Source organism: Shewanella sp. MEBiC00475 (assembly GCF_005234075.1).
GTDB lineage: Bacteria > Pseudomonadota > Gammaproteobacteria > Enterobacterales > Shewanellaceae > Shewanella > Shewanella polaris.
The window spans coordinates 1,845,484-1,960,826 of the sequence record NZ_CP039928.1 but is presented as its reverse complement, the minus strand read 5'-3'; the positions used below and the strand labels follow the sequence as shown (position 1 = coordinate 1,960,826).

Sequence of the window (115,343 nt, the reverse complement as noted above, 5' to 3'; positions counted from 1 at the left end):
ACGGATTGCGAGTAATATTACTAGCGAATATGTGTGGCCTAAGCTACAACAATTGTCACGTGCAGGGACATGTGACAGCGGTTGTGTGTTTGTGACCCATTCCACCGGCGATTTAGTGATGCGTTATATTATCGATAATCAAGCATTATGGTTACAAAATACCGGTTTAACTCCGCTTAATATTGTGACCACATTCGACTTTTCTGGCGCGGGTGGAGGGGTCGAATTGGCTGATTTAGCGGTTAATGTTGCCAGTGGTACAGGTTTAATTAATAGCACATTAAAATTAGCAGTATCTTTATGGTTAGGTGAACTGCCGTCGTCATCCAATATTGGGGTGTTGAATGACTTACGAGTGAATACTGCACGCCAATTGGCAGCACTTCCCGACAGCCGCGTTCCGCGTTTACGTTTTGCAGGTGCCGGATCTGACTTTCTCGGTGTGACGGGGGCATTTTTACCCGGCGAAGATGATGGCGTTGTTGCCAGTCATTCTAGTTGTGGTGCTGCGACCGTTGGCAGTTACAACAGTTGTTCGCGCAGTGTTAAATTTGATGGCAAGTTCACCTCGACTAATGGCCCGAGCGGATTTATGCCTTATCACTACCCAATGTTGATGAGTGAAGGCTATAGCCATGGCGACACCATTTTAAATAGCGCCAAAGATGAGGTGACATCTGCCAATAGTAGTGCCAGTTATCTCAATGGCGATGACTTACAATTTACTACTTATGATGAAAAACGTGGCTGGTGGATATTTAGTTCACGTTATAGAGTGGTTAATAATTCAAATAAAACCAGTATGTCAGCACTTGTGTATCAGGCAGCTAACTAAGCGTATATGAAATATAAAAAAACCATTATAACGATAACCCTAATTACTACGGTTGTAGGATTTTGGGTTTACACTTCTGAGTCGGCACTTCAGCCGCCTCAGAGTGCGGCTGTTATCGAGCAGGAAGATACTGTGCCGACCAAGCCTAACGTGGTAAAACACAGGCAAGCTAAAACGATGACCGAGGTTGAAAAGCTTCCACAATCGATCAGTGACAGTTTTCAGTTCATGGCAGAGGCTTATGCTAGCGAACTTGAGTTGCCGTCTTACTCAATGCCATTATCGGTTAATGATATGCACTTACTTAACCCAAATGCTTATATTCCTCAACCGGTGCAGCTTCAAGATGGAGCCAATGCCAGTATTGTGTTGCCCAAGTATCGTTTTAGTTTCCCTGAACCTGTGGTCATTAATCTTGTGGTTAATGGCTTAGTTGTTACTGGGGCAAGTGCTGCGCTACACAGTGAACTTGCTGGTGGGTCTGATGCATTAATTAGCGAAGCCATGCTAGGCAATAATGGCAAATGGACTATAAAACTCAATGCTGAAGAGGATTGGAATGGTCCAATGGAGGTCAGTGTTACCTTTAGTGCTAAGGGTAAAAAACAAACCTTAAAAACAGGCATAGAATATAGCCACCCTACGGCAATCATAACCGGAGTCGGGGATATACGCGCAGCAGGCAGTGATATGTTAATCCCGGTTAAATTGGACGTTGAGCAAGCCGGTTATTATCGGTTACGTGCCAATCTATATACAGCAGATAAGCAGCCGATTGCACTGCTAACAGGTTCAGACAAGTTGACGGAAGGCTCTGTAGAGCTGGACCTTAAAGCCTATAAAGGGGTGTTAGCACAATATAAAGGTCCTTATGTTCTGAGTACATTTGTATTGGAGCGCCGTCCAGCAGTACCCGGTGAGTTAACTCAGTACGGCCACAGTGAGGAACCTGCCTACGAGTTAGGTGACTTTGCTGTTGAGTCGTTATCTGATGAGCCATGGCAACCCGATGAACAAGAAATGCAGCGACTTGAGTTTTTGCAAGAAATGGCAGGAGACTAGGGTTTAACCATTGTTGCTTACATTATCTAAAGCCCGCGTTAGCCAATAACGAGGGCTTTTTTATGCGTGAATAACTTCAAAATAGCTATGTTTACAGCATTAATTCGTGCAAATAAGTAATAGAGGTAATGACTATAAATAGATAATCCGCTTGGTTTCTTAATTGTTTCAACAGTTTCAATGTGTTTTTTGTAATCAGTTCTATACTGAAATTGGTTTCACTATTTATTTAAGACAATGCACTTTGATAACGATAATTCGAAATTTGGAGGAGATATGTTTTTAGATTATTTTGCGTTAGGGATTATATTTTTTGTAGTGATATTTATTTTTTACGGAATTATTGCGATTCATGATATCCCTTACGAGATCGCTAAAAAACGCAATCATCCACAGCAAGATGCGTTGCATATTGCTGGCTGGGTAAGCTTGTTTACGTTGCATGCTATTTGGCCATTTTTATGGATTTGGGCCACGTTATACCGCGAAGATAGAGGTTGGGGGTTTAGTGATTCGAGAAAGCGAGAATTAATACTCGAAGGTGAAGTTAAAGAGCTAATGAATGACGTCGCATTGTTAACGGATCGTTTATCGCTATTAGAGCAAGGTTCTGCCGTCACAGCTCCTCCCGTTTCAGATGAACACTCACAAGAGGTATAGACATGGACTTACTACTCATACTGACTTATACCGCATTTTGTATCGCAGTTTTTAAAGTATTTAAAATTCCGTTAACCAAATGGACTGTGCCTACGGCCATTCTTGGCGGAATTGTATTAATTGGTACTTTATTAATTTTAATGAATTATAACCATCCCTATTCGAGATTTGCTCGCGAGTATTTTGTCACCATTCCAATTGTGCCCGCAGTTAAAGGATTGGTGATAGAAGTCAATGTTAAGCCGAACACACCAGTGAAAGAAGGTGAGGTGTTATTTAAAATTGACCCTACACCGTACCTTTCAATAGTTAAGCAAAAACAAGCGGCTCTAAAAGAAGCTGAGCTGCAAGTACCACAACTGGAAGCTGCTTTTCAAATAGCTGCTGCTAAAGTTGAACAAGCAACAGCAGATAAAGATCGTACTGAATCAGTCTATCGTCGCTATGAAGACGGTCGCAAAAAAGCAGGGCGTAATTCACCGTTTACTGAGCTTGAACTCGACAATCGTCGCCAGTTATATATAGCTTCATCTGCGCAACTTGATGCAGCTTTAGCAGAGGGACTGCGGACTCGTTTGGCATATGAGTCAAATATTGACGGTGTTAATACGAAAGTGGCAGGTCTACAAGCTGAACTCGCCAAGGCTGAGTATGACTTACAGCAAACCGTTGTCAGAGCCCCAGCCGATGGTGTAGTGACTCAGTTAGCACTACGAAAAGGCGCTATGGCTGTGCCTTTTCCTTTACGCCCCGCGCTGACGTTTATTCCTGATGAGACAAGATATTTTGCTGGCGCTTTTTGGCAAAACTCATTGTTACGCCTTAAAGAAGGTGATGAAGCTGAAGTGATAGTTGATGCCATGCCTGGGCAAGTGTTTAAAGGTAAAGTTGCCAAAGTCCTACCCGCAATGGCAGAAGGTGAGATCCAGTTTAGTGGTAATTTACAGTCATCAAATATGTTGTTTCAACGCGGTCGAGTGTTGGTGTTGATTGAGCTCGAAGATGATGTAATCAGACAATCGTTACCCGCTGGTGTTGCAGGACAAGTAGCAATTTATACCGATCATTTTAGCCATGTCGCGGTAATGCGAAAGGTATTATTAAGAATGCAGGGCTGGTTAAATTACTTGTTTGCTGAAGGACATTAACCTTAGTGTCTGAGGCATGCGTGGCGGATTGCCATAGTTAAGTCATAGTGTGGGGTTATTCACCTTGCGCTAGTTGTACTTGGTTACGCCCGCCACGTTTGGCGCAATACATGGCCTTGTCTGCTCGGCTAAAAAGATCTTGTATTACGTTGTCTCCGGCACTTAATGAACTTACGCCTATAGACACTGTAACGTTAATGTTTTTATTTGTTTGAGTGGTATGAAATGAGTATTTGGCAATATGATCTCGAACACGCTCAGCAATGATCATTGCACCTTCATCGTCGGTCATCGGTAAGATGATGGTAAACTCCTCACCACCTATTCTGTATAAAGAATCCGATTGTCGCAGTAAATCAGTGCATATTTGGGAAAATTGTTTGAGTATGCTATCTCCGCCATCATGACCAAAATTGTCATTAATCACTTTAAAGTAATCTATGTCGATAACCAATAATGATAACGGCTGGTCAAACCTTATGGCTCTGGCACATTCTTGTTTTGCCAGCTGGTTATATGAGCGACGATTATGCACGCCTGTTAATTGGTCCGTATTAACTAAACTTTCAATATGCTGATGAGCATTTTCTAATGATTTTTGGGCTTGCTTTAACAGCGTGATGTCGACACCCATAATGATAATGTTACCGCTATCTAAATTAATCCGAGTCATTTTAAACCAGCGGCCGTCTAATAAATCGGTTTCATATTGGTTGAGAGCTTTTTCTGTATGCAGTTTATGAAGATTATCAAGCCATTGTTCAAAGTCGTTGGTATTAATCACTACACCTTGCTTGGCTTCCCAAGCGTGACGCAATAAGTCGCTCGACTTCTTACCTATGGCTTGTTCTTTAGTGACGCCAAAAATACTAGCATAATGCTGATTACAATAGATAACTTCTTTATCACTATTGATTACACCTAAACAATTTGGAGTGACTTCTATACCTTCTAGCAGTATGGATTCTAAATTGACAGGTGGACGGTGTGGCATAAGATACTCAACAATGTGACAATACTTGGGCGTAATTATAAGGGAAAAACATTACTTTTTGGTAATAAACTAACCAGTGCGATTGCTCTGTTGCTGAAGGAATAAAGCTTGGCTACTGTTTTTATTGACGTTTTTAAAATCGAGTAGGAAGAAATAAAATTATTTATTTCTCAGTCTAAGGAATGACAGCGACCAAGTGTAGCAGACATAAAAAAGCCCAGTCATTATCACTAAGACTGGGCTGTTAAAGCAGATAAATTACGCTTTAGTTAACGCGCTTTTTACGTCGCTAGGCTTCATCGGAATTTTACGTAAACGTACACCGACTGCATTGTAGATTGCATTAGCAATAGCTGGAGCAACAGGGGTTACTGCCGGTTCACCTAAGCCAGATGGTGGCATTTTACTTGGGATAAACTCGATTTTAACGTCTGGAGTTTGGCCTAAGCGCAGTGGGGTATAGGTATCGAAGTTTGAGTCTTTATACTGACCATTAAGCAGTTCAGTACCTTCATACAAGGCCATCGATAATCCCCACAATGCCGCACCCTGACATTGGGCTTCAGCTCCATTAGGATCAACAATAATACCGGCATCGATGGCAATATAAAGCTTTTGCACATTGACAATACCGTTGCTTTTGTCGACATGAACTTGTACTGCACACGATACCCATGTTGGCATGTCACGTTCTTGACCAAAGGTTGATGCAATGCCAAGCGCTGTGTCTTTGGCTTGCGGAGTGCCCCAGCCAATCATCTCAGCAGCTTTTTTCAATACTGCGGCTTGGCGAGCCGCGCCACCTTCAGCAACGGGTGTGCTACCAGCATTTCGGCCTTCGGCAATAAGCATGTCTAGGCGGAACTGCAATGGATCTTTACCCGCGTGATGGGCAGCTTCATCCATAAAGCTTTCAACTGCCCAACTTGTCCAACCCGGTCCAACAGAACGCAACCAACCTGGTCTGAAGGTCGCAATAGCCAGATCATTCGATACCGCGCGTACTTTTTGAGCACCAACAGTGTACCAATGGTCTGCTCCGGCAATCGAAAACGGATCATACGGTTCGCCATTGGTGCCTTTAGGCATAAACCCTGGCGCTAATACTTGAGTTGGCCAACCTGCAGTGGCGTGATGTTCCATTGCGGTAACTGCTTTTTTGTCATCAAATGCCATTTTTAACTGTTGAACAGATGCAGAACGCGCACTGTCAAATAGCATGTCTTGTGGACGTATCATCACCATTTTAACCGGTTTACCACCTAAGGCTTTAGAGGTCAACGCAGCAGGAATGGTATAGTCGCCGTTAAGTCTGCGGCCAAAACCACCACCTAACATGTAGGTACGAATAACAATGTTCGCTTCTTCTTCACCTAATGCCGCGGCTAATACGGGGAGGGTTAGTGATTGCCACTGGCAACCTGAATGCACTTCCCAAATGCCGTCTTGGTTTTTAAATACCAAAGCATTAAGCGGTTCCATTTGCGCATGGAGTACTGTGCTGGTGATATATTCTTCTGCAATGGTACTATTCGCACTCGCAAATACTGGACCAGTGTCAGTATTGCCAGTGTCTAAAATACTGCCTTTGGTTTGGTCGCCAAGTAATTGCTTACCATGAGCAATAATGTCTGCTTCAGACACGTTGGCCGTTTTACCCGCATCCCATGTCACTTTAACGAGCTTAGAGGCTTTTTGCGCCGCATTAAAGCTGCTGGCGATAACCATTAACCAACCTGGCACACTGCCACTGGCATCATCTAGTACGATAGTTTGCTGATAACCCTTTACAGCTTTTGCTGCTGAGTCATCAAACTTAACCACTTTAGATCCATAACGTGTCGGCGGTAAAATAGGGTTGGCGTACACCATGCCATCAACTTTAGCGTCGATACCAAATATGGTTTTACCGTTGGTCTTGTTGGCGATATCAAGAGACGTCACCTGTTGGCCAACCAGTTTAAGATCGGCATTCGGTTTCAACGGCAGGGTTTTAAGTTCTTCTTCAGTAAATTGACGTGTTAAGCCCATGGTGACTAATTCACCGTAAGACAGCTCGCCTTTACTTGAAATAATTTTACCGTTACTGGCTGTACAGTCTTTTGCTGCAATACCCCATTTTTTAGCGGCAGCTTCAATTAAGGCTGTACGGCCCGCGGCTCCTGCTTGACGATACACTGGCCAGCTTTGTGAAATAGACCAACTACCACCTGTAACCATGTAACCCCAGCGAGGATCTGTGTCAACATGAATTATTTCGACATCATCCCATGAGGCTTCGAGCTCATCAGCAAGAATACGCGCAATAGCAGTACCAACATGTTGACCCATTTCTGAGCGCATAATGTTGACTTTAATTTTGCCGGCAGTATCGATTGAGTACCATAAAGAAGGTTCGTAAATGTCGCCTTCGCTTGGGAGTACTTTACCGTCTGGGCTGGCAGGATCCATCGCTGCCATCAAGTGGCGAGGGAAACCAAAGCTGACACCTACCGCTGTCATAGCAATTAAAAAACCACGGCGGGTTATACCAGCCGATCCACGTTTAGGCATTCTGCTCATCGTTGCTCTCCTTAATTGCGTTTGCGGCTTCATGAATAGCACCACGAATACGAACGTAGGTCATACAACGACATAAGTTTCCGCCCATCACAGCATCAATGTCTTTGTCTGAAGGTTCAGGAATATCTTTTAGTAGTGCTGCAGCTTGCATAATTTGGCCTGACTGGCAGTAACCACACTGTGGTACCTGGAGCTTTTGCCAAGAAACTTGTAATGGATGATCGCCCGTTTCAGAAAGCCCTTCAATCGTAGTTATTTCGGCTCCTTCAACTGACGATACTGGCGTAATACATGAGCGTGTAGCACGCCCGCCAACATGAACGGTACAAGCACCACAAGTACCAATACCGCAACCAAATTTGGTGCCGGTCATGTTGAGTTCGTCACGAATTACCCACAGTAGAGGGGTATCACTCTCTACATCGGCAGTCATCGGTTTGCCGTTTAAAATAAATTTTGCCATTGTCACTTCTCCAGTGAATTAGTGCTCAAATCGGGGTTGATTGCGGATCTCGCCCACTTGTTGTTGTAATTTCGGCCAGGTGTTTTCCCCAGCTGCTTGACGTAAATAAGCTGCTATAGCAGTAATGTCTTCATCGCTAAGTGCATCACGGAATCCTGGCATTACCACACCGCTAATTCCTTGATCGCTCCGGACACCATCCAGTATTACGTTAATCAAGTTAGTTGGTTTATCAAGATGGGTCGCTGAACCGATAGTAATTAATGGTCGGCCTTTAACTAATTGGTCGCTGCTGTAGTGGCATGCTTGGCAAGCTGTAGCATATAAACGTGCACCTTCATCAAGCCGTTGATCTGGCTGTTGATGTTGTGCCGTTATCGCAGCTTGTAAAGTGCTACTCGAGTCTGGCTCATCGGTATTATTGGTGCGGGCAAGGCTGGCAAAATAACCACTAATAGCTTGTAGATCGCTGTCTGGTAGAGCTGACAGGCCTTTGTGCATAACTGGCGCCATTGGACCTGCTGCACTACCATGATATGGAGAATTACCCGTGGTGAGGTATTCATAAAAATCTTGTGAACGCCAAGGAATTGGTGAAGTGCTAGTAGAGGTTAACGATGGTGCAATCCATCCATCGATGGCAGCACCTTGGTACATTTGTGCGTACTTTTCACCCCCTAAAGCATTACGTGGAGTATGACAGGCACCACAGTGAGCAATACCTTCAGCTAAGTAAGCACCTCTATTCCATTCAGCAGATTGCTTGTTGTTGACCTCAAAAGGTTGGGTGTCAGCAAATAGCAGTTTCCAGCCGGCTTGAAACCAGCGAATGTTAAGCGGAAATGGAATACCGTTTTCTTTTTTGACTTGGTTAACCGCAGGAACAGACGTCATGATATAAGCGTAAATAGCGTTAATGTCATCGTCGGTCATTTTATTAAAGTGTTCAAAAGGGAACGCTGGTAATAAATGGTGTCCATCGCGGCTCACACCTGTGCGCATGGCGCGAGCGAAAGCGGCTTGTGACCAGCTACCAATACCCGTTTCAACATCAGGGGTGATATTACTTGAATAAATGGTGCCAAAGTCGGTGTGCATTTCATAGTTACCAGCATAAGCCGTACCGCCTGGCGGAGTATGACAAGTACTACAATAACCTGCTGCAGCAAGGATTTTTCCGTGTTCGATAACTTGTGGAGAATAATCTGTTTGAGTGGGTACGACGGGATCAATTGCAGGGTGCCAAGCGTATAAACTGAATACACCAAGCCCAACAATAGCTGCACCACATACGCCGTAAACGATGCGTTTTAGCATATTACATTGCCTTATTTTAAATAAAAAATGATAAAGAGAAGGGAATATCTCATCTAACATTCCCTGTTCGACTTTGTATTATTATTATGATTGGTCAAATATTAATCCTAAGCAAGGGGAAGGCCTTTGTCCAGAAATGATATTGACTCATTTATTTATGTCTTAGTGTCACATAATACATCAGCAATGTGACGAGTAACACGAGGATTGTAAAAAAAGAACCTTTAGTTAGCTTACTGTTAAGTAAAGGTTTTTAAGGTTGCTTTTATGTTGCCGTAAACCTAGTTGTCTAAGGTTAGTATTAACGGCCATTCCGTTTGCTATTTTTTGATTGCCTCATCGGCATACTGATGCATGTGGTGAAATGACTTTTATATCAATATTGATAGTCATGACTACTGCAAAAGGTGTATCTATAAGGCTAAAAGATCACATATTGGATATTATTTATAAGCTTGGTTCATAATCAGCTTGTATTAAACAACTACATTCGGGATAATTAATGCAAATCATTATCATTTGCGTTAAATGGGTTGGGAATGTATCAGATGGAACTTATCAGTGTCTCTTCTTTATGGCTTGGCTGTTTGTTTGCTTATTTGGCATCCGATAAACAGCAGCTTTTGAGTTTGCCTTTCCCTAAATTATTAGCTTGGAGCTTATGTGGTGTAGCAGTGCTATTTGCAGTGTGGGGGTTTAGCCATACTTACAGCCTATTAGTTGCCAGTTTAATGGTGCTAATTTGTATGATGACAATGTGGATATTACTGGTGCTGGTGGCGTCGCATTATAAAGGTCGCAGTATTTGGGTGAGCTCGTTCGGCTTTGCGTTGTTTGTCAGCATTATGCTCGTTGGGGTTAAATAATTATGTGGCCCAAGTCGTTCGCCGCTTTTTTATGGGGATTACTACTGGCAATCAGTTTAATACTCATCGTTTTTCGAATATTACCCGCAGCTGTAGATGTAAAACTATTTGTTGGGCTAATGCTGGGTTTTTGTGTGTGGGTTGGGGTGATGGCATTCTGTTACAGCCGCAATAGCGCAAAGGCGGCGAGTGTCGTGTGCGTAAAATGGCTTGTGGCCAGTAGCTTTATCAATGCGTTGTTATTTTTTTCTCAAACCTAAGTTATGAATACCTCAATGAAATCTAATCCTCCCGTACAGCATAAAGTCATTAAAAATCTTATCGAAGCCCACAGTTGGCTTGGGTTAATTATTTCACCTTTATTGTTTTTGGTATTTTGGGCCGGCGCGGTGACCTTGTTTCACGATGAAGTTGCACAATGGGCCATCACGCCACATCATCCAGTCGATAACACCCAAGTAGATATTCCGTTAGCAACACTCGTTGAGCAAAAGTTGGCTGAATATCCGGTTGATTATAATGGTCGTTTTCGGATTAACATGCCTACCGAACTGGTGCCTTATTATATCTTTTATTTAGATGTTATTGGCGCACAATCGCCGTCTGATAGTCACTCAATGGCGATATTGGTCGATCCTAAAAGTGGTGACACAGTGGCGGGTAAAGATGATTTTTATCTATCACAGTTTATTTATCACCTGCATTACAACTTAGATCTACCCGGTGGTAGTTACCTGATTGGTATGGTGGCGTTGATATTTTTATTTGCACTGGTGTCAGGAATTTTTATCCATGCACGTAAATTACTGAAACATTTCTTTTTGTATCGAGTCGATAAACAGCGCCGGGATAAATTACTCGATCTCCATACCGTAGTAGGAGTGATGACCATTCCCTTTACCTTGATGTATGCGCTAAGCGGCTTGATCCTTAACTTGGCCATAGTGTTTCAATTGGCTTTTGTGGTGTTTATTTATCAGGGCGATCGACAAGCATTGTTTAATGATGCAGGTTTTAATCGTACCACTGAGCTTCGAAGTGAAACGCCACTGGGTATGGATAATGCGTTCAATTTAATTGAGCAAACTCAACAGAAACCTAACTTTGAATTACGTAATATTATTTTCCATCATTACGGTGCTGAAAATGCCTTAGTACAAGTGCGTGGTACCGATACAGCGAGTTTTGCTCAACGTGATGAAGTGACTTATCGAGTGCAAGATGGCAGCGTAATAAATAAAGTTAACGCCGATAACTATAATGTATTTCGTCAAGGTCGAGATGTGCTTGTGTCGTTGCATTTCAGTAACTTTGCTGGTGTAGATATTCGTATTTTGTACTTTATCTTGGCGATGGCGATCAGTGCCATGATTGTTGCGGGCAACATGTTATGGCTCGATAAACGTCGTGTTCAGCGCCAGTCTTCACCGCGCAGTATTGCTATCGTGACAGCAATGACGATTGGCGGTTGTGGTAGCATTATTGTGGCGACAGCAGTTGGTTTTTTGTGTGAACGGCTATTGCCTGCAACCTTATATGGACGAAGCGGATGGCTAGTGGGGTGTTTTGTCGCGTCACTGTTAGCTGTCATGTTATGCAGCTTAAAAGTGAATGATATTAAGCGTCATATTAGCAAGTTACTGTTGCTCACAAGTAGCATATTGATCATCACGATTGTGGCTGATTGGTTATTGTTTCCTGAGCAAATATTAGCGTTATGGCAAAATGGATACCATGGTGTCATAGGGGTACAGATTGGGATGGGATTAATGGTTGCCGTGTGTATTTTTACTGCCGTAAAACTGACTACTACCAATCAAACCGCTCGGCTAGAAAACGCAATCACAGTAAACTAATTGGCTTGTGTTATCAGTGACTGCTTTTGCCTGCGATAATCTATCGCAGGCAAAAGCAGTATTCACATAGCTATTAGGTTACGGTAAATCAAATATTAATGCAGTAGACTGGTCGTCTTGATTGTTTTTCAACGTGATCGTTTGTGCATCAGTTATCTTTACACCATCACCTGCAGCGAGTATTTCAGTGTCTACGACTAACTCACCAGCAACTTGATGCACATAGACTTTTCGTGTTGCTTCTACGGTGTAAATAAACTCTGAATGCGGTGCCAAAATCAGTTGCGACAAAGTCGAATTTTGCTTGATTTTCAGGGTACCATTTTCACCCGTTGGCGTAGCAATTGTTGTTAGACCCACTGTTTGACCAAAGTTTTTTTGCTGGTATCTAGGTGTATTACCTAAGGTATTTGGCTGGATCCAAATTTGTAAAAACTTCAGTGGTTCTGTAGCCGATGCATTGTACTCACTGTGAGTAATACCACTGCCAGCAGACATTAATTGGAACTCACCAGCTGGCAATACTTCAACATTGCCTTCACTGTCTTTATGGGCGATAGAGCCTTCAAGTACGTAGCTGATAATTTCCATGTCACGGTGGCCGTGAGTGGCAAATCCGGCACCAGGAGTGACGCTGTCATCATTGATGACTCGCAGTGCTGAAAAGCCCATTTGCTCTGGATCATAGTAGCTACCAAATGAAAAACTGTGTTTGCTGTCCAACCAACCAAAGTTGGCCTTTCCGCGTTCACTTGCAAGACGTAATGTAATCATAACTATCTCCTAAGGCACAATTAAAAAACTAAGCAGACGTTTGGTTTATTTAAGATAATTTATCGGTAATGGCGTTATCGATTGCGACCTTACCAGAACCAGAAAATGCGAGTGACACACTGGAGGCCAACAGTGCTAATGCAAATTCATAACCGTTGTTTGCCATAAATAAACCGTTGCTGATATGTACGCTAGCAATGGCGATTATCATAGTAAATGCGAGTACAGCCGCTGCTGGGCGGGTAAGTAAACCCAGTAAAATGAACAATCCACCTATCAATTCTGCTGAACCCGCTAAGAAAGCCATTAATACACCTGGCTCAATGCCAATCGATGCCATCCACTGCCCTGTACCTTCTAAGCCATAACCGCCAAACCATCCGAATAACTTTTGACCACCATGAGCCATAAAAATAACCCCAACAGGTAAACGTAATGCCAATGTGCTAAAACCTGCTGTAGAGTTTGTGATGCGTTTCAGGAGTGCTTTCATGGTATATATCCTCAATAAATTTAAACATTGTTTGTTTCTAGTGAGCCTCTCTCACTGGTTGATAAGAAGTATATTGGGACTTGATAGAATAAAAAATCGGAATAAACTGACGTTAAAGTTCAAATTATTTGAATATGGAGGAATGATGCAAAATTCGATCACTATCGACGCATTACGCGCCTTAGATGCAATTGAACGTAAGGGCAGTTTTGCTGCTGCAGCAGCATCGTTATATCGAGTGCCGTCAGCACTGACTTACACCATTAAAAAACTTGAAGATGATATGGGCACGGCATTATTTGACCGTACAAAGCAAAAAGCACAACTGACGCCCGCAGGTAAAATTGTATTAGAGCAAGGACGACAGATTTTGTTAGCCACCAATCGGTTGGTTGATTCTGTGCAACAATTAGAATCTGGTTGGGAAAGTGAAATACGGCTATCACGCGACACGGTTATCCCCCAGTGTAAGTTGTTTCAATTAATTGAACAATTTAATCAGCTAGAACACTCGGTCGACATTAGTGTGGATGTTGAAGCCGTAGGTGGTGGCTGGGATGCATTGCATAGTCGACGCGCCGATATTGTAATTGGTGCGTCTGGCGAGTTACCAAGAGGTGTGTTTCAAACCCATAAAATAGGCGAAATTGAATTTGTGTTTGCGGTTGCTCCACATCATCCATTAGCGTTTGTTGATGGCGTATTAGAAGCCGACAAACTAACAGACTATATTTCGGTGGTGGTCGCCGATACATCACAACTTTTACCTACTCGCAGTAGTGGTCTTTTTAAAAGCAAACAAGTGATTAAAGTTAACACCATGGAAACCAAGATAGCAGCACAGTTACAAGGTTTAGGGATTGGTTTTTTACCCAGACATATGGTGCAATGCTTTTTTGATAGTGGTGAGTTGATTGAAAAAACCTGTTCAATTCCAAGACAAAATCAAAGTTTGTATATTGCTTGGCATAAAGATCATCAAGGCCGCGCATTCGACTGGTTTGTGGAGCATTTACCTAAAGCCGATTGGGGATTATAAAGTCTAAGCGAAGCAACGAGCTCAATGACCAACGTCAGGATGTTGATGTCACACTCAAATGAATATGCATTTTGGCTTTTTGTTGATTCTCCGTTATTGGTCGCTTGACATGGGTGTTAGACATAGGTTTACAGTCGTTGCATATGCTCAGTAGATTTATTTATCTAGATCTTATTATTCAATACAGTCGTTACCCCAAGGAGTCTTTATGAAAGTGAGTGAACTCGCAGCCTTATTGGGCGTTACCACAGACACCATTCGTTTTTATACCCGAATCGGCCTGCTCGTCCCGACAAAATCACCCAGCAATGGTTATAAATTTTATCGTGATAAAGAAGTATCGCGAATGCGATTTATCCTGAGTGCCAGAAACTTAGGTTTTTCGGTAGATGAAATTAAAGTGATCTTTTCTAAAACGGATCATGGTGAAAGCGCTTGTATCATGGTGAAGCAACTCATTAGCCAAAAGTTGGCCGAAACTGAAAAACTGTTCAATGAAACATTAACGTTACGTAATAGGCTAACTAAAGCCGTACTCGAGTGGGAAAATCTGCCAGCGTTGGCGCCCACTGGTGCCATGGTTTGCCACTTGATCGAGGGATTTGATCCAAACCATGAAACCTCTTGTCAAGCTAGTGATAAGGAGACTTTGTGATGAATACCCAAACAACCCAATTATTGATAGAGGGTGCAGGTTGTGCCAGCTGTGTTGGCAAAATTGAGAAAGCCCTTAAAACAGTCGCACAAGTAGAGCAGGCTGAAATGAACTTTGCTGATCGTAGCGTGATGGTCACCGGAGAAGTTGAAGTCGCTAGTTTGCTTGAGGCCGTTGAAAAAGCCGGTTATCACGCTATTTTGATTAACGATCAAAGTGGTGCAGATGCCATCGATGAAAAAGAACAGGCTGATGCAATATATTATAGAAGCCTAATAAAACACACTATAGTCGCATTGGCAGTGGGTATCCCGCTGATGATTTATGGTTTGTTTATTGGTGACATGACCGTTACTAACCCAATACAACAGTTGGTTTGGGGAGCAATTGGTGTGCTGACCTTAGGGATAATGTTTTTCTCCGGCAAGCATTTTTATACTGGCGCATGGAAATCATTTACCCATCATAGTGCCAATATGGACACCTTAATTGCGCTCGGAACAGGCACTGCCTGGATTTACTCTATGGTGGTGGTATTTGCACCAGATTTATTGCCAGAAATGGCGCGCCATGTCTATTTTGAAGCGACCGCGATGATCATTGGTTTAATCAATCTTGGACTCGCGTTAGAGGTCAAGGCGCGCGGTAAAACCTCTGCAGCAATTAAGCGCTTAATTGGTTTACAAGCTAAAACGGCTAGGGTGATGCGCAATGGTAAAGCGGTCGATATTGATATTGCCTTGGTGCAATTAAACGATAAAGTCAGTGTTCGACCAGGTGAAAAAATTCCCGTAGATGGTGTGGTCGTTGAGGGGAGTAGTTTTATTGATGAATCGATGTTGACTGGTGAACCTATTCCTGTTGAAAAAAGCGTTAATGATGATGTGGTAGCAGGTACATTAAACAAACTGGGGTCACTTACTTTTACCGCCACACGTGTTGGTAAAGATACGGCTTTGGCACACATTATTACTATGGTTAAGCGGGCGCAGAACTCCAAACCGCCTATTGGCCGAATGGCAGATGTTATTTCGAGCTATTTTGTTCCTGCAATGATGATTATTGCCATTATCAGCGCCATGGTATGGCTCAATTTTGGGCCTGAACCCTCAGTGGGATACGCCATAGTGTCGGCGATGACAATATTAATCATCGCTTGTCCGTGTGCGTTAGGGTTAGCAACACCCATGTCGGTGATGGTTGGTGTCGGTAAAGCTGCTGAATCTGGTGTGCTTATTCGTAATGGTGAAGCTCTGCAAACGGCATCGACTATTACCACCATGATTTTAGATAAAACCGGCACCATTACCGAAGGTGCACCAAAAATCACCGATATCATAGTGGTGAATGGACGCGAAGAACAACAGGTATTGCAATTGGCCGCGAGTATTGAGCAACATTCCGAACATCCGCTTGCGCAAGCTGTTGTCCAAGCAGCAACGGATAAGGGATTAACCTTATTCAATGTTGAAAATTTTACTGCTATTGCAGGATTTGGTGTCCAAGCTCAGTATCAATCGGCTCAGTTATTATTTGGTAATGAGAAATTAATGCGTGAGAAAGGTATTGCCTTAAGCGATTATCAGCAACAAGCACAGGCGTTAGCGGCAGACGCCAAAACGCCAATGTATTTTGCTATCGATGGTGAACTAGCGGCAGTGATTGCTGTGGCTGACCCGATTAAAGCTGATTCTGTTGCCGCCATAGCAAGGCTTAAAAGCAGTGGTATTAAGGTGATTATGCTTACCGGGGATAACCATGCGACAGCTACTGCAGTGGCTGCCAAAGTGGGTGTAGATGACTTTTTTGCCGACGTATTACCACAAGATAAAGCCAAAAAAGTGGCCGAATTACAAGCTTTAGGTGAAGTGGTTGGCATGACTGGCGATGGTATTAATGATGCCCCAGCGCTGGCTTTAGCCAATGTCGGCTTTGCTATTGGGACCGGAACGGACGTGGCGATTGAAAGTGCCGACATAACGCTAATGCGGGGATCGCTACACGGTTTAGCAGATGCCATAGCAGTGAGTAAAGCGACTTTAGGCAACATTAGACAAAATCTAGTGGGTGCGTTTATTTACAATGCGGCGGGTATTCCGCTCGCTGCTGGGGTGTTATTTCCAGTGTTTGGCGTATTACTTAATCCTGTGGTGGCTGGTGCTGCAATGGCATTTTCATCATTAACTGTGGTGAGCAACGCCAATCGTTTACGCTTTTTTACCCCCCAACAACACTAGGAGTGAATGATGCTATTAATTAACTTATTTTGTGTGGCATTGATTGCCCTTATCGTTTGGTGGTTTTGGTTGTATAAACCCAAAGCCGCTACTCATCAAGCAAATAACGCTATTGTGGTTAAAGACGGCGTTTACTCTCCGGCAAGAATAACCGTGCCGGCTAATACTGCAACGCAATTAACTTTTTTACGCCAAGACAAAGCAGGGTGCTCTGCAAGTTTGTTATTTCCAGACTTGGACATTAGCGAAGAGTTACCACTTGATAAACCTGTGGTAATTTCGCTGCCAGCGTTAGCCAAAGGTGAATATCCGTTTCATTGCCAAATGCAGATGTATAAAGGAGTATTACTGGTTGAGTAAACCTAGATAATGGTTGAGCTAAGTCGGCATCAATAAAACCTTGATGCTTACTACTGGGCCACATAAGCTTTGAAAAAGGCATACCCGTTACGCAAGTTAACATCTGTTTATTCAAGATGCTTACTTGCGTAATTGGTGATATTGTGGCGATTCGTTTACAACTGATTTTTCGATGACATCATGATACGACGTTTAATGGACTACATTCGTTTGGTACTATTTGTGAGTGGCGTATTAATTGGTATTCAAGTTCCCGGCTTTGTCGATCAATACGGTCAACGACTCGAAGCACACCAGCTTGAAGCTAAGCTAAGTTTGGCCGAGTTTCAGCGTGATGCCGACCGATTTTTTGCTGGTGATATAAGTAAACTCATCCGCCACTACCAACAAAATAACGACCCAGTATTCAGTGCTGGTGGTGAAAGCATTGAATCACTCTATCAGCGCTATACATCATTGACTCAAGCGTTGGGCCGTTTTCATCAACATAGTTATAGTCCTTATCAGCAAATAATATTGGCCCCACAAAAAGATATTCAATTAGAGGCTTGGCAGGCATACAGTTATGTCATTTTATTGAAACCACATGCCATTGCCATAGGATTACTGTTTGGGCTATTAGTGTCGATGTTGTGTGAATTAATACTGTCTATTTTATATATGGGCTGTCGTAGGGTTTTAACTCCACGATAAGCTATTTTTTTATTATTAATCAAGGAAATATTATGATCGCTACAGGACAATCTTTACCAAAAGCTACCTTAAGCCAACTGACAAAAGACGGCATGGTTAACCACGATGTGACTGAATTATTTGCGGGTAAAAAAGTAGTGTTATTTGCTGTGCCAGGTGCATTTACGCCGACTTGTTCAGAGGCTCATCTACCCGGCTATGTTGTACTTGCTGACGAGTTTAAAGCTAAAGGTGTTGACCTTATTGCTTGTGTTGCCGTTAACGATGCATTTGTCATGAAGGCATGGGGCGAAGCACAAAATGCTTCTGAATTAATGATGCTAGCCGACGGTGATGCTAGCTTTACTAAAGCATTAGGTTTAGAGATGGACACTGCTGGTTTTGGCGGTATTCGTTCACAACGTTATGCCATGGTCATCGACAATGGTGTAGTGACATTATTGAATGTTGAAGAAGGTAAGTCATTTGGCGTGAGTACCGCTGAAGTGGTAATGGCTGCACTGTAATCTATGTTATCCGTCGGTAAGTAACCGGTGAGTAATCGATTGCGAATGTAAAAAATGGGCATCTAATTAGGTGCCCATTTTTATAAGTATTCTTTAAGCTAGCTTAGCTATATTGTTCTTTATCGATTAACGGCAACCATACTTGTGCTTTTAAGCCACCTTGAGGGCGGTTAGACAACATAACTTTGCCATGATGACGGTCGACAATGCGTTTAATAATCGCCAGCCCTAATCCGGACCCAACACTACCGCGAGCTGCATCTCCTTGAGTAAAAGGATGGAATAGATGCTCAACTTCGGCTTCATCAATGCCTGGACCATTGTCTTCTACGCTAAAGCATAGGTAATTACCTTGGTTATATGAGCTGATTTTTACCCAACCATTACCATAGCGAAAGGCATTTTCGACCAAGTTACTTAATACCCGTTTGATTGCCACACTATTAATGGCAATGTCGGGACAGTCAGCTAGAGATAATTCTATAGTGCCTTCACGGTGCGATTCTTGTTGGCTGATTTCTTGTATTAGGCGATTAATTTGATCCGGCTCGCGAATGCCTTCTTGGTCGTTACGAATATAAGCAATAAATTGGTTAATAATCGAATCCATATCTTCAATGTCGGTGACGATACCATCTTTTAAATATTGATCGTCTTCCACCATCATTTCAGATGCTAATCTAATGCGGGTCAATGGTGTGCGTAAGTCATGTGATATACCCGCCATCAGTAAAGCGCGGTCTTGCTCTAGTTGTTTCATGCTATTGGCCATTTGGTTAAAGGCATGAGTTACTTCAACTATTTCGGTAGAACCGCTTAATGGTAGCGGTGGAGGGAAATCACCTTTTGATACCGCGACCGCGGCTTTCTGTAATCTTTTTAACGGGCGGTTTTGCCTACGGGCAAATAACCAACCGCCGGCAACACTGAGCGCGCCAATGACTAATAAATAGAGGGTTAATGGTGATAAGTCCGACTCATTAATGCCGGTCAGTGGCACTTTTATCCATAAGGATGGCGCTTGCGGTGGTTTAATCCATACATCAAGATTTTCGCCCTGTGAAAAACGTACTTCGGCCTCACCGCCGAGGTAAACCGACATTTGCTCAGACAAAAAACTGTAATAAGTGGCTCGACTCAGCCCAGCTTCTTGAGCTTGTTTTAAGTTGTAAACTGTCATGCCATCGTCGCGAACTTTGGCATTTAAGGCGTCAACCATGGTGAGGTGTTCACGGCCAACATCAACCCCATCAACAAATAAAATATTAATCTGACGAGCGATAAGTTGGTTTATCTGTTCGTAACTGGGTTTTATAAAGTAAACGGCGACCGACCAATATGATACTAATTGGTTAATCAGCAATAAGCTGCCAATAAGTAATACTGTTTGGCTAAAGGCGCTTCTGGGTAAGAAGCGTTGCCACCATTTTAACTTAAGTTTCATTGATTATTTTCGTGTGGTGCCGTCGGGGACAAATACATAACCTAAGCCCCAAACCGTTTGGATATATCGCGGGTTAGTAGCATCTTTTTCAATTAAACGACGTAAGCGTGAAACTTGGACATCAATTGAACGCTCAAGAGCTGAATAATCACGACCACGAGCAAGGTTCATTAATTTATCACGCGACAAAGGTTCGCGAGGGTGGTTTACCAATACTTTAAGTACAGCAAACTCACCGCTGGTAAGTGCAATACTTTCGTCACCATGAAACATTTCTCGGGTGGCTAAGTTTAGTGAAAACTCACCAAACTCAATCATTTCTTCTTGCTGCGCTGGTGCGCCAGGCACTTCGGCAATTTGGCGACGCATGACCGCTTTAATACGTGCTAATAACTCACGTGGATTAAATGGTTTAGGTAAATAATCATCTGCACCAAGCTCTAAGCCGATAATACGGTCTACTTCATCGCCTTTAGCTGTGAGCATCACAATTGGAATTGGGTTCTCTTGCTGGCGTAAACGGCGGCAAATGGATAAGCCATCTTCGCCAGGCAGCATCAGATCGAGTACTAATAAATGGAAGTTTTCACGTTCAAGTAATCTATCCATTTGTTCTGCATTGGCTGCGCTACGAACTTGGAAGCCTTGCTCAATCAAGTAACGTTCTAATAATGAACGCAATCTCATGTCGTCATCGACAACGAGAATCTTAGAGGTTTCTTGGCCCATGAAATATCCTTTTAACACTAAATTGATACAAGTAATGACTCAGTATGAAGTGTAATCGCTTGAATTTGAATAGCTGATTGTGGCAGAAATTGTAACTAAATAGCTGTAAATGAAAGTTTATCGCGTAAATAGCTGGAAACGGTCACTTAAGTTGTCTTTATCGCTGTCAAAAGATAGTGCTAATTGTTGGTTTGTTTGGTGATAAATAATGCTTGGTATAATGCCGAGTTGACTAACACTTTGCTGTGGATGGTTATCAAAAATAGGACTGATGAAAAGTTGGTGTTGTTGGATATCGAAGTGTCCCCATTGTAAGTGAGTGTACTGTGGATGGGCTTGCGGGTCTTGGTGTACGTTAATATTCACTACGGCGTAATAACCATTGTCGAGTAACAGCAAGCTGCTTAATGCTGAGGTCATTTGTTGGTGCCATACACCGTAGATTGATTGAATGGGGTAGGCTTGATAGTCATGTTGTTCATCCATCACGCTGTCAGCATTAGTGTCGATAGTAAATACTAACTTTGCGGATTCTAGGGTTAGTGCCATTTGTAGTTTTGGATGGTTCATTTGATATGCAACAAGGCCTTGTCGCGAATTATTACTATAGCTTGGGATAAAGCTTATGCCTGAGGCATTTATGTCTATTCGGCCCCATTCAGCGACGCTATTTTGTGGTTCAAGCAAGTTAAATTCGATGTGTAAGTAACTGTGGTCAGGATTTAACTGCAACAGTGTTATTTTCTCTGACGTGTCTATTATCCAATTGCCAAAGATAGCTTGGGTAGATTCAGTTACCTGTAATTCGTGGTTCGCATGCAGTGGGTTGATCGTGAATAAACCAGAAGCCAGCGCTAACAGTAGAGTGATGCTTTTAAAGGTGGTAAGCAAAGGCGATGTGAGTTGATTGCTATGTGGCACCATAAACATAAGATCCTTTTATGTTTGCTGCAGAAATTCCGATTTTTATCACCGTGAGCGGCAGTATTAGGTAGGTACTAAATTAAGTGAGTACTAAATCTAATAAGAGCTAATCCTAGTCAAAATCGCCAATTAATCAAATAAAAAAGCCCGCAACATAATGTGGCGGGCTTAATTTTTTAGTATTAATTTATTGCACCCATGTCAGTAACGGCGTTTGTGGAATGACTTGAAAGTCCAATGCCATGGTCACGCTTAATGCAGTAATGGTAATAATGGAAAATCCAAACACTTGCCTAGCCCAAGACTGCAGGTTTATGCCGTGACGATAACCTTTTAACGCCATGGTTAACCACCACAAGCTGGTGGCACAGGTAACGGCCATAAAGGCGACACCTGTGTAACCCGCTAACGGTAATAGCGCACTCACTAATGCAAACACCGCAATATAGAGCACTATATGCAATTTTGCTTTAGCCATGCCCTCAGCCACAGGTAATACTGGAATGTTGGCTGCGGCGTAGTCGTCAAAGCGAAAAATCGCAATCGCATAAGAGTGGGGCATTTGCCATAGACTAAACATCAACAGTAAAATAACCGCGCCCATGTCCATTTGCCCTGTGACAGCGCAATAACCCACAACGGGTGGAACCGCACCCGAAAAACTGCCTACTAAAGTGCCGTAAACCGAGTTGCGTTTCATATACAGGCTGTATACTCCGACATAAACTACATAGCCAATGGCGGCAAATAACACCGCTAGGCTATTAGTGAATATCGCCAGCATGGCAAAGCCAATAATCCCTAGCCCAATACCAAAGCTCAATACCGCTTGTACTGATATTTCACCGGTAACGGTAACTCGGTTTCGAGTACGCTTCATCTTGGCGTCGATGTCGCGATCAATGCAGTTATTGATTGCGCAACCCGACGCTACCACCAAAGACAGACCTATCATGGTGGCAAACATCAAGGTCATATCAACATTGCCTTGAGCCGCGAGTAAAAAGCCGCCCGCGACAGAAATTAAATTGCCCATGATGATGCCTGGTTTGGTTACCTGAACATATCCTCGTAAGCGTGAGGTTAATTGTGCTGACATAGATTGACCTTGATTATTCATGATAGCTGTCGGTTACATCATCAATTCATTGGCTGCGTAGATAATCCACACAGACAAACCCACAACCATGACAATAATCAAGGCCGTGAATAAGAACGAGAATGTATTGATTCTGCCTTCTTTAGAAAAATCTAAATGAAGGAAGTATTTTAAATGCACCACGATTTGTACTATTGCCGCTACGACTACAATCCATAAGGTGGTGTCATGAGTAAAGCTGTGAGTCATTACCGACCAAAATGGAATACCGGTTAAGACCACCGATAATACAAAGCCGACGAAATAAGATTTAACGCTAGCGGCAAAATCGCCTTCGCCGTGACTTGAATGTGCATTGCTCATCACAAGACTCCTAACAAATAAACAACAGTAAACACACACACCCACACGATGTCTAAGAAATGCCAAAACAAACTTAAGCAACTTAGGCGAGTGATGCTGCGATTATTTAAACCGCACTTGATGACTTCAACCATCATAACCAGCATCCAAATTAAGCCCGCGGTAACATGCAAACCATGCATGCCGACTAAGGCAAAAAATGCTGATAAAAAGGCACTGCGATCTGGACCATTGCCGTGTTCAATCAGGTGACTAAACTCGTACACTTCCATCGAAATAAACGCACAACCTAATGCGAAGGTGACCAGCAACCACATTAATGTGGCGGCCTTCTTTTGGTGTTTAGCGCAAATCATGGCAAAGCCATATGTAATACTACTGACCAACAAGGCGGCGGTTTCGATAAGCACGAAATCTAATTCGAAAATATCTTTACCCGACACACCACCATCGGTGTTCATATACAGGACTGCATAAGTCGCAAAAACAGAAGCGAATAAAATACAGTCGGTCATTAGATAAATCCAAAAACCGAATAAAGTGCTACCACTAGTGTCATGTTCATCATGGTGATCTGCAGCGTGAGCCACGTGTAAATCTGCTTTAATAGCAATACTCATTATCGACCCCTTGCTACGTTATCTATGTGTGCATTTTCAATACGCGCGACTTCATCTGGCTGCACGTAGTAGTCAACATCATTGTCGTAAGCACGCAGTAAGAACAACACAAACGCACCCGCAAATCCGACAATGGCTAACCACCAAATATGCCAAATAGCAGCAAAGCCCATCGCGGTAATAGCCGCTGCCATGAATATTCCGCTAGCGGTGTTTTTAGGCATATGAATAGGCTGGTATGTTTCACGACGTTGATAGGCCGTGCCTTTTTCTTTCATGTCGGTGAACGCATCAATGTCTGTTACGGGATCTAACTGGGCATAGTTATAGAACTGTGGTGGTGAAGAGGTTGACCACTCAAGCGTATGGCCATTCCATGGGTCGCCTGTTGTATCAAGGTTTTGTTCACGGTCTCGGAAGCTCACATACAATTGCACAAACTGTAAAATGATACCGACTAGAATGACAAAGGCACCCACAACCGCAAAATAAATCCAGAAGTTCCACGCTGGGTTATCGGTATGATTAAGACGACGTGTCATACCCATAAAGCCAAGCACGTACAGCGGCATAAAGGCCAAATAGAAGCCAATTTGCCAGCACCAAAAAGATGCTTTTCCTAAACGTTCATTGAGTTTGAAGCCCATTGCTTTAGGGAACCAGTAGGCAAACCCCGCCATATAGCCAAATACCGCACCGCCAATAATGGTGTTATGGAAATGGGCGATTAAAAACAAGCTGTTATGCAGTACGTAATCAGCGCCAGGTAATGCTAACAATACTCCGGTCATGCCGCCGATGGTGAAGGTCACCATAAAGCCTAAGGACCACAATACTGGCACGGTAAAGCGTAAACGACCGCGATAAATGGTAAATAACCAGTTAAACAGTTTTACCCCAGTCGGCACCGCAATCACCATGGTCATCACCCCGAAGAAGGCGTTAACGTTAGCGCTCGAGCCCATGGTAAAGAAATGGTGTAACCACACAATAAAGCCAAGTACTGAAATGGCACCCGTTGCCCACACCATAGAGGTGTAACCAAATAAGCGCTTCGAAGTAAAGGTTGAAAACACTTCAGAGAAAATACCGAAAGCCGGTAATACCAAAATGTATACTTCAGGATGACCCCAAGCCCAAAATAGGTTGATGTACATCATGGCGTTACCGCCACCATCATTGGTAAAGAAGTGGAAATCTAAATAACGGTCTAAGGTCAACATACCTAAAACAGCGGTTAAAATTGGGAATGACGCAACGATTAGCACGTTAGCCCAAGTACAAGCCCAGGTGAAAATGGGCATTTGCATCAGCTTCATGCCCGGAGCACGCATTTTTAACACAGTGGCGATAAAATTCACCCCGGTTAAGGTTGTCCCGATACCGGATATCTGCAAGGCCCAGATATAATAATCAACCCCCACCCCCGGACTGTATGCCAACTCTGACAAGGGTGGATAGGCTACCCAACCAGTCTTGGCGAATTCACCTAATCCAAGCGAGATATTGATTAATATCGCCCCAGATGTAGTGAGCCAAAAACTTAAGTTGTTTAAGAATGGGAATGCCACATCGCGGGCACCAATCTGCAGCGGTACGACCAAGTTCATTAAACCAATCATAAATGGCATCGCCATAAAGATAATCATAATCACGCCATGGGCGGTGAAGATTTGGTCGTAATGTTCTGGTGGTAAATAACCCGCTGCGCCATTAGTGGCAAGAGCTTGCTGGGTTCGCATCATAATCGCGTCAGAAAACCCACGAACCAGCATTACCATAGCTAGCACGATATACATAATACCGAGTTTTTTGTGGTCAACTGAGGTTAGCCAGTCGTGCCAAAGCACACCCCATTTTTGATGTTTAGTGATTAAGGCCGCAATAATGACACCAATAATAGCGACAGCCGCGAGGGTCACCATGATAATCGGTTCATGATACGGAATAGACTCGAGTGTTAATTTTCCAAGAAATGACATGATTACTCCGCCTCCCCAGAAGCAATCGAAGAATGCTCTGTGGTTGAGTGTGTAGGTTTTTTTCCAGAATGTGGTTCAGCGTCTGTGTCAGTCATGTGCTCCATATTTTGCATATGCTGGGTATGATCCATACCAGACATTGATTCCATATTGCCTATGTCGTGCATGCCTTCCATACTGCCCATTGATTTCATGTTCGAGTCTGGATGCATGTACTGCATAACAATGTAATTAAACATGCCGTGTTGCACTGACCCATAATATTGAACAGGGTTGTTTTCGCTTTTTTGGGCTAGTTGCTTATATTGCTCAACATCCAAGGTGTTACCTTGTTGTTTTACCTTAGCAACCCAGGCATCAAAATCTCCTGCAGTTGCAGTTGCAATGGCATTAAACTTCATTCCGGTAAAACCAGCACCACTGTAGTTAGCTGAAATACCTTCAAAGGTACCCGGCTCATTAGCAATAAGGTGTAGCTTGGTTGCCATGCCTGCCATTGAGTAAATTTGGCTGCCTAACTGCGGAATGAAAAATGAATTCATCGCCGTGTCTGAAGTGATTTTGAAGTTAACTGGAACATTGGCAGGGAAGGCCAATTCGTTAACCGACGCAATGCCATATTCTGGATAGATAAATAACCACTTCCAATCCAGCGACACCACTTCTACGGTAACGGGTTTAGCGTCATGCACTAACGGTTTATAGGGATCTAAATCGTGAGTCGAATTCCAAGTGATAACACCTAAAATGATCACAATAACAATCGGGATGACCCACACGACAACTTCAATCGCGGTTGAGTGTGCCCATTTAGGCGCATAAATTTCTTCATCGCGGCCATCACGATATTTCCATGCAAAAAACAAGGTCATGAAAATGACTGGGATTACCACAATCAGCATCAGCAATGTCGCCACAATAATGAGATGCTTCTCATCTATGCCGATCTGGCCTTTGGGGTCCAGCACGCCGCCTTCACAACCCGCGAGCATAAATGCTAATGCAGCCAGCGCTAGTTTACTTAAATTTCGAATTAACAAAGGAAGATTCCTCTCACCTTAAAAGCTTACTACCCTGCCAATAGGGGAGGATCGGCAGTTGCAGAATAATCATCGAACGCAAATAACCTCACCAAAGGACTAACCCAAATCAACTATCAGTGATTTCGGCATTCGTCTTAAGGCAATATCGATTTTGAGAATGATGTAGTTAAATTAAAAAATTTAAGCTTGTAGAGGAGGAGCACGACAGCCGTGGGCAGGATATTCAAGAGATTTAGGGACAACAACAGATAAGGCACTTAACGCGTAACTAAGTGCAAGGAGATTACAAAATGTAGAATTGAGGTTGAATAAACGCCAAAATTGGTCGATAACCAATGGATTTAATATCAGTAGACCTAGTAAGCTTGCGCCCATAATTTCAGCTAATAAGGTGTCAATAACGGCAATAAATTCACTGATATCGACAACATGTCCCATCGACATAGATAATGAATCAGCTAAAGGCTGCAGCAACAGTAACCCGAAACACAAGGTTAAATGTGCTTTACTCAATTTGGAAAGCCTTGCGACACGATTAAGCGGCTTAGCAAGGTATTGGTAGCAGGTTAATTTCAACAAACGTTTCCGGCTGAGCTTAAAGGAGTGGGCAGTTGAATCAACAGATCCAGCTAGTAATTATCATTGGCAGGAGAATAACAATAAGGGGCTAGTAATTGGAAGTGAATCACGCTAGGGGAACCATGAAATTATTAAATAAATCTTAATTGAAACAGTATTTTAACTAAAATATTACATGTTTAACCACATTATTACGATTAAAGATCCCAATAACGACAATAATGTGATGTGTGGCACTTAATTCTGTCGGCTAATGAGGGCTTTTTAGTGATAATGTATTTTAGCTTGCATAGCTTATGCATTTATCGCAGCGTTTATTGATTAATGTAGAGTCACTTTATGGTCTTTAAATTTGGGCGGTAAATTTTGGTATCAAGGAGAACCCATGAAATATCATTTGTTGTTATTTTTATCTTTACTGACATTTGGGGCGAACGCTCAATTAGATGTTGAGTTAACTAGCCATACAGACAAAGAAAAATTGAAACAGTTACAATTAGAACGAGTGACTCAACAATATGATTTAGCCAAATGGACATTTACAGACAAGGTACTGATAGATGAGTCGGCAACAAGACCATATAGTCACCCAACACTAACGATCACTGTAAGCCGCCCAAGCGATGATGGTTCATTTTTATCGCAATATTTGCATGAACAAATTCATTGGTTTGAAGACTCTCGCCAAATAGAGGTCAATAAGGTGGTTGCTACATTGAAGCAAAAGTACCCCAATGCACCAATTACTGGACCAGAAGGTGCTGATGGTGTGTTTTCAACCTATTTACATCTTGCGGTTTGTCTACTGGAGTACGATGCACTTACAGAGTTGCTAGGCAAACAAAAAGCTAATGAGGTGGTATCGACTAACTCCAAGTATTTTTATAAATGGATTTATCGAACCGTTTTAGCCGATCCAGAGTTTATTCGGAATGTGCTGAAGCAAAGTGATCTTTATATTAACGAGTAATAGCCTTAGTAAGCCATGTAGTTAAACAGTACCCTAGGTTAGCAACGTTAGGCTGAGTTAATCTGATTAAAGTGTTACTCTTCATTTTTATACTATTGCGGTCGAAAAATAATAATTTGGCGTGTTTACGATAAATTAAATAACAAACTACCAGTAATCATGTTGTTAAATTTATGGTTGCCAAAAAGTCGTTGCCTTTACCTATTTAGTCGAAATAAAGTTTTCTCTCAGTTTATCGTAAAAAAAACTCAATTAATCAAGGGATATAATGACTTTTATGTCATAAATAAGACTAATCTGACCATAGCCAGCGTAGTGGTTATTTATTTATGCATTTTGACTTTTAACCCGTTCAGCGCTATTCTTCTGCGCTGTTTTAGGTTGTACTTGTATAATTTAAAAACAAACCTTACGCTTTTTAGCGTTTAACGAGGTTATTTTTTATAATGAACATTAAGCCGCATTAGTTAATCCTTCCTTCTTGGATCACTACGATCCATCTGTAGTGGCTACCTGCTTGGTGGTTGTTTTGCTTTACCCCATAATCTCAATAGCATCCCGTCGTTTGACGAATTAAAACCTTTGTTGGTGTGCGCAGATGTATATGTCTAGCGTTGACGGGTGTTGTTGGAGTAAATGACTAATTTTAAACAGAGTGAATAACATGATACAAACCATGAAGAAAGAGTGGTTCTCCAACATACGCGGAGATCTGTTAGCCGGTATTGTGGTTGCACTGGCGCTAATCCCAGAGGCAATAGCCTTTTCTATTATTGCAGGGGTAGACCCTAAAGTCGGCCTATATGCTTCGTTTTGTATTGCGGTTGTGATTGCCTTTACTGGTGGTCGTCCTGGAATGATCTCTGCTGCAACAGGTGCTATGGCACTATTAATGGTGACCTTGGTTAGGGAGCACGGGCTTGAATACTTACTCGCGGCAACCCTATTAACAGGTGTGCTGCAAATAGTTGCTGGTTACTTAAAGCTAGGTAATTTGATGCGTTTTGTTTCGCGCTCTGTGGTCACAGGCTTTGTCAATGCGCTGGCTATTTTAATCTTTATGGCTCAAGTGCCAGAGTTAATTGACGTGACTTGGCATGTGTACGCCATGACCGCAGCAGGGCTTGGTATCATCTACTTATTCCCGTTAATTCCTGTCATTGGTAAATCCTTACCTTCGCCTTTAGTGTGTATTGTCGGACTGACCATTGTTGCGGTGTTTATGGGTATCGATATCCGCACCGTAGGTGATATGGGCCAGCTGCCTGACACCTTACCTATTTTCCTTTGGCCTGAAGTGCCATTAACCCTTGAAACCTTAATGATCATCTTTCCTTATTCAGCGGGTCTTGCCGTAGTGGGTTTGTTGGAATCGATGATGACAGCCACAATTGTTGATGACTTAACCGATACTCCAAGTGATAAGAACCGTGAGTGTAAAGGCCAAGGTATTGCCAATATTGGTGCAGGTTTAATGGGTGGTATGGCTGGTTGTGCCATGATTGGTCAATCTATTATCAATGTTAAATCTGGCGGTCGCGGACGTTTATCAACATTCTCGGCGGGTGTCTTTTTGCTTATCTTGATCGTATTTCTCGGTGATTGGTTAAAGCTTATTCCTATGGCGGCATTGGTTGCGGTAATGATCATGGTATCTATAGGTACTTTCTCTTGGGATTCGATTCGTAATCTTAAACATCACCCAATGTCGACTAACCTTGTGATGGTGGCCACGGTTGTGGTGGTTGTTGCTACCCATAACCTCGCGATTGGGGTATTTGTAGGGGTATTACTGGCATCGTTATTCTTTGCTAATAAAGTCGGTCGATTTATGGTGGTTAAAAGTGCAGAAACCACAGCTGAAACGGGCCGGCATTATCAAATTATTGGCCAAGTCTTTTTTGCTTCTGCCGATAAGTTCAGTAACTCATTTGATTTTAAAGAAGTGGTTGAGAAGGTGACTATTGATTTATCACTGGCACATTTTTGGGATATTACCGCAGTATCGGCACTCGATAAAGTGGTACTTAAATTCCGTCGTGATGGAACCGAGGTTGAGTTAATCGGCCTTAACGAAGCCAGTTCAACTATTGTCGATAAATTCGGGGTGCACGATAAGCCTGAAGAAGTTGAAAAAATGATGTCTGGTCACTAAGCCCTGAGCAACACAATATAAGGAAAATAATGATGAAATATGTGATTGCCTGTATCGACGGTTCAAAAGCAACCTTAGCGGTATGTGATGCCAGTGGATGGGCGGCGATGCAATTAAATGCCCCTGTGACCCTACTACATGTATTAGATAAATCGCTTTACCCAACACAGTTGGATTTATCGGGAAACATCGGTTTAGGTACGCGTGAGCATCTACTTGATGAGATGGTTATCCTTGAAGGCCGCCGAAGTAAACTGGCACTTGAGCAAGGTAAGTTTATGCTCGAAGATGCTAAAAAGCGTGTCGTTGGGCAACAACCTACAGCATTGGTAGAAACGCTACAGCGACATGGTGACTTAGTTGAAACCTTGTTAGAGCAAGAACCTAAAGCAAGGTTGGTCGTGTTGGGTCGCCAAGGCGAACAACATCAAGAACATGCTATTGGCAGCCATTTAGAAAGTGTTATTCGCACTCTTAAGCAACCTATTTTAGTGGTCATGGCTGAATTTACCGCGCCAAAGCGATTTATTTTTGCTTACGATGGCAGTGCAACAGCTAAAAAAGCCCTTAATCAAGTGGCTACGAGTCCGATGCTAAAAGGCTTGGAATGCCACTTGGTGATGGTGTCTGACAATCAATCACAAGCGACAACTGAACTGGCAGCAGCGGCAGACTCTTTGAGTAACGTAGACTTTAGCGTGATCACCGCCGTATGTAAGGGCGAGGTGCAAACAGCTTTAGAAGCGTATCAAGTCGCTAACCAAATAGATTTGATGGTGATGGGCGCTTATGGTCACTCACGTATTCGTGAGTTTTTTGTGGGTAGCAATACCACCAAAATGATCAGCAAAAGCCGCATCCCACTGCTATTGTTGCGTTAATCGTTAATTGCGAATTGTTAGTTAGATTCATAAATAAACGCTATGCAGTGATTACTCTGCATAGCGTTTTTTTTATACTCTCGACGAGTTTTGTTAGTGTGATATGTCGATTTACGGGGTTAAATAACCTCAGTTCGCAATATAAAATGGTAATCAAACCGTTCTGTGCCCTGCTAACCGTGTTTCATTAACGTGCAATAAACCCGTTATTAATGCTTGTTAGTCATAAGAGCCTGCGCATTATTTTCTCGTTTGTGGTCTGTTACTTATGGGGCTTTGCAAGATGTAATGGATCGAGTATTGCTTTTAGTTCATCTTCGCCAAGCTTAGTTTCTTCAAGTGCAATAGCTAATACTGATTTATGTTCTTTATCTGCTCGTTTGGCTATTTTAGCGGCCATATCGTAACCCACCACTGAATTAAGCGCGGTAGCCAGAATGGGGTTTTTCTCCAATGCTTGGGTTAAATGCTCGGCATTGGGCGTAAACTCGGCAAACACTTTGTCGGTCATGGCTTGGCAGGCATGGGTCAATAAATCAATGCTGGACAGTAGCTTGTCGGCAATCAGTGGCAACATGACATTTAATTGAAAATTACCCGATTGAGCCGCGATAGTTATGGTGGCTTCATTACCTATCACTTCAGCGGCAATCATGGCTATAGCTTCTGGGATCACGGGATTAACCTTGCCGGGCATTATCGATGAGCCGGGTTGCAGTGCCGTTAAGCTAATTTCTTGTAATCCTGCAACCGGGCCTGAGTTCATCCAGCGCAAATCATTGGCGATTTTCAATAACGTGACAGCTACTCCTTTGAGCGCTGAAGCCATCGCTAAGGTGTGATCTTGGCTACTCATATATAACGCAGGCATAACCGCCGTTTGCCATGGGATCTGATCTTGCTGTTGTAAGTAATCACAAGCCAGCTTGGCAAAACGCGGGTCACAATTAACGCCAGTGCCAACCGCTGTGCCGCCCAAAGGTAGGTTAAGTAAGCTGAGTTCCGCCTGTTGGATCTTAGCCTGAGCAGCATTGAGTTGCTGTTGCCAACATAACAACTCTTGCCCCAAGGTAATTGGCATTGCGTCCATTAAATGAGTACGTCCGGTTTTGACCAGGTTTGAATGTTGTATAGCCAAATCCGCCAATTTGTCGCTTAGATCTGTAATGACAGGGTACAGTTGAGCCTTTAAATGCCGCACTGTGCTGATGTGAATACAGGCGGGCACCACATCGTTACTGCTTTGGCCCATATTGACATGATCATTAGGGTGAACTTTTACCTGCAAAATGACGCTGGCAAGGCTGGCAATCACTTCATTAATATTCATATTAGAACTGGTGCCAGAACCTGTTTGGAACAAATCTAGCGGAAAGTGTTTTGAAAAATCAAGCTTCTTACTGGCGACAATTGCTTGTTGAATCGCGGTGGCCATGGCGTTATCTAGCAAATCTAGCTGGCTATTAGCCTGTGCTGCCACTGATTTTATGTCGAGTAGGGCGAGTAAAGCTGGCGTCGGAAAGCGCCGATCTGAAAACTGAAAGTTATTCAGTGCTCGTTGGGTTTGCGCTTGGTAATAAACATCATTTGGTACCTCAATTTTCCCCATACTGTCATGTTCTATACGCATTTTGCTCATAGTTTTTTTCCGGGTCGATTTTAGATTCGAATATGTTAGGGTAACCTTAGCATGAAGTGCCAATAAACGTTTATAGGGAGATCAGTAATGAAAAATTCTATGCAATTATTGAAACAACTTGAGAGTCACGGAAAAACTTTCAAGTATTACAGCTTTGATCGACTAGCCGAACACTACGATTTATCTCGCTTACCTTTTGCCGCTAAAATCTTATTAGAAAACCTACTGCGTTATGAGAACTCTGAATTTGTTCAGCCTGAGGATATTGATATCTTGGCCCGCTGGGATCTAGATAACTGGTCTGAAACTGAAATTGCTTTTGTGCCCTCTAGGGTTATTTTACAGGATTTTACCGGTGTACCTTCGGTGGTCGATCTGGCCGCAATGCGTGACGCGATTGAGACATTAGGTGGTAATGCAGACGCTATTAACCCACTCAATCCTGTGGAGCTAGTCATTGACCATTCAGTGATGGTTGATGTGTTTGCTGAATCCGATGCACTACAAAAAAATACCGCCATTGAAATCCAACGAAACCGCGAGCGATATCAGTTTTTGCGTTGGGGTCAGCAAGCCTTTGATAACTTTAAAGTGGTGCCGCCAGGGCGCGGTATCGTACATCAAATCAATCTGGAATATCTGGCGAGAGTGGTTTTTGTCAAAGAGGATGAAGATAATCTATTGTACCCCGATACGTTAGTTGGGACCGATTCTCATACTACTATGATCAATGGTTTGGGTGTATTGGGCTGGGGTGTGGGCGGCATAGAAGCAGAGGCCGCAATGTTAGGCCAACCTGTTACCATGCTGTTACCCGAGATTGTCGGATTTGAGTTTATAGGTAAATTACCTGCTGGGGTTACCGCCACCGATCTGGTTTTGACGGTCACCGAACAATTACGAGCATTTGGCGTGGTAGGTAAGTTTGTTGAGTTTTTTGGTACTGGTGTCGATCAATTGACCCTAGCCGATAGGGCTACCATAGCCAATATGGCGCCAGAATACGGTGCTACTTGCGGCATTTTCCCGATTGATCAACAAAGCTTGGATTATTTAGCGCTTACGGGTCGTGATCCTGATCGTATCGAGCTAATAAAAGCTTATCTTAACGAGATGGGCATGTGGGCTAGCGCATCGGATAACAAAGCTTGTTATCACGCCCGTTTGCAATTAGATTTGAGTAGTGTTGTGCCTTCTATCGCTGGCCCTAAAAGACCGCAGGACAGAATTGCACTTGATCAAGCCGGAATCAGTTTTCGTCATTGGTTGGATAGTCAGATCCCTGTTAGCCAAATCGACGCCGAAGGTAAAGACGAGCTGGCAAGCGAGGGTGGTCCCTCTGTACAAGTGCCAGTTGCCGATGGTAGCACTGGTGTCGCTTGTCGTTATCGAGATAAAGACTTTATCCTCGAAGCTGGCGCGGTGGTGATAGCCGCAATTACCAGTTGTACTAATACCTCCAATCCATCAGTGTTAATCGCCGCCGGACTATTAGCCAGAAATGCTCGCCAAAAAGGCTTGCAGGTTAAACCCTGGGTAAAAACCAGCTTTGCACCGGGCTCACAGGTGGTGACAGATTATTTAATAAAATCGGGTCTTAATGTCGATTTAGATGCCTTAGGTTTTCAGTTGGTTGGCTACGGTTGTACCACCTGTATTGGTAATTCAGGCCCTTTACCTCAACCCGTTAGCGCTGCGATACAACAGGGCAGGTTGAAGGTGTGTTCGGTGTTATCAGGCAACCGTAACTTTGATGGCCGCATCCATCCAGAAGTTCAAGCCAATTATTTAGCATCGCCGCCGCTGGTGGTGGCATATGCATTGGCCGGTAATATGAAAGCCGATATGGTCACCGAGCCTCTGGGTGAAGATGCCAATGGCAAAGCTGTCTATTTAAAAGATATCTGGCCAGACAATCAGGAAATCCAACAGGTTATGGCCAGCGCCGTGCAAAGCGAAATGTTTGTGTCGCGTTATGCCGATGTTTACAGTGGCGATGCTGACTGGCAAGGATTAGAAGTGGTCCAGAGCCAGAAATATAACTGGCCAGATTCTACCTATGTCAAACAACCACCATTCTTTGATGGGATCAGTGCCGAGGTTCCAACAATAAAAGCTATCGACAATGCCCGTTGTTTACTTAAGTTAGGTGATTCGGTGACTACCGATCATATTTCACCCGCGGGATCTATTGCACCAGACAGCCCTGCTGGAGACTATTTACAGCAAGCTGGGGTAGCCATTAAGGACTTTAACTCTTACGGTTCACGCCGTGGCAACCATGAAGTGATGATGCGTGGCACCTTTGCCAATGTAAGGCTAAAAAATCTGCTGGCTCCTGGGACCGAAGGCTGTTGGACACGTTTAATGCCTAACGGTGAGTCTATGACGGTATTTGATGCCGCTATGCAGTATCAAAAACAAGGTACGCCTTGTATTGTATTAGCGGGCAAAGAATACGGCACGGGTAGCTCGCGAGATTGGGCCGCCAAAGGACCTGCGCTGTTGGGTGTTAAAGCGGTTATAGCGCAAAGCTATGAACGTATTCATCGCTCGAACCTTGTTGGAATGGGGATTTTACCTCTGCAGTTCATGCCAGATGACAGTGCTGAGTCACTAAAGCTTACTGGTGAAGAGCAATTCAGTATTCCTGCAGTGAGTGCCGGCCAGAAAACCGTTAAAGTGACCGTGACCAACAAAGCGGGTAAGCATCATTCGTTTGAAGCTAAAATCCGCATTGATACTCCTAATGAGTTCAGTTACTACCAAAATGGTGGCATTTTGCATTATGTATTGCGCAATCTAGCTAAGTCGTCTAGCTAAGTCATTTGGGTTCTCGCTAAGGTTATTATCTATTTTAGATAGCATGTAAATAGGTTCAAATTTAACGATTTGGACCTTTTTTATGCTATGAAAGCAATATGTGCGGTATAGCGGTATATAATACCAATCTCATTAAATATCTGGTCAGTTCAGAGTCACTGAGGTTTTTCAATTCAAGGCGTATTGATGTAGAAATGGTTGTTCCCTTTTAAATCGATGTAACACAGAAGTGGAATACCTGAGAGACTCCATTCTGGCGGGTTTCAAAGTCCTTTATCCTTCGTTAGATGCTTTCAAAATAGAATCACTATTCGCTTCAATCATCTGCCTTGCCTACAGCACTTTGAACTCCCGCTGAAAGATCACATATTTAATAGGATTGGTATAAGGTCACATAGTGACTTTATATACTAACCAGATGTACGAGGGTTATTATTCGAAGCGGCTCACGCGCATTAGCTCAATCGACGGGAATAGATTTTTACCATTAAAATTGCGAATGAACCATTAATATATTGCCATTTTGTCTGATGTGATATGTAGGTGAACCAATGGGTAGTTAATGTGTTTGAGGTTAGTTTTGGGGTTACGCTTTTTGTGATATTTCGACTAAGTTAAGTTAGTGATAGTAGATCCGTTCGAGTTGTGAACCCGAGGTAACCATCAGAGAACTATAGCGTTTTGGAGATTTTTTTAGATTATCCAGGGGGTTTTTCTGATTAAATCGTAGTATATTGATATCACACGTGTTATTAAATCTAGTTTTTTTTGTTTAAATGGATTAGGTTAAATAACGCTATATGGATTTATGAATTTTAAATCAAACGGTTTGTAGTGGCATTCCTAAAGCGTGTATTCAGATAGAGGCAAGCTAGGTAATTGGAAATGCTAATCAAAGAGCGTGAACTAGTTTTATTCTGAGAAAAGTAATGCCCTTATATTTAAAAGAATTGACTGATTTTTATGCTTGTAAATACTCAGAGAAAATCTTAAATAGCAAATGAGGCTACATCATGGACGACATATATAGAAAGTAAGTACAGCCGCTTTCATCGTATCAGACACGGAATACGTTGGTGCTGAACTAACCGAGTTGGGAGTATTATTTTTTGGTGATTTTTTACTCATTCTTTTTTATGCTCTTATTCTTTTATGGCTTGAGCTTCATTTGCCCTTCTTTAGTTAGTGTTTTTTCTATCCAGTTTTCAATTGAATCCTTATTTGAAGAATATCGATGGTCATACAATCCAAACCCCGACTCAATAATGCGATTAAACAATAACAATGAGGGACTTTAATGACGGTTAACCTCATTTATTCCATAACACTTATCTTATCGCTGAGTTTGTTATATGGGTTTATTGTTAATTATTTTTACGCGAACAAAATGACTAAGCAAATATTGTCTGGTGCATTATTTGCTGGTATTTGTATTTTCGGTATGATTTATCCTATCTATATGGACTCTGGGGTTATTGTCGATCCTCGGTCCGTGGTTCTGGGTATAGCAGGTCTCTTCGGTGGTCCAGTTGTCGCAATTATTGCCGCCACCATTACAGCAGGTTATCGATTACTTCTAGGTGGAGGCGGTTTATACGTAGGCATAGGTATTGTCATAGTATCGACTAGCTTAGGATTAATTTATCGATATTGTGTTAAAAAAGACTGGGTAAAAATTAACTTAGTGCAACTCTTACTCTTTGGCTTATTAATACAAGTTATTGTATTAATAATATCAACCCAGTTACCTGCCACCGCGTTTGAGAAAATACTATCAACTATAGCCATCCCACGACTGGTTATCTTTACACTGGCTACGGCATTCCTAGGCTTACTGTTGAAAAATATGGATGACCGCCAGAACACAGAAATTGCGTTAAGAGAAAGTGAATCAAGACTATCACATCATCTGCAGAATACGCCTTTAGCAGCTATAGCATGGGACATCAACTTCAATGTCACCCAATGGAATAAAACAGCCGAAAAGATTTTTGGATACTCTGCCGATGAAGCGATGGGACGTCATCCCATAGATTTGATCCTAATCGATACATCTAAAATAGAGATTGATCAGGTTTATAAGGACTTATTGGAACATAAAGAAGGGACGCGAAGAAGTAATTACAATATTACTAAAGACGGCAAAAAAATTGCTTGTGAATGGTATAATACGCCAATCTTGGATACCGCAGGCAAGGCGATTGGGGCAGCCTCTTTGTGTGAGGATATTACTGTCAGAAAACAATCTGAGCAGTTGATTTGGGAGCAGGCACATTACGATTCACTTACTGGATTAGCTAATCGCCAAATGGCGAGTTTAGATCTCGAGAAAGAAATTAAAATAGCTAAACGGTCGAATAAAAGTATCGCATTATTATTCTTTGATCTAGATGGTTTTAAAGATATTAATGACACTATGGGTCACGATATTGGTGACATTCTTCTGGTTGAAGTGGCAAAACGTTTACTCAATCTTACTCGAGATGTCGATACCATTTCCCGACTTGGAGGCGATGAATTCGTTCTGATAATAGGCGGACTTGATAGCCCAAGTTGTGTAGATCAAATTGCGAGTAACTTACTTAAAAAAATGTCTGAGCCTTTTACGTTAGGTCAAAATAAAGCTTATATTTCTACTAGTATTGGGATCACATTTTATCCACAAGATGCTTCTGATCCTGTTGAAATGCTAAAAAATGCTGATCAGGCAATGTATGCCGCCAAAAGTAATGGGGGGAATAGTTTCCAATATTTTACCCCGTCGATGCAGCAGAACGCAGTATCTCGCATGTCTTTGATTAGTGATTTACGTATAGCTATAGCAGCCAATCAATTCCAATTACATTACCAACCAATCGTAAACTTAATCACTGGTGATATTTATAAAGCTGAAGCTCTCATTCGTTGGCAACATCCAGTAAGGGGTTTAGTTGGACCAATCGAATTTATTCCTATTGCAGAAGAGACCCAATTAATCGTTGATATCGGTGATTGGGTATTTCGTGAGGCCGCTCAGCAGTCGGCTCGCTGGCGCACCGCCATCGAGCCAAGTTTCCAAATTAGTATCAATACTTCGCCAGTACAATATAAGAACGATGCTTTTAGCGCTAAAGATTGGCTTGACTATTTAGACGCTCTTAAATTACCCGGTGATGCCATTATGGTTGAAATTACTGAGGGAGCATTGATGGAATATGGAAGCAGTATCGACCAGAAATTATTTGACTTCAGAGATGCAAATATTCAGGTATCACTAGATGATTTTGGTACTGGGTATTCATCACTTTCTTCACTAAAAAAACTCGATATTGATTATCTGAAAATTGATAAATCTTTTGTGGATAATTTGGCGCCCCATTCTAATGATCTGGCTTTGTGCGAAGCAATCATTGTAATGGCACACAAACTTGATTTGAAAGTCGTTGCTGAGGGTGTCGAGAACGAAGAACAAAGAGACTTGTTAATAGCTGCTGGCTGTGACTATGCGCAGGGCTACCTATTTTCTAAACCATTACCAGCGATAGAATTTGAAAAATTATTAAAGTCTAGGTGAGAATCATGTGCCTCGACTGAATATTTAAACTAGTCAACGTTACCTATGAACAAGTTCTTTACGCTTACTACAGACAGGATTAAATGTGTCTAATACATGACGATATACTTAATTGTATCTTTTATAGGTGTTACATATTTTGATAAATAAATACTACTATCAGTTGCTAAAGACAGCGCAGTCACGACCTTTAGCCTTAGCGAGATAGAGCGCTTCATCTGCACGTTGTAGCCAAGTATCTGCTGTTGTACCTGGAACCCAGGAAGCAACACCAAATGACACCGTTATTTCTTTGCCATCCGGTGTTGTTAACTCTTTTTTTATTGTCGTTCTAAGGTTATTAATAAACACATCAGGTTGATCACTGACCTCAGGGATTAATAGCACAAACTCTTCGCCACCGAATCGATAAAGCCGATCGTATTTACGAATGTGCGAAGTGGCAATCGTAACAAAATCTTGTAGTACTTTGTCACCAACAGCATGACCGTATTTATCGTTGACCATCTTAAAGTAATCTAAATCGAGAATGGCTAACAAATGCTTAATACCGTTACGCTCGGCGTTGGATATTGCCGCTGTCATATCTGATCTCATGGCTCGGCGATTAAATGCACCGGTTAATGCGTCCACAGTATTGAGTGTTTCCAGTAAGTGAAACTGCTTCAAACCATGGCTGGCATAAACGAAGGCACTTAATGACAACATCGAGGTTGTTACAATGAAAGATTCTTCTGAAATGGTGTTAAAAACGTCAGATAATTCTACGAAAGAAATGCCAGCAACGACATTAATGCAAAAGGCTTCAACTGGTTTTACCAAAATAAAAGTGCTTGCGAAGACGGGATAAATCCACAAAAAACTATCTATTCCATTAGCAATAACAATGATGACTACACCGGTATTAATAAATACTGCTATTACAGCGCTTAAAATTCGGATTTTTTTGGAGTAATACGCATAAGCAACTAGCGATATGATGCCCAGTATCAGCATCATATCAATGATGGCTGCGACGATGTTGCCCGCTAGATAACGTATAACTACAAACGGAAAAATGCCTAGCACAGCGACAGCGCTGAGTAGCAACAATAACGACAGTTGATATTTTTCCTGTAGCTGATTGATCATAACGCTCTCGCAGTAAATTGAATAATTATGTTTAATCAGGTTGACGGGGTTCTCAAACAAAAAGCTTTTTTGCTTGAGAACCCCGTCAACCTGTTTGCTCTAGAATACTATACAATCAGAGATTTCATTCTACCTAAATCTGGATAGGCTGGTCTTTTCGCAATTACATCATTAAAAATGCCTTAATCGTCATCTCGGTTGGATGTGAATAACCAAGTCGAAAATAACCGAACCAATCACAATTACAATATTTCGAATGTGTTTATGATAATCATTATATATGAGAAACCTTAATTAGCTCGTTTCTAAAAAGTATTAATAAACGATGAGTTTGAATGTAGTTTAATTTTTTCTTGCCATTGTGATGGGCTAAATTAGGCATTCATTGAGTGTAATTATTAAATGGGCTAGACTCGAAAATGGATGATATAACACTTGGATGACAAAGGGATTTCGATGAGAAACTTACCAATACCCCATCATCAATTGATCGACATTTGCTCTGAAACTCTTAACTAGCATCAACAAAATCGCCAAAGTAAAAGCATAATCCGTAAGTTAAAGCCATTAATCTGAACAAGACATCGACCCAGTTCAATAAGTGATTTGTAGTTTGAAAAGAGCGCAACGCATAAAGACTAAAATGTTAGTTGTAAAATAACTATCAATTATCGAGGAATATTATGGTTTATCATGAACCACATAAATCACATCGTGCAGGTTGGTTACGCGCAGCAGTGCTTGGCGCAAACGATGGTATTGTTTCAACCGCAAGTCTTATTATTGGGGTGGCAGCCGCTAGCACAACACACCAAGGTGTCATCCTCGCAGGTATTGCCGGATTGGTTGCTGGGGCTATGTCGATGGCTGCTGGTGAGTATGTTTCCGTTAGTTCGCAATCAGACTCGGAGAAAGCAGATCTTGTACTTGAGAAAAATTCATTAGAGCAGAATTATGAATTTGAAAAAAATGAGCTTGCAAAAATATACGAAACTAGAGGTGTTGATCCTATTTTAGCCCAACAAGTTGCAGTGCAATTAATGGCACATGATGCGCTTGGTGCACACGCTAGAGATGAAATAGGGATTACCGTTATTGGCAATGCTAAACCCGTTCAAGCGGCATTTTCGTCTGCAAGTACTTTTACCGTAGGAGCCGCATTGCCATTATTACTTGCTTGGGTCATTCCGGGAGATCAACTTATTCCTGCTGTTGCATTGTCTTCGTTGGTTTTTCTCGCTTTCCTTGGTGGCATAGCTGCATGGGTAGGTGGTGCCCCCATTTCTGTAGGTGCTATCAGGGTGACTTTTTGGGGCGCGCTAGCAATGGCCTTAACGGCTGGAGTGGGAAGTATATTTGGGGTGGTGGCATAGTGCTATGCCTTGGGAATATATAACCTATAACGATACAATTTGAGTTAACAATGTATTAGTCTGTTTTTTGCTAAAACAACCGTGCCTTAAATTATTGATTGAGTTGCTCGCATGGTTATTAGACATTAAGGGTTACATTTGACTATTGCTAAATTGATTATTTGTGATGTAAATAGCGACAAGAGAGGCGATTTCTCTACAAGCCAATGTTCGTGGGCTCAACTATCTAATTGTGATGGATTTGGTGGACAAGCTGGCGGATGGGAGGATTCATCAAGCACTGCGACGATTCTAGGATTCTGGGAGTCTCAACGTCATGTGGGTGAATTCATGAAAAGCATCCATGATGAGATCTTTAAACGTAATAACCAGGAAAGTACCTACAACAGTTGTTCTGTTGATTACTTCGAATTAATTTCAATCATTTCTGGCTCAAATGTAAACTTTTCTCATGGTGGATTATTTAGCATTATCTACTGCTCTGGTGTTACCAACCTTGATAAGTTTACTCGAGATCAAGAGGCTATTTGGAATTCCCCACGGTTACAGCAATCTGGAATGTTAAGCGCTCATATTTGGCGTCATATTACTCTTGAGGATAACTACATGGTCGTATCCCATTGGGAGTCGAAGAATGCCCATGAGCAATACTTGAGGGATATGTCTTTAACATTGAGACCACAAGCATGCCCGTCTGATTACGTAGAAACAATATCCAGCAGCATAGTTGAGCTTGAAACCTTGTGGAGCATTGTTCCAAACAAGCAAATTAGTTGGAAAGTGTAATGCTTTGAGGTTATTTAAATTAAGTGCTTTACCTACAATAACGAGGAAGAAAAATGGAATTAGGTGTATTTGAACGAAGCAGTACCACTGACCCTATCATTAGTGCTACCGCCTATAATTTTGCCATCGGTTTAACCCTCTGCTGGGGCTTTGCAATAAACTGGTTAATGGTGACCAACATTGATCCTCAATCAATTGCAGATATCAATCCGTGGATTTTCTTTATTGGGTACTTCGCTTCATGCTTTTTTGGTATTTATCTTTTTAATAAGTCCAATAATCCACTGGTTAGTTTTATAGGTTACAACTTTGTTGTCATCCCGTTTGGTCTTATTATCAATTTGGTGGTAAGTCGCTACGATGCCTCTATTGTATCTGAGGCTATACGCATCACAGGTCTAGTGACTATTGGTATGATGTGCTTAGGGTCTCTATTTCCCGCTTTTTTCAAAAAAATAGCTGGTGCACTCACCATTGCTCTGTTGCTTGTCATTGTGGTGGAGCTTATTGAAATATACGTATTTGGTATCCACCATGGAATAATTGATTGGATAGTGGTGCTTATTTTCTGCGGATATATTGGCTATGACTGGGGCCGGGCTAATCAAATACCTAAAACAATAGATAATGCTATTGATAGCGCGGCAGCGTTGTACATGGACATCATCAACTTATTTCTTCGTATTTTAAGAATACTTGGGCGCAAGTAAGTTCACTTCGTGATTGTGAAGTAAATAGGGAGAATGTTGTTTATGGGGTTATGGGAGAAAAATAAAGCGTATTATCTTCATTATTAATCTATAAATGCATTTTAGTCGGACTAAAATAATGAATTTGTAAGTCGTTGTAGGCGTCTGTTGTCCTCCCGTTTGTGGTGTGATTAGACGTGATTGAACCCTACATGTTATGGATGAGAATAAATTTACAGCTGACTTTTGGGTCCCTATAAAAATAGCGTTAATTCAGAATGGCCAAAAATACTATGGTACATAAACGATACTTTCTAATCCTTTCAATCATTTTTGGTATTGAATGCTTAGTCATTTCTATATCGCCTTATGATCGAGCCGATTGGGCGCTTGAGAATGTATTAGTTGTCTTATCTGCCATCTTCATTTTTTTTACGTATAAGAAATGTCCATTATCGCGACTCTCTTATAGTTTGATATTTGTATTTATGAGCTTACATGAAATTGGTTCATATTATACTTACTCCAATGTTCCCTATGATGCATTTTTAACATCATATTTTAATTTTAGCCTTAATGAATATATGGGATGGACCCGGAATAATTTTGATCGATTGATTCATTTTGCATACGGTTTTTTGTTGGCATACCCAGTGAGAGATTTGTATTGCCGGATTGCAGGTGTGAAAGGGTTTTGGAGCTATTTAACGCCTTTAAATCTTATTATGGCAACATCCATGCTATATGAACTGGTTGAGTGGGGTGCTGCAGAGGTATTTGGTGGCGAGTTAGGAATGGCATATTTAGGCACACAGGGAGATATTTGGGATGCACATAAAGATATGGCAATGGCAAGTCTTGGCGGCTTTATAGCAATGGTGATTACACTTGTTATTCATTCTCGAATTCAAAAAGACTTTCGAGAACAATGGCGATTAAGTTTAACAGTAAAACATAACAGGGATTAAGCGGGAGAAAGCCTTCGTTTGGAACTTGATTAACAATAGACATGACCAGCAAAGATGAGTGCTGATTAGCATCCGGCCTATTTTTCACATTACTTTAATCGTTGTGCTAAAAACTGCAGGCTATGTTGTTACTCGCAATGTTAGCCCACAATTTTTAGCTCATATATACCCAATACACAGCAAAATACACAATCCTGCATTTCGAGGGCATTTGGTTATTGTTAACAGTAAACCATACCACCATCAATCAGCGGTGCTTGACCCGTCATGTAATCAGAATCTGGACCTGCTAAATATGAAACAAAGTTGGCGACATCCACAGGTGTTTGCGCACGACCAAGTGCAATGCCTTTGACGTATTTCTTATAGGTTTCACCTATTGGTGCGCCAGTAATTTCAGAAAAACGTTTATCAATCTCGACCCACATATCGGTTCCGACCACGCCAGGGCAATAAGCATTGACAGTAATACCTGCGCTAGCATATTCCTGTGCAGCTGCCTGGGTTAACGCGCGCACGGCAAATTTAGTTGCCGAATATGCGCCCAGCAAAGCAAATCCATTATGGCCGGCAATGGAAGAGGCACTGATAATTTTGCCTTTTTGTTTACGTTCGATAAATTTCTTTGCCGCGGCTTGAATGCCCCAAAGGGTTCCGTCTACGTTGATCTTTTGGATTTTATCCATTTCTTCTTGAGTAATATCTGCTATGGCTTGAACTTGCGCAATACCTGCGTTATTCACCATAATATCAAATCCACCTAAGGTTTTTTCTGCATGGTCTATAGCGGCATATACCTGTTTTCGGTCGCTAACATCTGCTTTGAAAGTAGTTGATTTTCGACCCAAGGCTTCTACTTCAAGAGAGACTGCGAGCATTTTGTCTACGTTTAAATCAACGATGGCAATATCTGCTCCATCTTCTGCTAAACGAAGTGCAATGGCACGTCCAATACCCTGACCTGCGCCTGTGACGAGCGCGACTTTTCCTTGTAATGACATATCTGACTCCTTTTTGATAATGAGATAAGGAAGACCTTTACATAGCCTTCCAGATAACGATTGAATGATCAGTCTACAAGGGCGTAGAGCAATAAAATTAGATATAGATCAATTTTAACCAGCATAATGATTAAAAATTAAACATGTTTAATCTCTAAGAATAACCTTTCAACATTAGTGGTGAGTATTTAGGTGTTATGTTGATTTTTATTTTTATATCAGCAGGTTATTGCCGAATTTGAAAAGAATTAATTATCATATTGCTAATAAGAATCAATCTATTGATAAACCCCATCTAGGTTGAATTTGTTAACGCTCACAAGGCTATCGCATTCAATACTGAATAGGATTATGTTATTAAATAGAGGGATGGGTAGCATGTTTATTATAGGTCTCAATCTATAAATAAACCCCGTTCTTGAATAACCATAAAAGGTTATCGCAATGAATGCTGAAAAGGCTATGTTATTGGTTAGACAAGTGGATGGCGTGTTAATTACTATCGATTTTAATGCTTTACCGCTGCCAACAATATCATCAAGTTCATTAGCACATTGACTGGAATCATCAAACCAGGAGATTTAAAATGAAAAATGCAGGAATCATCACTTTTGACACACATACTGAAGCTGAAGAAGCAGTAAAAGAGTTGCAAAAATCAGGTTTCGATATGAAAAAACTATCTATTATTGGTAAAGATTATCACACAGAAGAAGATGTCGTTGGTTATTACAACACTGGTGACCGTGTGATGAAATGGGGTAAATTCGGGGCTTTTTGGGGAGGGTTATTCGGTTTGCTTTTTGGTTCAGCCTTTTTCTTTATTCCCGGACTTGGTCCCATTATGATTGCTGGTCCGTTTGTTTCAACGATCATTGGCGGTCTCGAAGGTGCTGTTATAGTGGGTGGGCTAGATGCATTGGGCGCAGCCCTTTATAGCATCGGCATACCAAAGGACAGTATCATCAAATATGAAACCGCGATAAAGAGTGATAAATTTCTTCTTGTCGTTCATGGTTCTATGGATGAAATAACAAATGCAAAAAGTATTCTAAAGAATATTGGTCATGACTTAGAGGTACATTCCGCATAAACACGCCGGCTATAACTGACAACATTACCTAACAATCGCATACATTTAGGCAGGGAAAAAGTTCGTTACTGGCTTTGTATTTCTGCCTATTCTTTGGATCATAGGGTTAATGCTGATATCTCTCATTATTATCGTTTAAAAGGCGGTCTCGTTAAGGTTTAATATTAACTTAGTATTGATGAGCTCCTGCCAGTCAATTGGCGAGCTTAATGTATTTATCTGCTTACAAGCTAACATCAAACGAATAATATTTTTACCTTGTGACTGTTCACCCAGTAAAGTGAGCTTTCAAACAGTGCAAAGTGCAAAAACGAAAACGTTAGACATAACTAAATGATGAGAATGAGGTAATAATGTTACAACCGGAATGGATAGTACTGTTTTTATTATTAGGCTCTTTTGTCGGTTTCATGGCGGGGCTATTGGGTATCGGTGGTGGTGGCATTTTGGTGCCGATATTAACATCGATATTTCTATTAAATGGCATTGCTATTGATCATGTTGTGCATTTAGCTTTAGGCACATCAATGGCTTGTATGGTAATCACTACTTTTTCAAGTTTCCGTTCTCACAATGCAAAAGGTGCAGTGGTATGGTTGGCTGTTAAAGGGATGGTTTTAGGTATTATTTTAGGGACATTTTCAGCAACGTTTTTAGCCTCATATTTAAGCTCATTATTTCTGGGGATCTTTTTTGCGCTGTTTATGGCATTTGTATCGAGCCAAATGTTTTTAAATAAAAAACCAAAGCCATCAAGAGAACTATCAGGAACCACAGGCTTGTTTGCAGCGGGTTTTGGCATTGGATCAATATCTGCGTTGGTGTCAATTGGCGGTGGCTCTTTAACGGTTCCTTACCTAACATGGCAGAATATTGAAATTAAGAAAGCAATCGGTACTTCTGCCGCTATTGGGCTGCCTATCTCTGTTGCTGGAACGGTTGGTTATTTAATTAATGGTTGGCACTATTCTTCACCTAATGATTACATTTTTGGTTATGTGTATTTACCCGCAGTATTATTAATTTCTATTACCAGTTTTATCACCGCCCCTTACGGCGCACAGTTGGCACATAAATTACCCGTATCAATATTAAAGAAAATATTTGCTGTTCTACTCATTACGCTGAGTATTAAAATGTTGATTTCAATAACATGATTTAGCATTAATAACTTTTGCAGAGATATAACCGGATCGCTGAAAAAATCTAGCTTTTTACAAGGTATTATTTTTAAGGAAATTAATCGTGTATTGTGAAATGCTTACACAAACGGTTGTATGTTAACGGTAAATAATTGGAATAATATTCAGAGGCTTATTGCATATTTGAGGCGATAATCTCGCAATATTTACGCATCAATATAATCCTAGTAGCAAGTTAGTTAAGGGATGTCCAAATCAGAAAGCGATTCACCTCAAGCTCAAGCCAAACTATGTTCCATCTTTGATGGTAGTTACCGTTAACCTTTTACGCGTTTGGGTGAGGGTGTAGCCACCACTTAATACCACTAGTAGGCTACCAAGTAAGGTCATTAAATCGGGCGACTCTCCAAATATAAATATTCCCAAGGCTAACGCAAACAGTAAGCGGGTATAACGAAACGGTGCGATTACCGATACATCGCCCGCGCGCATAGCAATAGTGAGTGCGTTATAAGCTGCAACGCCAAAAATGATAGCGCCGATGATTTGTATTGACGCGGTTGTATTAAGTTGGGCTGGTTCATTTTGATAGATTTGTATTGCTACACCCGCAGGGATGAGGACAAAAAAACCATACACACCAAGCTGCATGTTAGACAATACAGGTGGTGCCGCTCGGGTGGCTAAATCGCGACCCGCAAAACCTAGGGTTGCGATAACCGCTAATAAAGAAGTGGCTTCAAAGCCTTCAAGTCCGGGACGAATGATCATCAGTACGCCGATAAAGCCAACCAATACAGCAAGCCATCTTTTCACCCCTACTTGTTCACCGAACAATAATGCTGCGCCTATCATGGCAATTAATGGTGTTGCCTGCAAAATAGCTGATGCACTTGATAATGGGGTTAAAGTAATCGCCAACGCAAAGGTAAATCGACCCACCACTTCGCAAGTTGCACGAATTAATATAGGAGTAGATAAAATTGCCGGATGGAAAATCTTTTCGCCTTTACGCCAAGTGAGGAGCATAAAAATAAGCATTCCACCTAGGCCAAATAGCGCGAGAATTTGACCCAAAGATGTCGTTTCTGCCGCTGATTTAATGAGCATATCTTCAATGGCAAAGGCTGCCATTGCAGCAACCATATAAAGACTTCCTTTGGTATTTGTCAAAATAACTCCAATAATAGGATGGATTGTTTTTGGCCGATAAGGCTTGTATATAACGGTTGTGATGCTTGAATCGACAAAGTGCATAAAACGAATTTTAGACCTGATTTTATCGTTCAACCATCTGATTACTTCTATTTTTTTATATAAGTAATTTTATTGATATACCAAGTTTTGTCGCCTTGTGGAGTACTGACCACGGCTTCGTCATCGACTTGTTTTTTGAGTAAAGCGCGAGCCATGGGTGAGTCAATTGAGATGTAATCTTTACGTTCGTCGTAAATTTCTTCAGGGCCGACAATTTTAAAGGTTTTTATGTCACCGGTGTCGTTTTCGATTTCAACCGTGGCACCAAAAAACACTTTGCCTTCTTGTTCTGGAGCGTAATAGACTATCTTGAGTTCGGGCAACAGCTTGCGTAGATAGCGTACACGGCGATCAATTTGCCTTAATAAACGCTTGTTGAACTGATAATCGGCATTTTCAGAACGATCACCTAAACCTGCCGCCCAAGTGACAATTTTAGTCACTTCAGGACGCTGTTCTTTCCACAAGTAGTCGTGCTCAATTCTGAGCTTATTGTAGCCTTCTAAAGTGATTAACTTAGTTTTCACGCGGTTTACTCTTAATGTGGTCAAAGAACAGTGAGGTTTTATATTAAGCTGTAATATTAACATCTGTGTTTTAGCACTTCATGCCCGATGATGCATTCTTTTTATCGATTATCTATAAAGACATCATAAAGCCTTTCGTACTAGCAGCGAACTGGTGGTCTTTATGGTATCTTTGGCATAATTTTATTTTAAACCATGTCGAATTCGATTGATTATGCATAATATTGCCCAGATTATCGCTCAAGAACTGAATGTTCGTGAACAACAGGTCACTGCGACCATCGCGCTTTTAGATGATGGTGCAACAGTACCGTTTGTGGCGCGCTACCGTAAAGAAGCCACTGGTGGCTTAGATGATACTCAATTACGTAACTTGTTTTCTCGCTTAGGCTATTTACGAGAGTTACATGATCGTCGCCAAGTGATTTTGTCGAGTATTGAGGCGCAAGGTAAGTTAACGCCTGTGTTATCCCAAGCGATTAATGATGCCGACAGCAAGACCCGCCTTGAAGATTTATACCTGCCATACAAACCAAAGCGTCGTACTAAAGGCCAAATAGCTATCGAAGCCGGTATTGAGCCGCTAGTCGATGCTGTGTTAGCCGATCGCCAAGTCGATATAGATGCTAAGGCTGCTGAGTTTCTTAATCCACAAGCAGGATTTGCTGATGCTAAAGCGGTACTTGATGGAGCTCGTTATATCTTAATGGAACGCTTTGCCGAAGATGCAGAGTTGCTACGTAAAGTACGCCAGCATTTATTACAGCAAGCGGTGCTTGAAAGCCGCATGGTGAAAGGTAAAGAGAAAGAAGGCGCTAAATTCCGCGACTATTTTGAACACAATGAGCTGATGAGCAAAATCCCATCACATCGTGCTTTAGCCATGCTGCGCGGTCGTAACGAAGGCGTGTTAAGCCTGTCAATGAACGCTGATCCCGATACTCAAGCAACAGAAGGCAGTTATTGTGAAGTGATTATTAGCGATCACTTTGCGTTAGCATTAACGAATAGTAGCGTTGATGAATGGTTGAAAACAGTAGTGACCTCGACTTGGCGGATTAAAGTCGCTTTGCAAATGGAAACCGAGTTTATTGCTAAGATGCGTGAACGAGCGGAAGAAGAAGCCATTAGAGTGTTTGCCCGTAATCTGGGTGATTTATTAATGGCGGCTCCTGCTGGTGCTAAAGCGACTATGGGGCTTGATCCTGGTATTCGTACTGGTGTGAAAGTAGCGATTGTAGATAACACTGGCAAACTTGTGGCACACACCACTATTTTCCCCCATGCACCGCAAAACTTGTGGGATAAATCAATCCGCACCTTGAGTAACTTAGTGACGATGCACAAGGTTGAAATTATTGCGATAGGTAATGGTACAGGCTCTCGTGAAACCGACAAACTGACTGGCGAATTAATTGCAGCAGTAAAAGAAACCAACCCGACATTGACTAAAGTGATTGTGAGTGAAGCGGGTGCATCTGTGTATTCTGCCTCTGAGTTTGCTGCTAATGAATTTCCTAACCTTGATGTGTCAATTCGTGGTGCGGTATCGATAGCGCGTCGTTTACAAGACCCGCTGGCAGAGCTGGTAAAAATTGAACCCAAAGCGATTGGCGTAGGCCAATATCAGCATGATGTAAGCCAAAGCCAGTTATCTCAGTCGCTCGATGCCGTCGTTGAAGATTGTGTTAATGCTGTCGGTGTTGATTTAAACATGGCATCGGCACCGTTATTAACGCAAGTGGCAGGGTTAACCAAAACCTTAGCTAAAAATGTAGTTGATTTCCGTGATACCAATGGTCAATTTACTAACCGCAAACAACTATTAAATGTGGCACGTTTAGGGCCTAAAGCTTATGAACAAGCGGCGGGTTTCTTACGTATTCGCAATGGTGATAATCCTTTAGATTCGTCATCTGTTCATCCTGAAGCATATAGTTTAGTTGAGTCGATTGCTGGCGCTAAGCAATTAGCATTAACTGAACTGATTGGTAATAGTGATTTGTTAAAACAGATAAATGCTGCCGATTTTGTTACCGACTCATTTGGTGTACCGACTATTAATGATATTTTGGCCGAGTTAGATAAGCCTGGGCGCGATCCGCGTGGTGAGTTTAAAACGGCGAGTTTTAAAGACGGTATAGAAGAGTTGAAGCACCTTAAAGTCGAGATGATTTTGGAAGGTGTGGTAACCAACGTGACTAATTTTGGAGCCTTTGTTGATGTGGGTGTGCATCAAGATGGTTTAGTGCATATTTCATCGTTAACCGACAAATTTGTCAGCGACCCTCATACAGTGGTAAAAGCGGGCGATGTGGTTAAAGTGAAAGTGATGGAAGTGGATATTGAGCGTCGTCGTATTGCATTAAGCATGCGTCTTGATGAAAAAATAGATACTGAAAAAGCGACCAGACAGTCACAAGGTAAACCACAAAATAGTTACCAGAAAAAGCCTACTGCAGGTAAATCTTCAGCCAATACCAAAAGTGTGGCTCATAATAAACCAGCCAATAAGCCTGTTAAAGCACCACAAAATGCCGCAATGGGTAATGCGTTTGCTGATGCTTTTGCTAAGTTCAAAAAATAATAAAAATTAGAGTGTGGTAAAACACATGTTCTAATTTGTTGATTAAAAGGCCCTTACACTAATATGTGAGGGCCTTTTTTGTAGTTAACTTTTATATTTTGAAACTTAATAAAGCCTCACAGTAATAATTCAGTTTTTATTCAGTAAATCTTCAGTGTTTTGGTTGAATATCAGCGCCAGTCGAGTTTATTGCGAGTGGCAAAATTGAAATTACTACTGAAAACATTATCCAGTTTCACCCCCAAAAGCATCAGTTACGAGGCAATGACCTGCATTATCGCTGTCTATTTTGGCTTGGTATTAAATTTTCCGTTAATCCGTAAAATCTATCAATTATCAGCAGACGGTCATGTGTTATTTTCTTTGTCACCAGCCCTATTGCTGAGTGGTTGCTTTATGGTGATATTCAGTTTATTTGCTTTTCGTTTCGTATTTAAGCCATTGATGATTCTATTGCTACTGACATCGTCAGCGGCAATGTATGCCATGTTGAAATATAATGTCATGTTCGATTACGGCATGATTGAGAATATATTTGAGACAAATTCTGGAGAAGCTATTTCATACATAAGCTTGTCTTCAATTGGTTATATTTTCATTTTTGGCGTATTGCCTTCTGTATGGTTGTATCGCACCAAATTAACGAGTTCTCCTTCGTTCACTAAAGCGCTGTTTCGTCGTGTTGGCTTTGTGCTTGTTGGTTTAGCGATTGTGGGTGCAATGGTGCTGTTTTTTTACAAGGACTATGCATCAGTGGGTCGCAACAATAAGTACCTAAATAAGATGATTATTCCTGCACACATTTACAATACGGTTAAATACTTAAATCGACGTTACTTTACTGAAAAATTAACCTTTAATCCTATTGGTCAAGATGCACAGTTGACCGTAAATATGAATGACAAGCCAACATTAATGGTAGTTGTTGTAGGCGAAACGGCTCGAGCACAAGATATGGCTTATAACGGTTATCAACGTAATACCAACCCCTATACAGAAAACCTAGGCATGATTGCCTTACAAAATGTGTCGTCTTGTGGCACCGCTACAGCACATTCGTTACCGTGTATGTTCTCAAGTTTAACTCATGATAATTACAATCGTGAAGCTGCCGATGCACAAAATAACGTACTTGATGTGATTAAAGCAGCTGGTGTAGATGTGACATGGTTTGAAAATGATGGTGGTGATAAAGACGTTGGATCCCGCATTAATAAGATTGATATTTCGCCGAGTGAGCCAAATCCATTGTGTGATGGCTTAAGTTGTTACGACGAGATTTTAGTCGAAAAGCTCAGCCAAAAATTACAACAAGTAAGTGAAGCAAGTGCACTGTCGGGAAAAAGTTTAGAAAATGAATTTATCGCTTTACATACTATTGGTAGCCACGGACCGACTTATTGGCAACGTTATCCCGCAGATAAAGCGCTGTTTGGCCCAGCTTGTCGTCGCAGTGACATTGAAAATTGTAGCGACCAAGAAATTGTCAATGTATACGACAATACTATTGCCTATACCGACTTTGTATTAGCCAAAACCATCAATGTGCTTAAGGAGTATCAAGACAAGTATAACGTCGCGCTGGTGTATTTATCTGACCATGGTGAATCGTTGGGTGAAAGTGGAATGTATTTACACGGCACCCCTTATAGCATTGCGCCGAGCCAACAAACTCATGTGCCATGGTTGATGTGGTTACCGCAAGATTTTACAGAAGCAAAAGCGGTTGATCGTAAATGTATTGTGGATCATGCAATGAATGGTGAATATTCCCATGACAACTTGTTCCATACATTGCTAGGGCTTTACGGTGTGAGCACTTCGGTGCGCGACCCTAAGTTAGATATCACCACCGATTGTAAAATTAGCTAGGGATACACCGATGACAATTTCAGTTTCATCTTCTACATCAGATGATAATGTTACAAAGAATACGGCAAAGAACGCGACAGCTAAGCAGCCAAAAGTTGTGGTGAAACGTCATGGCATTATGCGCTTGCTGTATACCTGTAAACATTCCTTTAATGGGCTAAAGTGGATGTGCAGTAATGAAGCAGCGTTTCAACAAGAGTTATTGTTGTTTATACCGTTAACGGTATTTGCCTGTATGGCAAATATTAGCGCGCCGCAATCGGCTCTGTTAGTACTGGCATTACTATTTGTATTGTTTGCCGAACTGGTTAACACTGCAATTGAGGTGGTAGTTGACCGTATTGGTCTTGAGTTTCATACCATGTCTGGTTTAGCCAAAGATATAGCTTCGGCGTTTGTGTTTGTCAGTATGTTGATGGCAGCGATTGTTTGGTGGGTTATTTTGTGGGCATAATCTATGTGCTCACATCATAGGGAATAACATTAAGTTCTCTCCATTTAGGCGGCAATTGTGATATGGATATAGGCATCATTATGATAAAGGACACTCAATGAAAGTGTTGTTAATTGAAGACTCTGAAGCACTGCGTCGCGGCATTAGAGTGGGGTTAGATCATTTAGGTTATACCGTTGATGAAACTGGCGATGGTTCTGAAGGGTTAAGCATGGCGCTAACTAATCAGTATGACTTTATTATTTTAGATTTAATGCTGCCTAATGTTGATGGGATCAGTTTGCTTAAGAGTATTCGTAAGCTAGGCAATCAAGCTAAAGTCATTATTTTGTCCGCTAAATCTCAAGCAGAAGATCGGGTTAATGGCTTGTTATCGGGTGCTGATGATTATTTGTGCAAACCATTTTCATTTGATGAGTTACAAGCAAGGTTAATTACCCTTGGCCGTCGTGGCGGCTTGAATCAACACGTTAAATCGATTTGTATTGCTGACTTTGTCCTCGATACCAGTAATAAGTCACTTCATGCTAATGGCCATAATATCGATTTGACTAAAAACGAATTTAAAATCGTCGAATATTTATTTAATAATCCTAAGCAAATACTCAACCCTGAGCAAATTAGTGAAGCGGTAGTGGGGTCATTTAACCATTTATCGAAAAATACCATCGAGGCTCATTTATCGTCAGTACGTAAAAAAGCCAAAGCGGTTGGCGCGACGTTACCGATTAAAAATAAACGTGGTTTTGGCTATTTTGTGGGTGAACATTAATGAGGTCGTTAACAACTAATTTAGTCAATACTATGACCTATGTGGTATCAGCTATTTTAATTATAGTTTTTCTTGCTATTGATATCAGCATTGATAACTGGGTTGATGCTGAATTTGATAGCGCATTAACTGATAAGTCTAACTATCTTAAAACATTGGTTAAAGTAACACCGCAAGGCACCGAGTTTGATTTTTCTGGCGAATTTATGCCTGAATTTGGTATTTCAACCAAAGCGAGTTTTTTCCAGTTATGGCAAGGCTCGAACGTGTTTGAACGCTCCGAATCGTTACGTGCTTTTGCGGGGGTAGATTTACTTAAAAAAGACATACCAGTTAATAGTACCTTTTTTGCCGATGTGGTGTTACCCGATGGGCGAGATGGTCGGGCGATGGTGTCGTATTTTGAGCCGCAAGTACCGAAAGTTAATCGTTCAATAATGGGTAAAGTTGAACCCATGTGGTTAACAATAGCCATTACTACTGAAGATTTGTCGCAAATATTAGTGATCATTGATTCTAGTCTAGCCATTGGTTTACTGCTGGTGATTGTGTTGATCCGTTGGGCTGTAGTGAAGGTTATTCATCGTGGTTTGACGCCATTAAACGACCTTAATATGTCGCTAAAAAATGTCGATGTCACCCAAAAACACATCCCTTTGTCTACCGATTCAGAACGTTACCTTGAAATAGAACCTATTCGTAATGAGCTCAATAAGTTTGTCAAAATTAGCCAGCAATACTTACAAACAGAAAAACGTATTACTGCCGATATTGCTCATGAGCTGAAAACACCTATCAGTGAGTTGATTAGTTTGAGTGAAATTTATATTCGATATCCGGATGATCAGCGTATTGGTGCAAGTTATAAACAAGATGTATTGAGTATTAGTTTACGGATGAAGACCATTGTCAATAATCTATTATTATTGCAGCAAGCCTCGTCTGAAAATATTAGCCTGCATCGTCAACATATCAATATTAATACCTTAGTGAATCAAGTTATTGAAGAGTTAGCATTTAAGTATTCGACTATTCATTCTCGTTTGAATATCAATAACCAAGCATCGGATCTTAGTTGTATTGCTGATGAGTTTTCTTTGCACCTTATTTTAAGCAATTTATTCGACAATGCACTGTATTACAGTCCACCACAATCTGTGATTCAAATACGATTAGCCACAGATTATCAAGGGTTAAAGATCAGTGTTGAAAACCAATTAGTGACCAGCATAAACGTTAATGATCTAGAAAAACTCACGTTACCGTTATTTCAAGCTGAACAGTCGCGCTCAAATAGTGATCGCCATGGATTGGGGTTAGCCATTGTTGAAAATATTGCCAAAGTAAATGGTTTTGAATTTGGCTTTGAGTTGGTACCTACAGATAAAATAATGTTTAGTCTGCAAATTCCAATAGCAGTAGACAGTTAGATTTAATTATTTGAATGTCGATCACATAGAAGTGATAAACCATTGACGTAATTTGTTAGTAAAACGTTAATATAAGTCTGTTGTTGCTGAACTTTGATCATTAATCAGGGTCTTATGCTCGGATAGCATTTGGTGTACAAGGCCTTGCTTATTATGTGTGCTATCTAATGTGCTAATACTAGTCTGTTGATAAATATATGGATATACATTTTAGTTTGATTGGATTGATCAAATAGTAAAGACAATATTTTTTAACGTAACTCCACCTTAAGATATGAGCATTAATCTGTTGTAAATAACAGAAATATTACGTTCGGCATAACTTGTTGAATATGTGTTAATTCATACTAAAAATAATAATGATATTGGAGCGGTAAATGGCTGTAAATTCCTTTAGGCATAACGTAGGTTCTTCGTTGCCATCAAGATCGCACACTTCACGAAGTTTACTCCAGGTCATCATTATATTCAGTGTTATATCATTGATTATATTGACTGTGAGCCGTTTAGGTTTGTCCTTATGGCAGGCAGATCGTGTTAGTGATGCTCAAGGTTGGGGTTATATCTTCCTGCAAGGATTACGCGTTGATTTTGCTTCAGTTTGTTGGTTATGGGGCATTGCAGCGTTAGGTACTGTAGTATTTTCGGGCGAGCATTTAGTGGGCCGTGCTTGGCTAATAATATTGCGAGTATGGTTAACTCTGGGGTTGTGGGTGATTATTTTTCTTGAGGCATCATCTCCCTCATTTATAGCCGAATATGGTTTTAGGCCTAACCGTTTATACGTTGAATATTTAGTTTATCCCAAAGAAGTACTGTCGATGTTATGGGCTGGGCGCAAAGCCGAGCTTATCCTTTCTGCGTTTATCACTATTGGTAGTTTATGGGGTGGCTGGTGGCTTAGCGGTAAGCTTACTCAGAATATTCGTTATCCAAAATGGTATTGGCGTCCTGTATTGGGCGTTATCATCATTGCTATTACCATTTTGGGTGCACGTTCATCGTTAGGCCATAGACCACTGAACCCTTCATTGGTGGCATTTTCTGATGATCCTTTAATTAATTCTTTAGTGCTTAACTCCTCATTCTCATTAATTTTTGCGATTAAGCAGATGGGAAATGAAGAAGATGCATCGAAAGTGTATGGCAAGCTAGCCGATGATAAAGTCATTGATATTGTTCGCCGTGAAAGTGGTCGGCCGCTGAGTGCATTTACCTCATCGACCATACCGACGTTGTCATTTAATCAAGCCAGTTATAGCGGTAAACCAAAGAACCTTGTCATTATTTTACAAGAAAGCTTAGGTGCGCGTTTTGTCGGGAGTTTAGGTGGTTTACCATTAACACCCAATATTGATGAGTTATCTAAACAAGGATGGTTTTTTGAAAATTTATACGCTACTGGTACGCGTTCTGTAAGAGGTATTGAGGCGGTGACAACGGGTTTTACACCTACGCCAGCACGTGCCGTAGTGAAACTAGGTAAGAGCCAAACAGGTTTCTTTACCATTGCTGATTTATTAAAACAACATGGTTATACCACGCAGTTTATTTATGGTGGTGAAAGTCATTTTGATAATATGCGCAGCTTCTTTTTAGGCAATGGATTTACCGATATTGTTGATCAAGGCGACTACAAAGACCCCGCGTTTGTGGCGTCTTGGGGTGTGTCTGATGAGGATTTATTGTTTAGAGCAGATGAAGAATTTTCGCGGATGCACAAAGAAGGTAAGCCATTCTTTAGTTTAGTGTTTAGCTCAAGTAACCATGATCCATATGAGTTTCCTGATGACCGTATTGAGCTATATGAGCAGCCACAATATACCATGCATAATGCAGTAAAATATGCCGACTATGCCGTTGGTGAGTTTTTCAAGAAAGCCAAAAAATCAGACTATTGGAAAGACACTCTATTTTTGATTGTTGCCGATCATGACAGCCGTGTTGGTGGTGCTGCGCTAGTTCCTGTATCTCGTTTCCGTATCCCTGGGCTTATTTTAGGTGATGGGATTGATGCGAAGCGTGACCCACGTGTTGTCAGCCAAATTGATATGTCGCCGACGTTAATTTCGTTATTGGGTATTTCGGATAGCTATCCAATGTTAGGTCGTGATTTAACCAAAATGCCAGATTCTTGGCCTGGTAGAGCGATGATGCAATACGATAAAAACTTTGGTTTGCTAGAGGGAAATAAGATGACTATTTTGCAGCCTGAATTACCTGCCGAAAGTTGCAATTATGACTTTGCTACCGAGAAATTAACACCGACGACATTGGATGAAACACAAGCGGAAACGGCCTTAGGTTGGGCATTGTGGGGTAGCTTAGCTTACAATAAAATGTTGTATCGCTCGGCTAATACAGTGGTTAAACCGACCATTGCTGATATTACTGCAATCGAAGCATCACGCTAGTATTTTTAGTTGCGATTGATTGTCGGGAACGGATTGTTGTTGATAAAATTGACCAATTCGTTGGCCAAATTGTTGATAGATAGCACTTGATTCACCAGCGTCTAATGATTGGCGTTGACGAGGCTCTGGTGTCGTTTTAGCGGTGGCTACTTGGGTTTTTAGTTGAATATCTTTACGTTGCAGTGCGGGTGTCTGGCTGGCCAAGATTTTTATCACTTGAGGCCGAATTGCAGGCGAGGCAATGACTTTAGATTCTAACGATTGTTGAGTGGTACTTTGCTGTTGTCGTTTAGCTTGTTCTTGCTGCTGCTTTTTTTCTGCAACGATATAAGTCGAAGCGCGTTCATTTTGTGGATTTAATGAACGTTCTTGATGACCTTTTGCGGGTTCTTGTGGCGGAATAATCGGTGGTTTTTGTTGGTTGTCCACTCGAGCAAGATCCGTCGCAACATTTGAAGTTGCTAGCGGTATTTGCGGATAATGAGTGGTAATTATCATGTGGACTCTGCCAATTCCAAGCCTTGGCTAAATTATAGTCAATATCTATCCAAGTCTAAAGTCTTATTCAGTTATTTTTAGCAGTATTTTATGATCCAAGGTAACAAACGATCTAAAAACTCCTCTGGATGCGAAATAAACGGTGCATGTGATGCTTTATTTATCACCATATCTTCAATGTTGTCGCGGCTAGGTAATGACGTGATAATTTTTCTTGGAACCAAACCATCTAATTTCCCCCAAATTCGTAACCATGGCTGCTGTATTTGAGTGACCGAGGCGCGTAAATCAACCTGCGCTAACATATCTAACCCTTGGGATAGCCCTTGTTGTGTCGGTAATGGTTTACTTAATACTAAGCTTTTTATGTGTTGAATATCTGATTTTGCATTATCACTGCCCATAGCTTGAATGGCTAAAAAACGTTCAACAGTTCGAGGTAAATCACGACTTAATTGGCTGGAAAATTGTGCTAGCACCTCAGGCTGGATACCTGGCCAAGATGGTGTTGAGTAGCCTTTTTCGTGAGTCATAACACTTTCGCGGGCCATAAAACAAGGTGATGAGGCAATAGTGACTAATGCAGCCACAGACTCAGGGTAATCGATGGCCACTTGGCTCGCTATTAATCCTCCCAACGACCAACCAACCCAAATAGCCTGCTGTGGCAGTTGTGTAGCAAGTGCCTGTGTCCACTGTTTAATATCACCATCGATATTGGGACTTAAGCCAAAACCCGGCAAATCAACATAATGCACTCTATACTGGTGCAATGCGTTTTGTAATGGACTGAATACTTGGTTATTCACCCCCCAACCGTGTAATAACACTATATCTTGGCCTTGTGAGCCTACGGTATCAATATGCAATGCAGGAAAACTCACAGTTAACACCTCTTTTGAGTCTATTTAATGGAATGAATAGCCAATGCCGTTAATCAATATTTCAATCGACATTACCCATATATTAGCGTTATGCGTCAAACGCGTTCAGCGTGTCAGGGTAATTTTACTAGGCAGTTTACCCAACCGTTGCCTGCTGTGCCAGCAAAGGATAGATCAAACGGGATATCAACAATTGTTTCCTAATCAAGTGCTCACAGGTGTTTGCCAAGTGTGTTTAGCGACGAGTTTGTATCAGCACGAAGTGTGCTTAGGTTGTGGTCGCGAAATAGCTCTGCTGCAGACTTATTGTGGCAAGTGTTTGAAACAAGAGCCCAATTGGGTGGTTGCACCTTGTAGCTATCACCAAGGATTAGGGCCTCTTATTGCCGCGATTAAATACCAGCAACAATGCGCACCGCTCAAAGCAATAGCTCAACAATTAGCTTGCCGAATAGCATTATTAGTTAAACATGGCATTATTAAACGGCCACAAGTGTTAATTCCAGTACCTTTGCATCCAAACCGTTTACGGCAACGAGGTTTTAACCAAGCTTGGTTAATTGCAAAGGAACTCAGTTTATTAATGGATATTCCTGTTGACGACACTTGTTTAATCCGAGTGATTGATACAGCACCACAAACAGGATTAGCGGGTAAACGGAGACGCAAAAACTGTCATGATGCATTCAAATTACAACAAAAAACGGCATATCAGCGTATTGCTCTGATTGATGATGTCGTTACTACTGGGACGACTGTAAATGAAATTGCTCAATTATTTAAGCCGCAATTTGTCCATGTGCAAACTTGGTGCCTAGCTCGTGCAGAGGCGCCGGGATTGTTAGATTAAAGCAATTTGAGTATAGATTGACCTAGGTTGCGGTTAGATTAATTTAATTTGAGTAATAACAAGTTTTTTTATAAATAAAAACAATTAATTAATATGTCTTGTAACTCTTGGTATATGGCGTATTGCGGTTTCTTTAGGGTTAAAAAAAGTTGAACTAGATCATTTTTTCGAAATCTAGGCTTCCCTAGACTACAAAGCAAATGCAACACAGAGTATCATAGGCCTAATTCTTACTAAATTACTCAGGTATACCCTGACGGAGCAGGTTTTTATGATCACCATTACCGATACAGCTCAGGCCCATTTCGTCAAATTATTGGCCGACCAACCTGAAGGCACTCACATTCGTGTTTTTGTTATCAGCCCTGGTACAGCGCAAGCAGAATGCGGTGTGTCTTATTGTCCACCTGATGCGGTTGAAGCTGATGATACTGAATTACCTTTTAATGGTTTCAGTGCCATGGTTGATGAAAAAAGCGCACCTTTTTTAGATGACGCCAGCATTGATTTTGTTACCGATCAGCTTGGTTCGCAGTTAACCTTAAAAGCACCAAATGCAAAAATGCGTAAAGTTGGTGCTGATGCTCCATTAGTTGAACGCATTGAGTATGTTATTCAGTCTGAAATTAATCCACAACTTGCCAGCCATGGCGGTAATATTATGTTGGTAGAAATTACCGAAGATGGTGTTGCGGTATTGCAGTTTGGTGGTGGTTGTAACGGTTGCTCTCAAGTTGATATCACCTTAAAAGATGGTATCGAAAAACAACTATTAGATATGTTCCCTACGGAATTAACTGGCGTTCGTGATGTAACAGAACATCAGCATGGCGAACATTCTTACGCTTAATCGCGTGATGAATTACTGCTAATAAACGAAAACGCGACCTTATTATGGGGTCGCGTTTTTTTGTTCGTATCGATTAGATATTAACCGACTAACTTATTGCAAGTTCATTTTACACCGCTAGCAAGGTAGAGTGCTGTTTGAGCGGCGTTTGTTATACCGAGTTGAGGTTATTTAGTCGTCCCGTGTCAGAACTTCAAGTAATTCAATATCAAAAAACAAATCTGAGTTTGCCGGGATACGATCGCCAATCTGGCGCTCTCCATAGGCTAGATGAGCTGGAACAGATAGCTTTCGCTTACCACCTACATTCATACCGATAATACCTTGATCCCAGCCTTTAATGACTCTGCCAGTACCGATGACACACTGAAATGCACCCGAAGCATCAAACTGGCTTCCGTCGGCTAATCGGCCGCTATAACGAGTAGTAATTAATGCGCCTTTAACGGCCGCTTTCCCGCTGCCAACTTCAATATCTGTGATAATCAATTCTTGGGTCATGGTACTCTCGTTTGTAATAATATGGACTAGTTGGGTTATGCAATATTACCATTTTAATTTTTTACAGTTTACTGGTGTGCCGAGTCTTTCGAAACTACTTATGTTTGCTTATAAGGTTGAATTTCAATGAAACATAATTGAAATTCTCATCAGCCTTAAAGCGAAAAGGGCGATCATTTAGTGAAGCCATTGTGATCCACAAATACTATTACGTGGTCAGCAGTTGAAACCTGAGCCTATAGTAATAATGCCAGCCAAGGGTAAGGCTGCGGCATAACATAAATACCGACATTGCCGCCCAAAGACTATCGTTACCCCATCCTTGCAATAAGTACCAGCATGGAAAGTAAATTCCAAATGTAGCTATTATCATACTATTACGCATAATATTTCCGCGAGCTGCGCCAATATATACGCCATCAAACAAGTAGCAACCAAATGCCAAGATAGGCATAATAATCAGCCATATTAAATCATTGTTTGCGGCATCTTGTACCGCCTCTATATTGGTTAATAACTGAATTATCCACGGCCCTGTTAGCCAAAATAGCAGGCTAAATAAAACAGCTACCATTGCAGACCAGCAAAAAGCTAACACTACGCTTTCATGAAGCAATTTGGGGTCTTTTTTACCAAATGCCCGTCCCACTTCAGCTTCTGCATAATAGGCTATGCCATCGAGCGCATACGATATCAACATCAATAAATTAAGCAGTACCGCGTTGGCGGCAATAATGTTGTCGCCTAAGCCTGCACCATAAAAAGTCATAAAGCTAAAGGCAGCTTGCAAGCACAGACTACGGATAAAAATGTCGCGGTTTAAGGTGAGTAAACGAGCATATCCCCGCCATGTTAATTGAGAAATCATGTGGCTTAGATTCAGCTCGCCTGTGAGTTTCAGTTGGCGCTTTACCATGACTAATCCAACTGAAAATGCACTGATATCAGCAATAACTGATGCTAATGCCGCCCCTTGTACATTCCATTTAAATACCATGACAAACACAATATCGAGAATAATATTAGCGCTATTAGCGATAATCAGCTGCCACATGGCTGCTTTTGGTGCTTGGCGTCCGAGCAGCCAACCTAGCAATACTAAATTGACAAGAGCAAACGGTAGTGACCAAATTCGAATATTGACATATTGGCGGCAATAGAACATCACTTGTTCGCTGGCATCGCTCAAGCTGAGCGCAAAATTAAGTAGTGGAGATTGTAGGATCACGCAAGCTAAGCCTAAGATTAATGCTAGGCTACAGCCTTGTATCAGTAATTGATGTTGAGTTGAGGTATCATTAGCACCATAGGCTTGAGCAACTAACCCTGTAGTAGACATTCGTAAGAAACCGAGTAGCCATACTATCAATGTAATGATGGTACTTCCTAAGGCCACGCCACCCAGGTAGTAAGCTTGCCCTAGATGTCCAATTACAGCTGTATCAACTAATCCTAAAAGTGGGATGGTGATATTAGACAGTATCATTGGTGTTGCTAATGCCAATAATTGACGATTTTTTTGGCGGTTTAACAGTAGTGAGCTAACAGACATAGGTATGAATATTCATGGTTAAGAAAATAGCGTTATTGTTGGCAGTGTTCAGTTTGAGTCTATTGCATTATGATGCAAATGCGGTGGTTATTTTACAATATCATCACGTATCTGAGAACACGCCTAAAAGTACTAGTGTCACGCCTAGTCAGTTCACCGAACAGATGCAGTACTTGGCCGATAATGATTTTACCGTGATGTCATTAACTGAAGCTGTTAAGTCAATAAAGCATAACACGCCTATAGCAGATAAACGTATCGTGATTACCTTCGATGACGGATATGACAGCATTATTAACAATGCAGCGCCTATTTTGGCTTCGCATCAATTTCCATATACGGTGTTTATTTCTGTAGCGCCCATTGAGGCGGGTTACAAAGGCATGATGAGTTGGCAAGATATTAATACTCTGTCGGAGCAAGGTGTGACGATTGCAAACCATAGCTGGGGACATGAACACTTAATTCGTCGTCAAGGCAAAGAATCCCAAGACCAATGGCAGGCGCGAGTTGAAGATAATATTCTATCGACTGAGGCAGAGATCTTAAAGCATACTGGCCAAAGCGTAAAAATGTTTGCCTACCCTTATGGTGAATACACTAATAAGTTGGAAGCTATTTTGGCTAAACATGGTTTTGTTGGTTTTGGTCAACAATCTGGTGCGGCGGGAGAATATTCATCATTAACGGCGTTGCCACGTTTCCCAGTAGCTAATGCTTATGCGGATTTAGCGAGTTTAATGGTAAAGTTTTCCAGCTTACCGATGCCGGTTATTAAGCAAAATATAAGCGATCCATTATTGGTATCAGGTAAATGGCGGCCTAAGTTGATATTAACCCTCAATATTCAGGATATTTATCCCCATCAAGTAATGTGCTTTATTCAAGGGCAAGGTTCTAAAAAGCCTACTTGGTTGAGTGAGAATCGCTTATCTATTCAGGCATCATCAGACTTAGCCCCCGGACGGTCACGTTATAATTGCACCGCACCGAGTAAAACCAAATCAGGCTATTATTGGTTCTCGCAAGCGTGGATCCGCCCGCAAGATAATGGTCAGTGGCTTGAAGAGTAACTGCATCATATGGATGGCTAGTGCCAAGATTGAACGATTTGGCCAAAGTCAGCTATCAGCTCAGCATTAAGAATTTGTGCTAGTTGACCAGGCTGTGGTTTGGGTTTAAATACTGCTATTTTTTCCCCTCGAGGTGAAACCAACACATACGATGCACTATGGTCTACTTGGTAATCGTTGTTGTCTCCAACCATGGCATATACAAAGCCTAAGTCACGACTAAACGGAAATAAGTCGGTGTGTTCTGCGCTGACTGCTTTAAAGTCCTTATTAAAAAAGTTTATGTAATCTAACCGTTTAACTTGAGTGTCACGTTTGGGGTCGGCTGACACAAACACCACTTGCACATTGCTGGCTATTTTTTGCAGTTGTGGATAAGCCGCTGCGAGTTTATTCAACGTGGTCGGGCATACATCAGGGCAAGCAGTATAACCAATAAAAAATAAGCTCCATTTGTCTTGCAACGTTTGGTTAGTAAACGCATTGCCGTATTGGTCTGCTAATGTAAACGGTGCTAATGCGCGCTGTTGTTCAAATACATAACTGGTTGCCAGTGGCATAGGTTCTGTTTGCGTCTGTTGATAAACAACGCCCCCCGCCAAGGCTAATAATATTAGCCCCACCGCTATCATTATTTTCAATATCTTTTCCTTTCTAATTTAAGCAGTTACCCAAAAGTAATGATCTACTAATAAGACAATAAACAACACCATTAAATGATAAATGGAGAATTTAAAAACTTGCATGGACAGTTCTGGATAGTCATGAAACTTTAACTGCCATGCCTTATAGATAAAACCACAACTCAATAATGTTGAACCCACCAAATATATTGGACCACACATACCGACTAAAACGGGTAGCAGGCAAGCAATGGCTAATAAGATGGTGTAAAGCAAAATACAGGTTTTAGTAAATTCAACCCCATGAGTAACCGGTAACATTGGAATATCGACCTTGGCATATTCTTTACGGCGATGAATGGCTAACGCCCAAAAATGCGGAGGGGTCCAAGTGAAGATAATAATAACCAGCAACAGAGCGTAACCATGCAGTTCATTGGTTATTGCTGTCCAGCCTAACAGTGGTGGCATCGCACCGGCTAATCCACCAATGACAATATTTTGTGAGGTCGCTCGCTTAAGGTAGGCGGTATACACCAAGGCATAACCAATTAAACTGGCAAAGGTCAGCCAAGCCGTGAGGGGATTAACTAAGGTATATAACACCACAAAACCGAGCGTTCCGAGCGACACCGCAAATGTGGTCGCTTTGGTGGTTGATATTTTGCCTTTAGGTAGCGGACGATTATACGTTCGGGCCATCAATCCATCGATTTTACGATCAATTAAGTGATTAAACGCTGCCGCGGCGCCTGCCATCATTGCAATGCCTGCCATCCCTGCAACTAGAGGTTGGAGTGGCACTATACCTGGGACGGCTAAACACATACCGACCAATACTGTCAGTAGCATAAGTGCTACAACTTTAGGTTTGGTCATTTCAAAATAAGCACGCCATTGCAGGGTTATTTTAGGTTGAACCTGACTCATTGTTAGAGGTTTTGTCATGGTCGATCCTCACTCATGCTTTACGCCATAGGGCGTAATTAATAAAGACTAAGGTAAGCAGCAACAAGGCTGCGCCTCCATTGTGTGATACTGCTATGCCTAAAGGTAAATTCATCACTACATTGCTAATCCCCAATCCGACTTGAGCGATAACGAGAAACAGTAATAAATAACCACTGTTGCGCATAATATGTGATTGTGCGAAGCGTAATTTTAGTGCAAGGATAATTAGGGTTATGGCTGTGACAACCGCCCAAATTCGGTGGCTGACATGGATGGTCATTCGTGTGGCATAGTCCAAAACGCCAAATTCAAAACTGGGGTGGTCGCCTTGAAATGGTGAAAAAGCATCGGCAAAACGTAAGTTATCGACCCAATTACCTTCACATATGGGCAGGGCGGTACAGGCAAGCGCGGCGTAATTTGATGAGGTCCAGCCACCCAGTATGATTTGAATGACTAATACACCAAAACTGGCTAATGCTAACGGAATGAGCTTATGCGCATAGGTATCACCTCCGGGGATCCTTAAAGGTTTAAGCCGCAGATATAACAGCAGTAATAAGGCAAATAAACTAAAGCCGCCAATAAGGTGTGCCATCACCACTATTGGCATTAATTTCATCGTGACAGTCCACATGCCAAGCGCAGCTTGAAACACAATCAGTGCAGCAATAAATACGGGCAGTTTTTTGGGTGCTTGAGGCTGTTTTAGGCATAAAATTAAAATCGCTAAAACCATTAAGCCCAAAGTACCAGCGATATAGCGATGGATCATTTCCAGCCACGCTTTTTCTGGCTCAATTTGAGCATCAGGGAAACGAGTTTCAATTTTGGCTAAGTCATGGCTTGCGCTTGGCACCGCTAAATGGCCGTAACAGCCCGGCCAGTCTGGGCAACCTAATCCAGCATCAGACAGGCGTGTGTAAGCACCCATTAAAATAACCGCTAAGGTAAACACTAAGGTGAATTTGATTAATCGCTGTATTGCCATTAGCCTACCCTCGACAACTTAAGCATTTTACGTAAGTCAGCAATCATGGCTTTGCCCTGAGCAATATTAGCGTCGTGGCCTATCACGTTGTCATATTGCATCACTAAGCTTCCGAGAGGGTCGACAATGATGAGTTGTTGATTGGTTAATAGTGCAGCAAGTGCGTCATTGGCGTTTGCTTGGTCAAAAGCGATATTTAATTGCTTGAGTATTTGGGTGTCACTGTGGCTATTGACCAAAATGATAGGTGTAACACGATCCCGATTTTTTCCTAGGGCAATATAGCTTTGGTGTAAAATGTACAGCCGTTCTTGGCATTGCTCATTGCAGTTTTCGGGTAGAAAAAACAGTACTTGCCATGCATGAGGTTTTGGGTTTTCCATGGCTAAATTGGCATAGTTAATTTCTGGTGCGATTAACGCCCCTTTGTTAGTTGCTCCACCGTTGTATAGTTCTAGGCTTAACACTAATTTGGCTAAGGCAACCGGTAAAATAAATACCAGCAGTAAGACCATTAGTGCTTTATTACTCTTTTTTGGCTGGGAGTTCATTCTATCTCCTCTTTATCATTTTAATATTATGGTTAAGTTAATGATTAACGACGAGGTTTAACGTCGATACTGTCGAAATGCTATCCAGCCCATGAGCCCTAAAAATACCGCTGCCATGGTGAACCATTGCAATGCATATCCTTGATGCTTTTGTGCTGACAATGGAATAGGTACCCAAGGTTGGGGTAGGTGATAATTGGGAACATTGTCGGGTTGCAGCACAATAGGGGCTAAGTCATGACCAAGCAGATCCGTTAGTGCGGGGATATTCATATTTTGAAAACGTATTGGTGTATCGGCTGACTGTTCAGCATCAAGTTGGTCACTTAATGGATTGGGTTGTTTTTGATAAATGCGCCCAACCAATTTGTAGTAAGCATTTTTTAACGGTGTTAGCTCGGGTAGGATGCGGCGATCTTTGCTTGCTGGCACAAAACCTAACTCGACCAATACCCAAGGTTGCTCAGGAGTGATTTCAAACACTTGGTAAGCTAAATACCCCACTTGTCCTTGATACACTTGATTGTCTAATAACAACATCATGTTATTTGCCGGTTTGGCTGAAATCGATAGACGATAACCCGTTAGTAGTCTCGCTTCTGGCTGAGAGGTGGTTGATGCTTCAGATGATTTAACGATTGCCAACAATGCTTCATAGCTAAGCGCTTGTTGCTGTTGGCGCTCAAGTAGCGTGCTTTGCCACTCTTGTTTAAAGCTTGCTCGTGATAGCTGCCATAATCCTAACTTGACCAATAAGCTAAACACGACCAAAGTAATGATAACCAATAATACTCGAGACACACTCACACTATAAAAAGGATTGCCTGTGACAACACCTTTCATCGTTAAGTTAGTTTTAGTCTCGTTGCTTGTATTCATATTATTTAACTTAGCTAGAGCTTTATTTATTATGGTTAAAGGGCAGCATCAACAATCAATGAGTCGTTTTTTAGGCCGGCGCGTGTTGTTTTCTGTTGTCGTTATTATGGTATTGCTGGTGGCTCTGGGGCTTGGCTACATTCAGCCAAATCCCAGACCTTATTAGTGTTGATTTACAACACATATACAAAGATGAATAAGCATAACCACACCACATCAACGAAGTGCCAATACCAACTCCCAGCTTGAAAAGCGAAATGCTTATCGGGCGTAAAGTGACCCTTCACAATTCTGAGTAATAAAATCATCAAAAACAGGGTACCAATAGTGACGTGCATGCCGTGAAAACCGGTCAACAGAAAGAAGGTGTTGCCGTAGACACCAGAAGAGAGCGTTAACCCCATTTCTTGGTAAGCATGGCTATATTCTTCAACCTGTAAACAGAGAAACGCAACCCCTAAAATTACCGTCAACGCTAACCAGATTATTAAGGGCTTACGGTTGGCTTTTTCTAGGTTGGTATGAGCAAAGTGTAAGGTAACCGACGAGGTCAGTAGAATAATGGTGTTAATTAACGGCAAACCCGTCCATGGCATGGCTTCGGTTGCAGTACCATCGGGTGTTTTCACCAATGGCCACATGGCCTCAAATGCAGGCCATAACACTTCATGGGTCATGGCATTGTTAGATGCGCCACCAAGCCAAGGTACTGAAATCATGCGGGCGTAAAATAGCGCGCCAAAAAATGCCCCAAAAAACATAATCTCTGAAAAAATAAACCAACTCATTCCTTGCCTAAATGAACGATCCATTTGCGGTGAATACAGTCCAGCCATTGATTCATCAATAACGGTCTTAAACCAGCCAAAAATCATAAAGATAATCACGGCCAAACCAGTTATTAAAATGTAACCACCAGAGGTTTTTTCGGTGGTTAATTGTTGTACATAATTTCCTGCGCCAAACGCAATTAAAAATAAACCTATAGCACCGATTATTGGCCAAGCACTTTGGGCTGGCACATAATAAGTTTGATACTTTGTCGTCATTTTGATGCTCCTTGCTCTATGGCGGTCGCCTGTCTGTCGGTGATGTCATAAAGGGTATAAGAGAGAGTCAATGTGTTAATGGACGCTGGTAAGTCAGGATCCACGTAAAAAATCAATGGTAGTTCTGCTGTTGCTGCTGCAGCCAAAGGTTGTTGATTAAAGCAAAAACATTCCGTTTTATTGAAGTATGCCGCCCCTTGCCCTGGCGATACCGAAGGGATTGCTTGGCCTACGGTGTCACGTGTCGACAGATTTTTAACCAAAAATTGTGCATGAGTTAGCTCACCAGGATGCACACTTATTTTGTTCACTTTAGGACTAAATTCCCATGGCATACCAGACTGAACTTGAGTGACAAATTCAATGGTTACGGTTCGGTTTTTATCAACCACCACCGCTTCATAACTACTGGCGCTATTTTGGGTTTTGCCATTAATTCCCAATGTATCGCAAAGCACGTCATAAAGTGGTACCAGCGCAAAACCAAATCCAAACATACCTATTGACCCAGCAATCAGGATGATTAATAGCTTACGATTTGATTTTGTTGGCTGTGTCATCTCATTTAATCTCCGGTGGAGTGGTAAACGAGTGATATGGTGCAGGGCTGGCAATCGACCATTCCAAGCCTTCGGCTGCTCCCCAGGGGTTATCTCCAGCAGGTTTTCCACCTTTAATGCATTTGAGCACAACGGCGAGGAATATCAGCTGAGACAAACCAAATGCAAAACCTCCAATAGACACAATTTGGTTCACATCGGCAAACTGTACCGCGTAGTCAGGGATCCTACGTGGCATACCCGCTAAACCTAAAAAGTGCATGGGGAAAAACAATACATTGACGGATATTACCGAGCACCAAAAGTGCCATTTCCCCAACGTTTCGTCATACATATGGCCAGTCCATTTAGGCAACCAATAATAAGCGGCTGCCATAATGGAAAATATTGCCCCAGTGACGAGCACATAATGGAAATGAGCCACTACAAAATAGGTGTCGTGGTATTGGAAATCAGCAGGCGTAATTGCCAGCATCAGGCCAGAAAAACCACCTATGGTAAACAGAATAATAAACGCTACAGCAAACAGCATTGGTGTTTCAAATGTCATTGAACCGCGCCACATGGTTGCCACCCAATTAAATACTTTTACCCCCGTGGGTACGGCAATTAACATGGTGCAATACATGAAGAATAGTTCGGCGAACACCGGCATCCCAGTCGTGAACATGTGATGCGCCCACACTAAGAATGACAACACGGCAATACTGGCAGTGGCGTAAACCATTGAAGAGTAACCAAACAGCTTTTTACGGCTAAAGGTTGGCACTATTGCGGAGATAATACCAAATGACGGTAAAATCATAATGTAAACTTCAGGATGACCGAAGAACCAGAAGATATGCTGGAACATTACCGGATCACCGCCTCCAGCAGCATCAAAAAAGCTGGTACCAAAAAACTTATCGGTTAATACCATGGTGACCGCACCCGCGAGTACCGGCATCACTGCTATCAGTAAGAAAGCGGTAATTAACCAAGTCCACACAAACAAGGGTAACTTCATCCACGTCATGCCTGGAGCACGTAAGTTTACAATGGTGACAATGACATTAATTGCACCCATTATTGAACTTATGCCCATGATATGAATGGAAAATACAAATAATGCGGTACTGTCAGGGCTGTAAGTGGTTGAGAGCGGGGCATAGAATGTCCAACCAAAGTTAGGTCCACCGCCTTCCATAAATAACGAACCCAGTAACATGGCAAAGGCAAAAGGTAAAATCCAAAAACTCCAGTTGTTCATTCGTGGTAATGCCATGTCTGGTGCCCCAATCATCATAGGTATTAGCCAGTTAGCTAAGCCCGTAAAAGCGGGCATTACTGCACCAAATACCATAATGAGACCATGAACAGTGGTCATTTGATTAAAAAAGTTAGGTTCTACTAGCTGTAATCCAGGCTGAAATAACTCAGCTCGAATGACCATTGCCATTGCGCCGCCAGTGAGAAACATAATGAAACTAAACCATAAATACAGAGATCCGATATCTTTATGGTTAGTGGTGAGTAGCCAGCGCATTAGCCCCTTTGGAGCGCCGTGATGATCATCATGGGCGGTTGCAATTGTATCGTGCGTTGTTGTGCTCATTGTTTTCCCTTACTGTCCATGGCTAGCGACATCGGCAGGTTGCACCGCCTCGCCAGAATTATTGCCCCACGCATTGCGCTCATATGTAATCACTGCCGCCATCTTTCGAGGGCTTAATTGACTACTAAATGCCTGCATTGCAGTACCTGGTTTTCCGTGCATAACGATATCGATATGTCCGCTAACCGGTCCGCTAACAACAGGGCTACCAATAAGTGAAGGGAAAGCGCTAGGTAAACCTGCGCCAGTGGCTTGGTGACATGCAGCACAAGTCGTGGCATAAACCTGCTCACCTTCGGTCATTAATTGCTCCAAGGTTAACGTGGGCAGATCTTCTGCTGGAGCAACTTTTGCTACGGTTTCGACAGCTTGAGTGGCTTTCTCGGTAACCGCATCGGTAATGTCAGTTGTCGTGGCTGCAATAGTGCTTGTGACATCAGCAACTGCTTTGTTTGCTTCTGTTTTTGCCTCGTTACTGCCTAAAAATTTTCCTATATCAGCAGCTTGTACAAGATCACCGCTATTATTGCCCCAAGCATTACGTTCAAAGGTAATCACTGCTGCAATTTCTTGGGCGCTAAGTTGTTTTGCAAAGGCCTGCATTGCGGTACCTGGTTTACCGTTTATGACGATATTTAGATGGCCTTCAACAGGGCCTTTTATGATAGGGCTGCCAATTAATGATGGGAATACACCAGGAAGACCCGCACCATTAGGTTGGTGACAAGCAGCACACCTAGCAATATAGATTTGTTCACCTTGTGAGGTTAGATCTCCGAGTGACAGGGTTTGGGTCATTGATGCCGCCGCCGCAGCAGCGGCATTGCTTGCTAGTTGTTTTTGTTCAACTAACCAATTATCAAAATCGTCCTCCGACAATGCTTGCACTACAATCGGCATAAAGCCATGGTCTTTACCGCATAATTCGGCACATTGGCCGCGATAAATACCGGGCTTATCAATACGAGTCCAAGTTTCATTAATAAAGCCTGGATTAGCATCTTTTTTAACGGCAAAAGCGGGCACCCACCATGAGTGGATAACATCATCAGAAGTCATCAAAAAACGTACTTTTTGGTTAATGGGGAGTACTAGTGGTTTATCAACTTCAAGGAGGTAATGTTCTCCTTTAGCCTCACTACCGTCAATTTGTTCTCTGGGGGTAGATAATGAGCTGTAAAATTCGATGTCTTTATCAAAATAGCTGTAATGCCATTTCCACTGCGACCCGGTAATTTTAATGGTGAGATCAGCATCGCTGGGATCTTCCATAGCAATTAAGGTTTTGGTGGCTGGAATAGCCATGGCGATTAAGATGATAAAAGGAATGACGGTCCAAGCAATTTCCACTTTGGTACTTTCATGAAAATTGGCCGCGACTGCGCCTTTTGATTTGCGGTGGTAAATCATTGAATAGATCATGATCCCAAACACCACTAACCCAATGGCACAACAGATATAAAGAATCGTCATGTGGAGGTGATAAACCTGACCACTGATATCTGTCACGCCTTGAGTCATGTTGAGGGGCATTGCTGTTGCCCCAAGCGGAAGTGCTACACACACAACCAGTAAACAATACAACCATTGCTTCACAAGACTGCTCCTCTGTTAATTGCAAATTGCAATTACAAAGAAAAGTCACACAGTAATTCTCTGCTCTATGCAAACTCTTCGGTTCCCGAAAAAAGTTTGATGACCTCAAAGTACCTTGGTGGTTGTAAACAGACGGTCTACGGTTTTATTGTTAGCTGTGCACCACGCTTGTACCTACGACTGAACTTATCAATTTGTGTTGACGTTTTCCCATCGATGACTATTAAATCTGCCATTTACGTCAAATTAAAGATAAAAAATTGTTTCATCCTTGTTAAGTACATTACTTGTAGATTAAGGATTGATCAAGATCACTTTTTTTCTTAATCGCCTGAAAAAGGTGAAAAAAAAGCCCTGAATTCAATACAGGGCTTGGTTATTAAGGGTTCGTGCTTAGTGAAACGAGCAAAAATTACTTGTTCCATTTGCTAAGGTCGGGCTAACAAGTTGATGTTTGTGAGGTAAGTGAGTATTCACATCTTCAATTACGATCCCTAATGCACGTGCGCTTTTGGCTACTATTTCCAAACGGCGACTATCGCGAGCATCAAGTGAGCTTGTCCAAGTTACTACTGCACTAGATGTACCACTAGTGAGTGCTTTTTCCATGGCCCATAATGTCTCGACTTCATCTTTGGTGTGAACCAGTAAAATGCGATCCATTCTCACTCCGGCACTTGCCAGCATATGTTTATAACCAATGTGAGGTGGGCTAATGAGTACAATCCAGCGGCCTTGTTGGCTTAACGTTGCTAGTTGACTACACAATTGACTCAGCTCTGCTTCACCTTGGGTAACCGTTTGCAATGTTTGAATGGTTTGGTTGCCCTGAAGTTCTGTGTCTGATAAATCTACCCATAAGCCAGGGTGGCGTGGGGCGATGCCCATTAGTTTGTTCATAACCAATCTCCATTACGGATAACACCAACGGCAAGCCCTTCGATGGTTAGGCTTTGGCAACTTAAATCTACTTTTATCGGGTTGTAATCTTCATTTTCTGCATGCAGATAAATGACGTTACCTTTTTGTTCAAATCGTTTTACGGTGACGTCATCGTCTATTCGTGCCACCACAACTTGGCCATTACGTGCTTGCTGCATTTTATGTACCGCGAGGAGGTCGCCTTCTAAAATGCCGATATTTTTCATGCTGTCACCACGAACCCGCAATAAAAAATCCGCAGCAGGTTTAAACATATTGGGGTCAACTTGATAATAGTTTTCCACATGTTCTTGGGCCAAAATAGGCTCCCCAGCAGCAACTTGCCCAATGAGTGGTAGACCGGTTTCAATCTGTTCTTCATGAGGTAATCGTATACCTCTAGAGGTACCAGGAATGATCTCGATAAAGCCTTTTTTGGCTAATGCTTTTAAATGCTCTTCGGCGGCATTAGCACTTTTAAAGCCAAGACGATTCGCAATTTCAGCTCGAGTGGGTGGCATACCTGTTTCGGCGATATTGTTTTTAATTAAGTCTAATATTTCAGCTTGGCGCGGCGTTAACGGTCTCATGACAATTCCTGTCTTTTTATACAGTGACTGTCATTATATACAGTGATTCTGTTCGCGCAAGTATTAACCAACTGTTTTTTGTTATTTGTTTGTACAAATTGATTTAACTTACTGTTATAAAACGTTATTTTATATTTTAACTTTGGGGTGTGACTTCTAAAGAAATCCAAAATGTAAAGATAAATAAGCCAGATAGTGTAAGCGGGGTTGTTTCTGGTATCCTATGCAACAATATTATAGTGGCTTATGTTGCGAAAATAACCATGTCAAAACCTGATTCAATATTTTTACGAACATTAAAGTGGATTCAAAAATGGATGGTGCAAACGATTGTTGTACCACATGATCCTTTTGATGACCTCAATATAGATCCGACTAAACCTTTAGTTTATTTGATGAAAACGGAATCTATTAGTGATATTGCCGCCTTGAGCGAAATCACAGAGGGCTTTGGTATGCCTAGTCCTTATGAACCATTAAAGCTTGATGGCTTGCAAGTGCCTCGAGTTGTTTGTTTAGAGGGGCGCAAACCATTATTTGGTAAACGCGAAAGTGGTGAAAAATTCATTAATTATTTTACCAGTCTATTATCTCTTCATCGTGAGAACTCTGAATTAGATATTCAGTTGGTTCCTGTTTGTCTTTATTGGGGACGTACCCCAGGGAAAGAAGATGACAGCATGAAAGCGGCTGTATTTGAAAGAGAAAATCCAACATGGCTACGTAAATGGTTAATGATTTTATTTTTAGGACGACATAATTTTGTCCAGTTCTCTAATGCATTATCGCTTCGTTATATGGCCGATGAACACGGTACAGATAAAAGAATTGCTCACAAGTTAACCCGTGTTGCACGAGTGCATTTTCGCCGCCAACGCAAGGTAATGACAGGGCCACAGTTACCTAATCGAAACGTATTGTTTGCTTCTTTACTAAAATCTGAGTCTATCAAGAAGGCGATAGAAGAAGAATCGACAAGCAAAAAAGTCTCGGTGGAGAAAGCTCGCGAAACTGCTATTGAATATCTTGACGAAATTGCTGCTCATTATTCCGATAGCTTAGTGCGCATAGCTGAACGCTTTCTGACTTGGTTATGGAATAAATTATACAGTGGCATTAATATTAAAGGTGCCGAACAGGTAAGACAGTTACATCATGATGGCCATGAGATTGTTTATGTGCCTTGTCATCGCAGTCATATGGATTACTTATTACTGTCGTATATTTTGTATTACCAGGGCATGGTTCCTCCACATATTGCCGCGGGTATTAACCTTAATTTCTGGCCTGCAGGACCGATGTTCCGTCGTGGTGGGGCATTCTTTATCCGCCGTAGTTTTAATGGCAATAAACTGTATACAGCAGTCTTTCGTGAATATTTAGATCAGTTGTTTGCTAAGGGTTATTCCGTCGAATATTTCACTGAAGGTGGTCGTTCGCGTACCGGACGCTTGCTGGCGCCTAAAACGGGTATGTTGGCCATGACTATTAACAGTGTGTTACGTGGGATAGAGCGTCCAGTGACTTTAGTACCTGTGTATTTAGGGTATGACCATGTTATGGAAGTGGCTACTTATCATAAAGAATTAAGTGGTAAGAAAAAGAAAAAAGAATCTGTGTGGCAGGTATTTGGGGCAATTAGTCGATTAGGTAATTTTGGCCGAGGTTATGTCAATTTTGGTGAACCCATTAATCTACAGCACTTCTTAAATCAGCAGGCACCGGAATGGCGTGCTGAGCTTGCAAAAGATCCCGATCAAAAACCGTCGTGGTTTACGCCATCGGTTAATTCATTAGCTAACCGCGTGATGACTAATATTAATGGTGCAGCCGCCGCCAGTTCGGTGGCATTGACCAGTTTGGTGTTATTGGCATCAGAGCAAAATGCGTTGGAAAGAGGCCAGTTAGAACGTCAGCTTGATTTGTATTTAGCCTTACTTAACACCGTGCCATATACCGATTTCACATCTGTAGCAGAAGGTAATGGTAAATCGATTGTTGATCATTGCTTGTCGTTAGATAAGTTTGTTAGTAGCAAAGATCCTATTGGCGAAATTATTTCGGTCGATGAGAAAATTGCTATTACTATGAGTTACTATCGTAATAACATTATTCACCTTATGGCGCTTCCTTCATTAATTGCCAGCTGTTTGGCTCACTATGATGTATGCGATCGTAAACGCATCCATGCGGTTGTTATGGATTTATATCCGTTACTTAAAGCCGAGCTCTTTATGGGCATTGATGATGTACCTGCGCATATAGATAGCATTTTAGAATTTATGGTTGAACAAGGTTTATTGAGTGGTGAAGATGATTTTGTCATCACACCTCGTCATATCACGCAAGTGTTGCTTCTTGCTGAAACCATAAATGAAACCTTGCAGCGATATGCCATTATCTTCAATTTACTGGCGATCAAGCCTGATCTGGAACGTTCAGAACTTGAAACCGATAGTCATTTATTAGCCAAGAGATTAGGCGCATTACATGGCATTACTGCTCCAGAGTTTTATGATAAAAAGCTGTATAACACCTTGAGTGTGAAACTGAAGGAATTGGGTTATTTAAGCAGTGACGAACATCGTTCTGAAGTAATCAGAATAAGAGATAATGTTAATAAATTACTAGGATCTTCAGTAAGGCAAACCATTGTTGATAGTGTGCAAACGGAGCACGGATAATAATGGCTAACCATATGAATGGAGCTAAGCATCGTGTCGGCGGTAAATCTGTACTGGGCGGGGCGATGATTATTGCCGGAACAACGGTTGGTGCAGGAATGTTTTCGTTACCCGTAGTTGGAGCCGGGATGTGGTTTGGTTATTCAATAGCGATGTTACTAGGCGTATGGTTTTGCATGTTGATGTCGGGATTGCTGTTACTAGAAGCCAATCTGCATTTTGAACCGGGCGACAGTTTTGACACCTTAACTAGAGTGACTCTAGGGCAGTTTTGGCGAGTGGTTAACGGCTTATCAATTGCCTTTGTGTTGTATATTTTAACTTATGCATATATTAGTGGTGGTGGGTCGATTGTTAATCACAGTTTATCTGCTCTTGGCGTAAGTTTACCCCAGAGTGTGGCTGGTTTGGTATTTGCAGTCGTCTTGGCTCTTGTGGTGTTTATCAGCACCAAAGCGGTCGATCGGATCACAACGATTATGCTCGGTGGTATGGTCATTACTTTCTTTTTGGCTATCGGTAATTTATTAATCGACATCGATCCGATAAAGCTAACATCTCCCGATGGCGAGTCGCGGTATTTACCTTATTTACTTGCCGCAATTCCGTTTGGCTTAGCGAGTTTTGGTTATCACGGTAACGTACCTAGCCTAGTAAAGTATTACGGTAAAGATGCCCGAACTATCGTGAAGGCTATTATTGTTGGCACCAGTATCGCATTGGTTATTTATGTGTGTTGGTTAGTGGCTACAATGGGGAATATTCCTCGGAGCCAGTTTACTAATATCATTGAACAAGGCGGTAATATTGGTGTGTTAGTCGCTGCGTTGTCGGGAGTGATTACCAGTCACTGGCTTGATAACATGTTATCCCTATTTGCCAATCTTGCTGTGGCATCATCATTTTTAGGTGTGACATTGGGTTTATTCGATTACCTTGCTGATTTATTTGGTTTTGATGACTCACGTAAGGGGCGTTTTAAAACTGCAGCGGTTACTTTTATACCACCGACTATTTTGGGATTATTGTTTCCTAATGGTTTTATTATTGCTATTGGTTTTGCTGCATTAGCTGCAACCGTGTGGGCGGTGATTGTGCCTGCATTATTAGCTTACAAAATTCGGCAGCAACACCCAAATTCAAAAGGCTTTAAAGTACCAGGTGGAACACCTCTTATTGTTGTTGTGATATTATTTGGTGTTATTACAGCAACTTGTCATTTATTGGCTATGGCGGATATTTTACCGGTATTTAAGTAGTCGCTAATTACGATAATAGACTAACAGATGATTAAAAAGCCTTCGTATGAAGGCTTTTTGCTTTTTAGCGAATATCTACTTAACTTAGCGCAAATCATTATTCACTTTCCATTTTATTTTGGCCTGCATTTTAGGTTGTCATTTTTATAAGGATTAACACAATGAAAGTACAACAATATCAACAAGGACAACCATGTTGGCTTGAACTAGCAACCCACGATTGGGCAGCGGGTAAAGCATTTTACCAAGGATTATTTGGCTGGGGGCCGATGATACGCCTATGCCAGAAGGGCATTACACCATGTTGCAAATTAACGGTGATGATATTGGTGCAATGTACCCCATGCCAGAGAATATGCAGGATTTACCGACCCACTGGACAATCTATTTTGCTGTCGACGATGTCAATGTGTCAGCTGAGTTAGTTAAGCAAGGTGGCGGTGAAGTATTAGCTGGCCCTCATTCTGTTGGTGATGCGGGTCTTATGGCATTGTGCAGCGATCCAGAAGGCTGCCGTTTTGCATTGTGGCAAGGACAAGATCACATTGGTATCAAGCGGGCACAAGAGGCCAATACATTATGTTGGGTTGAGTTAGCATGTCGAAATACCGCTGCAGCGAAACAGTTTTATAGCCATGTATTAGGCTACCAAACCAAGCTAGCTGACATGGCTGAGTTTGAATACACACAATGGTATGTCGGCGAGCAAGCTATTGGTGGCATGTTAGAAATGACCGACGAATGGGGCGATGCTCCTGCGCATTGGATGAATTATTTTGCTGTCGACGATTGCGATGCTTCAGTTGCAAAAGCCCAAAGTCTAGGGGCTACTGTCTGTGTGCCTGCGACCGATATTCCTGATGTAGGTCGTTTCTCTGTTCTTAATGATCCACAAGGCGGATTTTTCTCAATTATTACGTTATTGGATCCGACAACATAATCACGGGTAATAAAGGTCAGAATTTGAATTTGAAGCAACAAGTCATGTCATAGTGAGTGGCTTTAAAGGATGAGTCTATGACCCAAGAAACAACTCAAGCCGCATTAGCACGAATTAATCGCAGTATGCTGATAGTGGCCATTATCGATTTTCCCGGTACATTACTGTTTGGCCTAGGGCTTTACGGAATATTTGCCGGATTTGACCAAGGCTTTTTACCTATATTATCTAACACAATGATTATTAATATTATGTTGATTGTTGGAGGGGTTATTATGGCGTGGGGAATATTCAGAATGATAAATCTTGCACGCGAAAAACAAGGAATAATTCAACAATGCAAAAACTGATGGCTCAATTAATACTATTGTTTGGTTTAACGCTGTTAACAGCTTGTAGTGGTACTCAAGCATATCGTCTTGGTAATAGTGGTAATGCAGATGACAATAAAAATGACACAGATTACATGATACTGAATGTCCCTAGGGCAATTTTAACCAGCGATCCATGCAAATATGGGCATCCTGACGATATTGTGGCGTGTCGTAAAAAGAAACAAGATGAAGTGGATCGACTTAATGAGTCAATTAGCAACAAGACTAAATATAATTAATTTCCTGTCCCGAGTTCAGATTAAGTAATCCTGCCCACCCCGACAACAAACATCCCTAACCTATTAAATAGCTTAGGGATGTTGTCATTCGTAATGTCTTAATTTTTAGGCAGTTTACGACCATATATCAGTAAATATATCGCTGGAATTACAAATAGCGATAATAGTGGCGCAGTCACCATACCGCCCACCATAGGTGCAGCAATTTTTTGCATCACCTCATTACCCGTACCACTGCCCCACATGATAGGCAGTAAACCAAAAAATATGGTCGCGACTGTCATGGCTTTAGGGCGAATTCGCATTACAGCTCCTTCAATTAATGCTGCTGTTAAATCCGCTTTACTGTGGTAGTTATCGGCTTGTTTATAGGCCTTAATACTATTATTAAGGTACACTTGCATCACCACGCCAAACTCAGCCGCAACCCCTGCTAATGCAATCATGCCGACCGATACCGCAACTGAAAAATTAAAGTCCAGCCCGTAAAGCAACCACGCACTACCAACCAATGAAAAGGGCAAACTTAACATGATCACAGATGCTTGGGTTACTGAGCTAAATGTCATCATCAGCAGCATAAAAATTACTGCAAGCATTAATGGGATCACCATTTCCATTTTTGCATCAACTCGTTGCATGTACTCATACTGTCCAGCAAAACTATAGCTATAGCGTGGCGGAAGGGAAATCTGTTGCTTGAGAGCCTTTTCTGCTGCGACGATGTATTCACCAATTGAAATATCTTTCAGATCGACAAACACCCACGAGATAAGGCGACCATTTTCACTGGCCAGCATAGGGGCGCCATCACTAATGTTTAAGTCTGCTAAATAACTTAAGGGTAAGTACTTGCCCGTTTTGGTCATCACAGGTAAATTTCTGAGTTTCTCAATGTTGTCACGTAGCTCTCGCGGGTAACGTATATTGATTGGATAGCGTTCTTGACCTTGAATCGACTCACCAATAGTCATGCCGCCAATCGCCATTTTGACTACATCTTGGATGTCTTTTAAGGTCATGCCATAACGTGCGGCATTTTTAAGATCGGGTGTTATATCAATATACCGTCCGCCGCTACTGCGCTGTGAAAACGCTGAGGCCGTGCCGGGTAATTGGCTCACAACCGCTTCTATTTCAGCACCGATGCGTTGTAGTTCCTCAACATTTGAACCCGATATCTTTATGCCAACAGGCGTTCTAACACCTGTGGATAGCATATCGATGCGGGTTTTAATCGGTTGCACCCAGGCATTGGTCATTCCTGGAATACGCACGGTTTTTTGCAGTTCTGCAATAATGCTTTCTAAGGTTACGCCTTCACGCCATTCAGTATTCGGTTTGAGCATAATGGTAGTTTCGAGCATCGTTAGCGGTGCAGGGTCTGTAGCGGTAATTGCGCGACCGACCTTACCAAATACCCGCTTAACTTCTGGAACGGTTTTTATCAAACGGTCTGTTTGTTGCAATATCTCCGCTGCTTTGCCAGCACTGACGCTAGGTAACGTTGTCGGCATATAAAGCAGATCACCTTCTTCTAAGGTGGGCATAAATTCCGATCCCATTTGGCTTAATGGATAGTAAGCACTGAACAACACAATGATGGCTAATCCTATGGTGATTTTAGGAAAATTAAGTACCCACTTTAGTGATGGCTGATACATTGCTATTAGTACTCGGCTGATGGGGTTTTTACGTTCATCAGGGATTTTTCCGCGGACAAAATAACCCATTAATACCGGGATTAAGGTAATCGCTAAGATTGCCGATGCCGCCATTGTGAAGGTTTTGGTAAAGGCTAGCGGGTGGAACAAACGCCCTTCTTGTGCTTCAAGGGCAAATACCGGCGTAAAGCTCAAGGTAATGATCAATAAACTGAAGAATAATGCTGGGCCGACTTCAATAGAGGCTTCTTTTACAAGTTGCCAATGGTCTTCCCCCTCGGGAGCCTTACCGTGCTTGTGGCGATAATGTTCTAAATGCTTATGGGTATTTTCAACCATCACAATCGACGCATCAACCACTGCACCAATGGCAATGGCAATGCCCCCTAGGCTCATAATATTAGCATTGACACCAATGAGATTCATGGCGATAAAACTGATCAAAATCGAAATAGGTAAAGTGATAATAGCAACTAATGTTGAGCGAGCATGCAGTAAAAATAATAAGCAAATGAGCCCGACAACCAGCATTTCCTCTAGCACTTTATGGGTAAGATTATCGACTGAGCGTAAGATTAAGTCTGAACGGTCATAAGTGGTGACTAATTCAACTCCATCAGGCAGTCCATTACTAATTTGCTTGAGTTTTTGCTTAACATTATTAATGGTTTCAAGTGCATTCTCGCCATAACGCATCACTACAATGCCGCCGACGACTTCACCTTCACCATTCAGTTCGGCAATACCACGACGGGCCGCTGGTCCGGTTCTTAGTTGGGCTACATCTTTCATTAATACTGGGGTGCCAGTTTCAGATAAAATACCCAATGGAATTTCAGCAAAATCGGCAATGGTTTGACGATAACCACTTGAGGTGATCATATATTCAGCTTCGGCCATTTCAATGACTGAACCACCAGTCGAGCTATTGGAATTATCTAAAGCATTTTTAATGGTCATTAAATCTATTTGGTACAGAGCCAACTTATGCGGGTCGACAACCACTTGATATGTTTGTTCCATACCGCCAACAGTGGCAACTTCTGATACACCAGCAACACTTTGTAATTCGAGCTTTAAAAACCAATCTTGTAACGAACGCAATTGGGCTAAATCATACTGTCCGTTACGATCAACTAAGGCGTATTGGAAAATCCAACCCACACCAGATGCATCTGGGCCAATACTTGGTGTGACACCTGCTGGCAGTTGATCTTGGGTTTGCGATAAATATTCTAAAACTCGTGAGCGAGCCCAATAAATATCGGTGCCATCTTCAAAAATGACGTATACAAACGAATCGCCAAACATCGAAAAGCCACGCACCGTTTTAGCTCCTGGCACGGCAAGCATGGCTGATGACAACGGATAGGTAATTTGATCTTCAACTAATTGTGGTGCTTGACCTGGGTATGACGTTTTAACAATGACTTGCACATCTGATAAGTCCGGCAGCGCATCGAGCGGTGTCGTGCGCATGGCTTGATAACCCACTAATGCGATAACGACGGTGAAGACTAATACCATCACACGTTGTTTTATCGAGGCACTAATTATTTTTGCTAACATTACCGTGCTCCTTAGTGCTGGTGAGCATCGGTTGTGGCGTTTTTACTGGTTGAAGTGTTATTGCTTAACCTTTGTAAACTACCTTGAATGCTGGCTTCAGAGTCCAGTAAAAACTGTCCTGATATGACGACTTTGTCATGTTCATTGAGCCCCTCTAAAATCTCAGCTTTACCGCCCGACATGATACCAATTTTTACTGGTACGGAAGCAAAGCTAGTATCACTACGCTGTACTACAACACGATTCTCGCGACCGGTGAGAATAAGCGCTTCGGTCGGTACCGTGAGCACGTTATTCTTAGGCAATCCAAATAAGGTTACATCAACCAAGCTACCCGGTTTGAGTTTGTCATTAAGATTATTAAGCTTAATCCGTACTCGCATTGCTCGGGTAACGGGGTCTAATTCGGGGTAGATATAGTCAATCGTTGAATCAATATCAAACAGCCCTTGAGCCGCCGCACTCACAGTGACTTTACGACCTTGTTGCAGCCAACTTTGCTCGTTTTCAAATACATCAGCAATAACCCAAATGCTGTCTAAATTAACGATTTCAAATAGGGTATCCCCTGGCTGAATATACATACCAGGACGAATTGTAAGCTTACTGATAAAACCATCTTGCGGAGCATAAAAAGGCACTTTAAAAATGGTTTCACCGGTTTTTTCTAAACGGTCAATCACCTTATTATCAACACCCAGTAACGCTAAGCGCTTACGTGCTTTAAGTAATAAACTACTGCCTCGTTTTTTATCTTGTTTAAGGTAATCTTGTGCTTGAGAGTAATCGTCTTGGGCATTGACCAATTCAGGCGAGTAAAGCTCATATAACAATTGGCCCTTTTTTATCTTTTGACCAACATTATGCACCATGAGCGTTTCTATCCATCCGGTTGCTCGGGTATGCACATGGCCAATAGTATTTTCGTTATATTGCACTGTACCTATGGTGTTCACTTGACGAGATAAGTTCGATTTTTCAACGATATGACTGCGCATGCCTAATGCTTGTTGCATACCGCCAGAAACGCCAACAACAATTTCTTGGCTTGCATCAACAACGGTGACTTTCTCAAGGTTCATACCACAGATTGGGCATGTGCCAGGGACATCGGACACCACATGAGGATGCATTGGACAGACATATTTTACATTGGTGCTATCGTCCTGATTTGCCGTAGGCAGCAATGCCGGTTTAGATTGACTAAATACCTTATCGGCTTGGCTTTTTTCTACAGGGGTCGTATTTTGCATGTTTGGCATTTGATGTTGAGTGTCGTCAACGGTGGACTCTTCTTCCTCCTCTTTGACGACGAGAAACATATTACAGATGGGACACGTTCCCTCTTTATCACTGATAACTTCAGGGTGCATTGGGCAAGTATAGGTTTTACTGGCTTGTGACAGATGCTGGGCATGGTCGTGCTCAGCAGCATAAACGGCAGGTGATGTCAGAGCAACTGGGATGGTTATCCCAACAAATGCGCCCAGTAGCATGCTAGAGAGTGGAAATTTTTTCATAAAACCCTCGATATTCATCATGACAATACTGACGATCGTCATGATGAATAAACGCTAAAAAATAATAATATTGGATATGTTCAACACGCAATAGCGATCAATTGAACTTAATCTGCTAGGTTTTTTTCTACTGGAATATCACTTTGCATGTTAACCATTGGATGCATAGTGTCTTTAGTGGCGGACTCTTGTTGCTCATCTTTGACAACCAAAAACATATTACAGATGGGGCAACGGCCCTCTTTATCACTAATCACTTCAGGATGCATTGGACAAGTGTAGGTTTTACTGGCTTGTGACTGATGTTGGGCATGGTCGTGCTCGACGGCATAAGCGATTGGTGATGATAGAACCAATGGGAGGATAATGCCGACAAACGCGCCTGATAGCACACTAGATAATGTAAATTTTTTCATAGAGACCTCGGTATTCATCATGAAAGTTATGATGATAAACGCTAAAAACAATAATGTTGAATGTGCTCAAGGCACAATAATGATCAATTGAATTAAGCGATAGGAGGGCGAAAAGCTGGTGGGAAGGCGATTGATACTCGATTAACAACCATAGTAATGGGTGCCGAAAAAAGCGGGATGTTGGTTATCGGCAATTGAATATCGATAAGGTTAGCTACCAGAGAAATGGTCAAACAGTGATTACAATCAATACTGCAAAAGCCTGAACCATTACAACAACTGGCTTTGGGAAGTGATGAGGTCACTGATTCATCAATATTATTAACAATATTCGAGACATTATCGTGGCAATTTATCATCGCCTTGTGTGACATTGATACCGTGGTGTCAGTTGCGTCATCTGTTTGAGTAGACATTGTTAGTTGGGTCATTTGGGCATTGGCCATCGGTACCATTAAACTGTCATTAGTCAATAACCCCTGTCCGACAAGTGCGAACAAAGTGATAGTGATGATCCAATAATTTGACAGTTTTGCTTTCATTTAACCTTAACTAATTTGTGGTGTGTAGATAGCTTAACAGACCTTTACATCAGTAAACATCTTTCAAATAATTTTGTTAACCCAGATGATAATAACTTTTTTATGTTATCAATCGTGTGATGCACATTCCATTTCATTAATGTAGATAAGTCTAACACCAAAGCCAGTGAGTTTTTGCTGGACCTTGGTTGATATTATTTATATTTCAACAAATCGTTTAAACAAAGAACGCCTACTCTATTTAAAAATGCTACCCACCTGAATTCGTTAACGTTAAAGGTCATCATAAAGTGAGAATTTTCCCATTAATGTAGACAGTATTAAAAGAGCGACTTATTGAGTGCAGTATAAGCAACTCTATGAGCCTTGGTGGTAAAAAGATGGCAAGTAAGATGTCGGAGATGTTAAACCGTATATTTTTGTATTTGAACAGACATTTATCAATCAATTCTGCATGTCTTTATACCAAAAAACAGCTTGGTCCATCTTCTCTTTTGATCAGAGAAGTAGGGTTCAAATAAATCTTCTAGAAATTAATCGGTCCTTTTCTTTTTGTAATATCAGTAAAATAGCGATCCACCTCTCATTTTCAATAATTTTTTGACAAGCAATTATCAGAATAGCGACTAGAATCAATTTTCTAACTATAAAAAATCTTAAACTAACAATATAAATATTAAGAATTCCATTTTGCTATTACGGAGATTGAACAATGAACTGGCGTGCACTATTTAAACCAAGCGCGAAGTACTCAATTATTGCACTTATTGTTGTGGGTGTAGTTGTGGGTGTCGTAGGTTATTTCGCAACTCAACAAACTTTGCATGCAACAAGTAGTGATGCTTTTTGTATGACATGTCACCGTGACCATTCGTTAAGAAAAGAAGTCATGGAATCAGCTCATGGCGGTGGTAGAGCTGGTGTTACAGTGCAATGTCAAGATTGTCACTTACCACATGGCCCATTTGCATATCTAATGAAGAAAATCATTGTTTCTAAAGATATTATTGGTTTGATGACCATTGATGGCTTTATGACTCAAGAATGGTTAGATGAAAATCGTAAAGAACAAGCGGATTTAGCGTTAAAATATTTCCGCAGCAATGATTCAGCTAACTGTCAGCATTGTCATACTCGTATTTATGAAGATCAACCTGATACGATGAAGAAAATGGCTGTAAGAATGCACACCATGAATTTCAAGAAAGCACCAGAAAAGAGAAAGACTTGTGTCGATTGTCATAAAGGTGTCGCGCATCCTTACCCTAAAAAGTAATGCGTTAATTAGATAAATAAAAACCTCGTTATATTAACGAGGTTTTTTTATGCCAATTTCTCAACTAATAAGTGCCTTCTAATTTAGAGGGAAGATCGGATCATAGATTTATTGTAGGCGTTGTAGATTCTTTTAATCAGCATTCTGGCTATGGTATTGATCTAGTATCGCAAAGAGCCCAAATAATAAAATTGCACCGTAATCTGTGATTTTTTTATTTTTATGGGACAAGAAGATACCTGTCAGTAATGCCATTAAAATATGCATAACCGCAGTAATACTTGCAAGCAAATTGAGGGTTTCAGACACTTCTGGACTAAAGACACATAAACCATAAGCCACTACACACCACATTGATAATGTGGCCGCTTTTCCCATTAGGGTAATATCATCGATAGACATGGGCATTTATTCGTCTACAGATTCGTCTGCAGATTGTCCAAGGATGTCTGGTTGGTATTGATAGAGTCGATAACGGACTTGTCCTGCTTGTTTTTCTTTTAGTGCAATCCAAGTAGCGGGTACTTGGAATGAGGCTAATGTTGACTCGGTTTCAACATAAATAAGAGCATCATTGTTTAACCACTGATGAGTCATTAATAATTCAACCGTTTTACCTGCCAAGTCTTTATGAAAGGGAGGATCGATAAACACAATATCAAAACCTGTAGCTGTGCCTTTAGCAAGCATTTGCAAACTATCTGCATTTACAACCTCTGCATTTTGGCATTGCAGTGTGGCGAGATTTTGTTTTAGCTGATTAGCCGCGTTTTTTTGCAGCTCAATCATGGTGGCAAAATTAGCATAACGAGATAATGCTTCGAGGCCTAATGCACCACTGCCAGCATAGCAATCGAGTACTCTGGCACCACGAATATCGTTAGCAAGCCAATTAAATAAGGTCTCGCGAACGCGATCGGTGGTTGGTCGCAGGCCTTCGAGATCATGGATTGGCAGTTTACGAGAACGCCATTGACCTGAAATAATTCGCACCTGACCACTACTGGTGTTTTTTTTAGCCATCTCACCCTCGTCATTTTGCCTGAACAAAGAAAAAAGAAAGTGGTAGACTATGCCACAATCTGAACTGTCGTTATTTTATATCAAACTTGTGATTAAATGTGAGTATTCATCATTTTACTGGTTAGAGATGCAACAAACGGCGTCATCTGAATTTTAAGCATATAAATACTGGTAACAAATATGGCAAAGAAAGGTTTTTTCTCTTGGTTTCGTAAAGATAAGCCCGTCCCTGAAGTTGAAGAACAACTCCATGATGTTGATGTCACCACAGAGCATGCAGCTGAAAATTCGCAAGCAGAGCAAGTTGCAGCCGAACAAGTCAATACTGACAAGCTAGCGGCTGAACAATTAGCGCAGACACAAGCAGAAGAAGTGGCTCGTCTAGATGCTGTTCGTATTGAACAAGAGCGTATTGATACAGAACGCGCGCAGCAAGCTCGTATTGATGCAGAAAAATTAGCTGCAGAAGTATTAGCCGCTGAAAAGCTGGCAGCAGAGCAGTTAGCAGCAGAACAGTTAGCAATAGAGCAACAAACTAAAATTGCTGAATTAGCACGCCTTGAAGCCGAACGTATCGCAGCCGAACAAGCGGAGCAACAAAAGCAAGCTGCCCGCTTAGAGGCTGAACGATTAGAGCATGAACGTAAAGAACAAGCTCGTTTAGAAGCGGAGCGTATTGCTGCAGAGCAATTAGTACTAGACGCATTAGCTGCAGAAAAGCTGGTGTCAGAACAACTAGCCGCGCAGGAATTAGCTGCACAAGAATTAGCCGAGCAACAAACACCAATAGAGTCTGTTGACTTAGAGTTGCAAGATGAACCTCAAGCTAAGCCACACAAAGAAGGCATGTTCACTCGGTTAAAGCGCGGTTTAATGCGTACCAGTGAAAATATTGGTTCAGGTTTTATTGGTTTATTCAGTGGTAAAAAAATTGATGATCAGTTATTTGAAGAACTCGAAGAACAATTATTGATTGCCGATGTGGGCGTAGAAACCACCACTAAACTGATTAAAAGCCTCACTGAACATGCATCACGTAAACAACTTAAGAATGCTGAAGCCTTGTATGACTTAATGCGTGAAGAAATGCAAAAAATGCTCGACCCCGTTGCTGTACCTTTGATTCCCGATAATGCAAATGGCCCATTTGTCATTTTAATGGTTGGTGTCAATGGTGTGGGTAAAACGACGACCATTGGTAAGCTGGCTAAACAGTATCAAAGCCAAGGGAAATCTGTCATGTTAGCCGCTGGAGATACGTTCCGCGCGGCAGCTGTAGAACAGTTACAAGTATGGGGCCAACGCAATAATATTCCAGTCGTCGCGCAGCATACTGGCGCAGACAGTGCTTCAGTTATATTCGATGCCTTGCAAGCGGCTAAAGCACGCAAGGTCGACGTATTAATTGCTGATACGGCGGGACGTTTACAAAACAAAAGCCACTTAATGGAAGAGTTGAAGAAAGTCGTGCGAGTGATGAAAAAGCTCGACCCAGATTCCCCCCATGAAGTCATGCTAACCTTAGATGCCAGCACGGGTCAGAATGCTATTAGCCAAGCTCAACTATTCCAAGAGGCTGTAGGTGTCACAGGTATTACCATTAGTAAGTTAGACGGTACCGCTAAAGGTGGAGTGATTTTTGCGATTGCCGACAAGTTTACTATTCCTATTCGTCATATCGGTGTTGGGGAGCAAATTGATGATTTGCGTACTTTTAACGCTAATGACTTTATTGAAGCATTATTTAGCCAGGATAAAACGGACCAATAATTTATGATCCAATTTGAGCAGGTCAGTAAAATCTATGCAGGAGGCCAAAAGGCCCTCATGGATGTTAATTTTCACCTCCGACAAGGTGAAATGGCCTTTTTAACCGGCCATTCTGGTGCGGGTAAAAGTACCTTGCTCAAACTCATTACTGTGATTGAACGTGCCACGGCAGGTAAGGTTTCCATTAATGGACATAACCTTGCCAACGTAGGGCGAAAACATGTGCCTTATTTGCGTCGCAATATTGGAGTGATCTTCCAAAACCACCATTTGCTGATGGATAAAACAGTATTCGACAATGTAGCCCTACCGTTAGTGATTGAAGGGTTCACCCATGGCGAAATTCGTAAACGGGTGGCGGGTGCGCTTGATATGGTGGGTTTATATGGCAAAGAGCGTCATTTGCCAATAATGCTATCTGGTGGAGAGCAACAGCGAGTCGGGATTGCCCGTGCCATTGTGAATAAACCACCGCTATTACTGGCTGATGAACCAACAGGTAACTTAGACCCTAAATTATCGATGGATATTTTACGTTTATTTGAAGCCTTTAATGACTCAGGTACCAGCGTGCTTATTGCCACCCATGATTTAGGCCTAATTGCACGAATGAAATATCGCACTTTTACCCTTCGTCAAGGACGTATGCTCGGCAGCGAAAGCACTGCGCCTGCAGGGGAGAATATACGATGAGTAAAAAACCGAATATTACTCAAAGTAAATTACCGTTAAGTGGCCGCATTGTGATGTTTTTTATTCGTCATGTGCAGCAAGGCATGTCAAGTATGGGCGAACTTTGGCGTAGTCCCGTTTCATCGGTCATGACCATGGCTGTTTTAGGGGTGAGTTTAAGTTTACCGGCTGCATTGCAGGTGCTTGTTAAAAATGCCGAAAATATTACTCAATCTTGGAACAGTGCCGCTGAAATTTCATTATTTATTAATAAAGGTCGCAGTGAACAATCTATCCAAAGTTTATTGTCGCGTATTAAAACATTTCGTGAAGTTGAATCGGTCACTTACATCAGTCGCGATCAAGCATTAGAGGAGTTTCAGCGCTTATCTGGTTTTGGTGAGGCGCTGTCATACTTAGATGAGAACCCATTACCTGCAGTGGTTACCGTAACCCCTTCGGTTAAATATTCGAGTCCAACTGGTGCTCGTGAATTATTAGTAAAGTTAGAACGCGAACCCGAAGTCAACTTTGGCCGTTTAGATATTGAATGGTTAGAACGTCTGCAAGCATTACTTAAATTACTTGAAAAAACCGTACTCGCGATTGCCGCTTTGCTAGTTCTAGCTGTGGTGTTAGTCATTGGCAATACTATTCGCTTAGCGATTATGAACCGCCGAACAGAAATTGAAGTCATGAAGTTGGTCGGTGCGACAGAAGCATTTATTCAGCGGCCGTTTTTGTACACCGGGATTTGGTACGGTGTCATTGGCGGTATTTTGGCTTGGCTTATTATTAATATCTTAGTCTGGTATCTCGACAGTGCCTTAGCTGAGTTGTTGGGGTTATATGGCAGTGAATTGACCATAAAGGGTTTATCATTTTCGGAGCTGATTAAATTAGTAATGCTGGCATCATTTTTAGGTTGGTTTGGCTCATATTTATCTGTGCGCCAGCACTTGCGTAACATTGAACCGTCATAATTGCAGGTGTATAATTAACGGGTGATGCAAAATGAACGTTTGTTCACTTGCTTTGTTGTTTGTATGCGGTAAAAATGTTAGTTAAATAGAACCTTATTTGACATATGATGTCATATAGTTGATAGTTCTTCAGCTAATTCAAGTGAACCTTGTAGTGTTGTGAACCTAACAAGGTTACTTATCGTACTGAGTTAACTGAAATAATTTTTTTGAATGTAGTAGGAGAGCGAATGACTTATCAAACGCAATCAATGGCTCTAGCTGTTCCGCATAATGCAAGCAGTTTAGAAGCGTATATCCAGTCAGTGACCAGCATCAATATGTTGGACGCCGATACTGAGTATGACATCGCCAAGCGTTTACAAGAAAATGGTGATCTACAAGCTGCAAAGCAATTAATTATGTCGCATCTTCGTTTTGTTGTACATGTGGCGAAAGGTTATTCTGGATACGGTTTACCGCAGGCAGATCTTATTCAAGAAGGTAACATTGGTTTGATGAAAGCGGTTAAACGCTTTGATCCTAATGTCGGTGTTCGTCTTGTGTCTTTTGCAGTGCATTGGATTAAGGCAGAAATTCATGAATACGTGTTGAAAAACTGGCGTATCGTGAAAGTGGCTACCACCAAAGCACAACGTAAATTATTCTTTAATATCCGTAAGTCTAAAAAGCGTTTAGGTTGGTTCAGCGACGCTGAAGTGACCATGGTGGCTGAAAACCTAGGGGTATCGAAAGCAGATGTAACCGAAATGGAATCTCGAATGGCAGCCCAAGATCCTGCTTTCGATTTAACCAATGACAGCGACGATGATCACCATGATTTTGCCCCAGCATTATATTTAGAAGATCATTCTTCTGATGTGGCAGATCAAGTTGAACACGCCGATTGGGAAGCCGATTCTCAAACACGTTTATTATCAGCAATCAAAACGTTAGACGAACGTAGCCAGCATATATTACGTGCGCGTTGGTTAGATGATACTAAAGTGACTTTGCAGGAGCTCGCATCGACTTATGAAGTCTCAGCTGAGCGAATTAGACAGCTAGAAAAGAATGCCATGAACAAGCTTAAATCTTGTATGGAGTAACACTCTACCGTATTCGATTTAGAGAGATTAAAACCTGCTACGGCAGGTTTTTTTATAACTAATATCTGAGATTAATCCAATCTAAACTGCTTCATTATAATCCAACTCAAACTAGCCTAAATCGTAGAAGATAATAACCCAATTTATTGTACTGTTTATGAGGTACTTATTTGGGCTTGAATCGATGCAATAATGCTTTTTCTTGGGACTTTTAAGCCACTATAGGCAACATTTTTTGGCCAAGTAAAAAACTGTCTTGGTCGTTTAAAGCGTGCCAGAGCCGATTCTACCAACTTACATAGCTGACCATTAATTTTTTCAATATCCAAAGTTTCAGTAGAATTTACACCATAATCAATAATAGCAGCGGGTAAGTAACCAAATATAGGATCGGCTACTGCAAACACAATGGCTTGGGTGACATTAGGGTGGGTTAGTAAAACGGCTTCAAGTTGTTCAGGGTGAATGTTTTCACCGCCACAAATAAACATGTTATCCATGCGGCCTAAAATACTGAGCTGGCCATCTGTATCTAACTTTCCTTTATCATTCGTGCAAAACCACCCATGTTCATCTAACGGTAATGTTAATCCTTGCTCGGTTAAATAACCTAAAAATAAGCAATCTCCTTTTACCCAAATAGCACCTTCTTTCAAGGTCAGTTGTCTTGAAGGCAAAGGTTTACCATGATGGCCTGATAAATTGGCCTTTGCTGTGGTAATTTGCGAGCTCATTTCTGTCATACCATAGCTGGTAAAAGCATTAATATGTTGGCGTTGTAATGTCTCAATAAGTGCCGGTTCTATCACTCCGCCACCGAGTAATAACGCGCTTATATTGGCTAAGGCAGCGGGGTACTGTTGCAGTATCTGTATTGCTTGGGTTGGCACTAATGATACGTGGGTAATGTGACTGTTAGTGAGCTGCTCTGCCAAAGATTGTTGCGGGTTTCGCAGTACAATACATGCACCCGCGAGTGTACAACGATGAATAATGGCTAGACCACCAATATGAAACAGTGGCAATGATAATAGCCAAGCGTCAGATGCTGCTAAAGCAATAAAGGTTGCAGATCCTTTGGCACTGCTCACATGGTTCATTAAACAATGTACCGCAGCTTTAGGCGTGCCACTTGAACCAGAAGTGAGAATAATATTTGAAGCTTGATAGGGTGATATCTCAACACTATGGCTACTTGGTTGAGGCACATTTTTAGCGAGATCAATATCTAGCCAATTTACATGGTCAATTGTCGCTTTGCGCTTTGGTGTATCGGTCCAGAGCCATTGCAGTGAAAATCGTTCGATAAGCTGATTAATCTGTAAATCGGCAAATCGCGGTGATAAAGGTAAAAATATCCAGCCTGCATCTATGCATGCCCAATAAAGGCAAATCATTTCAATATTATTGTGCGATACACACGCGACAATATCACCCTGTTTAACGCCTTGAGCTTGCAATTGTTGCACTAGATGATGGACTAAACAACTTAGGCGGGCGTAATTTATTTGAGTACAGTTAACAGGGCGTTTTAGCGAACTGACACCCGTTGTGGTGTCGTTGGTGGCGACTTGAATCGCAATCGCATCTGGATAAGTTATCGCAGCTTGATGCAAAGGAGACGTCATTGTTCATCTACCTTGTTTGAATCACGTATTTGACCGATATGGACCAGTTGACGTAATACTTTATGGTTTAATTGCGGCGTTAATCCGCAGCTTGCTGACAGCAATGATTGACTAAAGGCGCTTAAGGTATCAAGGCCTGGTGATTCATCTGGAGTTAATGCTTGGCTAACTAAGCGTAAGTCGTTTATGCCCATATCAGCTTCTAAGCTTGAGCTTAATATACAGCGGACACCTTCAAGATGAGCCAGGTTAATCATATGTTGTAATTTTTCGAGCGAACCCAATAACATTGGCTTGATGATTAATGCCCCTAATCCGGGTTGCAGTAAGGCTAAGCTAAGATCAAATTTTGGTGAGTTTAAGGATTCATCTAAGGCGAACTTAATCCCTAGTTGGCGAAATATTTGGGGGTTATCGCTAGGGTTAATACAAGGCTCTTCAATGTATTCAATTTTGTTTTTTGGTAAACAGGCTAAAAAGTCGATGGCCTGCTCAAGACTAAAACCACGATTGGCATCTAAACGTAATGTGACCTGTGGAGCGATAGCTAGTACCTGATAAATAAATTGGATCTCGCTTGCTATGCTGGTCTGCGCCACTTTTATTTTAACGCTGTTGATGCTGCCTTGTGTCAGTAGTTTTTGGTTGACGACTTGTGTTGACATACCATCGTAAAGCAACGGCACCACAGCAGATTGAATCCGCGGATTTTCAATCCGAACTGGCAATGTTTGGGTCAATTTTGCATCTAATAAGCTTAAGGAAAATGCTAGCGAGGGTAACTGCGTTTGTTTCGCAATATCATTTAATATCGCCAAGGGTTGATCGATAAAAGAGGCTAATAATTGTTGCAGTTGTGATTGCACCTCATCAAGGGATTCTTGGCTAAACCCGGTTATTGCTTGGTTATCAATATCTAAGCCTGACAGTGGCGCGATTTCAGCCCAAGCTGTTTGATGGTTATTGAGTTGGATGTAGAGCACTAAACCTTTTCGAGAATCAATCCGTTGTATCCCCACAGGTAAGCTAGGATTGAGATCAATGTGATATTGATAAATCGTACAACTTGTTATTGTTAACTCGTCTGAAGGTGGCATCGTTACTCCTTTAGAGTCGCTATTGGATCTAAGCACAATAATGTCAGTAAGGTGTCGGTAAATAATTGCGGATGTAAGCTATGAATATTGTGTCCAGCAGCATGCAATGGGTGTAACTGTAAGTTTGCTGAACTAGAACTAGTAACGGCGAGTGTCGCCTGCCAATCAGTCGCGACTTGGGCGAATTTTTTATCATCAACACCATAAATAAAGTGACATGGACAGCTCAGCTTTTCCAGCACATTGCGACAATCTTGTTGCAAGCTCAGTGAGGTTGTTAGGTAACAATTTGCTAAACGAAGTGGATCATTTATTTGACGTAAAGTAATAAGTTGCTGTTTTTGATGTTCAGTTAAGTCTCTGAAAACTGCCTGCTGATACCAAAGGCCGAGAAAGTCCGTTAGTGGTAAATGTTGGAGTTTGTGAGCCCAAAGATTATCGCTTTGGGCTCGAGCTGCTATCTGCTTGGCATCTTGCAAGCCTGGATGAGCTGATTCTAGTGTGATGCTCAGTAGCGAGTCTGCAAAGTCATTTGCTATATGCAGCGCTATACGACCGCCTAGTGAGTAGCCCAATAAATGGAATTGTTGATAGCCCATGTGGTGCATTTTATTAACTATTAGCTCAGCTGCTTGGTGCAAACCAGGCGAGTCGAGGGTGTCAACATTGCCACCATGACCAGGTAAATCAATACAAATACAATGAAAATATTGGCTTAACTCTGGCATCAAAATAGACCAGTCGTCTTTGCTGCCTAGAAAACCATGCAACATCAACAATGCCGGTAATTGTGGTTGGCCAAAACGACGAATTTTCACCATTAGTGCTGTTTCACCCACTGGTTAATTTGAGCTATTTGATCGCTTGCTTGTGTCGGGCTGACATTGACCTCAATCACTGAGGCATAATTAAATTCAAAAGCTTCCTGATAAGCTTCATTAAACGATTCAATGTCATCGACTTGGCGATAGGCTAAACCAAACATGGCGGCACCATAACCAAATTCTAAACCGTGGCTTAAGCGATAAAAGTCGCTACGAAGTTCTTCATTCGGTACTGGCAATAAATTAAATATGTTACCGCCGTCATTGTTGAGAATAACCAGCACAAATGGCTGAGTCATTTGTTTTAACAGTGCCAATGAATTGAAATCATGTAAACAGGATATGTCACCAATAACAAGAGTGGTGGGTACTTTTTTGCCTGCCGCAACACCACATGCCGTTGCAATTAAACCGTCGATACCTGATGCACCCCTATTGGTATAAATTGCCGGAGTATTGGTGGCAATTGGCGCATACATATCATAAAGCCGAATAGGTAAACTATTACCAATAAACAGTATGTTGTTATCTGTTTGAGCCAAAGCAATAGTGCGCACGACTTGAGCTTCACCGAAAGTGGTGTGGTCGATTTGTTGTTTAAACAGCGACTCCAGTGATTCATTTATTGGTAATAATTGCAGTGCCCAGTTGGCTTGTGATGAGCGCGACCAAGGTAATTGGCAAACTGCCTGCACACTGGCTTGAAATAATGATTTAGGTTGGTGGCTCTGATCTAAGCGATCGCCATGCTTAACCACTTGCCAGTAGCTATGCCAAGATTGTTGGGCCAAAAATTGAATTAAACGTTTGGAAATAAAACGCCCACCAAACACTAACACCCGTTCGGCTTGTTCAAGCTGTTTGTTGGCTTTAGGGTTTAACAGTAGCTGGTCTACGTGGCCGATGACACCAGGATGCTGGCGTAACTGCGACTGCGCGTCGACTAATACTGGCCAGCCTAGTTTTTGGGCTAATGCGATAATTTGCTGAGGATTATCTTCAGGGGCTAAGGTGCCAACTACTATCACGCCTTTACCATGAACAAAACGCATTAAAGCGTCTGTAGTCGGTAACTCGGCTCTATTAAGGCCCGCATAATGAGTCAATGGTTTAGTATTTTCAAACCACTGATTCAACGGTGCAAGATAGGTTGCTGTGGTAACGCTAGCCGTTTTTTTAACATGGGCTAATGTCATCAATTCTGTTGGATATAACGGCTCACGGTACATACAGTTTATGTGTACTGGCTGATGTTGATTGGCTACCGCATGATCGATGGTACTTAATAATGCATTGGCGGGATAACCGAGATCTGGCGTTGGTAAGTTAATTTGCTTAGCATATTGAGCAAAAATGGCTGGCTGAATTATCGCTTGATTAGCACCACAATCAATCAGTTCTGGCGGTCTATCGCCAGATAAAACAATCAAGGGCACATGAGTTAACCACGCTTCGACAATAGCCGGATACAGATTTGCTACCGCGGTGCCTGACGTTGTAATAATGGCCACTGGCGCATTGCTGGCTTTTGCCAATCCAAGGGCCATAAACCCTAAACCACGTTCGTCAAAATGAATATGACGTGTGAGTTGGGTTTGGCTAGCCGCTGCCAGTGTTAACGGAGTAGAGCGAGAACCTGGCGCCATGCATACATGCTTAACGCCTAAGCGTGCAAGTTCTTCGAGGATCAATTGACCCCATAACAAATTCATATCGGCGCTGGTCTGTTGTTGCATAATGGCTCATACCTATATAAATAACGAATATTAGTGTAACGCCAAGTTAGCGTTATATCTAAGATTTAGCGCAGATTTTTATTGCAAAGCTGCAAATAAACGGTGGTTATGGTTGATTGTTAATCCACTCACTTAATACGACATGGGTTTTAATTTTGATGATGTCAGCTTGAGCATCAATATACTCTCGTATTTCATGCAGTCGCTGCATTGAATTGGCATGCACATAAACCAATAAATCCATGTCACCAGTAATGCCTTGGCAGGTAATGATTTCTGGTATTGTGGTAAAAATATGAATAACTTCAGCGCACCGAGCACAACGATGTTGAATTTCAAAATAGGCAGATACGCTTTGTTTTTGCGATTCGCTCAGTAATACCTGATAACCGCGGATAATGCCTGTTTGTTCGAGTTTTTTAATCCGTTCGGTGACTGCACTGCGTGATAAATTTACTTGTTGGGCAATAAACGAAATACTCTGTCGAGCATTTAGGCGTAATTCGCTTATAATCGCTTTATCAAATTTATCCAATGAATCATTTCCTGTTATTTGAGTACTAACACTACGCGCAGTCATTTTGTCGGTAATTTGCTTTCTTTCCGTCAATTTGTCGGTTTTGCAAAACAAGTTGCACGAATTAACCCGCAGAATGTTTGCTTGTTTAGCTTTATAATATCGCAATATATCACAGTAAGAATAAGATAATGAATCAAATGACAGCAACAATAGGACGTTGGCAAGGTGCTGGTTTAATGGCCACCACTTTGTTAGGAACCGGGGTGTTTATTTTACCGCAAATGACCATTGAAGTAGCGGGTTCAGCCTCGTTATTGGCGTGGCTATTACTCACGGTTGCGATTATCCCCGTTGCATTAGTATTTGGTTTACTTGCGAGTCGGTTCCCACACGCAGCAGGCCCCGCTTACTTTATTGAAAAAGCATTTGGTGCTACGGCGGGAAGAACCATTGGGTTAATCTTTTTATTGGTTATTCCTATTGGTGCGCCAGCAGCCATTTTAATGACTTTTCAATTTTTAGATGCGCTAGTGTCGATTTCTGGGATTGGGCAATTAATTGCAGAGTTAGTTATTGTCGCGGTACTACTACTGTTGAATATCAAAGGTATTCAAGTGTCGGCAAAATTACAGTTTGCACTCACTTTACTGATTGTTGCTGTCGTGGCCATATTGTTTGGCGCCAGTGGATTAAATGTGGATCAGCTGGAAAGCTTTGCTCATAGCAGCCATCCGCAATTTAGTGGGGTAATGCTGGCAATGGGGATTGGTTTTTGGAGCTTTTTAGGTATAGAAGCCATGACCCATCTTGCCAGTGACTTCCGCCAACCTCAAAAAGACTTGTTACCCGCGATGATGATGGGCACTGTGCTGGTGGGCGTTATTTATTTAGCCTGTACATTTCTATTACTCATGGTGCCTATTGAGGGTGAAGGCTTAGCGATGATATTGGCATTTGATTATTTATTATCAAATACTTTTTTAAATGGATATGGCGCTAATATTATTGGAATACTGGGCATAGCCAGCGGTTTAGCCACGGTGAACGTGTATGCCGCCAGTGCAGCTCGTTTGTTATGGAGTTTTAGTAAAGAAGGTATTTTGCCACGCTATTTTGATAAATTAAATCCACACGGTGTGCCTTTTAGAGCCTTGTTTGCCATTTTAGGCGCGATGGCAATTGTCATTGTAGTGACCTTTTATAGCAAACATGAATTAGAAGACTTAATTGCTTGGAGTAATGGCGTGTTTGTGATTATTTACTTATTAGCTATGTTGTCAGCAGCTAAGTTACTCAGCAAGCGATATTTACCATTAGTTATTGCAGGTTGCTTGTTTTGTATTGGATTAGGTATCGCACTTGGCAGTAATATGATTTATGCACTGGTATTGGTGCTGGTTATAGCCCCTTTTATGTGGTGGCAAAAAGCACATCTTACTCGAAAATATTTACTGAATAATAACGAAGGTTAATTCAGCAAATATTTAATCGTTGGATTCAATCGCAATATTGCGCATTTGAATAAGCTCGCTGTGTTTTAAATATAACAAATCAGCAGTACGGCGAATTATTTGGTCTTCATACTTTGACAGTTTGCCGTCAGCATAAGCTAATCGCCACATTGAAAGCAGTAACTTCTGCTTATCTTCAATGCTAAATTGACTGTTAATCTCAGCTGTGAACTCGAACAATGATGTCGCATTATGATGGCTGTGTTTGGCCTCGTTAACCAGTTGAGTGGCTTCTTCTGGGCTAATGTCTAAGGTATTAATCAGCATTTCGGGTAACAATACCGCTTCTTCTTCTGCGAAGTGTTCATCGGCGTATACCACTTCAAGCAATAGTGTTGCCGCTGCAAGATTGAGGTGCATCACCTTATCTTCAGGAGTGCTTTCTTGCATATGTAATTGGATAAATTGTTTTAGTTTGGCGATCATAATTATTCCGTCAAAGAGTCGTGTTCATTTTGATGCTAGCAAAAATGATAATCCCAAGCGAATGGCTTGGGATTAAATAATGTTAACGCAATATTTGTTGGCTACTGGTGAGCCACTAATGATTAGCCATCTTAATGAAGATTATAAGACTGAACCTAAACCTTTCATTAATAAATCTACTGTGCCATCACCACCACTTTGTTGTAGATAGTTTTTAGCAATATCAACCATAGGGGTAATATATTCTTTTGAGATACCGAGCTTTTCAAAAGCATCATACACCATGGCGCTGCCTTGTAATGCTGAGCCTAAATCACCCGCTTGTGATAATAATCCTGACATTCCACTATCTGATGATAATGCAGGCACAGCAGCGAGTAAGCTGTCTGCATTAGGAATACTGCTGGTTAATTGGCTAAAATCGTTAACACCTAAATTGGTTTGGGCTAAACTCAATAACGACCCCAATCCGCCTTCTGCTTGGTTTTGAGACAAACCAAGTTGTGACATGACGCTGCCCACTAAGGCACTTGATTGCTCGGTGGTTTCAGATTGCACTGTTGTTTGAGCTTGTTCTGTTACTGGTTTTTTAGTCATTTCAGTCACGCTGTCTAACCAACCCGCTGAGGCTGGTGTAGAAAATACCAAGACGGTAACAAGTACCGGTAATGCGGATGCTAATTTCATAATTCGTGCCCTGTAATGTGTTTTAATAGCTAAACTTAGGCGTCATTTTAACCTGATTTATATAAATACGACAACAGATCACACTTTTTACTCATTAGACTTGTGCAAAATGGATTTTTTTTGGGTATCCTAAGCGCCATATTCACCGTTAATAGATTACTGGAACCCAAATGTCATTGTTTGCCATTTTGACTGAAGCATTTAACTTTTTTCGAAACCATATCCGTCAGCTTGCCGTACTGACTTTGCCATTACTGTTAATCCAAGTCGCTATTCAACTTTGGCTTGGTAATGAAATGATCCAGGCTGATGTCGAAAATCCGCAATTTGGCGCGATACATGCTGCTGCAATGATGGTGCTATTGTTGGTCTTTTCATTTTTAATTGCTGCTTTAACTCTGTATTTGGAATTACGCTCTCAAGGCCATGATCTTGCGCCAGGACAAATATTAAAAGCGAGCTTTCCGTTTGTACCACCGCTATTACTGGCAGGGGTATTTTCTGGCTTAGCTATTTTAGCGCCAGTAATGATTTCTGCTGCATTTGGTCCATTGTGGTTGATTGGCTTAGTTGTAAGCTTGTACCTTTTCTCTCGCTTAGCTTATGTGAACTTTATGGTGGTGGTTGAGCGTTTAACGCCATTTGAAGCGATTAAGAGTAGCTTTAAATTTAGTGGGCCAATTACCATTAAAACCATTGCGGTATTAATGTTATACGTACCATTGTCTCTATTGGCGGGTATGTTTTCACAAGTTGCGATGCAAGTTGGCTTTCCGCTGCAGCTAGTGGTTGAGGTGACTTTTTCGTTCTTAGGTTTGTTTGTTAATATCGCTTTGTTTAGATTGTATATGGTTAATCGTAAAACACCGGATGTTGATAACGCTGAAGGATAAGTATTCCATTAACGATCAAAAAGGAGAGGCCATTGTTAAATGATATTGAGTTTATTAATGGTTTTTCTACTGAGTTGAGTGATGATTACCGTTTAGCTAAAAGCTATGTCCGCGATATTCCTACTCAAGCGCTCGTTTATATTAGGAGCTTTACTCATAAGCTGGCCGCTCAATTGGCTCAACTGCACGATATAACATTTACCTCTGCAAACTTATATGATCGTATCGAACAGCTAAATCAGCAGCGGGTGATTGATGTTGCAGCCGTGCGGGCGTTACACCGTCTCCGCACTGACGGTAATCGCGGCGCCCATCCTGAAAAATATCATTTAACTCAAGTTCAGCTTATTAATATAGCTGAAAAGTCGATTCATCATATTTTGCAGTTAATTGAAAAACTGTATCAATCTTTACGTCATTGCACTGCACCCCATTATCAATTTGAAGCTTTTGACTCCTATGCTGGTCGCGATTTATGTTATCGCGCAGTGATGCAGAATGACTCCGAGGCCCAGTATTTAGTTGGCATGTCACTTAAAGCCAAAGGCTTGATGTTGCAAGAACAGGAACATGCTTTGGCGCAAAGCATTGACGATGCAAGTTCAACAATATCAAAAACCTTAAACTCAAGCTCAAACGCTTCAATGGCAAGCGAGCAAACCTCAGCGGATGTATTTTCGCAAGCTGCTCACTGGTTTAGTCTTGCATCAGGGCGACATCAAACTGCATTATTTGAACATGGCGTGAGCTTACTACATGGTTACAGCGGTAAGGTAAATTCAGCAGAGGGTGAACGGTTTATTGCACAAGCGGCGGAGCAAGGTGTGGTTAATGCCCAGGCTTTGTTAGGTTTCTTCTATCTGGTGGGAAGTGACCAATTCGAGGTTGACATTAACCAAGCCGAAACATTACTAACCTTGGCCGCGAACGCGGAAAATGCCGAAGCAATGTCAAACCTTGGGGTATTGTTTTATCAACATCAACAATTCGAACAAGCCTACTTATGGGTAAATAAAGCAGCACAAACGGGTTATCCTCATGCACAATATCATTTGGCGTTAATGTTGGAGCAAGGTCAAGGTTGTAATGTTGATATAACTAAAAGTCAGCAATGGATGCAAGAAGCCGCAGAGCAAGGTCAATTAGATGCAATGTTACGCTGTGGTAGTGATATTTTGCATGATGACGCTGCCAGTCAGCAACAACTTGAAACGGCTGAACACTATTTACATCAAGTGATTAAGTATGGCCGTAATGTCACCGCAATGATTGAATTGAGTGTGGCTTTAGCTGACGGAATTTTAGGTCGTATTGATGTGGTGCAAGCTGCGTATTTATTACAGCAAGCAAACTTGCATGCTGATGATATTCAACGACAAGTCATCGAACCATTATGGCAGTCATTATTGATGCAAATTGACAGTGTGATTGCGCTTAATCCAACAGAAGCGGAATTGGCTGCTTTACAACAAGCTAAACGCTTTCTTGGATAAGCCATGTTGTTGCCTCAACGATGGCATGTCCTCCTATTGTCTAGAAGTACATCACGCTCAGGGTGTTAATACCATGCTCAATAATTTTCTGAACAATTAAGAGTGGTGCAAGCTTTTCAATTTAAGGCTCACTTATACCAATCCTTATTAGAATATGATCTATTTTAGGTTGCGTCACTAGGCCCAGTACAATGAAAATGACTGTAGGTGTAGTCTTCTACATCAAAGTCATTTGAAGCCGTAATGGGGGTTGTGACACAGCCCCGAAGGGCGAATTTATCAGAGTGGTCTTCTTTGTTAGCCTTTTTTAACGTACGACTGCATGGATGCAGGAGGTAGAGCAACGCAGGAGCAGTTGCCGAGAACGACTATGTCTTCAAAAGGCTGCCTCGAATACCTCACTGATAATTTTCGCTAAAAGAGCAAATTCTAATGCGGATTGGTATTAAATGGCCATTATTTAGGTTAAGGCTACTAAGGTTAAGTTATTCCTTTTCTAAGTCGTTATCAGGAAACAATGGGATAGGCCTACATACTCCGTACCCTTGTGCAAAATCAACTCCCATTTCATCAAGTATTTCTATAATGGATTGATTTTCTGCAAATTCGGCAATGGTAATTTTCCCCATGATATGACCGATTTGGTTAATGGTTTGAGTAATCGCTCGGTCGACCGCATCATTTTCTAAATTTTTGACAAAGCTACCATCGATTTTCAGATAATCAACGGGTAGATTTTTTAGGTATCCAAAAGAACTTGAGCCTGTACCGAAATCATCCAACGCAAATTTAACACCTATTTCTTTACATGCTGTGATGAACTCGATTGCAGAGTGCATGTCTTTCACCGCTGATGTTTCTGTTATTTCAAAGCAAAGGCATTGTGGTTCGATATTATATTCTATAATTTTATGTTTGATATATTCAAATAAATCCAATGAGTTAATAGACAATCCTGACAGGTTGATGTTGACTATCAATGTCTTGTTCTGATGAATTTTCTGCAAAAGGTGGAATCCAGACAACACCTTATTGATTACCCAACGATCAATTTTCGTGATTAGATTGTATCGCTCTGCAGCCGGAAGAAAATGACCAGGAAGAATGATTTCACCTTCATTCGATACCATCCTTAAAAGGACTTCAAGGTGTAAGCATGATTCATCATTTAAAGTAAGGGAACGATAGATTTGATGGTATAGAACGAATCTGTCATCTTTCAAGGCTGAATTAATACGTCCTACCCATCCAGTTTGGCTTCGTCTGTCGGCTAATTCTATATCGCTCTCTTTATATTGGCATACCTGATGGCGTCCTTGCTCTTTAGCCCAATAGCACGCAGAGTCAGCCTGACCTATAATTTCTTTGCAGCTAAAACTGTCATTCACTATTTCGGTAAAGCCTATACTTATTCCAACTGTATATATTTGCTTTTCCCAGACCATCTGGAATTTTTCAATGGCATTGAGTAACGTTTGAGCTATTAATTTTCCTCTAGTTTCATCACAACACTCAAGAATTAAACCAAATTCATCACCTCCAAGACGGGCTAGGGTGTCGTTTGCACGTATTTTGGAGGACATGATGCGAGATAATTGTTGGAGCACATCATCTCCTGCACTATGCCCACATGAATCATTTATTATTTTGAAGCGGTCGAGATCCATGTAGTAAACGATGTATGTTTGGCCATTGTCAATTGTATTATCTATGGCCTTTGTCACTCGGTTTTCGAATTCACGGCGATTGACTAATCCCGTTAACAAATCATGTGTAGCCTCCCATGATTGTCGTTCAAGATATTCTCGGGCAACAGTGACATCACGCAAACATAAAACACCCCCAACAAGCTTCTTTCTCTGGTCAAAAATAGGCGTTGACCGTTCTTCGACTGCGATTTTGAGGTCTCCCGATATTTCGAGCATACTACGTTCGTTGCAAGTCGCTACAGAGCCAGAATGTAAGGTTTCTTGCAGGGTGCTGTCAATTGCAAATCCAGTGTGCATATCTGTGAGCAGAAGATAATCTGCTATGCTCTTTCCTTTTAACTCTGCGAATGGTTTGCCAAGCATTTTCTCTGCTGGCAAGTTTAAATAGATAAGATTGCCATTAATATCAGAGAGTAATATTGCATCGGCAATAGAATGCAACGTGGTTACAGCCCGCTCTTTTTCGGTATATAATTCGTCTGAAATTTGTTGAAGTGCCCTGATAGGCAATAAGCGTAGAACAAGTAAAATGAGTAAGGCTAAGACGAAACCAAATAGGATTGCTAACAGTATATTTTTATATAGCGTCGAAAGTGATGCACTAACAACGATATTTCCAACAATTTTATCAATATCATAAAGTGGATAGCTGCGTTGCACCGTTAAACCGGTTAGAGCCGTCCCAGATGAAGTGATGGTTTCTCCTTCTGGATCGAGTATCTGAATATATTCGTTGTCCAATCGCACTGGCTCTCTACTGAGTACACCTTGTAAGCGGTTTTCAGCATACATCCATGTGTCTGGAAGGGTTGTGATTAAATCAGCCTGAGCATTGGCTTTTATTTTAGCTTTAAAGCTGAGTGATTTTGTTAGGTCGTTATATGCCGTTAGCGCGTACCCTACAGGCAGACTAATACCGACCAGTAAGGATATTAACAGTGCATAATGGGTTAACGTCTTCGCCAGTCGGGTATCTTGAGTAGATAGCATCTAATTCAACCTATTCAGGTATATAATTTCCATTGCTCTCCAAAATCTCTTTTCCTATTGGAGAGTTAACAAAGCTAATAAAGTCAGCAACATAACCCGGAATGTTTTTGGGAAGAATAAAGTAGAAATGTTTGATAATAGGGTAGCTACCTACAATGCAAGTCTTTGCTGTTGGCTTTACGCCGTTTAGCTTTAATGCATGAATAGATCTTTTTTCAGAAAGGATTAATGCCAAGGTTGTTACACCGAAACTACCCGGAGTTTGTTCAATTTTTTCGACAGTTTCTTGGTCGGTAGATGCAAATAATAGCCCTGTGCGCTTTTCTGCAAAGTCGATAGCATTTTTTAGTTCTGGGGACAGTTGTTCCAGTTGTTTGGTATTGTCATCGTCATGTTGACGGATGATTGGGCGAACTAAATCTCCGTTCGACCATACGGTTTGTTCGCCATTATAAATATCAACAAGTTCATCAATAGAGATATCGGTAACATCTAAATTATTTGATACCGCAATTACTGTGGGGGTACGAGCGTATTCAGTTACGCTAGCCTCTGCTGTAAATTCCGTTGTTTTGAATCGGCGAGTACTTAACCCAATATCTATTTTACCACGAGGCACGGCTTTAATTGCACCGCTACTACCAATACTGGGCAAAACAGTAATGTGTATGTCTGGATTACGTTCGTGGTATGCTTTGGCCAGTATCTGCATTGTACCTAGCGCGTTTCCTGTACCACCAATGATAATATTTTCTGCCCATACAGATGAGCAGAAAAATACACTAAAGAAGGCCAGCGAAAAACAGGATAATGTTATCCATTTTTTACATGCTAAAAACATAATCACCCTCTTTTTATTGTATCAATAACCATATCCAATTTATTATCAGTTACTTAAAGATATGGTAAGTGTTTAAATCCTGTTATCTGCACTCAGAGTTGTTATCTCATTAACGAGTATAGTCATATCATGCATAAGTGGTGTAATTACAATCACTCTAGCACTTTAAAACACTATTCGGGTGAGTATTTGACCATTTAAAATTCATCAATTTATTCACTTTCTTATAGCGAAAACATGTTACCTATACAAATATGGTTAGTATAAGTAAGGCTTGTACGAAAAAGGTCAATAAATAGATTATTAGTCGACATGAATAATTAATATCATATCTATATAAATCGGCCGACAGTAACTTTTCTTTATCAGTAAACATCTTCATCAATAAGTGTCTACACAATTTATAATGGCAGATAAATTTCAAAACCTCTTATATAAAATGTAAGACGACCTAAATCATAACGGTAGTGAGCCATTTTATAGAGACTCTGATTTTTGTGATGAATTCGGGTAAACCTTGGTTCTAATATTCACGAGAAACAATGGGTCGTCAGATTCCTAGTAGCTAAAAAATCTAATATGTTAATAAAGACGTATGTGAAATCAGAAGTGCGACGACACTTTAATATCTCCGATAAAAAAACTTACTTAAATAAGTGGACACGAGTGATGGAAGTAGAGTTTATCGGTTTCAACCAGTCTTGGTTGCTATGTAGGGGTAGGATAAAAGAACACGCTTTAGCGGAGGGTTGAACCATATTCTGTGGTCAAAGCTGTATAAAAACAAATAGGCGGCACTTGGTTACAAGTGTCGCTTATTTGGTTAATGTGGATTACTCATTCATCTTACACTAAGCGTATCCAGCGCTTAGTGTAATTGTTAATCCGCTTGGTGTTCAAAAGTACGGCCGGTGTGTTGAGACTGATTGGTTTTAGCTCGAGTAAACATCTCTGCGTAAGGCGCTGTTGTTTCGCGTTGCACATTGGCGTTACTTTGGGAAAAGTGACCTTGTTGAGTCTGTGATTCACGATGAGTTGAATGGTTATAATGAGATTGGTTATTACCAGATTGGGCAAAGGCTTTACTTCTCAAGATTTTGTTGCCGAAAAGTTGGAAGGTAATAAAGCTTAATAAGCCCAACATCAATAAAAATGGTAGTAGCACAATGGTGGTGAATGCGATGCTAAATAGCATAAGTAATGCCAAAATTGGATTCATAGTCGAGAACCGATTTTTTAAATTGGCAGTGTGGAATGATTGATTAAATTTCATAGTAACTCCTGAATGCACTTAGCTTGAAAATGAGTGCCTGAAAAACGTTACCTATACATCAGTAACGATTATTTAAAATACAGTTTGCAATATATAGACATAATATGTCACGTTAAACCTGGTTAATGTTTACCCCAGAATAAACATTACATTTGATTGATCCTTGAAATAACAATGATGAATCTTCGTCAGGGCAATGATGATAAAACTAAAACGTCGTATTTATTGAGTATTTTGCTCAATTAAAGTACGTGGTGAGAATTACGTTAATGACAATAAAAAAGGGTAAACTTTATGTTTACCCTTTTGGGATATAGCTAATTACTCAATTATTTGGATGATTATTGTTCTTTTTCAGCCAATTTCCTTAGCACTTTATTATGAGTGACATCATCTGGCGCTTTACCTGTGGCACCGATTTCATCGCTGCCATGGCAAGCTAAACAGCTGCCAACTCGACTGATCCGATCCATTTCCTGCTTATTAAATGGACGAGCCCCTTCATGTGATGTTGATTGAAGTTGTTTACCATTTTCATCAACAAAACGTTCTAGTTCAAAATCGATAGGGGCTTTTCCATCAGGAAAGTTTCTGTTGATATCGTATACGCCGCTACCTAAGCCCAACACTTTAGGGTTGGTATGACATTCTTCACAAGTACGTGATTTTTTACTCATCGTATGAGGTTGGATAGGGTTATGAGAAATACCACTGGTACCATCTACTGTGGTGTAGGCTTTATTGCTCACGATAGACTTTTTGCCATCAACTTGGGTTAAAAATACTTGGCAACCTGGCACAAAAGTGGATACTTTCCCTCGATGGTTAATACCTAATGCTGGTGTTTCCCAGCGTACATAAGAGCGAGATTCACTCCAACTAAAGGCATTTTTAGCAAGGTTACCTTTATTACCTTGTTTTGATAAATCATCACCTGTACCTTCTAACCAATCACCATTAGGCTTACCGACGTCTTGCTTAGCATGACAACCATAACATTGTGGTGCCCATGCTGCGTGGCAGGTAGAACACTCCATTTTTTCCATGTGGCTGGCAATTTTCACCATAGCAACATAGCCTTCCTCTGACAGCTCTATGCTGTTCAGTTGCGGTACATCTAACTTTTTACCGTCGTTTTTAGTGGTTAAGGTAACGGTTTTCCCTTCGCGTTTAAGATTATTTAATGGTACGTCGCGTGAGGTTTTTAATGTGGCTTCGGTAGTAGGTGTACCATGACAAGATTCACAACGAATTTCTAAGGCATGCTCTTTTTTTGTGTATAAATAACCATCACCGTGCATTTCGTTTTTAGTATGACAATCGATGCAGCTCATACCAGCATCATAGTGCAAATCTGCTTCAAGGAAGTTGTAATGTTTACCATGCAACTTACCTTGCTTGTCGCCGTCTTCGGTATAAGGTGTACCATAACCGTCAGATTCCATCATACCTTTATAGCTCACACCAGTACGTCCACCCCGATTATGACAGTGCTGACATTGATCAACTGTTATTTTTTTTGTCAGTTGATGCTTGCGAGGGCGATCTTTTTGGGTTTTATCTATGGCTTTATCGCCACCTTCATAGGTGCCATTGTTACTGTATTCAACATGGCATGCCGCGCAGCCTGATGCTCGGTAATCACCATCACGTTGATGGCCGTCACTCCATATATGACAACGTAAACACTGGTTGCGAAGGTAATCATCACCAGGGGAGTTTGTGTTTGACTCTGGCTTAGTCGGGTCGTAGCTTGGTATTTGAGTTAGGCTATCTACCGTACCTTCGCGGCCAGTTTTCAGAGCTTTGACATCATAGGTGGCATAAATTGCATTGCGATCTTGGCTTGCAAAATTATAACGTGTGCCTGAGATCATTCCTGCCATCGTTGCGTGAATAGAGGTTTTCGCGTTATCAACTTCATCAGAGTGACAACTGCCACAAGTTTTGTCTATCACTCGTAAGTCTGTTGGGTTGGCCCACATATCCGTGTGCGCTGCTTTCATGTTAGTGGCGATACCATCGCCATTATGGCAATCAACACACGTTAGATCGGCCATACCAGCGACTTCTGAAAATTGTTCGATGCCATTATGACAACTCATACAGCCTTTATCTTCATCCCATTCTGCATTTACATTTAATGTAACGGTTGCAAATAGTGCAGATATGGCAATGAGAGAGAATATTTTCATCATTTATTCCTTAAATATCATTGAAATAACCTTGCTTATAGTGTGTTATTACTATCGTATATAAATAGAGGTATGTAAAAATATTGTTTCATTTATGTGATCAAAATCCAGTAGGCTTAGTCTTGAATAGATATTGAATAGGGGGACGCAATAAAAACGGTGACGTTAGATAATTAAAGCCAAGCGGCAATTTAAGAGTCTATGTCACTGACTTATCTATAATGGTTTTGCTGCCGGGATGTTTTATTAATAGGTAAGAATATATTTAGTGTAAATCAGAAGCGTTAATCTTAATTCTCTACAGGTTAATTATTCTACTATTTTGACGTGAGGTTATGATTTTTTCTTGTTCATGATTTAGAAGTTCATGATGAAGGTTATGATATTTATTATTTTGTGAGTGAGATGATAAAAAAGGCGATGATGAAGCTGAACGATGGGGCTTCATGTATTGGCGACTTAATAGGGTCATGCCAATGAAACCAACCAAAATAAACAAGAGTATTAACGGTAGTAGCAACAGAAAAGCTAATAGGATCGTGACCGCTGTGGTAAATACAGCTATTGGGCGCATTTTTCTCAGTCGTTGAATGAATTTATGCATGCTATTTAATCTCAACATCCTCACCCCTAAGTGAGGCTAAGCTTACACATTAGCTCATGTGGTTTGCTTGATTTTCCTGGGTATTATCATTAAATGGTTTTGAGTAATTAATTGGCAAAAAGTTCATAAATAGTGAAATTAGGCACTATTTATTCCCTAAAAATATTAACGACCTTTTTTAGCAATACGATTATTGGCAATGGCTTTTTCGACACTACTGAAAATCATATTTCGAAACCATTTATGCCCTGGTTCTTGATTATTTCGCTCATGCCATAAAAGTACATACGCCATTGGCATAAATTCAAATGGTAATGGAATGGATACCAGCGAATATAGTTTTTGTGCATGGTTAGCAAAGCTCGATGGCAAGGTAAAAATTAAATCGGTATTGGCACAAACGCTGGCTGCACCATAAAAGTCTGGCACTGTGGTTGATAAGTTACGATGTAAGCCTAAGTTGGCTAAGTGATAGTCTAATGCCCACCAATCGTTGCCTTCACATCTTACTTGTACATGGGACATAGTAAGATAGTGAGTTTGATCCCAATGCCCAGTGTTTACTTTTTGTAAAATAGGGTGGTTTTTGCGCACCAAGCAAACTTGATGATCGTTAAATAGGACTTGAGACTCAATACCTTCTGGTACTTGGTCAATATTGCTATCGGTTTGTGGATGGATGTCTCGACCAGCAATACCAAAATCGATTTGTCCTTGTTGTAAATCTTGCATCGATTTTTCTGTCCAGACATAAGAGTCTAGCTTTATTTGTGGGGCTTGCTGTAACAAGGGGCCGATAAAATAAGGTATTAGTGTTTCATAGGCACTTTCGACCATTGAGAAAGAAAAATGGCGGTTACTGTTTTCTGGATAGAAAGTGGGGGGTTGAGTGAGTTGATATAGGTTTTGAAGTATTTGCGGTAATTTTTGTCTTAACGCATCTGCATGAGCGGTTGGTTTTAATCCATGTGCAGTACGTTGAAAGAGCGGGTCGTCTAATGTTTGTCGTAAACGATTAAGGCTTTTACTTACCGCTGATTGGCTAACATGTAACCGATGTGCTGCTCGGGTAACGCTTTGCTCTTCAAGTAAAACTTGAAGAATCACTAGCAGATTAAGATCGACTCTAGCAAGGTTATCTAAATTCATGTGATATTCTCAAATGGAAATTCACTTAGGATTTTATATCATTTCTGTTCATACCTCCATTTGACTTATTATAGCGCCCTATTAAGGGTGACCTTTGTGCATTTAAAATTTGAGAGATAGAAATACATGCGTCGTAATTTATTACCACTATTAATGTTTATGGTGCTGTTAAGCCCATTAGCCATTGATATTTATCTCCCATCTATGCCTGCAATGGCATTGGAATATGGTGTTTCTAACGGTGAAGTGCAGTCTACTTTAGTGTTGTTTTTGTTTGCTATGGGTATTGGGCAAATTCTAATTGGCCCATTAGCGGATCGTTTTGGTCGTAGGCCTGTCGCATTATTTGGAATTGTATTCTATGGCATAAGTAGTTTATTAGGTGCTTATGCGGTTGAATTTGAATGGTTGCAGATTGCCCGTGTTTTTCAAGGGTTGGCAGCTTGTTCCACTTCTATTGTAGTATTTAGTGCTGTTCGTGATTGTTATGATCGTAAACAAAGTGTATCGATGTACAGTTATCTTAATGGTGCCATTTGTGTTGTTCCTGCCCTCGCACCAACCTTAGGTGGATTGTTAGCCCTGCAATTTGGCTGGCGCTCAACATTTATTTTTATGACTTTATATGCCGTTTTAGTATTGTTTATTGTAGGATTTCGCTTTCCTGAAACCCGCCCCTTAAATACTGACAGTTCAGGGCCTCTATACCGTTGGAACCGCTATAAACCAGTTATTGGCGATCCTCATTTTATGTTCTACGCCAGTTGTTGCATGATCGCGATGGCATCGATTTTATGTTACGTGTCTTATGCTCCAGTGTGGATAATTGGACATTTAGGTGTTTCAGAACTGACCTTTAGTGGCTTATTTGGCCTTAATGCAGCGGTAAATATTGTGGCTTGTTTTGCCGCTCCAGTGTTGATTAAGCGTATTGGGAATCGACCTGGTGTGCTGATGGCGTTATCGTTAATGTTGATTGCCGCCATTGTCGAAGCTGCGATGTATTTTGTTGGCCCCCATGAAGGATTAGCTGGCGCGGTGGCATTTATGGCTCCCATGATGATTTTGTGTGTTGGTTTTGCCATTTTACTCGGCCCAGCAACCAGTATGGCGTTGTCGGCTTTCGGTGAGCGAGCAGGAACTGCGACGGCAATGTTAGGGTGTATTCAGATGAGTGGCGCGTCAATACTGACGGCATTGATCCAACTAACTGATTTACCAGCGCCTTACGCAATATCAATTGTTATGGGGGGCTTTAGTGCGATATTTTTGATCATAATGGCAATGAAACGTTTAAGTCACCTACACCATGAACAGTTACAACACGATTAAATAAACGACATGATTAATGTCACCTTTAACCCGCTGAGTGCTAACCACATTCAGCGGGTATTTTTTTAATTTTTATTTAAAAACGAGCATTTATGGCAATGCCAATATTAGTTTCTGAATCGCTATTGTACTCACCATTATCGAAATAATGTTCTAGCGAAAACTTAGCCGAAAATACATCTGAAAAATGCCAGAAGTAACGTGTATTTAAACCAGTTTCAGTGATGTTGTTGCTGTGGCTACTTTTATTTGAGTAATCAATATTACTGCTGCTGAAATCAGTATTTACATCTGTCCGGTAGTAAGTCGCACCCACTGACCATGCGTTATTGATATACCAATCTGCAAACACTGCAACAGTATAAATGTCATTTTCAAAGTTTATTTTAGAATCTTGCACTATAGTCGGAGTTGAGCCATCAACTTGAGTGAGCATTTCGTTGTTGATATATTGTGGGTTTTGATAACCTACAGCCCCAGTTATAAACACTCCAGCGGTTGATTGTAATGGAATAAAATGTTCGTAAGTTAACGTGATAGCATCAATGTTTTGGCTAAAATATGATTCAAATTCATATTCTAGATATGCGCCATTGTTAGATTCTGATTCTGAGTTGGTAGCGTAGTTCAAGGATAACTTTGAGTGTTCGCTAAAAAAATATCCAGCACTAATCTCGTATGTTGTGATGTCAAATACAGCATCATCTGCATTTAACTGGTTGACTCCAGCCCCCAAAAACCATTTTGAGTCAAAAACGTATTCTCCAGAGATGTTATATAAATCTTGGAAGTCAGTGGTGGCATAACGCGCAGAAACAGTTGAGCCTTGATTAAAGAATCCCGCCAATGCGTATGGCTTATCTGCTTGTTCAACCGCTTTAAAATAATAGCGATAATTGGCGTTAACTAGGCCATCCGCTTCACCTGATGAGTCTAAAAAACCGATTTCTGCTTCGTGGTGATAGGTATTATCTTGGGCTGCATATACAGGGATTGTGGCCAATGCGAGCATTAATGCCACAGACATCTTTGTTCTAGTCATAGTAATGGTTCTTCCTTGAGGTATTATGGTGTAGAGCGAAG

General features: G+C 41.4%; 101 protein-coding genes and 1 pseudogene (1 of these 102 running past the window's edge). 48 read left to right on the top strand and 54 right to left on the bottom strand.

The window, feature by feature from the left end; genetic code table 11:
* The 4 genes from FCN25_RS08645 to FCN25_RS08630 form a co-directional block, all read left to right on the top strand.
* Positions 1-835, top strand: the 3' portion of a protein-coding gene (locus FCN25_RS08645; protein WP_137223826.1) for a hypothetical protein. Its footprint begins 215 nt before the window's first position; the window shows 835 of its 1,050 coding nt (coding positions 216-1,050); its start codon lies off the left edge, out of view; the stop codon is at positions 833-835.
* Between the two features lie 6 nt (positions 836-841).
* Positions 842-1,897 (top strand): hypothetical protein, encoded by a 1,056-nt coding sequence (locus tag FCN25_RS08640; RefSeq protein ID WP_137223824.1) that lies wholly within the window; start codon positions 842-844, stop codon positions 1,895-1,897.
* Positions 1,898-2,173: 276 nt separating this feature from the next.
* The gene (locus FCN25_RS08635; RefSeq protein WP_137223822.1) at positions 2,174-2,557 is read left to right on the top strand and encodes a DUF3302 domain-containing protein; all 384 of its coding nucleotides are present in this window, start codon (positions 2,174-2,176) and stop codon (positions 2,555-2,557) included.
* 2 nt (positions 2,558-2,559) lie between these two features.
* Positions 2,560-3,705 (top strand): HlyD family secretion protein, encoded by a 1,146-nt coding sequence (locus FCN25_RS08630; RefSeq protein ID WP_137223820.1) that lies wholly within the window; start codon positions 2,560-2,562, stop codon positions 3,703-3,705.
* A 55-nt stretch (positions 3,706-3,760) separates the two neighbouring features.
* Here the strand turns inward: FCN25_RS08630 and FCN25_RS08625 are convergent, their stop codons facing one another.
* The 4 genes from FCN25_RS08625 to FCN25_RS08610 all read right to left on the bottom strand — a co-directional run bounded on the left by FCN25_RS08625 (position 3,761) and on the right by FCN25_RS08610 (position 9,041).
* On the bottom strand, positions 3,761-4,699 hold the full coding sequence (locus tag FCN25_RS08625) for a sensor domain-containing diguanylate cyclase (RefSeq protein WP_137223818.1): 939 nt from the start codon (positions 4,697-4,699) through the stop codon (positions 3,761-3,763).
* Between the two features lie 258 nt (positions 4,700-4,957).
* A complete protein-coding gene (locus FCN25_RS08620; RefSeq protein WP_137223816.1) occupies positions 4,958-7,261 on the bottom strand; it encodes a xanthine dehydrogenase family protein molybdopterin-binding subunit in 2,304 nt (767 codons plus the stop codon).
* Positions 7,245-7,724 (bottom strand): (2Fe-2S)-binding protein, encoded by a 480-nt coding sequence (locus tag FCN25_RS08615; RefSeq protein ID WP_137223814.1) that lies wholly within the window; start codon positions 7,722-7,724, stop codon positions 7,245-7,247. Before FCN25_RS08615 ends, FCN25_RS08620 begins: the two co-directional genes overlap by 17 nt.
* Before the next feature lie 18 nt (positions 7,725-7,742).
* Positions 7,743-9,041 (bottom strand): cytochrome c, encoded by a 1,299-nt coding sequence (locus tag FCN25_RS08610; RefSeq protein ID WP_137223812.1) that lies wholly within the window; start codon positions 9,039-9,041, stop codon positions 7,743-7,745.
* 548 nt (positions 9,042-9,589) lie between these two features.
* On the opposite strand from FCN25_RS08610, the gene FCN25_RS08605 reads away from it, so the two are divergent.
* Genes FCN25_RS08605 through FCN25_RS08595 form a run of 3 tightly spaced genes read left to right on the top strand, consistent with a single transcriptional unit; the run spans position 9,590 to position 11,763 of the window.
* Positions 9,590-9,907, top strand: coding sequence for a hypothetical protein (locus FCN25_RS08605; protein ID WP_137223810.1), 318 nt, complete (start codon positions 9,590-9,592; stop codon positions 9,905-9,907).
* 2 nt (positions 9,908-9,909) lie between these two features.
* Positions 9,910-10,167, top strand: coding sequence for a hypothetical protein (locus FCN25_RS08600; protein WP_137223808.1), 258 nt, complete (start codon positions 9,910-9,912; stop codon positions 10,165-10,167).
* Between the two features lie 15 nt (positions 10,168-10,182).
* Positions 10,183-11,763 carry a PepSY domain-containing protein gene (locus FCN25_RS08595; protein ID WP_175405844.1) on the top strand — a complete coding sequence of 527 codons (1,581 nt, stop codon included), beginning with the start codon at positions 10,183-10,185 and terminating at the stop codon, positions 11,761-11,763.
* Between the two features lie 78 nt (positions 11,764-11,841).
* Here the strand turns inward: FCN25_RS08595 and FCN25_RS08590 are convergent, their stop codons facing one another.
* Together FCN25_RS08590 and FCN25_RS08585 are read right to left on the bottom strand one after the other, a co-directional pair.
* A complete protein-coding gene (locus FCN25_RS08590) occupies positions 11,842-12,537 on the bottom strand; it encodes a pirin family protein (protein WP_137223804.1) in 696 nt (231 codons plus the stop codon).
* 49 nt (positions 12,538-12,586) lie between these two features.
* Positions 12,587-13,030: a DoxX family protein gene (locus FCN25_RS08585; RefSeq protein ID WP_137223802.1), complete on the bottom strand. Its 444-nt coding sequence runs from the start codon at positions 13,028-13,030 to the stop codon at positions 12,587-12,589.
* 145 nt (positions 13,031-13,175) lie between these two features.
* On the opposite strand from FCN25_RS08585, the gene FCN25_RS08580 reads away from it, so the two are divergent.
* The 6 genes from FCN25_RS08580 (at position 13,176) to FCN25_RS08555 (ending at position 18,520) form a co-directional block, all read left to right on the top strand.
* Positions 13,176-14,069 (top strand): LysR family transcriptional regulator, encoded by an 894-nt coding sequence (locus FCN25_RS08580; protein WP_137227369.1) that lies wholly within the window; start codon positions 13,176-13,178, stop codon positions 14,067-14,069.
* A 208-nt stretch (positions 14,070-14,277) separates the two neighbouring features.
* A complete protein-coding gene (locus tag FCN25_RS08575) occupies positions 14,278-14,724 on the top strand; it encodes a MerR family transcriptional regulator (RefSeq protein ID WP_137223800.1) in 447 nt (148 codons plus the stop codon).
* Positions 14,724-16,961, top strand: coding sequence for a heavy metal translocating P-type ATPase (locus tag FCN25_RS08570; RefSeq protein WP_137223798.1), 2,238 nt, complete (start codon positions 14,724-14,726; stop codon positions 16,959-16,961). The genes FCN25_RS08575 and FCN25_RS08570 overlap by 1 nt, the downstream gene beginning before the upstream one ends.
* A gap of 9 nt (positions 16,962-16,970) precedes the next feature.
* Positions 16,971-17,321, top strand: a complete 351-nt coding sequence (locus FCN25_RS08565; RefSeq protein WP_137227368.1) for a cupredoxin domain-containing protein — start codon at positions 16,971-16,973, stop codon at positions 17,319-17,321.
* 180 nt (positions 17,322-17,501) lie between these two features.
* Positions 17,502-18,014 carry a DUF2937 family protein gene (locus FCN25_RS08560; RefSeq protein WP_137223796.1) on the top strand — a complete coding sequence of 171 codons (513 nt, stop codon included), beginning with the start codon at positions 17,502-17,504 and terminating at the stop codon, positions 18,012-18,014.
* 32 nt (positions 18,015-18,046) lie between these two features.
* Entirely contained in the window at positions 18,047-18,520 is a 474-nt protein-coding gene (locus tag FCN25_RS08555) for a peroxiredoxin (RefSeq protein WP_137223794.1), read from the top strand.
* 103 nt (positions 18,521-18,623) lie between these two features.
* On the opposite strand, the gene envZ is transcribed toward FCN25_RS08555, so the two are convergent.
* The 9 genes from envZ to FCN25_RS08510 all read right to left on the bottom strand — a co-directional run bounded on the left by envZ (position 18,624) and on the right by FCN25_RS08510 (position 27,237).
* Positions 18,624-19,964 carry a two-component system sensor histidine kinase EnvZ gene (envZ, locus tag FCN25_RS08550; RefSeq protein WP_137223792.1) on the bottom strand — a complete coding sequence of 447 codons (1,341 nt, stop codon included), beginning with the start codon at positions 19,962-19,964 and terminating at the stop codon, positions 18,624-18,626.
* A 3-nt stretch (positions 19,965-19,967) separates the two neighbouring features.
* Positions 19,968-20,693, bottom strand: coding sequence for a two-component system response regulator OmpR (gene ompR, locus FCN25_RS08545; protein WP_137223790.1), 726 nt, complete (start codon positions 20,691-20,693; stop codon positions 19,968-19,970).
* Between the two features lie 117 nt (positions 20,694-20,810).
* Positions 20,811-21,617 carry a hypothetical protein gene (locus tag FCN25_RS08540; RefSeq protein ID WP_137223788.1) on the bottom strand — a complete coding sequence of 269 codons (807 nt, stop codon included), beginning with the start codon at positions 21,615-21,617 and terminating at the stop codon, positions 20,811-20,813.
* Between the two features lie 187 nt (positions 21,618-21,804).
* Positions 21,805-22,737 (bottom strand): heme o synthase, encoded by a 933-nt coding sequence (gene cyoE / locus FCN25_RS08535; protein WP_137223786.1) that lies wholly within the window; start codon positions 22,735-22,737, stop codon positions 21,805-21,807.
* 12 nt (positions 22,738-22,749) lie between these two features.
* Positions 22,750-23,079, bottom strand: coding sequence for a cytochrome o ubiquinol oxidase subunit IV (gene cyoD, locus FCN25_RS08530; protein ID WP_137223784.1), 330 nt, complete (start codon positions 23,077-23,079; stop codon positions 22,750-22,752).
* Positions 23,079-23,699: a cytochrome o ubiquinol oxidase subunit III gene (gene cyoC, locus FCN25_RS08525; protein WP_137223782.1), complete on the bottom strand. Its 621-nt coding sequence runs from the start codon at positions 23,697-23,699 to the stop codon at positions 23,079-23,081. The genes cyoD and cyoC overlap by 1 nt, the downstream gene beginning before the upstream one ends.
* Positions 23,699-25,681: a cytochrome o ubiquinol oxidase subunit I gene (cyoB, locus tag FCN25_RS08520; RefSeq protein ID WP_137223780.1), complete on the bottom strand. Its 1,983-nt coding sequence runs from the start codon at positions 25,679-25,681 to the stop codon at positions 23,699-23,701. Before cyoB ends, cyoC begins: the two co-directional genes overlap by 1 nt.
* Before the next feature lie 2 nt (positions 25,682-25,683).
* Positions 25,684-26,721 carry a ubiquinol oxidase subunit II gene (gene cyoA / locus FCN25_RS08515; RefSeq protein ID WP_137223778.1) on the bottom strand — a complete coding sequence of 346 codons (1,038 nt, stop codon included), beginning with the start codon at positions 26,719-26,721 and terminating at the stop codon, positions 25,684-25,686.
* Positions 26,722-26,904: 183 nt separating this feature from the next.
* A complete protein-coding gene (locus FCN25_RS08510) occupies positions 26,905-27,237 on the bottom strand; it encodes a hypothetical protein (RefSeq protein WP_254693743.1) in 333 nt (110 codons plus the stop codon).
* A gap of 451 nt (positions 27,238-27,688) precedes the next feature.
* Here FCN25_RS08510 and FCN25_RS08505 point away from each other — a divergent pair, with 451 nt between their 5' ends.
* The 3 genes from FCN25_RS08505 (at position 27,689) to FCN25_RS08495 (ending at position 31,309) form a co-directional block, all read left to right on the top strand.
* Positions 27,689-28,273: a hypothetical protein gene (locus tag FCN25_RS08505; protein WP_137223776.1), complete on the top strand. Its 585-nt coding sequence runs from the start codon at positions 27,689-27,691 to the stop codon at positions 28,271-28,273.
* A 664-nt stretch (positions 28,274-28,937) separates the two neighbouring features.
* Entirely contained in the window at positions 28,938-30,428 is a 1,491-nt protein-coding gene (locus tag FCN25_RS08500; RefSeq protein ID WP_137223774.1) for a SulP family inorganic anion transporter, read from the top strand.
* Between the two features lie 32 nt (positions 30,429-30,460).
* A complete protein-coding gene (locus tag FCN25_RS08495) occupies positions 30,461-31,309 on the top strand; it encodes a universal stress protein (protein ID WP_137227367.1) in 849 nt (282 codons plus the stop codon).
* A gap of 262 nt (positions 31,310-31,571) precedes the next feature.
* Here FCN25_RS08495 and FCN25_RS08490 read toward each other — a convergent pair whose 3' ends face one another.
* Positions 31,572-32,948: a lyase family protein gene (locus FCN25_RS08490; protein ID WP_137223773.1), complete on the bottom strand. Its 1,377-nt coding sequence runs from the start codon at positions 32,946-32,948 to the stop codon at positions 31,572-31,574.
* 87 nt (positions 32,949-33,035) lie between these two features.
* Here FCN25_RS08490 and acnA point away from each other — a divergent pair, with 87 nt between their 5' ends.
* Both acnA and FCN25_RS08480 read left to right on the top strand, forming a co-directional pair.
* Positions 33,036-35,771, top strand: a complete 2,736-nt coding sequence (gene acnA / locus FCN25_RS08485; protein WP_137223772.1) for an aconitate hydratase AcnA — start codon at positions 33,036-33,038, stop codon at positions 35,769-35,771.
* A gap of 1,387 nt (positions 35,772-37,158) precedes the next feature.
* Positions 37,159-39,324: an EAL domain-containing protein gene (locus FCN25_RS08480; protein ID WP_175405843.1), complete on the top strand. Its 2,166-nt coding sequence runs from the start codon at positions 37,159-37,161 to the stop codon at positions 39,322-39,324.
* A gap of 159 nt (positions 39,325-39,483) precedes the next feature.
* Here the strand turns inward: FCN25_RS08480 and FCN25_RS08475 are convergent, their stop codons facing one another.
* A complete protein-coding gene (locus FCN25_RS08475) occupies positions 39,484-40,455 on the bottom strand; it encodes a GGDEF domain-containing protein (RefSeq protein WP_137223770.1) in 972 nt (323 codons plus the stop codon).
* Between the two features lie 683 nt (positions 40,456-41,138).
* Between FCN25_RS08475 and FCN25_RS08470 the strand changes: the two genes are divergently transcribed.
* The 4 genes from FCN25_RS08470 (at position 41,139) to FCN25_RS08455 (ending at position 44,271) form a co-directional block, all read left to right on the top strand.
* Complete coding sequence (locus tag FCN25_RS08470) at positions 41,139-41,828, top strand: VIT family protein (protein ID WP_137223769.1); 690 nt, start codon at positions 41,139-41,141, stop codon at positions 41,826-41,828.
* 138 nt (positions 41,829-41,966) lie between these two features.
* Positions 41,967-42,614, top strand: a complete 648-nt coding sequence (locus FCN25_RS08465; RefSeq protein WP_137223768.1) for a YdbC family protein — start codon at positions 41,967-41,969, stop codon at positions 42,612-42,614.
* Positions 42,615-42,667: 53 nt separating this feature from the next.
* A complete protein-coding gene (locus FCN25_RS08460) occupies positions 42,668-43,324 on the top strand; it encodes a Bax inhibitor-1 family protein (RefSeq protein ID WP_137223767.1) in 657 nt (218 codons plus the stop codon).
* A 257-nt stretch (positions 43,325-43,581) separates the two neighbouring features.
* A complete protein-coding gene (locus FCN25_RS08455; protein WP_137223766.1) occupies positions 43,582-44,271 on the top strand; it encodes a DUF2238 domain-containing protein in 690 nt (229 codons plus the stop codon).
* Positions 44,272-44,492: 221 nt separating this feature from the next.
* Here FCN25_RS08455 and FCN25_RS08450 read toward each other — a convergent pair whose 3' ends face one another.
* Positions 44,493-45,272, bottom strand: coding sequence for an acetoin reductase (locus FCN25_RS08450; RefSeq protein WP_137223765.1), 780 nt, complete (start codon positions 45,270-45,272; stop codon positions 44,493-44,495).
* Between the two features lie 586 nt (positions 45,273-45,858).
* Between FCN25_RS08450 and FCN25_RS08445 the strand changes: the two genes are divergently transcribed.
* Entirely contained in the window at positions 45,859-46,365 is a 507-nt protein-coding gene (locus FCN25_RS08445; RefSeq protein WP_137223764.1) for a general stress protein, read from the top strand.
* A gap of 353 nt (positions 46,366-46,718) precedes the next feature.
* Positions 46,719-47,522 carry a sulfite exporter TauE/SafE family protein gene (locus FCN25_RS08440; RefSeq protein ID WP_137223762.1) on the top strand — a complete coding sequence of 268 codons (804 nt, stop codon included), beginning with the start codon at positions 46,719-46,721 and terminating at the stop codon, positions 47,520-47,522.
* Positions 47,523-47,795: 273 nt separating this feature from the next.
* Here FCN25_RS08440 and FCN25_RS08435 read toward each other — a convergent pair whose 3' ends face one another.
* The gene (locus FCN25_RS08435; protein WP_254693741.1) at positions 47,796-48,680 is read right to left on the bottom strand and encodes a DMT family transporter; all 885 of its coding nucleotides are present in this window, start codon (positions 48,678-48,680) and stop codon (positions 47,796-47,798) included.
* Positions 48,681-48,811: 131 nt separating this feature from the next.
* Positions 48,812-49,291, bottom strand: a complete 480-nt coding sequence (gene greB / locus FCN25_RS08430) for a transcription elongation factor GreB (protein ID WP_137223760.1) — start codon at positions 49,289-49,291, stop codon at positions 48,812-48,814.
* A gap of 214 nt (positions 49,292-49,505) precedes the next feature.
* Here greB and FCN25_RS08425 point away from each other — a divergent pair, with 214 nt between their 5' ends.
* From FCN25_RS08425 to FCN25_RS08400, 6 genes are all read left to right on the top strand, one after another.
* Positions 49,506-51,878 carry a Tex family protein gene (locus FCN25_RS08425; RefSeq protein ID WP_137223758.1) on the top strand — a complete coding sequence of 791 codons (2,373 nt, stop codon included), beginning with the start codon at positions 49,506-49,508 and terminating at the stop codon, positions 51,876-51,878.
* A 204-nt stretch (positions 51,879-52,082) separates the two neighbouring features.
* Entirely contained in the window at positions 52,083-53,750 is a 1,668-nt protein-coding gene (locus FCN25_RS08420) for a phosphoethanolamine transferase (protein WP_254693740.1), read from the top strand.
* Between the two features lie 10 nt (positions 53,751-53,760).
* Positions 53,761-54,204 (top strand): diacylglycerol kinase, encoded by a 444-nt coding sequence (locus tag FCN25_RS08415; protein ID WP_254693739.1) that lies wholly within the window; start codon positions 53,761-53,763, stop codon positions 54,202-54,204.
* Between the two features lie 97 nt (positions 54,205-54,301).
* On the top strand, positions 54,302-54,976 hold the full coding sequence (locus tag FCN25_RS08410; protein WP_137223756.1) for a response regulator transcription factor: 675 nt from the start codon (positions 54,302-54,304) through the stop codon (positions 54,974-54,976).
* On the top strand, positions 54,976-56,406 hold the full coding sequence (locus FCN25_RS08405) for an ATP-binding protein (RefSeq protein ID WP_137223754.1): 1,431 nt from the start codon (positions 54,976-54,978) through the stop codon (positions 56,404-56,406). Before FCN25_RS08410 ends, FCN25_RS08405 begins: the two co-directional genes overlap by 1 nt.
* 377 nt (positions 56,407-56,783) lie before the next feature.
* Positions 56,784-58,820: an LTA synthase family protein gene (locus FCN25_RS08400; protein ID WP_254693738.1), complete on the top strand. Its 2,037-nt coding sequence runs from the start codon at positions 56,784-56,786 to the stop codon at positions 58,818-58,820.
* Here the strand turns inward: FCN25_RS08400 and FCN25_RS08395 are convergent.
* Positions 58,812-59,318: a hypothetical protein gene (locus FCN25_RS08395; protein ID WP_137223752.1), complete on the bottom strand. Its 507-nt coding sequence runs from the start codon at positions 59,316-59,318 to the stop codon at positions 58,812-58,814. The genes FCN25_RS08400 and FCN25_RS08395 overlap by 9 nt on opposite strands.
* A gap of 77 nt (positions 59,319-59,395) precedes the next feature.
* Positions 59,396-60,202, bottom strand: a complete 807-nt coding sequence (gene bioH / locus FCN25_RS08390) for a pimeloyl-ACP methyl ester esterase BioH (RefSeq protein ID WP_137223750.1) — start codon at positions 60,200-60,202, stop codon at positions 59,396-59,398.
* A 43-nt stretch (positions 60,203-60,245) separates the two neighbouring features.
* Between bioH and FCN25_RS08385 the strand changes: the two genes are divergently transcribed.
* Positions 60,246-61,052, top strand: coding sequence for a ComF family protein (locus FCN25_RS08385; RefSeq protein WP_137223748.1), 807 nt, complete (start codon positions 60,246-60,248; stop codon positions 61,050-61,052).
* Between the two features lie 271 nt (positions 61,053-61,323).
* Positions 61,324-61,902 (top strand): Fe-S biogenesis protein NfuA, encoded by a 579-nt coding sequence (gene nfuA, locus FCN25_RS08380; RefSeq protein ID WP_137223746.1) that lies wholly within the window; start codon positions 61,324-61,326, stop codon positions 61,900-61,902.
* 171 nt (positions 61,903-62,073) lie between these two features.
* On the opposite strand, the gene FCN25_RS08375 is transcribed toward nfuA, so the two are convergent.
* Complete coding sequence (locus FCN25_RS08375) at positions 62,074-62,403, bottom strand: FKBP-type peptidyl-prolyl cis-trans isomerase (RefSeq protein ID WP_137223744.1); 330 nt, start codon at positions 62,401-62,403, stop codon at positions 62,074-62,076.
* 208 nt (positions 62,404-62,611) lie between these two features.
* Entirely contained in the window at positions 62,612-63,955 is a 1,344-nt protein-coding gene (gene dinF / locus FCN25_RS08370; protein ID WP_137223742.1) for an MATE family efflux transporter DinF, read from the bottom strand.
* A gap of 14 nt (positions 63,956-63,969) precedes the next feature.
* Here dinF and FCN25_RS08365 point away from each other — a divergent pair, with 14 nt between their 5' ends.
* Complete coding sequence (locus FCN25_RS08365) at positions 63,970-65,028, top strand: polysaccharide deacetylase family protein (RefSeq protein WP_137223740.1); 1,059 nt, start codon at positions 63,970-63,972, stop codon at positions 65,026-65,028.
* 17 nt (positions 65,029-65,045) lie between these two features.
* Here FCN25_RS08365 and FCN25_RS08360 read toward each other — a convergent pair whose 3' ends face one another.
* From FCN25_RS08360 to FCN25_RS08340, 5 genes are read right to left on the bottom strand one after another with little or no spacing between them, the layout of a single operon-like run.
* The gene (locus FCN25_RS08360; RefSeq protein ID WP_137227362.1) at positions 65,046-65,660 is read right to left on the bottom strand and encodes an SCO family protein; all 615 of its coding nucleotides are present in this window, start codon (positions 65,658-65,660) and stop codon (positions 65,046-65,048) included.
* Positions 65,661-65,687: 27 nt separating this feature from the next.
* Positions 65,688-66,599 carry a heme o synthase gene (gene cyoE / locus FCN25_RS08355; RefSeq protein WP_137223738.1) on the bottom strand — a complete coding sequence of 304 codons (912 nt, stop codon included), beginning with the start codon at positions 66,597-66,599 and terminating at the stop codon, positions 65,688-65,690.
* A 13-nt stretch (positions 66,600-66,612) separates the two neighbouring features.
* A complete protein-coding gene (locus FCN25_RS08350) occupies positions 66,613-67,593 on the bottom strand; it encodes a heme A synthase (RefSeq protein ID WP_137223736.1) in 981 nt (326 codons plus the stop codon).
* Positions 67,593-68,144 (bottom strand): hypothetical protein, encoded by a 552-nt coding sequence (locus tag FCN25_RS08345; protein ID WP_137223734.1) that lies wholly within the window; start codon positions 68,142-68,144, stop codon positions 67,593-67,595. Before FCN25_RS08345 ends, FCN25_RS08350 begins: the two co-directional genes overlap by 1 nt.
* Before the next feature lie 57 nt (positions 68,145-68,201).
* Complete coding sequence (locus FCN25_RS08340; protein ID WP_137223732.1) at positions 68,202-69,023, bottom strand: SURF1 family protein; 822 nt, start codon at positions 69,021-69,023, stop codon at positions 68,202-68,204.
* On the opposite strand from FCN25_RS08340, the gene FCN25_RS08335 reads away from it, so the two are divergent.
* Positions 68,971-69,189 carry a DUF2909 domain-containing protein gene (locus FCN25_RS08335; protein ID WP_137223730.1) on the top strand — a complete coding sequence of 73 codons (219 nt, stop codon included), beginning with the start codon at positions 68,971-68,973 and terminating at the stop codon, positions 69,187-69,189. The genes FCN25_RS08340 and FCN25_RS08335 overlap by 53 nt on opposite strands.
* A gap of 7 nt (positions 69,190-69,196) precedes the next feature.
* Here FCN25_RS08335 and FCN25_RS08330 read toward each other — a convergent pair whose 3' ends face one another.
* The 6 genes from FCN25_RS08330 to lexA all read right to left on the bottom strand — a co-directional run bounded on the left by FCN25_RS08330 (position 69,197) and on the right by lexA (position 75,333).
* Positions 69,197-70,072, bottom strand: a complete 876-nt coding sequence (locus FCN25_RS08330) for a cytochrome c oxidase subunit 3 (RefSeq protein ID WP_137223728.1) — start codon at positions 70,070-70,072, stop codon at positions 69,197-69,199.
* Positions 70,069-70,632: a cytochrome c oxidase assembly protein gene (locus tag FCN25_RS08325; RefSeq protein WP_137223726.1), complete on the bottom strand. Its 564-nt coding sequence runs from the start codon at positions 70,630-70,632 to the stop codon at positions 70,069-70,071. The genes FCN25_RS08330 and FCN25_RS08325 overlap by 4 nt, the downstream gene beginning before the upstream one ends.
* A gap of 1 nt (position 70,633) precedes the next feature.
* Entirely contained in the window at positions 70,634-72,226 is a 1,593-nt protein-coding gene (ctaD, locus tag FCN25_RS08320; protein ID WP_137223724.1) for a cytochrome c oxidase subunit I, read from the bottom strand.
* A 9-nt stretch (positions 72,227-72,235) separates the two neighbouring features.
* Positions 72,236-73,822: a cytochrome c oxidase subunit II gene (gene coxB / locus FCN25_RS08315; RefSeq protein ID WP_137223722.1), complete on the bottom strand. Its 1,587-nt coding sequence runs from the start codon at positions 73,820-73,822 to the stop codon at positions 72,236-72,238.
* A gap of 393 nt (positions 73,823-74,215) precedes the next feature.
* Positions 74,216-74,722, bottom strand: a complete 507-nt coding sequence (locus FCN25_RS08310; protein ID WP_137223720.1) for a cell division inhibitor SulA — start codon at positions 74,720-74,722, stop codon at positions 74,216-74,218.
* A complete protein-coding gene (lexA, locus tag FCN25_RS08305; RefSeq protein ID WP_137223718.1) occupies positions 74,719-75,333 on the bottom strand; it encodes a transcriptional repressor LexA in 615 nt (204 codons plus the stop codon). Before lexA ends, FCN25_RS08310 begins: the two co-directional genes overlap by 4 nt.
* A 263-nt stretch (positions 75,334-75,596) precedes the next feature.
* Here lexA and plsB point away from each other — a divergent pair, with 263 nt between their 5' ends.
* From plsB to FCN25_RS08280, 5 genes and pseudogenes are all read left to right on the top strand, one after another.
* Entirely contained in the window at positions 75,597-78,017 is a 2,421-nt protein-coding gene (gene plsB, locus FCN25_RS08300) for a glycerol-3-phosphate 1-O-acyltransferase PlsB (protein ID WP_137223716.1), read from the top strand.
* Between the two features lie 2 nt (positions 78,018-78,019).
* The gene (gene mtr, locus FCN25_RS08295; RefSeq protein ID WP_137223713.1) at positions 78,020-79,276 is read left to right on the top strand and encodes a tryptophan permease; all 1,257 of its coding nucleotides are present in this window, start codon (positions 78,020-78,022) and stop codon (positions 79,274-79,276) included.
* Between the two features lie 161 nt (positions 79,277-79,437).
* Positions 79,438-80,216 (top strand): annotated as a pseudogene (locus FCN25_RS08290) (VOC family protein).
* Between the two features lie 77 nt (positions 80,217-80,293).
* The gene (locus FCN25_RS08285) at positions 80,294-80,566 is read left to right on the top strand and encodes a hypothetical protein (RefSeq protein ID WP_137223711.1); all 273 of its coding nucleotides are present in this window, start codon (positions 80,294-80,296) and stop codon (positions 80,564-80,566) included.
* Positions 80,554-80,829, top strand: a complete 276-nt coding sequence (locus FCN25_RS08280; RefSeq protein ID WP_137223709.1) for a hypothetical protein — start codon at positions 80,554-80,556, stop codon at positions 80,827-80,829. The genes FCN25_RS08285 and FCN25_RS08280 overlap by 13 nt, the downstream gene beginning before the upstream one ends.
* Before the next feature lie 98 nt (positions 80,830-80,927).
* Here the strand turns inward: FCN25_RS08280 and FCN25_RS08275 are convergent, their stop codons facing one another.
* The 4 genes from FCN25_RS08275 to FCN25_RS08260 all read right to left on the bottom strand — a co-directional run bounded on the left by FCN25_RS08275 (position 80,928) and on the right by FCN25_RS08260 (position 86,540).
* Complete coding sequence (locus FCN25_RS08275; RefSeq protein ID WP_137223707.1) at positions 80,928-84,062, bottom strand: efflux RND transporter permease subunit; 3,135 nt, start codon at positions 84,060-84,062, stop codon at positions 80,928-80,930.
* An 11-nt stretch (positions 84,063-84,073) separates the two neighbouring features.
* Complete coding sequence (locus FCN25_RS08270) at positions 84,074-85,582, bottom strand: efflux RND transporter periplasmic adaptor subunit (protein WP_137223705.1); 1,509 nt, start codon at positions 85,580-85,582, stop codon at positions 84,074-84,076.
* Positions 85,583-85,689: 107 nt separating this feature from the next.
* Positions 85,690-85,998, bottom strand: coding sequence for a heavy metal-binding domain-containing protein (locus tag FCN25_RS08265; RefSeq protein WP_175405842.1), 309 nt, complete (start codon positions 85,996-85,998; stop codon positions 85,690-85,692).
* Positions 85,999-86,090: 92 nt separating this feature from the next.
* A complete protein-coding gene (locus tag FCN25_RS08260; protein WP_137223703.1) occupies positions 86,091-86,540 on the bottom strand; it encodes a hypothetical protein in 450 nt (149 codons plus the stop codon).
* 712 nt (positions 86,541-87,252) lie between these two features.
* Between FCN25_RS08260 and FCN25_RS08255 the strand changes: the two genes are divergently transcribed.
* Positions 87,253-87,816: a NapC/NirT family cytochrome c gene (locus tag FCN25_RS08255; RefSeq protein ID WP_137223701.1), complete on the top strand. Its 564-nt coding sequence runs from the start codon at positions 87,253-87,255 to the stop codon at positions 87,814-87,816.
* A gap of 132 nt (positions 87,817-87,948) precedes the next feature.
* Here FCN25_RS08255 and FCN25_RS08250 read toward each other — a convergent pair whose 3' ends face one another.
* A complete protein-coding gene (locus FCN25_RS08250) occupies positions 87,949-88,218 on the bottom strand; it encodes a DUF1145 domain-containing protein (RefSeq protein ID WP_175405841.1) in 270 nt (89 codons plus the stop codon).
* Between the two features lie 6 nt (positions 88,219-88,224).
* The gene (rsmD, locus tag FCN25_RS08245; RefSeq protein WP_137223697.1) at positions 88,225-88,839 is read right to left on the bottom strand and encodes a 16S rRNA (guanine(966)-N(2))-methyltransferase RsmD; all 615 of its coding nucleotides are present in this window, start codon (positions 88,837-88,839) and stop codon (positions 88,225-88,227) included.
* Between the two features lie 180 nt (positions 88,840-89,019).
* Between rsmD and ftsY the strand changes: the two genes are divergently transcribed.
* From ftsY to rpoH, 4 genes are all read left to right on the top strand, one after another.
* Positions 89,020-90,609 (top strand): signal recognition particle-docking protein FtsY, encoded by a 1,590-nt coding sequence (gene ftsY / locus FCN25_RS08240; protein WP_137223695.1) that lies wholly within the window; start codon positions 89,020-89,022, stop codon positions 90,607-90,609.
* Positions 90,610-90,612: 3 nt separating this feature from the next.
* Entirely contained in the window at positions 90,613-91,302 is a 690-nt protein-coding gene (gene ftsE, locus FCN25_RS08235) for a cell division ATP-binding protein FtsE (protein ID WP_137223693.1), read from the top strand.
* Positions 91,299-92,264 (top strand): permease-like cell division protein FtsX, encoded by a 966-nt coding sequence (gene ftsX / locus FCN25_RS08230; protein ID WP_137223691.1) that lies wholly within the window; start codon positions 91,299-91,301, stop codon positions 92,262-92,264. Before ftsE ends, ftsX begins: the two co-directional genes overlap by 4 nt.
* Before the next feature lie 230 nt (positions 92,265-92,494).
* The gene (gene rpoH, locus FCN25_RS08225; RefSeq protein WP_137223689.1) at positions 92,495-93,352 is read left to right on the top strand and encodes an RNA polymerase sigma factor RpoH; all 858 of its coding nucleotides are present in this window, start codon (positions 92,495-92,497) and stop codon (positions 93,350-93,352) included.
* 155 nt (positions 93,353-93,507) lie between these two features.
* Here the strand turns inward: rpoH and menE are convergent, their stop codons facing one another.
* From menE to FCN25_RS08200, 5 genes are all read right to left on the bottom strand, one after another.
* Entirely contained in the window at positions 93,508-94,980 is a 1,473-nt protein-coding gene (gene menE / locus FCN25_RS08220) for an o-succinylbenzoate--CoA ligase (protein WP_137223687.1), read from the bottom strand.
* Complete coding sequence (gene menC, locus FCN25_RS08215) at positions 94,977-96,077, bottom strand: o-succinylbenzoate synthase (protein WP_137223686.1); 1,101 nt, start codon at positions 96,075-96,077, stop codon at positions 94,977-94,979. Before menC ends, menE begins: the two co-directional genes overlap by 4 nt.
* A 2-nt stretch (positions 96,078-96,079) precedes the next feature.
* Positions 96,080-96,898: a 2-succinyl-6-hydroxy-2,4-cyclohexadiene-1-carboxylate synthase gene (gene menH / locus FCN25_RS08210; protein ID WP_137223684.1), complete on the bottom strand. Its 819-nt coding sequence runs from the start codon at positions 96,896-96,898 to the stop codon at positions 96,080-96,082.
* Positions 96,898-98,637, bottom strand: coding sequence for a 2-succinyl-5-enolpyruvyl-6-hydroxy-3-cyclohexene-1-carboxylic-acid synthase (menD, locus tag FCN25_RS08205; protein ID WP_137223682.1), 1,740 nt, complete (start codon positions 98,635-98,637; stop codon positions 96,898-96,900). The genes menH and menD overlap by 1 nt, the downstream gene beginning before the upstream one ends.
* A gap of 106 nt (positions 98,638-98,743) precedes the next feature.
* The gene (locus tag FCN25_RS08200) at positions 98,744-99,172 is read right to left on the bottom strand and encodes an Lrp/AsnC family transcriptional regulator (protein WP_137223680.1); all 429 of its coding nucleotides are present in this window, start codon (positions 99,170-99,172) and stop codon (positions 98,744-98,746) included.
* 173 nt (positions 99,173-99,345) lie between these two features.
* Between FCN25_RS08200 and yjeH the strand changes: the two genes are divergently transcribed.
* Entirely contained in the window at positions 99,346-100,629 is a 1,284-nt protein-coding gene (gene yjeH, locus FCN25_RS08195) for an L-methionine/branched-chain amino acid transporter (protein WP_137223678.1), read from the top strand.
* A 12-nt stretch (positions 100,630-100,641) separates the two neighbouring features.
* Here the strand turns inward: yjeH and FCN25_RS08190 are convergent, their stop codons facing one another.
* The gene (locus FCN25_RS08190; protein WP_137223676.1) at positions 100,642-101,094 is read right to left on the bottom strand and encodes a TerB family tellurite resistance protein; all 453 of its coding nucleotides are present in this window, start codon (positions 101,092-101,094) and stop codon (positions 100,642-100,644) included.
* A 141-nt stretch (positions 101,095-101,235) separates the two neighbouring features.
* Positions 101,236-101,781: a DUF2780 domain-containing protein gene (locus FCN25_RS08185; RefSeq protein WP_137223674.1), complete on the bottom strand. Its 546-nt coding sequence runs from the start codon at positions 101,779-101,781 to the stop codon at positions 101,236-101,238.
* Positions 101,782-101,951: 170 nt separating this feature from the next.
* On the opposite strand from FCN25_RS08185, the gene FCN25_RS08180 reads away from it, so the two are divergent.
* Together FCN25_RS08180 and FCN25_RS08175 are read left to right on the top strand one after the other, a co-directional pair.
* Positions 101,952-102,674 carry a hypothetical protein gene (locus FCN25_RS08180; protein ID WP_137223672.1) on the top strand — a complete coding sequence of 241 codons (723 nt, stop codon included), beginning with the start codon at positions 101,952-101,954 and terminating at the stop codon, positions 102,672-102,674.
* Positions 102,675-102,706: 32 nt separating this feature from the next.
* Positions 102,707-104,167 (top strand): tetratricopeptide repeat protein, encoded by a 1,461-nt coding sequence (locus tag FCN25_RS08175; protein WP_137223670.1) that lies wholly within the window; start codon positions 102,707-102,709, stop codon positions 104,165-104,167.
* Positions 104,168-104,652: 485 nt separating this feature from the next.
* Here FCN25_RS08175 and FCN25_RS08170 read toward each other — a convergent pair whose 3' ends face one another.
* The 5 genes from FCN25_RS08170 to FCN25_RS08150 all read right to left on the bottom strand — a co-directional run bounded on the left by FCN25_RS08170 (position 104,653) and on the right by FCN25_RS08150 (position 112,928).
* Positions 104,653-106,866, bottom strand: coding sequence for an EAL domain-containing protein (locus FCN25_RS08170; protein WP_137223668.1), 2,214 nt, complete (start codon positions 106,864-106,866; stop codon positions 104,653-104,655).
* Positions 106,867-106,876: 10 nt separating this feature from the next.
* Positions 106,877-107,707, bottom strand: coding sequence for a PstS family phosphate ABC transporter substrate-binding protein (locus FCN25_RS08165; protein WP_137223666.1), 831 nt, complete (start codon positions 107,705-107,707; stop codon positions 106,877-106,879).
* Positions 107,708-108,587: 880 nt separating this feature from the next.
* Positions 108,588-108,980, bottom strand: coding sequence for a hypothetical protein (locus FCN25_RS08160; protein WP_137223664.1), 393 nt, complete (start codon positions 108,978-108,980; stop codon positions 108,588-108,590).
* Between the two features lie 341 nt (positions 108,981-109,321).
* The gene (locus tag FCN25_RS08155) at positions 109,322-111,178 is read right to left on the bottom strand and encodes a multiheme c-type cytochrome (protein ID WP_137223662.1); all 1,857 of its coding nucleotides are present in this window, start codon (positions 111,176-111,178) and stop codon (positions 109,322-109,324) included.
* A 766-nt stretch (positions 111,179-111,944) separates the two neighbouring features.
* Positions 111,945-112,928: a LysR substrate-binding domain-containing protein gene (locus FCN25_RS08150; RefSeq protein ID WP_137223660.1), complete on the bottom strand. Its 984-nt coding sequence runs from the start codon at positions 112,926-112,928 to the stop codon at positions 111,945-111,947.
* Positions 112,929-113,054: 126 nt separating this feature from the next.
* On the opposite strand from FCN25_RS08150, the gene FCN25_RS08145 reads away from it, so the two are divergent.
* On the top strand, positions 113,055-114,260 hold the full coding sequence (locus FCN25_RS08145) for a multidrug effflux MFS transporter (protein WP_137223658.1): 1,206 nt from the start codon (positions 113,055-113,057) through the stop codon (positions 114,258-114,260).
* 76 nt (positions 114,261-114,336) lie between these two features.
* Here the strand turns inward: FCN25_RS08145 and FCN25_RS08140 are convergent, their stop codons facing one another.
* Positions 114,337-115,302 carry a putative porin gene (locus FCN25_RS08140; protein ID WP_137223656.1) on the bottom strand — a complete coding sequence of 322 codons (966 nt, stop codon included), beginning with the start codon at positions 115,300-115,302 and terminating at the stop codon, positions 114,337-114,339.
* Between the last annotated feature and the right edge of the window lie 41 nt (positions 115,303-115,343).

Excerpts from the sequence above, each read along its gene's own strand:
- FCN25_RS08640 (WP_137223824.1), top strand. The coding sequence starts at position 842 with ATGAAATATAAAAAAACCATTATAACGATAACCCTAATTACTACGGTT.
- FCN25_RS08635 (WP_137223822.1), top strand. The coding sequence starts at position 2,174 with ATGTTTTTAGATTATTTTGCGTTAGGGATTATATTTTTTGTAGTGATA.
- FCN25_RS08630 (WP_137223820.1), top strand. The coding sequence starts at position 2,560 with ATGGACTTACTACTCATACTGACTTATACCGCATTTTGTATCGCAGTT.
- FCN25_RS08625 (WP_137223818.1), bottom strand. The coding sequence starts at position 4,699 with ATGCCACACCGTCCACCTGTCAATTTAGAATCCATACTGCTAGAAGGT.
- FCN25_RS08620 (WP_137223816.1), bottom strand. The coding sequence starts at position 7,261 with ATGAGCAGAATGCCTAAACGTGGATCGGCTGGTATAACCCGCCGTGGT.
- FCN25_RS08615 (WP_137223814.1), bottom strand. The coding sequence starts at position 7,724 with ATGGCAAAATTTATTTTAAACGGCAAACCGATGACTGCCGATGTAGAG.
- FCN25_RS08610 (WP_137223812.1), bottom strand. The coding sequence starts at position 9,041 with ATGCTAAAACGCATCGTTTACGGCGTATGTGGTGCAGCTATTGTTGGG.
- FCN25_RS08605 (WP_137223810.1), top strand. The coding sequence starts at position 9,590 with ATGGAACTTATCAGTGTCTCTTCTTTATGGCTTGGCTGTTTGTTTGCT.
- FCN25_RS08600 (WP_137223808.1), top strand. The coding sequence starts at position 9,910 with ATGTGGCCCAAGTCGTTCGCCGCTTTTTTATGGGGATTACTACTGGCA.
- FCN25_RS08595 (WP_175405844.1), top strand. The coding sequence starts at position 10,183 with ATGAAATCTAATCCTCCCGTACAGCATAAAGTCATTAAAAATCTTATC.
- FCN25_RS08590 (WP_137223804.1), bottom strand. The coding sequence starts at position 12,537 with ATGATTACATTACGTCTTGCAAGTGAACGCGGAAAGGCCAACTTTGGT.
- FCN25_RS08585 (WP_137223802.1), bottom strand. The coding sequence starts at position 13,030 with ATGAAAGCACTCCTGAAACGCATCACAAACTCTACAGCAGGTTTTAGC.
- FCN25_RS08580 (WP_137227369.1), top strand. The coding sequence starts at position 13,176 with ATGCAAAATTCGATCACTATCGACGCATTACGCGCCTTAGATGCAATT.
- FCN25_RS08575 (WP_137223800.1), top strand. The coding sequence starts at position 14,278 with ATGAAAGTGAGTGAACTCGCAGCCTTATTGGGCGTTACCACAGACACC.
- FCN25_RS08570 (WP_137223798.1), top strand. The coding sequence starts at position 14,724 with ATGAATACCCAAACAACCCAATTATTGATAGAGGGTGCAGGTTGTGCC.
- FCN25_RS08565 (WP_137227368.1), top strand. The coding sequence starts at position 16,971 with ATGCTATTAATTAACTTATTTTGTGTGGCATTGATTGCCCTTATCGTT.
- FCN25_RS08560 (WP_137223796.1), top strand. The coding sequence starts at position 17,502 with ATGATACGACGTTTAATGGACTACATTCGTTTGGTACTATTTGTGAGT.
- FCN25_RS08555 (WP_137223794.1), top strand. The coding sequence starts at position 18,047 with ATGATCGCTACAGGACAATCTTTACCAAAAGCTACCTTAAGCCAACTG.
- envZ (WP_137223792.1), bottom strand. The coding sequence starts at position 19,964 with ATGAAACTTAAGTTAAAATGGTGGCAACGCTTCTTACCCAGAAGCGCC.
- ompR (WP_137223790.1), bottom strand. The coding sequence starts at position 20,693 with ATGGGCCAAGAAACCTCTAAGATTCTCGTTGTCGATGACGACATGAGA.
- FCN25_RS08540 (WP_137223788.1), bottom strand. The coding sequence starts at position 21,617 with ATGGTGCCACATAGCAATCAACTCACATCGCCTTTGCTTACCACCTTT.
- cyoE (WP_137223786.1), bottom strand. The coding sequence starts at position 22,737 with ATGAATAATCAAGGTCAATCTATGTCAGCACAATTAACCTCACGCTTA.
- cyoD (WP_137223784.1), bottom strand. The coding sequence starts at position 23,079 with ATGAGCAATGCACATTCAAGTCACGGCGAAGGCGATTTTGCCGCTAGC.
- cyoC (WP_137223782.1), bottom strand. The coding sequence starts at position 23,699 with ATGAGTATTGCTATTAAAGCAGATTTACACGTGGCTCACGCTGCAGAT.
- cyoB (WP_137223780.1), bottom strand. The coding sequence starts at position 25,681 with ATGTCATTTCTTGGAAAATTAACACTCGAGTCTATTCCGTATCATGAA.
- FCN25_RS08505 (WP_137223776.1), top strand. The coding sequence starts at position 27,689 with ATGAAATATCATTTGTTGTTATTTTTATCTTTACTGACATTTGGGGCG.
- FCN25_RS08500 (WP_137223774.1), top strand. The coding sequence starts at position 28,938 with ATGATACAAACCATGAAGAAAGAGTGGTTCTCCAACATACGCGGAGAT.
- FCN25_RS08495 (WP_137227367.1), top strand. The coding sequence starts at position 30,461 with ATGAAATATGTGATTGCCTGTATCGACGGTTCAAAAGCAACCTTAGCG.
- FCN25_RS08490 (WP_137223773.1), bottom strand. The coding sequence starts at position 32,948 with ATGAGCAAAATGCGTATAGAACATGACAGTATGGGGAAAATTGAGGTA.
- acnA (WP_137223772.1), top strand. The coding sequence starts at position 33,036 with ATGAAAAATTCTATGCAATTATTGAAACAACTTGAGAGTCACGGAAAA.
- FCN25_RS08480 (WP_175405843.1), top strand. The coding sequence starts at position 37,159 with ATGACTAAGCAAATATTGTCTGGTGCATTATTTGCTGGTATTTGTATT.
- FCN25_RS08475 (WP_137223770.1), bottom strand. The coding sequence starts at position 40,455 with ATGATCAATCAGCTACAGGAAAAATATCAACTGTCGTTATTGTTGCTA.
- FCN25_RS08470 (WP_137223769.1), top strand. The coding sequence starts at position 41,139 with ATGGTTTATCATGAACCACATAAATCACATCGTGCAGGTTGGTTACGC.
- FCN25_RS08460 (WP_137223767.1), top strand. The coding sequence starts at position 42,668 with ATGGAATTAGGTGTATTTGAACGAAGCAGTACCACTGACCCTATCATT.
- FCN25_RS08455 (WP_137223766.1), top strand. The coding sequence starts at position 43,582 with ATGGCCAAAAATACTATGGTACATAAACGATACTTTCTAATCCTTTCA.
- FCN25_RS08450 (WP_137223765.1), bottom strand. The coding sequence starts at position 45,272 with ATGTCATTACAAGGAAAAGTCGCGCTCGTCACAGGCGCAGGTCAGGGT.
- FCN25_RS08445 (WP_137223764.1), top strand. The coding sequence starts at position 45,859 with ATGAAAAATGCAGGAATCATCACTTTTGACACACATACTGAAGCTGAA.
- FCN25_RS08440 (WP_137223762.1), top strand. The coding sequence starts at position 46,719 with ATGTTACAACCGGAATGGATAGTACTGTTTTTATTATTAGGCTCTTTT.
- FCN25_RS08425 (WP_137223758.1), top strand. The coding sequence starts at position 49,506 with ATGCATAATATTGCCCAGATTATCGCTCAAGAACTGAATGTTCGTGAA.
- FCN25_RS08415 (WP_254693739.1), top strand. The coding sequence starts at position 53,761 with ATGACAATTTCAGTTTCATCTTCTACATCAGATGATAATGTTACAAAG.
- FCN25_RS08410 (WP_137223756.1), top strand. The coding sequence starts at position 54,302 with ATGAAAGTGTTGTTAATTGAAGACTCTGAAGCACTGCGTCGCGGCATT.
- FCN25_RS08405 (WP_137223754.1), top strand. The coding sequence starts at position 54,976 with ATGAGGTCGTTAACAACTAATTTAGTCAATACTATGACCTATGTGGTA.
- FCN25_RS08400 (WP_254693738.1), top strand. The coding sequence starts at position 56,784 with ATGGCTGTAAATTCCTTTAGGCATAACGTAGGTTCTTCGTTGCCATCA.
- FCN25_RS08395 (WP_137223752.1), bottom strand. The coding sequence starts at position 59,318 with ATGATAATTACCACTCATTATCCGCAAATACCGCTAGCAACTTCAAAT.
- FCN25_RS08385 (WP_137223748.1), top strand. The coding sequence starts at position 60,246 with ATGCCGTTAATCAATATTTCAATCGACATTACCCATATATTAGCGTTA.
- nfuA (WP_137223746.1), top strand. The coding sequence starts at position 61,324 with ATGATCACCATTACCGATACAGCTCAGGCCCATTTCGTCAAATTATTG.
- FCN25_RS08375 (WP_137223744.1), bottom strand. The coding sequence starts at position 62,403 with ATGACCCAAGAATTGATTATCACAGATATTGAAGTTGGCAGCGGGAAA.
- dinF (WP_137223742.1), bottom strand. The coding sequence starts at position 63,955 with ATGTCTGTTAGCTCACTACTGTTAAACCGCCAAAAAAATCGTCAATTA.
- FCN25_RS08365 (WP_137223740.1), top strand. The coding sequence starts at position 63,970 with ATGGTTAAGAAAATAGCGTTATTGTTGGCAGTGTTCAGTTTGAGTCTA.
- FCN25_RS08360 (WP_137227362.1), bottom strand. The coding sequence starts at position 65,660 with ATGATAGCGGTGGGGCTAATATTATTAGCCTTGGCGGGGGGCGTTGTT.
- cyoE (WP_137223738.1), bottom strand. The coding sequence starts at position 66,599 with ATGACAAAACCTCTAACAATGAGTCAGGTTCAACCTAAAATAACCCTG.
- FCN25_RS08350 (WP_137223736.1), bottom strand. The coding sequence starts at position 67,593 with ATGGCAATACAGCGATTAATCAAATTCACCTTAGTGTTTACCTTAGCG.
- FCN25_RS08345 (WP_137223734.1), bottom strand. The coding sequence starts at position 68,144 with ATGAACTCCCAGCCAAAAAAGAGTAATAAAGCACTAATGGTCTTACTG.
- FCN25_RS08340 (WP_137223732.1), bottom strand. The coding sequence starts at position 69,023 with ATGAATACAAGCAACGAGACTAAAACTAACTTAACGATGAAAGGTGTT.
- FCN25_RS08330 (WP_137223728.1), bottom strand. The coding sequence starts at position 70,072 with ATGACGACAAAGTATCAAACTTATTATGTGCCAGCCCAAAGTGCTTGG.
- FCN25_RS08325 (WP_137223726.1), bottom strand. The coding sequence starts at position 70,632 with ATGACACAGCCAACAAAATCAAATCGTAAGCTATTAATCATCCTGATT.
- ctaD (WP_137223724.1), bottom strand. The coding sequence starts at position 72,226 with ATGAGCACAACAACGCACGATACAATTGCAACCGCCCATGATGATCAT.
- FCN25_RS08310 (WP_137223720.1), bottom strand. The coding sequence starts at position 74,722 with ATGAACAAACTAATGGGCATCGCCCCACGCCACCCTGGCTTATGGGTA.
- lexA (WP_137223718.1), bottom strand. The coding sequence starts at position 75,333 with ATGAGACCGTTAACGCCGCGCCAAGCTGAAATATTAGACTTAATTAAA.
- plsB (WP_137223716.1), top strand. The coding sequence starts at position 75,597 with ATGTCAAAACCTGATTCAATATTTTTACGAACATTAAAGTGGATTCAA.
- mtr (WP_137223713.1), top strand. The coding sequence starts at position 78,020 with ATGGCTAACCATATGAATGGAGCTAAGCATCGTGTCGGCGGTAAATCT.
- FCN25_RS08285 (WP_137223711.1), top strand. The coding sequence starts at position 80,294 with ATGACCCAAGAAACAACTCAAGCCGCATTAGCACGAATTAATCGCAGT.
- FCN25_RS08280 (WP_137223709.1), top strand. The coding sequence starts at position 80,554 with ATGCAAAAACTGATGGCTCAATTAATACTATTGTTTGGTTTAACGCTG.
- FCN25_RS08275 (WP_137223707.1), bottom strand. The coding sequence starts at position 84,062 with ATGTTAGCAAAAATAATTAGTGCCTCGATAAAACAACGTGTGATGGTA.
- FCN25_RS08270 (WP_137223705.1), bottom strand. The coding sequence starts at position 85,582 with ATGAAAAAATTTCCACTCTCTAGCATGCTACTGGGCGCATTTGTTGGG.
- FCN25_RS08265 (WP_175405842.1), bottom strand. The coding sequence starts at position 85,998 with ATGAAAAAATTTACATTATCTAGTGTGCTATCAGGCGCGTTTGTCGGC.
- FCN25_RS08260 (WP_137223703.1), bottom strand. The coding sequence starts at position 86,540 with ATGAAAGCAAAACTGTCAAATTATTGGATCATCACTATCACTTTGTTC.
- FCN25_RS08255 (WP_137223701.1), top strand. The coding sequence starts at position 87,253 with ATGAACTGGCGTGCACTATTTAAACCAAGCGCGAAGTACTCAATTATT.
- FCN25_RS08250 (WP_175405841.1), bottom strand. The coding sequence starts at position 88,218 with ATGTCTATCGATGATATTACCCTAATGGGAAAAGCGGCCACATTATCA.
- rsmD (WP_137223697.1), bottom strand. The coding sequence starts at position 88,839 with ATGGCTAAAAAAAACACCAGTAGTGGTCAGGTGCGAATTATTTCAGGT.
- ftsY (WP_137223695.1), top strand. The coding sequence starts at position 89,020 with ATGGCAAAGAAAGGTTTTTTCTCTTGGTTTCGTAAAGATAAGCCCGTC.
- ftsE (WP_137223693.1), top strand. The coding sequence starts at position 90,613 with ATGATCCAATTTGAGCAGGTCAGTAAAATCTATGCAGGAGGCCAAAAG.
- ftsX (WP_137223691.1), top strand. The coding sequence starts at position 91,299 with ATGAGTAAAAAACCGAATATTACTCAAAGTAAATTACCGTTAAGTGGC.
- rpoH (WP_137223689.1), top strand. The coding sequence starts at position 92,495 with ATGACTTATCAAACGCAATCAATGGCTCTAGCTGTTCCGCATAATGCA.
- menE (WP_137223687.1), bottom strand. The coding sequence starts at position 94,980 with ATGACGTCTCCTTTGCATCAAGCTGCGATAACTTATCCAGATGCGATT.
- menC (WP_137223686.1), bottom strand. The coding sequence starts at position 96,077 with ATGCCACCTTCAGACGAGTTAACAATAACAAGTTGTACGATTTATCAA.
- menH (WP_137223684.1), bottom strand. The coding sequence starts at position 96,898 with ATGGTGAAAATTCGTCGTTTTGGCCAACCACAATTACCGGCATTGTTG.
- menD (WP_137223682.1), bottom strand. The coding sequence starts at position 98,637 with ATGCAACAACAGACCAGCGCCGATATGAATTTGTTATGGGGTCAATTG.
- yjeH (WP_137223678.1), top strand. The coding sequence starts at position 99,346 with ATGAATCAAATGACAGCAACAATAGGACGTTGGCAAGGTGCTGGTTTA.
- FCN25_RS08190 (WP_137223676.1), bottom strand. The coding sequence starts at position 101,094 with ATGATCGCCAAACTAAAACAATTTATCCAATTACATATGCAAGAAAGC.
- FCN25_RS08185 (WP_137223674.1), bottom strand. The coding sequence starts at position 101,781 with ATGAAATTAGCATCCGCATTACCGGTACTTGTTACCGTCTTGGTATTT.
- FCN25_RS08180 (WP_137223672.1), top strand. The coding sequence starts at position 101,952 with ATGTCATTGTTTGCCATTTTGACTGAAGCATTTAACTTTTTTCGAAAC.
- FCN25_RS08170 (WP_137223668.1), bottom strand. The coding sequence starts at position 106,866 with ATGCTATCTACTCAAGATACCCGACTGGCGAAGACGTTAACCCATTAT.
- FCN25_RS08165 (WP_137223666.1), bottom strand. The coding sequence starts at position 107,707 with ATGTTTTTAGCATGTAAAAAATGGATAACATTATCCTGTTTTTCGCTG.
- FCN25_RS08160 (WP_137223664.1), bottom strand. The coding sequence starts at position 108,980 with ATGAAATTTAATCAATCATTCCACACTGCCAATTTAAAAAATCGGTTC.
- FCN25_RS08155 (WP_137223662.1), bottom strand. The coding sequence starts at position 111,178 with ATGATGAAAATATTCTCTCTCATTGCCATATCTGCACTATTTGCAACC.
- FCN25_RS08150 (WP_137223660.1), bottom strand. The coding sequence starts at position 112,928 with ATGAATTTAGATAACCTTGCTAGAGTCGATCTTAATCTGCTAGTGATT.
- FCN25_RS08145 (WP_137223658.1), top strand. The coding sequence starts at position 113,055 with ATGCGTCGTAATTTATTACCACTATTAATGTTTATGGTGCTGTTAAGC.
- FCN25_RS08140 (WP_137223656.1), bottom strand. The coding sequence starts at position 115,302 with ATGACTAGAACAAAGATGTCTGTGGCATTAATGCTCGCATTGGCCACA.